The organism is Micromonospora parva (assembly GCF_000718515.1).
GTDB classification, from domain to species: Bacteria; Actinomycetota; Actinomycetes; order Mycobacteriales; family Micromonosporaceae; genus Micromonospora; species Micromonospora parva.
Map to the genome: position 1 here is coordinate 1 of NZ_JNZS01000019.1, position 111,533 is coordinate 111,533.

Annotated in this window: 103 protein-coding genes, 1 rRNA gene, 1 pseudogene and 1 riboswitch; of the genes and pseudogenes, 87 read left to right on the forward strand and 18 right to left on the reverse strand. The window is 72.8% G+C overall.

Annotated elements, in window-relative coordinates:
• Positions 1 to 89: 89 nt before the first annotated feature.
• Positions 90 to 596, reverse strand: a complete 507-nt coding sequence (locus IF22_RS0123735) for a PaaI family thioesterase (protein WP_030335578.1) — start codon at positions 594 to 596, stop codon at positions 90 to 92.
• 55 nt (positions 597 to 651) lie between these two features.
• On the opposite strand from IF22_RS0123735, the gene IF22_RS0123740 reads away from it, so the two are divergent.
• Together IF22_RS0123740 and IF22_RS0123745 are read left to right on the forward strand one after the other, a co-directional pair.
• Complete coding sequence (locus IF22_RS0123740) at positions 652 to 1,128, forward strand: winged helix-turn-helix transcriptional regulator (protein ID WP_030335580.1); 477 nt, start codon at positions 652 to 654, stop codon at positions 1,126 to 1,128.
• A gap of 424 nt (positions 1,129 to 1,552) precedes the next feature.
• Complete coding sequence (locus IF22_RS0123745) at positions 1,553 to 2,599, forward strand: S1 family peptidase (RefSeq protein WP_030335581.1); 1,047 nt, start codon at positions 1,553 to 1,555, stop codon at positions 2,597 to 2,599.
• 95 nt (positions 2,600 to 2,694) lie between these two features.
• Here the strand turns inward: IF22_RS0123745 and IF22_RS33970 are convergent, their stop codons facing one another.
• Both IF22_RS33970 and IF22_RS0123755 read right to left on the reverse strand, forming a co-directional pair.
• Positions 2,695 to 3,330 carry a DUF998 domain-containing protein gene (locus tag IF22_RS33970; protein ID WP_051708746.1) on the reverse strand — a complete coding sequence of 212 codons (636 nt, stop codon included), beginning with the start codon at positions 3,328 to 3,330 and terminating at the stop codon, positions 2,695 to 2,697.
• 218 nt (positions 3,331 to 3,548) lie between these two features.
• Entirely contained in the window at positions 3,549 to 4,283 is a 735-nt protein-coding gene (locus IF22_RS0123755) for a DUF998 domain-containing protein (protein ID WP_030335585.1), read from the reverse strand.
• A 154-nt stretch (positions 4,284 to 4,437) separates the two neighbouring features.
• Here IF22_RS0123755 and aspS point away from each other — a divergent pair, with 154 nt between their 5' ends.
• From aspS to IF22_RS0123775, 4 genes and pseudogenes are all read left to right on the forward strand, one after another.
• Complete coding sequence (aspS, locus tag IF22_RS0123760) at positions 4,438 to 6,243, forward strand: aspartate--tRNA ligase (protein ID WP_030335587.1); 1,806 nt, start codon at positions 4,438 to 4,440, stop codon at positions 6,241 to 6,243.
• Between the two features lie 102 nt (positions 6,244 to 6,345).
• Complete coding sequence (locus IF22_RS0123765) at positions 6,346 to 7,158, forward strand: SDR family oxidoreductase (protein WP_030335590.1); 813 nt, start codon at positions 6,346 to 6,348, stop codon at positions 7,156 to 7,158.
• Positions 7,159 to 7,221: 63 nt separating this feature from the next.
• Positions 7,222 to 7,830, forward strand: coding sequence for an ArsR/SmtB family transcription factor (locus IF22_RS0123770; protein WP_030335592.1), 609 nt, complete (start codon positions 7,222 to 7,224; stop codon positions 7,828 to 7,830).
• 115 nt (positions 7,831 to 7,945) lie between these two features.
• Positions 7,946 to 9,266, forward strand: a pseudogene (locus IF22_RS0123775) (MFS transporter); the annotation flags it as partial.
• Here IF22_RS0123775 and IF22_RS0123780 read toward each other — a convergent pair.
• Positions 9,267 to 10,007, reverse strand: coding sequence for a GNAT family N-acetyltransferase (locus IF22_RS0123780; RefSeq protein WP_030335595.1), 741 nt, complete (start codon positions 10,005 to 10,007; stop codon positions 9,267 to 9,269).
• 141 nt (positions 10,008 to 10,148) lie between these two features.
• Between IF22_RS0123780 and IF22_RS0123785 the strand changes: the two genes are divergently transcribed.
• The 22 genes from IF22_RS0123785 to IF22_RS0123890 all read left to right on the forward strand — a co-directional run bounded on the left by IF22_RS0123785 (position 10,149) and on the right by IF22_RS0123890 (position 36,820).
• Positions 10,149 to 10,370, forward strand: a complete 222-nt coding sequence (locus IF22_RS0123785) for a hypothetical protein (RefSeq protein ID WP_030335598.1) — start codon at positions 10,149 to 10,151, stop codon at positions 10,368 to 10,370.
• Between the two features lie 74 nt (positions 10,371 to 10,444).
• On the forward strand, positions 10,445 to 11,980 hold the full coding sequence (locus IF22_RS0123790) for a replication-associated recombination protein A (RefSeq protein ID WP_030335599.1): 1,536 nt from the start codon (positions 10,445 to 10,447) through the stop codon (positions 11,978 to 11,980).
• A 2,525-nt stretch (positions 11,981 to 14,505) separates the two neighbouring features.
• Positions 14,506 to 15,180 carry a hypothetical protein gene (locus IF22_RS0123795; RefSeq protein WP_030335601.1) on the forward strand — a complete coding sequence of 225 codons (675 nt, stop codon included), beginning with the start codon at positions 14,506 to 14,508 and terminating at the stop codon, positions 15,178 to 15,180.
• A 149-nt stretch (positions 15,181 to 15,329) separates the two neighbouring features.
• On the forward strand, positions 15,330 to 15,794 hold the full coding sequence (locus IF22_RS0123800) for a DUF948 domain-containing protein (protein WP_030335603.1): 465 nt from the start codon (positions 15,330 to 15,332) through the stop codon (positions 15,792 to 15,794).
• A gap of 27 nt (positions 15,795 to 15,821) precedes the next feature.
• Positions 15,822 to 16,127, forward strand: a complete 306-nt coding sequence (locus IF22_RS0123805; protein WP_030335605.1) for a hypothetical protein — start codon at positions 15,822 to 15,824, stop codon at positions 16,125 to 16,127.
• Positions 16,124 to 18,802 carry an alanine--tRNA ligase gene (gene alaS / locus IF22_RS0123810; RefSeq protein WP_030335607.1) on the forward strand — a complete coding sequence of 893 codons (2,679 nt, stop codon included), beginning with the start codon at positions 16,124 to 16,126 and terminating at the stop codon, positions 18,800 to 18,802. The genes IF22_RS0123805 and alaS overlap by 4 nt, the downstream gene beginning before the upstream one ends.
• 72 nt (positions 18,803 to 18,874) lie before the next feature.
• Complete coding sequence (ruvX, locus tag IF22_RS0123815; protein ID WP_030335609.1) at positions 18,875 to 19,333, forward strand: Holliday junction resolvase RuvX; 459 nt, start codon at positions 18,875 to 18,877, stop codon at positions 19,331 to 19,333.
• Positions 19,333 to 20,526 (forward strand): endolytic transglycosylase MltG, encoded by a 1,194-nt coding sequence (gene mltG / locus IF22_RS0123820; protein WP_030335611.1) that lies wholly within the window; start codon positions 19,333 to 19,335, stop codon positions 20,524 to 20,526. The genes ruvX and mltG overlap by 1 nt, the downstream gene beginning before the upstream one ends.
• Positions 20,526 to 21,353, forward strand: a complete 828-nt coding sequence (locus tag IF22_RS0123825) for a shikimate dehydrogenase (protein ID WP_030335613.1) — start codon at positions 20,526 to 20,528, stop codon at positions 21,351 to 21,353. The genes mltG and IF22_RS0123825 overlap by 1 nt, the downstream gene beginning before the upstream one ends.
• A gap of 117 nt (positions 21,354 to 21,470) precedes the next feature.
• Positions 21,471 to 23,177 carry a glycoside hydrolase gene (locus tag IF22_RS36220; RefSeq protein ID WP_030335615.1) on the forward strand — a complete coding sequence of 569 codons (1,707 nt, stop codon included), beginning with the start codon at positions 21,471 to 21,473 and terminating at the stop codon, positions 23,175 to 23,177.
• Positions 23,178 to 23,399: 222 nt separating this feature from the next.
• Complete coding sequence (locus IF22_RS0123835; RefSeq protein ID WP_030335617.1) at positions 23,400 to 25,337, forward strand: hypothetical protein; 1,938 nt, start codon at positions 23,400 to 23,402, stop codon at positions 25,335 to 25,337.
• Positions 25,338 to 25,468: 131 nt separating this feature from the next.
• Entirely contained in the window at positions 25,469 to 25,984 is a 516-nt protein-coding gene (locus IF22_RS0123840; RefSeq protein WP_245233720.1) for an acyltransferase, read from the forward strand.
• Positions 25,977 to 27,575 carry an LPS biosynthesis protein gene (locus tag IF22_RS0123845; RefSeq protein ID WP_030335620.1) on the forward strand — a complete coding sequence of 533 codons (1,599 nt, stop codon included), beginning with the start codon at positions 25,977 to 25,979 and terminating at the stop codon, positions 27,573 to 27,575. The genes IF22_RS0123840 and IF22_RS0123845 overlap by 8 nt, the downstream gene beginning before the upstream one ends.
• A gap of 68 nt (positions 27,576 to 27,643) precedes the next feature.
• Positions 27,644 to 28,936 carry an O-antigen ligase family protein gene (locus IF22_RS0123850; RefSeq protein WP_245233722.1) on the forward strand — a complete coding sequence of 431 codons (1,293 nt, stop codon included), beginning with the start codon at positions 27,644 to 27,646 and terminating at the stop codon, positions 28,934 to 28,936.
• Positions 28,933 to 30,570 (forward strand): lipopolysaccharide biosynthesis protein, encoded by a 1,638-nt coding sequence (locus IF22_RS0123855; protein ID WP_030335623.1) that lies wholly within the window; start codon positions 28,933 to 28,935, stop codon positions 30,568 to 30,570. The genes IF22_RS0123850 and IF22_RS0123855 overlap by 4 nt, the downstream gene beginning before the upstream one ends.
• A gap of 8 nt (positions 30,571 to 30,578) precedes the next feature.
• On the forward strand, positions 30,579 to 31,481 hold the full coding sequence (locus IF22_RS0123860) for a sulfotransferase domain-containing protein (RefSeq protein WP_030335624.1): 903 nt from the start codon (positions 30,579 to 30,581) through the stop codon (positions 31,479 to 31,481).
• Entirely contained in the window at positions 31,478 to 32,740 is a 1,263-nt protein-coding gene (locus IF22_RS0123865) for a hypothetical protein (protein WP_030335625.1), read from the forward strand. Before IF22_RS0123860 ends, IF22_RS0123865 begins: the two co-directional genes overlap by 4 nt.
• Positions 32,741 to 32,955: 215 nt before the next feature.
• The gene (locus IF22_RS0123870; RefSeq protein WP_030335627.1) at positions 32,956 to 33,435 is read left to right on the forward strand and encodes a glycosyltransferase family 28 protein; all 480 of its coding nucleotides are present in this window, start codon (positions 32,956 to 32,958) and stop codon (positions 33,433 to 33,435) included.
• Positions 33,432 to 34,100 carry a glycosyltransferase gene (locus tag IF22_RS0123875; RefSeq protein ID WP_051708748.1) on the forward strand — a complete coding sequence of 223 codons (669 nt, stop codon included), beginning with the start codon at positions 33,432 to 33,434 and terminating at the stop codon, positions 34,098 to 34,100. The genes IF22_RS0123870 and IF22_RS0123875 overlap by 4 nt, the downstream gene beginning before the upstream one ends.
• Positions 34,097 to 35,020, forward strand: coding sequence for a glycosyltransferase family 2 protein (locus tag IF22_RS0123880; RefSeq protein ID WP_030335631.1), 924 nt, complete (start codon positions 34,097 to 34,099; stop codon positions 35,018 to 35,020). Before IF22_RS0123875 ends, IF22_RS0123880 begins: the two co-directional genes overlap by 4 nt.
• A 118-nt stretch (positions 35,021 to 35,138) precedes the next feature.
• Positions 35,139 to 36,317, forward strand: coding sequence for a chorismate synthase (gene aroC, locus IF22_RS0123885; RefSeq protein ID WP_030335634.1), 1,179 nt, complete (start codon positions 35,139 to 35,141; stop codon positions 36,315 to 36,317).
• Positions 36,317 to 36,820: a shikimate kinase gene (locus IF22_RS0123890; protein ID WP_030335636.1), complete on the forward strand. Its 504-nt coding sequence runs from the start codon at positions 36,317 to 36,319 to the stop codon at positions 36,818 to 36,820. The genes aroC and IF22_RS0123890 overlap by 1 nt, the downstream gene beginning before the upstream one ends.
• A gap of 123 nt (positions 36,821 to 36,943) precedes the next feature.
• On the opposite strand, the gene IF22_RS0123895 is transcribed toward IF22_RS0123890, so the two are convergent.
• The gene (locus tag IF22_RS0123895) at positions 36,944 to 37,672 is read right to left on the reverse strand and encodes an alpha/beta fold hydrolase (RefSeq protein ID WP_030335638.1); all 729 of its coding nucleotides are present in this window, start codon (positions 37,670 to 37,672) and stop codon (positions 36,944 to 36,946) included.
• Positions 37,673 to 37,751: 79 nt separating this feature from the next.
• Here IF22_RS0123895 and IF22_RS0123900 point away from each other — a divergent pair, with 79 nt between their 5' ends.
• The 5 genes from IF22_RS0123900 (at position 37,752) to nusB (ending at position 41,411) form a co-directional block, all read left to right on the forward strand.
• Positions 37,752 to 38,750, forward strand: coding sequence for a helix-turn-helix transcriptional regulator (locus tag IF22_RS0123900; RefSeq protein WP_030335640.1), 999 nt, complete (start codon positions 37,752 to 37,754; stop codon positions 38,748 to 38,750).
• 10 nt (positions 38,751 to 38,760) lie between these two features.
• Positions 38,761 to 39,840, forward strand: coding sequence for a 3-dehydroquinate synthase (gene aroB / locus IF22_RS0123905; RefSeq protein WP_030335642.1), 1,080 nt, complete (start codon positions 38,761 to 38,763; stop codon positions 39,838 to 39,840).
• A 55-nt stretch (positions 39,841 to 39,895) separates the two neighbouring features.
• Entirely contained in the window at positions 39,896 to 40,321 is a 426-nt protein-coding gene (gene aroQ, locus IF22_RS0123910) for a type II 3-dehydroquinate dehydratase (protein ID WP_030335643.1), read from the forward strand.
• A gap of 98 nt (positions 40,322 to 40,419) precedes the next feature.
• Entirely contained in the window at positions 40,420 to 40,977 is a 558-nt protein-coding gene (gene efp / locus IF22_RS0123915) for an elongation factor P (RefSeq protein WP_007458344.1), read from the forward strand.
• Positions 40,978 to 41,000: 23 nt separating this feature from the next.
• On the forward strand, positions 41,001 to 41,411 hold the full coding sequence (nusB, locus tag IF22_RS0123920) for a transcription antitermination factor NusB (RefSeq protein WP_184188983.1): 411 nt from the start codon (positions 41,001 to 41,003) through the stop codon (positions 41,409 to 41,411).
• A 76-nt stretch (positions 41,412 to 41,487) separates the two neighbouring features.
• Here the strand turns inward: nusB and bldD are convergent, their stop codons facing one another.
• Positions 41,488 to 41,976, reverse strand: a complete 489-nt coding sequence (gene bldD, locus IF22_RS0123925) for a transcriptional regulator BldD (RefSeq protein ID WP_007458348.1) — start codon at positions 41,974 to 41,976, stop codon at positions 41,488 to 41,490.
• Between the two features lie 288 nt (positions 41,977 to 42,264).
• Here bldD and pyrR point away from each other — a divergent pair, with 288 nt between their 5' ends.
• The 15 genes from pyrR (at position 42,265) to IF22_RS0124000 (ending at position 60,164) form a co-directional block, all read left to right on the forward strand.
• On the forward strand, positions 42,265 to 42,849 hold the full coding sequence (gene pyrR, locus IF22_RS0123930; protein WP_030335648.1) for a bifunctional pyr operon transcriptional regulator/uracil phosphoribosyltransferase PyrR: 585 nt from the start codon (positions 42,265 to 42,267) through the stop codon (positions 42,847 to 42,849).
• Positions 42,846 to 43,772 carry an aspartate carbamoyltransferase catalytic subunit gene (locus IF22_RS0123935; protein ID WP_030335650.1) on the forward strand — a complete coding sequence of 309 codons (927 nt, stop codon included), beginning with the start codon at positions 42,846 to 42,848 and terminating at the stop codon, positions 43,770 to 43,772. The genes pyrR and IF22_RS0123935 overlap by 4 nt, the downstream gene beginning before the upstream one ends.
• Positions 43,769 to 45,046: a dihydroorotase gene (locus tag IF22_RS0123940; protein ID WP_030335651.1), complete on the forward strand. Its 1,278-nt coding sequence runs from the start codon at positions 43,769 to 43,771 to the stop codon at positions 45,044 to 45,046. The genes IF22_RS0123935 and IF22_RS0123940 overlap by 4 nt, the downstream gene beginning before the upstream one ends.
• On the forward strand, positions 45,043 to 46,206 hold the full coding sequence (gene carA / locus IF22_RS0123945) for a glutamine-hydrolyzing carbamoyl-phosphate synthase small subunit (protein WP_030335653.1): 1,164 nt from the start codon (positions 45,043 to 45,045) through the stop codon (positions 46,204 to 46,206). Before IF22_RS0123940 ends, carA begins: the two co-directional genes overlap by 4 nt.
• Positions 46,199 to 49,546, forward strand: a complete 3,348-nt coding sequence (gene carB / locus IF22_RS0123950) for a carbamoyl-phosphate synthase large subunit (RefSeq protein ID WP_030335655.1) — start codon at positions 46,199 to 46,201, stop codon at positions 49,544 to 49,546. The genes carA and carB overlap by 8 nt, the downstream gene beginning before the upstream one ends.
• On the forward strand, positions 49,543 to 50,601 hold the full coding sequence (locus tag IF22_RS0123955) for a quinone-dependent dihydroorotate dehydrogenase (protein WP_030335656.1): 1,059 nt from the start codon (positions 49,543 to 49,545) through the stop codon (positions 50,599 to 50,601). Before carB ends, IF22_RS0123955 begins: the two co-directional genes overlap by 4 nt.
• 281 nt (positions 50,602 to 50,882) lie before the next feature.
• Positions 50,883 to 52,157 carry an adenosylmethionine--8-amino-7-oxononanoate transaminase gene (locus IF22_RS0123960; RefSeq protein WP_030335658.1) on the forward strand — a complete coding sequence of 425 codons (1,275 nt, stop codon included), beginning with the start codon at positions 50,883 to 50,885 and terminating at the stop codon, positions 52,155 to 52,157.
• Between the two features lie 72 nt (positions 52,158 to 52,229).
• Positions 52,230 to 53,066, forward strand: coding sequence for an orotidine-5'-phosphate decarboxylase (gene pyrF, locus IF22_RS0123965; RefSeq protein ID WP_030335660.1), 837 nt, complete (start codon positions 52,230 to 52,232; stop codon positions 53,064 to 53,066).
• Between the two features lie 179 nt (positions 53,067 to 53,245).
• On the forward strand, positions 53,246 to 53,563 hold the full coding sequence (gene mihF / locus IF22_RS0123970; RefSeq protein ID WP_030335662.1) for an integration host factor, actinobacterial type: 318 nt from the start codon (positions 53,246 to 53,248) through the stop codon (positions 53,561 to 53,563).
• A gap of 25 nt (positions 53,564 to 53,588) precedes the next feature.
• Positions 53,589 to 54,122 carry a nucleoside/nucleotide kinase family protein gene (locus IF22_RS0123975; protein ID WP_030335664.1) on the forward strand — a complete coding sequence of 178 codons (534 nt, stop codon included), beginning with the start codon at positions 53,589 to 53,591 and terminating at the stop codon, positions 54,120 to 54,122.
• Between the two features lie 64 nt (positions 54,123 to 54,186).
• Positions 54,187 to 54,450, forward strand: a complete 264-nt coding sequence (rpoZ, locus tag IF22_RS0123980; RefSeq protein WP_030335666.1) for a DNA-directed RNA polymerase subunit omega — start codon at positions 54,187 to 54,189, stop codon at positions 54,448 to 54,450.
• 14 nt (positions 54,451 to 54,464) lie between these two features.
• A complete protein-coding gene (gene coaBC / locus IF22_RS0123985; protein ID WP_030335668.1) occupies positions 54,465 to 55,673 on the forward strand; it encodes a bifunctional phosphopantothenoylcysteine decarboxylase/phosphopantothenate--cysteine ligase CoaBC in 1,209 nt (402 codons plus the stop codon).
• Between the two features lie 87 nt (positions 55,674 to 55,760).
• Complete coding sequence (gene metK, locus IF22_RS0123990; protein WP_030335671.1) at positions 55,761 to 56,954, forward strand: methionine adenosyltransferase; 1,194 nt, start codon at positions 55,761 to 55,763, stop codon at positions 56,952 to 56,954.
• Positions 56,951 to 58,924 carry a primosomal protein N' gene (locus IF22_RS0123995; protein WP_081883985.1) on the forward strand — a complete coding sequence of 658 codons (1,974 nt, stop codon included), beginning with the start codon at positions 56,951 to 56,953 and terminating at the stop codon, positions 58,922 to 58,924. The genes metK and IF22_RS0123995 overlap by 4 nt, the downstream gene beginning before the upstream one ends.
• Positions 58,925 to 59,180: 256 nt before the next feature.
• Positions 59,181 to 60,164 (forward strand): AAA family ATPase, encoded by a 984-nt coding sequence (locus IF22_RS0124000; protein WP_030335676.1) that lies wholly within the window; start codon positions 59,181 to 59,183, stop codon positions 60,162 to 60,164.
• A gap of 79 nt (positions 60,165 to 60,243) precedes the next feature.
• Here the strand turns inward: IF22_RS0124000 and IF22_RS0124005 are convergent, their stop codons facing one another.
• Positions 60,244 to 61,524: a chymotrypsin family serine protease gene (locus IF22_RS0124005; protein ID WP_030335677.1), complete on the reverse strand. Its 1,281-nt coding sequence runs from the start codon at positions 61,522 to 61,524 to the stop codon at positions 60,244 to 60,246.
• Positions 61,525 to 61,762: 238 nt separating this feature from the next.
• Here IF22_RS0124005 and IF22_RS0124010 point away from each other — a divergent pair, with 238 nt between their 5' ends.
• The 4 genes from IF22_RS0124010 (at position 61,763) to IF22_RS0124025 (ending at position 67,262) form a co-directional block, all read left to right on the forward strand.
• Positions 61,763 to 64,228: an ATP-binding protein gene (locus IF22_RS0124010; RefSeq protein ID WP_030335680.1), complete on the forward strand. Its 2,466-nt coding sequence runs from the start codon at positions 61,763 to 61,765 to the stop codon at positions 64,226 to 64,228.
• 111 nt (positions 64,229 to 64,339) lie between these two features.
• Complete coding sequence (gene def, locus IF22_RS0124015) at positions 64,340 to 64,897, forward strand: peptide deformylase (protein WP_030335682.1); 558 nt, start codon at positions 64,340 to 64,342, stop codon at positions 64,895 to 64,897.
• A gap of 5 nt (positions 64,898 to 64,902) precedes the next feature.
• Positions 64,903 to 65,829, forward strand: a complete 927-nt coding sequence (gene fmt, locus IF22_RS0124020) for a methionyl-tRNA formyltransferase (protein WP_030335684.1) — start codon at positions 64,903 to 64,905, stop codon at positions 65,827 to 65,829.
• Complete coding sequence (locus IF22_RS0124025) at positions 65,784 to 67,262, forward strand: RsmB/NOP family class I SAM-dependent RNA methyltransferase (RefSeq protein WP_387222596.1); 1,479 nt, start codon at positions 65,784 to 65,786, stop codon at positions 67,260 to 67,262. Before fmt ends, IF22_RS0124025 begins: the two co-directional genes overlap by 46 nt.
• Positions 67,263 to 67,312: 50 nt before the next feature.
• On the opposite strand, the gene IF22_RS0124030 is transcribed toward IF22_RS0124025, so the two are convergent.
• On the reverse strand, positions 67,313 to 68,203 hold the full coding sequence (locus IF22_RS0124030) for a septum formation family protein (RefSeq protein WP_030335686.1): 891 nt from the start codon (positions 68,201 to 68,203) through the stop codon (positions 67,313 to 67,315).
• Between the two features lie 82 nt (positions 68,204 to 68,285).
• Positions 68,286 to 69,179 carry a septum formation family protein gene (locus tag IF22_RS0124035; protein ID WP_030335687.1) on the reverse strand — a complete coding sequence of 298 codons (894 nt, stop codon included), beginning with the start codon at positions 69,177 to 69,179 and terminating at the stop codon, positions 68,286 to 68,288.
• Positions 69,180 to 69,432: 253 nt separating this feature from the next.
• Here IF22_RS0124035 and rpe point away from each other — a divergent pair, with 253 nt between their 5' ends.
• The 7 genes from rpe (at position 69,433) to ribH (ending at position 75,643) form a co-directional block, all read left to right on the forward strand.
• Positions 69,433 to 70,113 carry a ribulose-phosphate 3-epimerase gene (rpe, locus tag IF22_RS0124040; protein WP_030335689.1) on the forward strand — a complete coding sequence of 227 codons (681 nt, stop codon included), beginning with the start codon at positions 69,433 to 69,435 and terminating at the stop codon, positions 70,111 to 70,113.
• Between the two features lies 1 nt (position 70,114).
• The gene (locus IF22_RS0124045) at positions 70,115 to 71,071 is read left to right on the forward strand and encodes a GGDEF domain-containing response regulator (RefSeq protein ID WP_030335691.1); all 957 of its coding nucleotides are present in this window, start codon (positions 70,115 to 70,117) and stop codon (positions 71,069 to 71,071) included.
• Positions 71,072 to 71,149: 78 nt separating this feature from the next.
• A riboswitch (FMN riboswitch) is annotated at positions 71,150 to 71,320 on the forward strand.
• Between the two features lie 167 nt (positions 71,321 to 71,487).
• Positions 71,488 to 72,549, forward strand: coding sequence for a bifunctional diaminohydroxyphosphoribosylaminopyrimidine deaminase/5-amino-6-(5-phosphoribosylamino)uracil reductase RibD (gene ribD / locus IF22_RS0124050; RefSeq protein ID WP_030335693.1), 1,062 nt, complete (start codon positions 71,488 to 71,490; stop codon positions 72,547 to 72,549).
• A 1-nt stretch (position 72,550) separates the two neighbouring features.
• Complete coding sequence (locus IF22_RS0124055) at positions 72,551 to 73,195, forward strand: riboflavin synthase (protein ID WP_030335695.1); 645 nt, start codon at positions 72,551 to 72,553, stop codon at positions 73,193 to 73,195.
• Positions 73,195 to 73,878 carry a nicotinamide riboside transporter PnuC gene (gene pnuC, locus IF22_RS0124060; protein ID WP_030335697.1) on the forward strand — a complete coding sequence of 228 codons (684 nt, stop codon included), beginning with the start codon at positions 73,195 to 73,197 and terminating at the stop codon, positions 73,876 to 73,878. Before IF22_RS0124055 ends, pnuC begins: the two co-directional genes overlap by 1 nt.
• On the forward strand, positions 73,875 to 75,140 hold the full coding sequence (locus IF22_RS0124065; protein ID WP_030335699.1) for a bifunctional 3,4-dihydroxy-2-butanone-4-phosphate synthase/GTP cyclohydrolase II: 1,266 nt from the start codon (positions 73,875 to 73,877) through the stop codon (positions 75,138 to 75,140). Before pnuC ends, IF22_RS0124065 begins: the two co-directional genes overlap by 4 nt.
• A 2-nt stretch (positions 75,141 to 75,142) precedes the next feature.
• Positions 75,143 to 75,643: a 6,7-dimethyl-8-ribityllumazine synthase gene (gene ribH / locus IF22_RS0124070; protein ID WP_030335701.1), complete on the forward strand. Its 501-nt coding sequence runs from the start codon at positions 75,143 to 75,145 to the stop codon at positions 75,641 to 75,643.
• 17 nt (positions 75,644 to 75,660) lie between these two features.
• Here the strand turns inward: ribH and IF22_RS0124075 are convergent, their stop codons facing one another.
• From IF22_RS0124075 to IF22_RS0124085, 3 genes are read right to left on the reverse strand one after another with little or no spacing between them, the layout of a single operon-like run.
• Positions 75,661 to 76,404 carry an amino acid ABC transporter ATP-binding protein gene (locus IF22_RS0124075; protein WP_030335704.1) on the reverse strand — a complete coding sequence of 248 codons (744 nt, stop codon included), beginning with the start codon at positions 76,402 to 76,404 and terminating at the stop codon, positions 75,661 to 75,663.
• Positions 76,405 to 76,407: 3 nt separating this feature from the next.
• On the reverse strand, positions 76,408 to 77,253 hold the full coding sequence (locus IF22_RS0124080) for an amino acid ABC transporter permease (protein ID WP_030335706.1): 846 nt from the start codon (positions 77,251 to 77,253) through the stop codon (positions 76,408 to 76,410).
• A complete protein-coding gene (locus IF22_RS0124085; protein WP_030335707.1) occupies positions 77,250 to 78,113 on the reverse strand; it encodes an ABC transporter substrate-binding protein in 864 nt (287 codons plus the stop codon). The genes IF22_RS0124080 and IF22_RS0124085 overlap by 4 nt, the downstream gene beginning before the upstream one ends.
• A 133-nt stretch (positions 78,114 to 78,246) precedes the next feature.
• On the opposite strand from IF22_RS0124085, the gene IF22_RS0124090 reads away from it, so the two are divergent.
• From IF22_RS0124090 to argH, 16 genes are all read left to right on the forward strand, one after another.
• Positions 78,247 to 78,510, forward strand: a complete 264-nt coding sequence (locus IF22_RS0124090; protein ID WP_030335709.1) for a phosphoribosyl-ATP diphosphatase — start codon at positions 78,247 to 78,249, stop codon at positions 78,508 to 78,510.
• Positions 78,511 to 78,558: 48 nt separating this feature from the next.
• A complete protein-coding gene (hisG, locus tag IF22_RS0124095) occupies positions 78,559 to 79,404 on the forward strand; it encodes an ATP phosphoribosyltransferase (RefSeq protein WP_030335711.1) in 846 nt (281 codons plus the stop codon).
• 437 nt (positions 79,405 to 79,841) lie between these two features.
• On the forward strand, positions 79,842 to 80,315 hold the full coding sequence (locus tag IF22_RS0124100; protein ID WP_030335713.1) for a PH domain-containing protein: 474 nt from the start codon (positions 79,842 to 79,844) through the stop codon (positions 80,313 to 80,315).
• Positions 80,316 to 80,872: 557 nt separating this feature from the next.
• Positions 80,873 to 81,520, forward strand: a complete 648-nt coding sequence (gene infC, locus IF22_RS0124105; protein ID WP_030335715.1) for a translation initiation factor IF-3 — start codon at positions 80,873 to 80,875, stop codon at positions 81,518 to 81,520.
• 20 nt (positions 81,521 to 81,540) lie between these two features.
• A complete protein-coding gene (gene rpmI / locus IF22_RS0124110) occupies positions 81,541 to 81,735 on the forward strand; it encodes a 50S ribosomal protein L35 (protein WP_007458415.1) in 195 nt (64 codons plus the stop codon).
• A gap of 32 nt (positions 81,736 to 81,767) precedes the next feature.
• Entirely contained in the window at positions 81,768 to 82,160 is a 393-nt protein-coding gene (gene rplT / locus IF22_RS0124115) for a 50S ribosomal protein L20 (protein ID WP_030335718.1), read from the forward strand.
• 83 nt (positions 82,161 to 82,243) lie between these two features.
• Positions 82,244 to 83,041 carry a TrmH family RNA methyltransferase gene (locus tag IF22_RS0124120; RefSeq protein WP_051708749.1) on the forward strand — a complete coding sequence of 266 codons (798 nt, stop codon included), beginning with the start codon at positions 82,244 to 82,246 and terminating at the stop codon, positions 83,039 to 83,041.
• A 218-nt stretch (positions 83,042 to 83,259) separates the two neighbouring features.
• On the forward strand, positions 83,260 to 84,327 hold the full coding sequence (gene pheS / locus IF22_RS0124125; RefSeq protein WP_030335722.1) for a phenylalanine--tRNA ligase subunit alpha: 1,068 nt from the start codon (positions 83,260 to 83,262) through the stop codon (positions 84,325 to 84,327).
• A 40-nt stretch (positions 84,328 to 84,367) separates the two neighbouring features.
• Positions 84,368 to 86,917, forward strand: a complete 2,550-nt coding sequence (pheT, locus tag IF22_RS0124130; protein ID WP_030335724.1) for a phenylalanine--tRNA ligase subunit beta — start codon at positions 84,368 to 84,370, stop codon at positions 86,915 to 86,917.
• 204 nt (positions 86,918 to 87,121) lie between these two features.
• Positions 87,122 to 88,123: an N-acetyl-gamma-glutamyl-phosphate reductase gene (gene argC / locus IF22_RS0124135; protein ID WP_030335725.1), complete on the forward strand. Its 1,002-nt coding sequence runs from the start codon at positions 87,122 to 87,124 to the stop codon at positions 88,121 to 88,123.
• Positions 88,120 to 89,292 carry a bifunctional glutamate N-acetyltransferase/amino-acid acetyltransferase ArgJ gene (argJ, locus tag IF22_RS0124140; RefSeq protein WP_030335727.1) on the forward strand — a complete coding sequence of 391 codons (1,173 nt, stop codon included), beginning with the start codon at positions 88,120 to 88,122 and terminating at the stop codon, positions 89,290 to 89,292. Before argC ends, argJ begins: the two co-directional genes overlap by 4 nt.
• Positions 89,289 to 90,194: an acetylglutamate kinase gene (argB, locus tag IF22_RS0124145; RefSeq protein WP_030335729.1), complete on the forward strand. Its 906-nt coding sequence runs from the start codon at positions 89,289 to 89,291 to the stop codon at positions 90,192 to 90,194. Before argJ ends, argB begins: the two co-directional genes overlap by 4 nt.
• Positions 90,191 to 91,420: an acetylornithine transaminase gene (locus IF22_RS0124150; protein ID WP_030335731.1), complete on the forward strand. Its 1,230-nt coding sequence runs from the start codon at positions 90,191 to 90,193 to the stop codon at positions 91,418 to 91,420. The genes argB and IF22_RS0124150 overlap by 4 nt, the downstream gene beginning before the upstream one ends.
• Entirely contained in the window at positions 91,417 to 92,355 is a 939-nt protein-coding gene (gene argF, locus IF22_RS0124155) for an ornithine carbamoyltransferase (protein WP_030335733.1), read from the forward strand. The genes IF22_RS0124150 and argF overlap by 4 nt, the downstream gene beginning before the upstream one ends.
• On the forward strand, positions 92,352 to 92,867 hold the full coding sequence (locus tag IF22_RS0124160) for an arginine repressor (protein WP_030335735.1): 516 nt from the start codon (positions 92,352 to 92,354) through the stop codon (positions 92,865 to 92,867). The genes argF and IF22_RS0124160 overlap by 4 nt, the downstream gene beginning before the upstream one ends.
• Positions 92,868 to 92,943: 76 nt before the next feature.
• Entirely contained in the window at positions 92,944 to 94,407 is a 1,464-nt protein-coding gene (gene argH, locus IF22_RS0124165) for an argininosuccinate lyase (RefSeq protein WP_030335737.1), read from the forward strand.
• A gap of 50 nt (positions 94,408 to 94,457) precedes the next feature.
• Here the strand turns inward: argH and IF22_RS0124170 are convergent, their stop codons facing one another.
• Positions 94,458 to 94,811: an MmcQ/YjbR family DNA-binding protein gene (locus IF22_RS0124170; RefSeq protein ID WP_030335740.1), complete on the reverse strand. Its 354-nt coding sequence runs from the start codon at positions 94,809 to 94,811 to the stop codon at positions 94,458 to 94,460.
• A gap of 77 nt (positions 94,812 to 94,888) precedes the next feature.
• Complete coding sequence (locus IF22_RS0124175; protein ID WP_036412188.1) at positions 94,889 to 95,329, reverse strand: hypothetical protein; 441 nt, start codon at positions 95,327 to 95,329, stop codon at positions 94,889 to 94,891.
• A gap of 135 nt (positions 95,330 to 95,464) precedes the next feature.
• On the opposite strand from IF22_RS0124175, the gene IF22_RS0124180 reads away from it, so the two are divergent.
• From IF22_RS0124180 to IF22_RS0124200, 5 genes are all read left to right on the forward strand, one after another.
• Positions 95,465 to 96,106: a DNA-3-methyladenine glycosylase gene (locus IF22_RS0124180; protein WP_051708752.1), complete on the forward strand. Its 642-nt coding sequence runs from the start codon at positions 95,465 to 95,467 to the stop codon at positions 96,104 to 96,106.
• 88 nt (positions 96,107 to 96,194) lie between these two features.
• The gene (locus IF22_RS0124185) at positions 96,195 to 97,280 is read left to right on the forward strand and encodes a WD40/YVTN/BNR-like repeat-containing protein (RefSeq protein WP_030335743.1); all 1,086 of its coding nucleotides are present in this window, start codon (positions 96,195 to 96,197) and stop codon (positions 97,278 to 97,280) included.
• A 2-nt stretch (positions 97,281 to 97,282) separates the two neighbouring features.
• A complete protein-coding gene (locus IF22_RS0124190) occupies positions 97,283 to 97,558 on the forward strand; it encodes a ubiquitin-like small modifier protein 1 (RefSeq protein WP_030335746.1) in 276 nt (91 codons plus the stop codon).
• A 164-nt stretch (positions 97,559 to 97,722) separates the two neighbouring features.
• A complete protein-coding gene (locus IF22_RS0124195; protein WP_030335748.1) occupies positions 97,723 to 98,865 on the forward strand; it encodes an LLM class flavin-dependent oxidoreductase in 1,143 nt (380 codons plus the stop codon).
• Positions 98,862 to 99,497: an FMN reductase gene (locus IF22_RS0124200; RefSeq protein ID WP_030335749.1), complete on the forward strand. Its 636-nt coding sequence runs from the start codon at positions 98,862 to 98,864 to the stop codon at positions 99,495 to 99,497. The genes IF22_RS0124195 and IF22_RS0124200 overlap by 4 nt, the downstream gene beginning before the upstream one ends.
• Here IF22_RS0124200 and IF22_RS0124205 read toward each other — a convergent pair.
• The 3 genes from IF22_RS0124205 to IF22_RS0124215 all read right to left on the reverse strand — a co-directional run bounded on the left by IF22_RS0124205 (position 99,490) and on the right by IF22_RS0124215 (position 104,083).
• On the reverse strand, positions 99,490 to 100,368 hold the full coding sequence (locus IF22_RS0124205; RefSeq protein ID WP_030335751.1) for a universal stress protein: 879 nt from the start codon (positions 100,366 to 100,368) through the stop codon (positions 99,490 to 99,492). The genes IF22_RS0124200 and IF22_RS0124205 overlap by 8 nt on opposite strands.
• A 154-nt stretch (positions 100,369 to 100,522) precedes the next feature.
• The gene (locus tag IF22_RS0124210) at positions 100,523 to 101,413 is read right to left on the reverse strand and encodes a universal stress protein (protein WP_030335753.1); all 891 of its coding nucleotides are present in this window, start codon (positions 101,411 to 101,413) and stop codon (positions 100,523 to 100,525) included.
• Between the two features lie 54 nt (positions 101,414 to 101,467).
• Complete coding sequence (locus IF22_RS0124215) at positions 101,468 to 104,083, reverse strand: cation-translocating P-type ATPase (RefSeq protein ID WP_245233721.1); 2,616 nt, start codon at positions 104,081 to 104,083, stop codon at positions 101,468 to 101,470.
• Positions 104,084 to 104,253: 170 nt separating this feature from the next.
• On the opposite strand from IF22_RS0124215, the gene IF22_RS0124220 reads away from it, so the two are divergent.
• The 5 genes from IF22_RS0124220 to IF22_RS0124240 all read left to right on the forward strand — a co-directional run bounded on the left by IF22_RS0124220 (position 104,254) and on the right by IF22_RS0124240 (position 108,988).
• Complete coding sequence (locus IF22_RS0124220; RefSeq protein WP_030335757.1) at positions 104,254 to 104,769, forward strand: ArsR/SmtB family transcription factor; 516 nt, start codon at positions 104,254 to 104,256, stop codon at positions 104,767 to 104,769.
• 69 nt (positions 104,770 to 104,838) lie between these two features.
• Positions 104,839 to 106,314, forward strand: coding sequence for a serine hydrolase domain-containing protein (locus IF22_RS0124225; protein WP_051708750.1), 1,476 nt, complete (start codon positions 104,839 to 104,841; stop codon positions 106,312 to 106,314).
• Between the two features lie 38 nt (positions 106,315 to 106,352).
• Positions 106,353 to 106,853: a GNAT family N-acetyltransferase gene (locus IF22_RS0124230; RefSeq protein ID WP_030335760.1), complete on the forward strand. Its 501-nt coding sequence runs from the start codon at positions 106,353 to 106,355 to the stop codon at positions 106,851 to 106,853.
• Positions 106,854 to 106,862: 9 nt separating this feature from the next.
• A complete protein-coding gene (locus IF22_RS0124235) occupies positions 106,863 to 107,504 on the forward strand; it encodes a hypothetical protein (protein ID WP_030335762.1) in 642 nt (213 codons plus the stop codon).
• 152 nt (positions 107,505 to 107,656) lie between these two features.
• A complete protein-coding gene (locus IF22_RS0124240; RefSeq protein WP_030335764.1) occupies positions 107,657 to 108,988 on the forward strand; it encodes a hemolysin family protein in 1,332 nt (443 codons plus the stop codon).
• Positions 108,989 to 109,010: 22 nt separating this feature from the next.
• Here IF22_RS0124240 and IF22_RS0124245 read toward each other — a convergent pair whose 3' ends face one another.
• Complete coding sequence (locus IF22_RS0124245; protein WP_030335766.1) at positions 109,011 to 109,400, reverse strand: PaaI family thioesterase; 390 nt, start codon at positions 109,398 to 109,400, stop codon at positions 109,011 to 109,013.
• A gap of 100 nt (positions 109,401 to 109,500) precedes the next feature.
• Here IF22_RS0124245 and tyrS point away from each other — a divergent pair, with 100 nt between their 5' ends.
• Both tyrS and IF22_RS0124255 read left to right on the forward strand, forming a co-directional pair.
• A complete protein-coding gene (gene tyrS / locus IF22_RS0124250) occupies positions 109,501 to 110,793 on the forward strand; it encodes a tyrosine--tRNA ligase (RefSeq protein ID WP_030335768.1) in 1,293 nt (430 codons plus the stop codon).
• A gap of 647 nt (positions 110,794 to 111,440) precedes the next feature.
• A 16S ribosomal RNA gene (locus tag IF22_RS0124255) occupies positions 111,441 to 111,533 on the forward strand; the annotation flags it as partial.

The following is a 111,533-nucleotide window of genomic DNA, read 5'->3' on the forward strand; positions in this document are numbered from 1 at the left end:
GGCTCGTGTTGATCAAGAGGTTTCGGTCACCGGAAGCCGGTTTTCTGACGCAAACCTCTTGATCAACGCGCGGTGGGGCGGGGCAGGGGTTAGGGGAGGGGGAGGATTAGGCAGGTGCTGGTGGCGTGGGCTGTCAGGCGGCCGGCGGCGTCGGTGATGCGGGCCTCGGCCAGGGCCGTGCGGCGGCCGCGTTGCAGCACCGTGCCCTCGCAGCGCAGGGCGCCGCTGGCGACGGTGACCGGGCGGAGGAACTTCACGTTGAGGTCCAGCGACGTGTAGCCGACGCCGGCCGGCAGGGTGGTGTGCACGGCGCACGCCGCGGCGGTGTCCAGCAGCGTGGAGAGCACGCCACCGTGGACGCTGCCGAGCGGGTTGTAGTGGAACTCCTGCGGGGTCAGTTCAACCGCGACCCGACCCTCGTCGGCTTCCATCCGGCTCATGTCGAGAAGGTGCATCACCGGCGGCGCGGCCAGTTCACCGGCGATCATCGCCCGGAGCATGTCCAGGCCGCTGCGTTGACCGACCTGGGCGGCGTTGACCGACGGGTCCGCCCAGGTGAAGGTACGGCTGCGCGCTGGTTCCTGCGTCTGCGTCATGGACGCAGCCTGGCAGCCGGTTGCTGAGTCTGTCAACGAGACTTAGCCTGGTCGGATGCGACCCGCGGCTCTGGACTGGTCAGTGGAGAACTGCACCATCGCCCGCGCGATGGAGATCCTCGGTGAGCGGTGGACGCTGGTGGTCCTGCGCGAGGTGTTCACCGGCGTACGCCGCTTCGACGACATGCGGGTGCGGACCGGCATTCCGCGCCAGGTGCTGACCAACCGGCTCGCCAGCCTGGTGGAGCAGGGCGTGCTCAGTCGCGAGCCGTACCGGGAGCCCGGCAGTCGCCTGCGCCACGAGTACCGCCTGACGGAGAAGGGTCTGGACCTGTGGCCGGTGCTGGTCGCCGTCCTCGGCTGGGGTGACCGGTACCTCGCCGACGCGGACGGCCCACCGCTGAGCGTCACCCACCGCGACTGCGGCGCCGAGGTACACGCCGAGTTGCGCTGCGCCGACGGGCACGACGTCGGTCGGCCACGCGACGTGGTGCCCCGCCCGGGTCCCGGTGCCCGTCGCCGTACCCCCTGACCGACGGCGCCCGTCGCGCCGCGTGCCCCCACGCGCCGCGCCCCCCACGCGCCGCGCCCCCACGCGGCCCGCTCATCACGCGGCGCGCTCACCGGGCCGCGCTCATCACCCGGCGCTCGCCGTCGTGCCCGTCGCGGCGGGCGGTGCGCGCCGCGCCCGGTGCGCGGCGCGCATCGATGATTGTTCACTTCCTGATGGGCCGGGCGTCGGTCGGGTGTGACGGTGCCTGTTCACCAGCGTGTCGAGGGTGTTGCGGCCGTGTGGCCGATCAAGGACGGTGAATTCGGGCGAATCCAAGCCTTGTTAATGATCTTAAGTATGTGAATACTTCAGTCTCAGCCGGCCGGTTTCCCCAGATCGGCCGGGTTGCCCTCGGGTCAGCCGCCCCCGGCGAGACCCGCTCCCCCGCCCAGGAGGTTGTTACATGCGACCCACGAGGTCCTCATTCCGTGTTGCGGCTACCGTCGCCGTTTCCGGAACCCTGGTCGTCGGCTCGCTGATCGGTGCGCCGGCTCAGGCCGCTCCCGCCGCGTCGCCCGATGCCGCCGCCGCGATCGCCGCGGAACTCGGCGACCGCTCCGCCGGCTCGTACATCGACGCCAGCGGCAAGTCCGTCGTCACGGTGACCGACGCGGCCGCCGCCAGCAAGGCCAGCAAGGCCGGCGCCGTCGTCCGCTACGTCACCCGCGGCGCGGCCGAGCTCAACCGGGCCACCGCCGACCTGGAGCGCTCCGCCAAGATCCCCGGCACCGCCTGGTGGAGCGACCCGGTCACCAACCAGGTCGTCGTCTCCGTCGACAGCACCGTCACCGGGGCCAAGCTGGAGCGGGTCAAGGCCGCCGCCGCGCGGGCCAACGGCGCGGTCCGGGTCGAGGCCGAGGCGGGCGTGCTGAGCACCCGCATCTCCGGTGGTCAGGCCATCTACGCCGGTGGCGGCGGGCGTTGCTCGCTCGGCTTCAACGTGCGCAGCGGCAGCACCTACTCGTTCCTGACGGCCGGGCACTGCACCAACATCTCGTCGAGCTGGTACTCGAACTCCGCCCAGACCGCGCTGCTGGGTACCCGTACCGGCACCAGCTTCCCGGGCAACGACTACGGCATCGTGCGGCACAACAACTCGGCCAACGCGGCCGGCAACGTGTCCCTCTACAACGGCAGCTTCCGGGACATCACCGGCGCCGGCAACGCGTCCGTCGGCCAGGCGGTGCAGCGCTCCGGCAGCACCACCGGCCTGCGCAGCGGCTCGGTGACCGCCACCAACGCCACTGTGAACTACGCCGAGGGTTCGGTCTCCGGCCTGATCCGCACCAACGTCTGCGCCGAGCCTGGCGACAGCGGCGGCTCGCTCTTCGCCAACACCACCGCGCTGGGCCTGACCTCCGGTGGTAGCGGCAACTGCCGCACCGGCGGCACGACCTTCTTCCAGCCGGTCACCGAGGCGCTCAGCCGCTACGGCGTCAGCGTCTTCTGATCCACGCACCGCTCGCGGGCCGCCGGAACACTCCGGCGGCCCGCGTCGCGTTCACGGCCACCGGACCCCGCCGACACCGGCGAACGCGTCGGCGGTCAGCCGGGACCGGACGGTCTCGGCCGCAGCCGGGAGAACAGCACGGCGGCCAGCGGTGCGCCCGCCTCGGCGGCCGCCGCCAGCCGCTCGGTCAACCCGATCCACGCCCCGTCGGTGAAGAACTCGACGCCGAACCAGCCGACCAGGCCGAGCAGGACCGCCGCCGCGGCGAGCGCCACCCGGCGTACGGGAGCCGGCCCGTCCTGCGGCCGATGGCGGTGCTCCCGGGCGAGGGGCGACGCGGCGCGACGGGGCACCGCCAGGGCCGGCCAGACGGCCAACGCGCCGAACGCCACCCCGGCGGCCACGACGTGCGTCGTCGAACTGCCCGTCGCGTTCTGCGGGAACACGGCCACCAGCACCGTCGCCAGCCCGCCCAACCCGAGCAGCCCGCGGCCCGCCCGTGCGGCGCTGACCAGGCCGAGCGCGGTCGTCAGGTGACAGAGGCCCAGGCCCGCCAGCCCGATCGTCATGATCCAGCGATGGTCCGCGCCGGTGGCGGCGAGCGCGCTGATGGTCTGCCGCACCGGGTCGAACCCGTCGGCCTGGGCGGCCTGCGCCACCGTCCAGCCGCCGATGAGGAACAGCGGTGCGCCGGCGGCCGACAGCAGAGCCCAACGGGGAACGGCGGACATCGGGCGATCGTAGCGGTACGACCGGCGCGGTTCCCGGGCCGCGCGGTCCGGGCAGACGGACGACGCCGAGGGCGCCGCCCGTCGACGGGCTGAAGCCCCCACCGACCACGCGGGGGCAGCGACGTCAGACCGGGCGGGGCGGCGGCGACGCCGGCTCACGTCCATCGGCGACGTCAGACCGGGGGCGGTGGCGACGCCAGCTCAGGTCCGGCGGCGACTCACGGCAGCCGGTCGGGTCGCCCGGGGGTCGGCCCGCTCGGGGGTCCGAGTGGATCCGGGGGTACGACGCCGATGGTCGGCAGGTCCGGGCCCACCCGTACGGTGCCGTCGGCCGACCAGGCGAGGTGCGCCCGCCGGGCGGAGAGGAGCGCCAGCAGCGGCCAGAGGGAGACCGCCACCGCCGTCACCCGCTCGGCCAATCCGGTACGGGACCCGCTGGTCACCTCGAACGCGCACCAGCCGAAGAGCGCGAGCAGCACGAGCGTGGCGCTCAACCCCACCGAACCGCGGAACGCCCAGGGTGGCTCCGGCCGGTCGGGGTGTTCGGTGTCGTGGCCGCGCGGCAGCCGCAGCGCCGAACCGGCCGGCCAGAGCACCAGGGCGAGGACGGCCACCGTCGCCGTGACGCCGTGGCTGACCGAGCCGCCGACCGGCGGCCGGGGGAAGGCGACGAGCGCGATGGTGGCCACCCCGCCGATCGCGAGCAGGAAGCGGCTGGGCAGCCCGGCCGCGTGCAGGACGGCGGCGACGGACAGGTAGCAGCAGCCGAGCAGCACCAGGGCCACCACCATGATCCAGGCGTCGGTGGCGTCCTGCCCCGCCAGCTCGCTGATGGTGTCCCGGACCGGGTCGTACCCGACGGGCTGTCGGGCCTGGGCCACCGTCCAACCGGCCACCAGCAACACGGGCGCCGCCGCCCCCGTGGCGACGGCCCAGTTCGGTACGGGCCGCATTTCGCCACGTTAACCGCCGCGGCTGCCGGGGGAGTCGGGTTCGCCGGTCCACCCCACCAGCGAATCGTGCCGGCCTGCCGGGTGCCCGGAGGCGGGGCGGCCACCCCTGACAGAATGCGGGTGAGGACTGTTCCACGATGAGGAGTTGCCAGCCGTGATCCGTACCCACAATGCCGGAAGCCTGCGCGCCGCGGACGCCGGCTCGACGGTGACGCTCGCCGGCTGGGTGGCCCGCCGCCGCGACCACGGCGGGGTCATCTTCGTCGACCTGCGCGACGGTTCCGGTGTTGTCCAGGTGGTGTTCCGCGAGGAGGACGCGCACGCGCTGCGCAACGAGTTCTGCGTGAAGGTCGTCGGCGAGGTGACCCGCCGTCCGGCCGGCAACGAGAACCCGGAGCTGCCCACCGGTGAGGTCGAGGTGACAGCCGCCGAGCTGGAGGTGCTCTCCGAGGCGGCGCCGCTGCCACTGCCGGTGGACGACCAGATCGAGGCCGGCGACGACATCCGACTCCGGTACCGCTACCTGGACCTGCGGCGCAGCGGCCCGGCGAACGCGCTGCGGCTGCGCTCGCGCGCCAGCCAGCTCGCTCGGGGTGTGCTGCACGAGCGGGACTTCCTGGAGATCGAGACCCCGACGCTGACCCGTTCGACGCCCGAGGGCGCCCGCGACTTCCTGGTGCCGGTGCGCCTGCAGCCCGGCAGCTGGTACGCGCTGCCGCAGTCGCCGCAGCTGTTCAAGCAGCTGCTGATGGTCGGCGGCATGGAGCGGTACTACCAGATCGCCCGCTGCTACCGCGACGAGGACTTCCGCGCCGACCGGCAGCCGGAGTTCACCCAGCTCGACATCGAGATGTCGTTCGTCACCGAGGACGACGTGATCGACCTCGGCGAGGCGATCGTCTCGGCGCTGTGGAAGGACCTGGCCGGGCACGAGATCAGCCGGCCGATCCCGCGGATCACCTGGCACGACGCGATGGCCCGGTACGGCTCGGACAAGCCGGACCTGCGCTACGGCGTCGAGCTGACCGAGTTGACCGAGTACCTGCGCGGCACCGAGTTCCGGGTGTTCGCCGGGGCGATCGACGCGGGCGGCTACGTCGGCGCGGTGGTCATGCCGGGCGGCGCGGCGCAGAGCCGCAAGGAGCTGGACGGCTGGCAGGACTGGGCGAAGGCGCGGGGCGCGCGCGGCCTGGCGTACGTGGTGCTGGACGCCGAGACCGGCGAGGCGCGCGGCCCGGTGGCGAAGAACCTCTCCGCCGAGCACCTGGGCGGGCTCGCCGACGCGGTCGGCGCCAAGCCGGGCGACGCGGTCTTCTTCGCGGCGAGCGCCACCACCCGGGAGGCGCAGGAGCTGCTCGGGGCGGCCCGGGTCGAGATCGCCAAGCGGTCCGGCCTGATCGACGAGAGCGCCTGGGCGTTCTGCTGGGTGGTCGACGCGCCGATGTTCGAGCGCACTGACGAGGGTGGCTGGACGGCCGTGCACCACCCGTTCACCTCGCCGAACGCGGAGTGGGTGGACCGGTTCGAGGAGGCTCCGGACCGGGCACTGGCGTACGCGTACGACATCGTCTGCAACGGCAACGAGATCGGCGGCGGGTCGATCCGTATCCACCGGGGTGACGTGCAGAAGCGGGTCTTCGACCTGCTCGGCATCACCGCCGAGGAGGCGCAGGACAAGTTCGGCTTCCTGCTGGAGGCGTTCAAGTACGGCGCCCCGCCGCACGGCGGTATCGCCTTCGGCTGGGACCGGGTCTGCATGTTGCTCGCCGGCGCGGACTCGATCCGTGAGGTCATCGCGTTCCCGAAGACCCGGGGCGGCTTCGACCCGCTGACCAGTGCTCCCACCCCGATCACCGCCCAGCAGCGCGCCGAGGCCGGCATCGACGCCAAGCCCAAGCCGCCCGCGACGGCCCACGCGGGAACGGCCGGCCCGGCAGCCCCGGTGGCCGACCCGGTCTGACCCCCTTCGCGCCGTCGATCATGGGGTTGACGGGCCCGCGCCACGGCGTGTCGCTCGTTAACCTCATGATCGACGTCGGCGGCGGCAGGGGAGTGGGCTGGGATGCGGGTGCTTGTTGTCGGGGGTAGTGGGTTACTCGGGCGGTCGGTTTGTCGGCGGGGCCTCGGGCTTGGTTGGTCAGTTGTTGGGACGTTCTACTCCGGTGAGATCGACGTGCCGGGTGTCGAGGCGCGTCGGCTGGACGTGACCGACCGGGCCGCCGTGCGTGCGCTGGTCGCCCAGGTGCGGCCGGACGCCGTGGTCGGGACCCCCTATCGGTACGAGGACTGGGCGGTCACCGCCGACGGGGCCGCGCACGTGGCGCTCGCCGCCGCCGAGGTGGGTGCCCGGCTGGTGCACCTGTCCAGCGATGCGCTGCACGCCGGACGACCCGTGCCGTACCTCGACGACGAGCCACCCACGCCGGTGCACGCGTACGGGGCTGCGAAGGCCGCCGCCGAGACCGCCGTGCGGGCGATCGACCCCGGCGCGGCGGTGGTGCGGACCTCGCTGATCGTGGGGGAGGGCAGCAAGCAGATCCAGCTCTGCCGGGACGCGCTCGCCGGCCGGGCCACCCTGTTCAGCGACGAGCTGCGCTGCCCGATCGACGTCACCGACCTGGCTGACGCCGTGCTGGAGCTGGTCGTCTCGTCGTACGCCGGTCTGCTCAACGTGGCCGGCGCGGACGCGGTCAGCCGGGTCGAGCTGGGTCTGCTGGTCGCCGAGCGGTACGGCCTGGATCCGGCCGGGTTGAAGAGCACCACCAGCGCGAGCAGCGGTCTGGTCCGTCCCCTTGACGTACGCCTGGACTCCACCCGTGCGGCCGGCCTGCTGCGCACCCGACTGCGCGGGGTACGCGACGTTCTCGCCCGCTGATTGCTGCACACTTCCTATGCACAACTATTGTGCATAGGAAGTGTGCAGAGGTAGTGTGCAGTCATGGAGAACGATGGAGACGCTCCGCGGGCGGCGCTACGTGAGGTCCGCATCGACAAGAGGCAGGTCCGGGTCCTGGCACACCCGCTGCGAATGCGGCTGGTTGGCGCCCTGCGAGTGAAGGGGCCCGCCACCGCCACCACCCTCGCCGAGCTGCTCGGCACCAACACCGGCGCGACCAGCTACCACCTGCGCCAACTCGCCGAGGTCGGGCTCGTCGTCGAGGTTCCCGACCGGGGCAGCGGGCGGCAACGCTGGTGGCAGGCGGCGCACGACGTCACCAACTGGGAGCCGAGCGACTTCGACGACGACCCCGACGCCCGGGCCGCGATCGAGTGGATCCAGGGCGACCAGGTGCGTCTGCTCGCCGAGACCGCCGAGCGCTGGTTCGCCACCCAGCACGAGTGGTCACCCGCCTGGCGGGACGGCTTCGGCATGGGCGACATCTTCATGACCATCCCGCCGGCCCGCCTGGAGGAACTCAAGGCGGAGGTGTGGCAGGTGCTCGAGCGCTACCACCGCGAGGCCGAGCCCGACGCCGCCGCCGACCCGGAGGCCCGCCCGGTGCAGGTCTTCCTGGCCGCCTACCCCCTGCGCGACGGTCTCCAGTGAGCGCGAGGAGTGAGCCGGGTCTGCGAGCCCCGCAGTCGCGAACGGAAGGTGGCTGGGTGAGCGCGAGGAGTGAGCCGGGTCTGCGAGCCCCGCAGTCGCTGACGGAGGTGGTGTCATGACCGCGTTGACCGTACGCCAGGTGCGGCGTCGTTACCTCACGCTCTACGGCCTGCGCTGGCTGCCCACCGGTCTGATGATCCCGGTCATGGTCCTGCTGATGCAGGAGCGCGGCCTGTCGCTGCCGCAGATCGGCCTGGTCTATACGGCGCAGGGCCTGCTGGTCCTGGCACTGGAACTGCCCACCGGCGGTTTCGCCGACGCCCTCGGTCGCCGTCCGGTGCTGATCGTCGCCGGGGCGCTCAGCCTGGTCTCGTTGTCGTTGTTCGCGGTGGCCGACTCGTTCTGGATGTTCTTCCTGGTCTACGCCGTGCAGGGGGTCTACCGGGCGCTGGACAGCGGCCCGCTGGAGTCCTGGTACGTCGACGCCACACTGGCCGCCGACCCGACCGCCGAGTACGAGCGGGGCCTCGGGCACGCGGGCGCCGTCTCCGGTGCGGCGATCGGCGGCGGCGCGCTGATCGGCGGTGGCCTCGTCGCGCTGGGCCCGATGGGGCCGATCAGTGCGCTCACCGTGCCCGTGCTGGCCGCGATCGTCGCGCAGGCGCTGGCGCTGGTCGCGTTGCTCGCCCTGCTGGTCGAGCGGCGGCCGGCCACCGGATTCGTCGCCGTGCGGGCCTCGGTGGCCCAGGCGCCCCGGATGATCGGCGAGGCGATCGGGCTGCTGCGCCGGTCCCGCGTTCTGCTGGCCCTGGTGTCCGTCGAGCTGTTCTGGGGCTTCGGCATGATCACCTTCGAGTCGCTGCTGCCGGTGCGACTCGCCGAGGTGGTCGGCGACCCGGAACGCGCCGCCGCCCTGCTCGGGCCGGCCAGCTCGGCCGCCTGGCTCGCCTCGGCTGCCGGTGCGGCGCTGACCCCGCTGCTGCTGCGCTGGTTCGGCGCGGCACCCAGTGCGGCCCTGCTGCGCATCCTCCAGGGTGTGACGGTGGTCGGGATGGGGCTGTTCGCCGGGCCGGTCGGCGTGCTGATCGCGTATCTGGCCTGCTACAGCGTGCACGGCGCGTCCAACCCGCTGCACAGTGGGCTGCTGCACCGGCAGGTCGACGGCCCGTACCGGACCAGCGTGCTCTCGCTGAACTCGATGATGGCGCAGCCGGCCGCCGCGCTCGGCGGGGTGGTGCTCACCGCGCTCGCCGCCAGCACCAGCATCAGCACCGCGATGGTGGTCGGCGCTGTGGTGTTGGCCGTCGCCGCCCCGCTCTACCTGCCCGCCTGGCTTGCCGGCCGTCGGGCCGCACCCGCCGTCGAGCCGACCGCGGTCCCGGTACCCGCCGCCGACCGTTAGCGACGATCCCTCGCCTGGCCGGCCGAAACGCCGGTCAGGCGAGGCGGACCGAGCTGAGCGGCAGGGTGTGGGTGAAGCCGAGCCGACGGTAGAGCCGGGCCGCGCCGACGTTGTGGGTGTAGACGCCGAGCCCCACGGTGTCGTGGCGCGCCAGCAGCGCCCGGGTCATCCCCGCGGTCAGGGACGCGCCCAGCCCTCGACCTCGTTGGTCGGGGGCGACGGTCAGGCCGGCGAGGAAGCCGATGTCACCCTGGCTGCGGTCCGCGCCGCACGCCACCAACCGGTCGCCGGCCCGGATGCCGTACCAGTCCACCACCCGTGGGTCTCCCGGGCGGGAGGTGCTGCTGGGGAACGACTGTTCGACCAGCGCCGCCAGCGCCGGCTGGTCGGCGTCGGTGAGGCGTACCACCGACTGCTCGTCCGGCTGCGTCGGCGGCGACGCGTCGGTCCAGTGGAAGTCCCAGTCGCTGTGCTCGGCCACCGCCAACCGGTCGGCCAGCAGAGCGCGATCGTGTCGCGGCAGGTGCAGCCGTTGTCCGGGCTGGAGCAACCCGTCGGCGGCGAGCGCGACACAGATCTCCAGCGCCGGTTCGGCCGGGCCGATCGCGCAGCCGACCGGTCCGTGCTCGGGCGGGACCAGCCACAGCACGGCGCCATCGCGCCGGTACGCGCGGGCCGGCACGGCCCCCCGGAGCGCGTGCCGGGCGAACGGGTGATGGCCGACGGCGGCCAGGATGGCGCTCCGGTCCTGGAGCCCCCGGTCGTCGATGATCATGCGGTTCAGCCTAGGAGGCCGGGGGTGGAACGTCCGCGCCGGGCCGGCGCGGGGTAGCCACCTCCACCGTGGAGATTGGCGAGTCGACCGATTGGGTACATCACGCGCCGACCTACTGGGAACCCCCACCGGAGGACCGACATGCTCGCCATTCTCGCGGCCATCGTCTTTGGCTTTGCCCTGCTGCTCGACCTGCTCGACACCAACTTCGGCGCACCCGACCTGTTCAACTGGAACACCCTGGTGCTCATCGGACTACTCCTGCTCTCGCTCTACCTGGCCGGCGTGGGCAGCGGCCCGCGCGGCGGTGGCGGCGGTGGCGGTGGCCGCTGGTACCGGGGTCGTCGCCCCGGGCGTGGCTGACCGGAACCGATCACTGGCAGCGGGCCCACGGCGCGATTCCGGCGTCGTGGGCCCGGCCCGGTACTGTCTTCGTGATGGAGTCCGACGCCCTCTTCTCCCTCGGTGAACCGACCGGGTCGCGCAGCGCGCCCGACGGTCCCGCCGGTGTCGACGGCTTCACCGCGGTGGCCGACGATTCGCCCCTGCCGGTCCGGATGCGCCCGGTCACCCTCGACGAGTTGGTCGGGCAGGAGCACCTGCTCGCTCCCGGTGCACCGCTGCGGCAACTGGTCTCCGGCGGGGCGCCGATGTCGGTGATCCTCTGGGGTCCGCCGGGCAGCGGCAAGACCACCATCGCGCACCTGGTGGCCGGGGCCACCGACCGCCGCTTCGTGGCCATGTCGGCGCTCTCCGCCGGGGTGAAGGACGTCCGGGCGGTGATCGAGACGGCCCGCCGCCAGCGCCGTTCCGGCGGCCCGCAGACAGTGCTCTTCATCGACGAGGTGCACCGGTTCAGCAAGACCCAACAGGATTCGCTGCTCGCCGCCGTCGAGGACCGCACTGTCACCCTCCTGGCGGCGACCACCGAGAACCCGTACTTCTCGGTCATCTCACCGTTGCTGTCGCGGTGCGTGCTGCTCACCCTGCAACCGTTGGACGACGAGGCGGTGCGGGGCCTGCTGCGCCGCGCGGTCGCCGACAAGCGCGGCCTGGACGGTGCGCTGACCCTCACCACCGAGGCCGAGGACCACCTGGTCCGGCTGGCCGCCGGTGACGTCCGCAAGGCCCTCACCGCCCTGGAGGCGGCGGCGGCCTCCGCCACGGCCCTCGGCGGCGGGCGGATCGACCTGGCCACCGCCGAGCAGGCGGTCGACGTGGCGGCGGTGCGCTACGACCGCGACGGCGACGCCCACTACGACGTGGTCAGCGCCTTCATCAAGAGCATGCGCGGCTCGGACGTGGACGCCGCGGTGCACTGGCTGGCCCGCATGCTGGTCGCCGGTGAGGACGCCCGCTTCATCGCCCGTCGCCTGGTCATCTTCGCCAGCGAGGACGTGGGCATGGCCGACCCGACCGCGTTGAGCGTCGCCACCGCCGCCGCGCACGCTGTCGAGTACGTGGGCCTGCCCGAAGCGCAGCTCAACCTGGCCCAGGCGGTGATCCACCTGGCCACCGCGCCGAAGTCGAACTCGGCCACCACCGCCATCGGCGCCGCGATCGCCGACGTCCGGGCCGGTCGCGGTGGCCCGGTGCCCCGGGGGCTGCGCGACGCGCACTACGCCGGTGCGCGTGGGTTGGGCCACGGGACCGGCTACCGCTACCCGCACGACGACCAGCGCGGCGTGGTCACCCAGCAGTACGTTCCGGACGACCTGGTGGGCACCGACTACTACCAGCCCAGCCCACACGGCGCGGAGCGGTCGGTGGCCGGCCGGCTGCCGCTGCTGCGCCGGATCGTGCGTGGTCTGCCGGCCCCGGCCGCGCGGCCGACGCCGGCATCCGAGCCGTCCGTAACGGCGCAGAACGCGCCAGCGCTATCCCCGGGGGTCGCCCGTCCGACGACGGACACGGGTGCCCCCGGCATGATGCAGGACAGCGGCACCGACGCCGCAGGAGAGGGTCAACAGTGAGATCGCGTGGTGGGGACCGCCCGGACGAGGGCCCGGACGAGCGGCGCGATCCGCGTGCCAAGACCCGCCGGTGGGGTCGTGGCCGGGCGGCCGAGCCGGAGCCGGAGGAGCCGGTCGCCGGCGAGGAGTTCGGCTGGATCGACGACCTGCGCTCGGCCAAGCAGCAACGCACCGAGCTGGGCCCGGACGGCGCACCGGCGGAGCCGAACCGCCCCCGGGGCGGCATGCCGCCCGCAGACCCGGCCGGGCCGCCGGCCCAGGCCGCCCCGCGTACGCCGGCAGAGCCGCCCGGTGCGCGCGGCGGTGGGCCGGAGGCCTCGGCGCCGCCGACCCCGCGTCAGGGTGAGCCGGGCGTCGCCGCCCGTCGACCGGTCGACGGCCCCTGGCCGGGGGAGACGCCGCCAGCGGGCCGCCGCCCGGATGACCGGCCATCCGCCCCGGTCCCCGGCGCACCCGGGCAGCCACCGCGCCGAGGCGTGCAGCCGGTGCCGGGCGCCCGCGCCGCCGTACCGCCGTCTCCACCCACCGCCCGCCCGGGCGGGGGTGACCCGACCGGCCCGCAGGGGCCTCGCCCGGCACCCGACGTGCCCGGCGGCCCGGCTCGTTCTCGCGGTGCGGCGGCCCCTCCGGGCCCACCCGTGGGCCCACCGGTCTCCGGCGCGCCGGCCGGTCGTCGTCCGGACGCCGCTGTGGCGCCGGGCCGTCGTCCGGACACCGCCGGGCCCGGCGGACATCCCGACGCGATGCCGCCGCTGCGCCGTCCGGACGCCGGCCCGCCGGTCCGCCGACCCGGCCCGGAGCAGCCGGTCGAACCTGGCCGTGCCCGGCCGACCGCCGACGGCATGCCCGCCGGTCGACGTGCCGCCGGCCCGACACCCGACCCGGCGCGGGCCGCCGGAGCACCCACCGCTGGCGGGCCGACCCGCTTCGACGGCGCGCCGGTTGGCGCGGTGCCGCCGACCGTGGACGGCCCGCGGCCCGACCCCGCCGTTGATCTTGGGCCGCGCGCCGCCCGGCGTCGTCCGGGCCCGGGCGACCCCGGCGCCCCCGAGCCCGTCGAACGGCCCGCCGCCGAACGTCCCCGTCCGGCAGCCGGCGGGCGTCGCCGCGCCGCGGAACCCGACGAGCCAGCGGTGCCCCGCTCGGGCAACGCGCCACCGGTGCCCCGTGCGGGCGAGGCGCCACCGGTGCCCCGCTCCGGAAACGCGCCGCCCGTGCCCCGTGCGGGCGAGGCGCCGCCCGGGCCCCGCTCGGGCAGCGCGTCGTCGATGCCCGAGGCGCCCGGCGCACACAGCGGCGCCCATCCCACCGTGAGCCCCGCCGACGGCACCGGTCGGCGTCGGGTCGTCTCCGACGAACCGGAACGCCGAACGCCACCCGGTGGCGAACCCCGCGTGGACCGGCCGGAGCGGCCGGCGGACTGGCTGCGCCAGGCCGGCCGGCTGCCGCACACCGACCCGGGCCTGCCGGTGGTCAACCGCCGCGAGGGCAGCCCGCCGGCCGGAAGTCGCCGTCCGGCGTCGCCCACCGGGCCGGGAGAGCACGCCGACCAGGCGTCCGGTCGCCTCGCCGTGCCGGACCCGGCCGCCGACCGCACCGCCGCTCGCCGGCCCGCCGGCCCGCCGGTCGACCCGGGCGCCGACGCACCGACCGGTCGTCGCGCCGTCCGGCCCGATCCGCTGGGGTCCACCGGAGAGCAGGCGTCGCCCTATCCGCCGGCCCCCGGCGAGCGGACCGCCCGTGGTCGGGGCGCCGCGGCCGTACCCACTCCCGACCCCACCGTCCGGCGTGGCCGGGCCGCGGCGGGGCCCGGTCCGGACGCACCGCCCACGGCGGACCCGACCGGCCGCCGACGTCGTCCGGCAGCCGAGCCCGGCCCCGACGGTACGGCCGGTCCCGGTCGACCCGGGCCGGCCAACGACACCGGCGAGGACCCCTACGGCGGTGGACGACCCGCCCCCGGCGTCGGTCCCGCGGCGAGGGGCGCCGCCCGCTCCACCCCACCCGGCCGGGCGAGGCCCATCCCCGGCGACGCGCCGGCACCCGGCACCGGGCGTCGGGGCGTTGACGGCCCAGCGCGCCCCGGCCCGGGTGTCGAGGCGGCCCCCCGGGACGCGACCCGTCCGGACGGTCCGGCTCGCGCGGCGGTGCCGCCGGGCGTGGACGGTCCGCCACGCTCACGTCCCGACGGTCCGGCTCGCGCCGCCGTCCGTCCCCCCGGCGTGCAGCCGCCCACCGACGAGCGGACCACCGGTGAGCCGGGGCCGGCGGGTCCGGCCCGTGGCGGTGCGTCGGTGGGCCGGCCCGCGCCGGCCGACCGTGCCGCCGGGCGGGCCCTGCCCCCGCATCGGGAGCCCGGCCGTGCCGAGCCGAGCGGTGTCGCGCCGGTGCCACCGCCCGGACGTGCCGGTGAGCCCGTCGGCGTGGCGCGCGCCACCGTGGTGGTGCCCTCCGCGTCCGGTCCGGTCGACCGGCCGGCGCCGGAGCCCACCGACGGACCGGCGCTGCGCGCGGCTGGCCAGGACGTGCCGGACGACGATGCCGCGCGGGGTGCCCGTTCCGAGGAACGCCGGCAGACCCGGGAACGACGCCGCCTCCGCGCGGCGGTGTTGGTGCTGGTCAGTGTCGTGCTGCTCGGCGCGGTGCCGCTCTTCTTCGGCCTCCGGACGCTGAGCCGTGACCCGGTCTTTGACAACCTGGACCAGCTCAACGTGCCCGGTTGGGCGGCCGCGAAGACCGTCGACGACGTCAGCGGCAGCCGGTGGTGCCTGATCGACTGCCGGTTGCGGGAGCGGACCGTGACCTCGGAGAAGGCGCCCGAGGAGACCGCGCGGGTCTACGAGGACGCGCTGCGTGCGGACGGGTGGCGGCCGTGGAAGGTGAGCCGCTGCCCGGAGCAGCAGACGAAGGGCAGCTACACCTGCTGGCGTCGCGACGAGCTGACCCTCGACCTGTGGGTCCGCGAGCCGACCTGCGTGCCACCGCCGGTGGACGGCGAGCCGGCAGTCGTGCCGTCCGGAGACCCGTCGGCCGCTGCGACCGAGTGCACCGGCTCGTTGGTGTCGGTGAAGGTGCGCAATGCGATCGACGACGAGCGGACCAGACCGCAGCCGACCACCGACCCGTCACTGACCGGTGAGGATCCGTTCCCCACTGTCAGTGCGGATCCGCTGGGCGAGCTGACACCCTCACCGTCCTGAGCCGGTCTCCATCACGGACGGTAGGGTCTGGGGCTGGCGGGCACGCCCGCCGTCGGTCAACGCCGACGGCTCGGCGGTCGGCCCGGGTGTCATGGTGGTGCGTTCCGAGGACGTCGGGTCCTGCGGAACTCTGCATGAGGAGGACAGGCATGGGCGACATTGGAGCGATCGCGGCGCTGATCGCGGCATCCGCGTTCGCGGTGCTGGTGCTCATCCTGACGCTGCCCATCCTGCGGCTGCGGCACACGGTTGACGCCACCACTCGCATGATCAACGACCTCAACGATCGGACCGCGCCGCTGCTCGGCGACGTGAACACCACTGTGAAGAACGTCAACACCGCGCTGGAGCAGGTGCAGACCTCGCTCGACGGGGTGAACCTGCAGTTGGCGAAGGTCGACACCATGACCAGTCACGCGCAGAACGTCACCGCCAACGTCGCCAACCTGGCCACCGTCGTCTCCGCCGCGGCCGCCAACCCGTTGGTCAAGGTGGCCGCGTTCGGCTACGGCGTGCGGAAGGCCGCCGCCGGCCGCCGGCACGCCGAGACCGAGCGCCAGGTGCGCGACACCATCAAGCAGCAGCGACGGGCCGCGCGACGCGGCAACAGCTGACCGGCCGGACCAGGGGGGTAGCGGGACATGAAGCGCTTGTTCTGGCTCGGCGTCGGGGTGGCCGTCGGCGTGATCGTGGTGCGTCGGGCGACCCGGACCGCGCAGGCGTACACGCCGGCCGGCATCGCCAGCTCGCTGACGGAATCCGCTGGCGGCCTCGTTGAGTCGCTGCGTAGTTTCGTGGAGGACGTCCGGGTCGGGATGGCCGAACGCGAGCAGGAGATCCACCAGGCGTTCGCCCAGGGCGAGGCGTTCGACGATCAGTTCGCCGACCTGCGGGAAGACCCGCGGATCGGCGATCGAGAAATCTTTCCGGAGGAACACCAGCGATGAAGACGGCGGAGATCAAGCGGCGGTACCTCGCGCACTTCGAGGCGAATGGCCACACCGTGGTGCCGTCCGCTCCGCTGCCCGCCATCAGCGACCCGAACCTGCTGTTCGTCAACGCCGGCATGGTGCAGTTCGTCCCGTACTTCCTGGGTCAGCAGACTCCCGCGTACCAGCGGGCGGTCAGCGTGCAGAAGTGCATCCGCACCCCGGACATCGACGAGGTCGGCAAGACCAGCCGGCACGGCACGTTCTTCCAGATGAACGGCAACTTCTCCTTCGGTGACTACTTCAAGGCCGGGGCGATCCCCCTGGCGTGGGAGTTGTCCACGAAGCCGATCGCCGAGGGTGGTTACGGGCTCGATCCGGATCGGATCTGGCCGACGATCTACCTCGACGACGACGAGGCGTACGAGATCTGGCGGTCGGTGGGCGTGCCCGCCGAGCGGATCGTCCGCCGGGGCAAGGCGGACAACTTCTGGTCGATGGGCATCCCCGGGCCGTGCGGCCCGTCGTCGGAGCTGTTCTACGACCGGGGCCCGGAGTACGGCCGTGAGGGCGGGCCGGCGGTCGACGAGGACCGCTACATGGAGTACTGGAATCTCGTCTTCATGCAGTTCGAGCGGGGCCCTGGTACCACCAAGGAGGACTACCCGATCCTGGGTGACCTGCCGGCGAAGAACATCGACACCGGCATGGGCCTGGAGCGGATGGCCTCGATCCTGCAGGGCGTCGACAACCTGTACGAGATCGACGAGGTCCGGCCGATCCTGACCCGGGCGGCGGAGCTGACCGGTAAGCGGTACGGCGCGCACTCCGGGCACGTGGCCAGCGAGTCGCACCCGGACGACGTCCGGCTGCGGGTGATCGCCGATCACGTTCGGACGGCGTTGATGCTGATCGGCGACGGGGTGACCCCGTCGAACGAGGGTCGCGGGTACGTGCTGCGCCGGATCATGCGTCGGGCGATCCGGTCGATCCGGCTGCTCGGCTGGCAGGACCGGGCGCTGCCCGAGCTGCTGCCGGTGGCCCGCGACTGCATGTCCCCGTCGTACCCGGAGCTGGCGACCGACTTCGACCGGATCGCGGATTACGCGTACGCGGAGGAGGAGGCGTTCCTGTCCACCCTGCGCGCCGGCACCACGATCCTGGACACCGCGATCGCGGAGACCCGCACGGCGGGCGGCTCCGCGCTGTCCGGTGCGAAGGCGTTCCAGCTGCACGACACGTACGGCTTCCCGATCGATCTGACCCTGGAGATCGCTGCCGAGCAGGGCCTCACTGTCGACGACGAGGGTTTCCGGCGGCTGATGGCCGACCAGCGGACCCGGGCGAAGGCGGACGCGCAGGCCCGCAAGACGGGGCACGTGGACCTGTCGGCGTACCGTTCGGTGCTCGACGCGGGTGGGCCGGTGACGTTCACCGGGTACAGCGAGGTGTCCCGCGAGTCGACGGTGCGGGCGCTGCTCGGCGCCGACGGCCCGCGCCAGGCGGCGACCGAGGGTGACACCATTGAGTTGGTGCTGGACACCACCCCGTTCTACGCCGAGGGCGGTGGCCAGCAGCCCGACCAGGGCATGATCACGGTCGGTGGCGGGCAGGTCGAGGTGCTCGACGTGCAGCAGCCGGTGCCCGGCCTGATCGTGCACCGGGCCCGGGTGATCCGGGGTGAGGTGCGCGCCGGTGAGGCCGGCTTCGCCGAGATCGACACGACCCGGCGGCGGGCGATCTCCCGGTCGCACACCGCCACCCACCTGGTGCACCAGACGATGCGGAACTTCCTCGGTGAGTCGGCCACCCAGGCCGGGTCGCTGAACGCCCCCGGTCGGCTCCGGTTCGACTTCAACACCCCGACGGGGGTGTCGCCGAGCGTCCTGCGTGACGTGGAGCAGCAGGTCAACGAGGTGCTGCTGGCCGACCTGGAGGTGCACGCCTTCATCACCTCGTTGGACGAGGCGCGGCGGATCGGCGCGATGGCGCTGTTCGGCGAGAAGTACGGCGAGGAGGTGCGGGTCGTCGAGGTGGGTGACTACGCCCGGGAGCTGTGCGGCGGCACGCACGTGGCCCGCTCGGCCCAGCTCGGCCTCGTGAAGATCCTCTCCGAGTCGTCGATCGGTTCCGGTGTCCGCCGGGTCGAGGCGCTGGTCGGCATGGACGCGTTCGGTTTCCTAGCCAAGGAGCACCTGCTGGTCTCCCGGTTGGCCGAGCTGTACCGGGTGCCCAACGACCAGGTCGCCGACCGGGTGGAGCAGACCGTCACCCAGCTGCGCGACGCCGAGAAGGAGCTGGAGAAGCTGCGCGCCCAGCTGGTGCTGGGTGGCGCGGCGGCGCTCGCGGCCCAGGCCAAGGACGTGCGCGGGGTCGCGTACGTGGGCACCGAGGCGCCGGAGGGCGCGGCCGGCAACGACGTGCGCACCCTGGCCCAGGAGATCCGCGGCAAGATCGACCCGGCGCGGCCGGCGGTGGTCGCGGTGGCGGCCCGGTCGAACGGCAAGGCGTCCCTGGTGGTGGCGGTCAACGCGGCGGCGCGCGGTCGGGGCCTCGCGGCGTCGGATCTGGTGAAGGCGGCGTTCTCGGGGCGCGGCGGTGGCAGTCCGGACCTGGCGCAGGGCGGCGGTCTGCCCGCGGCCGAGGCGCCGAACCTGCTGCTCACCGTCGAGAAGGCGATCACCGAGGCGTGATCAATCATTACTGTGGGTCAGGGCGGGCCATCTGGTCCGCCCTGGTTCGTACCTGGCCGGTGGTGACCGTCGGTGGCTGAGCTGACGCGTGGGGTGCGGATCGGCGTGGATGTCGGTCAGGTGCGGGTGGGTGTCTCCCGCTCGGACCCGGACGGGATCCTGGCGACGCCGCTGGTCACCCTGGCCCGTGACCTCACGGCGGGGCCGGACGCGGTGCCGAGCGACCTCGCCGAGCTGGCCGCGTTGGTGGCCGAGCACGAGGCGGTGGGGGTTGTCGTCGGCCTTCCGGTCAACCTCGCCGGCAAGCACGGCCCTGCGGCCGCCCACGTGAAGGCGTACGCTGACCGACTGGTCGATGTGATAGCGCCTGTCCCGGTAACGCTCACTGACGAGAGGATGTCGACCGTGGTCGCTTCTCGTAGGCTTGCCGAGCGTGGCGTCCGAGGTAAACGTCAACGTGCGGTTGTCGATCAGGCGGCCGCGGTGGAGATCCTGCAGAGCTGGCTGGACGCGCAGCGGAGGCGGACGTAATGATCGACGATCTGGACCTTGGGTTCGACGAGCCGGAGCGGGGGGAGAAGGGTCGGCACCGGCGCGGCTTCCGCAAGCGCAAGAGCGGGTCCGGCGGCGGCCGGGGCAAGACATTCCTGGCACTGCTGATGGCCCTGGTCCTGCTGGGCGCGATCGGCGGCGGCGCGTTCTACGGCTTCGACCGGATCCAGAACTACTTCGTCACCCCCGACTACGACGGCGGCGGGGCCGGTGAGATCACCGTCGAGATCAAGAACGGCGCGCTGCTCGCCGACATGGCCGACGCCCTGGTGGCGGCCGATGTGGTGAAGAGCCAGAAGGCCTTCATCGAGGCGGCCGAGGCCGAGTCGCGCAGCAAGAACATCCAGCCGGGCACGTACAAGCTGCGCAAGCAGATGAGCGGTGAGAACGCCGTCGCCGCGATGCTCGACCTGAAGAACAAGATCGTCAACGGGTTGACGATCCCCGAGGGCCGCACGAGCTTCAACATCTACAAGCTGCTCTCCGAGAAGACCAAGATCCCGGTCAAGGACTTCCAGGCCGCCGCGAAGGACCCGGAGGCGCTCGGCGTCCCGGACTGGTGGTTCAAGCGCGACGACGGCAAGAAGATCGTCAAGTCCGTCGAGGGCTTCCTCTTCCCGGACACCTACGAGATTCCGCCGAAGTCCACCGCGGAGAGCATCCTCAAGCTGATGGTGAATCGCTTCCTCTCCGTCACCGGGGAGATGAAGTTCGCCGACCAGGTGCAGGAGAAGCGCAAGGTCAGCCCGTACGAGGCACTGATCGTGGCCTCACTGGCCCAGGCCGAGGCGGGCAACAAGGACGACCTGGGCAAGGTAGCCCGGGTGGCCTACAACCGGGCGTACGGCGAGTTCAACTGCAACTGCCTGGAGATGGACGTCACCGTCAACTACTACCTCGAGTCGATCGGCAAGCCGACCAAGTCGTCCAAGCAGATGACCGCGGCCGAGCTGGACGACCCGAAGAACCCGTACAACCGCAAGCTGCGGGGCATGATCCCCACCCCGATCAACAACCCCGGCAAGGAGGCCCTGGAAGGGGCGATGAACACGCCGCCGGGCAAGTGGCTCTACTTCGTGGCCATCGACAAGGAGGGCCACTCCGAGTTCGCCGAGACGTACGAGCAGCACCAGCGCAACGAGGCCAAGGCCCGGGAGGCCGGGATCATCTGATGGCGCTCAGGCGGCGGGCGGCGGTGCTCGGCAAACCGATCGCGCACTCCCTCTCCCCGGTGATCCACAACGCCGGCTACGCGGCGGCGGGACTGACCGGGTGGTCGTACACCCGGATCGAGTGCGCGGCGGCGGAGCTGCCGAATCTGGTCGTCGGCCTGGGCCCGGAGTGGGCCGGGTTGTCGGTGACCATGCCGGGCAAGGAGGCGGCGCTCGCGGTGGCCGACGCCGCCTCGCCGGTCGCCGCCGCCGTCGGCGCGGCCAACACGTTGGTACGCCGTCCGGACGGCTCCTGGTACGCGGACAACACCGACGTCGCCGGCATGGTGCACGTCCTCACCGACGCCGGGGTGAGTGCCGGTGCCGCCGTGACGGTGCTCGGTGCCGGTGGGACGGCCCGCGCCGCGCTCGCCGCCGCCGCGCAGCTGGCCTGCTCGGCGGTGACGGTGGTGGCCCGCCGACCGGAGGCGGTCGACGAGCTACGGCCGGTGGCCGACGCCGTGGGTGTCACGCTGACGCCCGCCCCATGGGCCGATGCGCCCCGGCACCTCTCGACCGCCGACGTGGTCGTCTCCACAGTGCCGAAGGGCGTCGCCGACCCGCTGGCCGGCGCGGTGGCCTGGCGGCCGGGCACTGTGCTCTTCGACGCGCTCTACGACCCGTGGCCGACGCCGCTGGCGACCGCCGCCGACGCGGCCGGCTGCCGGATCGTCTCGGGCCTGGATCTGTTGCTGGCCCAGGCGGTCGGGCAGTTCGAGCAGTTCACCGGCGTGGTCGCGCCGAGGGCGGCGATGGCCGCCGCGCTGGCGGCGGCTCGCGCCGGCTGAAGCGTCCACACCTTAGCTGACGGTTAAGACGCGCTTACGGAAAACTGTCCTACCTGCGACCTGTGCTGGTCATCGATACGCTGCTCACCGTTATGGACGCAGACACAGGGAGTTTCCTTGACCAGGCACGGACTGCACCGCATCACCCGGTTCCGTTCCGGACCCCGGCGTAAGGCGATTGCCATCGGCGTGGTCGGCGGTTCGGTGGTGGCCGGCATCGTGGCGACCATGATGCCGCTGCTGGCCAGCGACGACCTGTCGATCCGGGCGGCGGCGGACACCACCGCGACCGCGGTGACGCAGGACGGTGACAACGCGGCCAAGACGACCCTCGCGACCTGCGCGACGCGCTGCGACGGCAACCCGCGCGGTGGTCGCGAGGCGGTCATCGAGTTCGCGGTGACCACCGTGCCGGCCGCCGCGGTCAACGTCCGGGCGACGCTGCGGATGCACGCCTGGCAGCAGTTCGCCGCCACGGTGACGGCGCACGCGTCGCCGTTGAGTGCCCGCGAGTCGCGGCCTCCGCTGACGCCGGCCGGCGCCGCGCTGGACAGCGTGACCAGCGTGTCCAAGGGCGTCAACGAGTGGGACGTCTCCAAGCTGGTCACCGGCAACGGCACCTGGACGGTCTCGCTGGCGCAGAGCGGCCTGGAGAGCCGGATCTACTGGGCGTCGGTCGAGAACCGCAACCCGGACCTGCGACCCAGCCTGGTGATCAGCTACGACCTCGGGTCCCGGCCGTCGCCGGTGACGACCACCCGGCCGGCGCCGCCGCCGGCGCCGAGCGTGTCACCGACCACCGCCGCGCCGAAGCCGTCGCCGACCGTCGCCCCGACCCGGACGGCGACCCCGAGCCCCACCGGCACCCTGCCGGCCGGCAAGTGTGGGTCCGTCTCGGACAAGCTCGTCCCGTCCTGTGGCGCCTGGTGGGGCATGTACTCGCCGGCCGGAGCGGCCGGCGGCTGGGACCACGGCAAGGCCGTCGCGGACGTGGAGGCGCAGGTCGGGCGCAAGTTCGACATCGTGCACCGCTACCACGACTTCTCCAACTCGGGCAGCAACGGCGCCTTCCCCGACGTGTACGAACAGCAGCAGATGCGCGAAGGCCGTCTGATGTTCTTCGCCTGGGAGTCCCGCGACTTCTCCGCCGGCACGACCCTCAAGTGGTCCGATGTCTACGGAGGCAAGCAGGACGCGACGATCGACGCGGTCGCCGGCCGGATCCGGGCCGCCGGCGTACCGGTGTTCATCGGCTTCGACCACGAGCCGGAGGACGAGCCGAACAAGGGCAGCGACGCCGACTTCGTACGGGCCTGGCGCTACGTCCACGAGCGGTTCGCCAGCGCCGGCGCGACCAACGCGGTCTGGGTCTGGACGATGATGGGCTGGTCGGGGCACTACTCCCGGTACGCCGGCCTGTACCCCGGTGACCGGTACGTCGACTGGGTCGCCTACGACCCGTACAACTTCCACGTCTGCAACGGCAGCACGGTGTGGAAGAGCCCGAGCACGACGATCGGTGGCTTCTACCGTTGGCTGGACGACAACGGCATCGGCGCCGGCAAGCCCCGGATGCTCGCCGAGTTCGGCACCAACTTCAACTCCGCCGACCCGGGCGCCAAGCAGCGCTGGTTCCAGGAGTTCCCGGCGGCGTTGAAGGCGCACCCGAAGATCAAGGCGGCCATCTACTTCAACTCGGCCGGTATGACCAGCCGCACGTCGACCTGTGACATGACGATGAACCACGACGCCGCGGCGGTGGCGGGCTTCACGCAGGCCGGCAAGGACTCCTACCTGCGGCAACCCACCGGAGGTAGCCGCTGACGACCCGAATGAACTGACCGGACGGCGTTCGCCGGGGGGTCGCGCAACCGATCCTCCGGCGTTCTGTCGGCTTGCGGATTCATGCACCGCCCAATCGGCGGATTTTGTTAACCAGGCTGGACGAGGCACGCTACCTCGGGTTCTCATCCAATCTGGAGGCGCAGCGTGCCCATACTTCCGCACTTGTGGCGTTCCGCAGGACGACGTCGTACTCGGGCGGGGATGGTCGCGTTGGCGATCATCGCCGCAGCTCTGGGCGTGCCCACCACCGCGTCGGCCGCTGTGGTGCCGGCCCCGACGACGGCGACGCTGGTGTCGGCGAACCCCGCCGACGCGACCCCGCACGCCCGGGACGGTGAAACCCGCGCCTTCGCGCAGGTGGGCAACACGGTCTTTGTCGGCGGCAGCTTCACCCAGCTCCGGCAGACCGCCAGTTCCGCGTGGATAACGCAGCGTTACCTCTTCGCGTACGACCGGACCACCGGCACCATGTCGACCACCTTCCTTCCGGTGCTCGACGGCGCGGTCAACACCCTCATCGCCGGCCCCGGCGGCACGCTGATCGTCGGCGGCGCCTTCAAGAACGTCAACGGCGTCTCCCGCAAGAACCTGGTGGCGCTCAACCCGTCGACCGGCGCGATCATCGACAGCTGGGTCGGGCGTTCCGACGGTGGCACGGTCCGCGACCTGGCGCTGTCCGGCAACTGGCTGTACGTGGCCGGTGCGTTCAACTGGCTCAACGGCACCGCGCACGTGGGTCTCGGCCGGCTCAACGCGACCACCGGCGCGATCGACCCGAGCTTCAGCATCGACGCCACGGTGGGGCGGCACAGCACCACGTCGTACGTCTGGGCCATCGACGTCGCGCCGGACGGCGACACCCTGGTCGTCGGCGGCAACTTCACGCTCGTCAACGGCCTGCCGCGCAACCAGATGGCGTTGGTGGACGTCTCCGGGACGCCCACGGTGCTGGACTGGAGCACCGAGAAGTTCGTCGCGCCGTGCGCCTCGCCGGCGACCTTCGTGCACTACGTGCAGGACGTGAAATTCGGCGGCGACGGCAGTTGGTTCGTGGTCGGCACCAACGGCGGCGCGGGCTGGCCGTCCGCCTACTGCGACGCCCTGGTCCGCTTCGAGACTGCCGCGCGGGGCAGTGGCCAGCTCGCCACCTGGGTCGACTTCACCGGCAACGACACCATCACCTCGGTGGAGGTGGCGGACAACATCATCTACCTGGGCGGGCACTTCCGCTGGCTGAACAACCCGAACGCCAGCGACAACGCCGGCAACGGGGCGATCGACCGGCTCGGCATCGCCGCCGTCACTCCGGCGACCGGCATGCCGGTGAACTGGAACCCGCGCCGCAGCGGCAGCGCGTCGATGCCCGCCGGCACCACCGCGTGGGGTTCGTCGGTACCGGTGCTGTGGCGTGGTTCGGACGGCCTCTACTTCGGGCACAACTCCGACGGCATGGGCGACGAGTACCACGGCCGGCTGGGCATGTTCCCGCTGGCCGGCGGGCGCACGATCGCCCCGAAGAACCCCCCGTCGGCCACCAGCGGCAACCTCTACCTGAGCACCGCCCCGGGCACTGTGGCGAAGGTGCCGTTCGACGGCACCGCGCTGGGCACCGCGACCACTGTCAGCCAGCCCGCGTACACGGCGGCCGGTGCGACGTGGCGGGTCGACGACCGGATCTACTGGTCGCACACGGTGGCCGGCACGCCCACCGGTAGCCGGATCGACGTCTCGCTCTTCAACGGCGGCGCGATCGGCTCGCCGTGGGAGGCGTCCGGCTACAACGACTGGTACAACCCGGCGTTGCTGACCGGTGCCTTCTTCCTCGACGGCAGGCTCTACTACACCCGTACCGGGGCGAACAGTCTCTTCTACCGCTACTTCGAGATCGACGGTAACTACCTCGGCGCCACCGAGTTCACACTGCCGAGCACCGGGCAGAACTGGTCCGGTGTGCGGGGGATGGCCTGGGTGAACGGCCGGATCGTCTACGGGGCCACCGATGGCAACCTGCGCAGTGTGGCGTTCGATCCGACGGCCGCGCCGGCCGCTGTGGTCAGTGGTGCCACCGGGTTCGTGGTCAGCACCGCGACGCCCGAGTTGTCCTGGTCTACCCCATCGACGTTCTTCTCCGTAGAGTAAGGGTCAACCGTTCGTAACGGAGGATCGGTAGATTGTTCACGTAGGGCCGGTGGCGGCTACCGCCGCCACCGGCCCCGCGACGTGGGGGAGGGTCGTTGCTCGGCGCCGCTGGCATCCGAACGAGACGCGCGGTGCGTCTGGTCTTCGCGGTCAAACGCGGCTGGTACCGGCTCCGCTACCGGCGGTTGACACTCGGCCGGGACGTGGAGATCCGTGGCCGGATCCGGCTGCGTCGCGGCGTGCGGGTGACCATCGGTGACCGCACCCGCTTGAACAAGCTCGTCCGCTTCGCCGGCCCCGGCGAGGTGCGCGTCGGCGCGGACTGTCTGCTCAACGCCACCTGGATCGGCACCTGGACGTCCGTGACGGTGGGGGACCGGTGCCTCCTGTCGGACTGCGAGCTGCTCGACAACGACTTCCACAACCTGCCTCCCGAACAGCGGCACGCACCGCCGGGCCCGCTCACCCGGGCCCCGATCGTCCTTGAGGACAACGTCTGGGTCGGCGCGCACGCCCTGGTCCTGAAGGGCGTGCGGGTCGGCCGCGACAGCGTCGTCGGCGCGGCGACGGTGGTCCGCACGGACGTACCACCCGGCGTCGTGGTCGTCGGCAATCCTCAACAGACGGTGAAGAAGTTCCATGACTGACGCAGCGCCCGCCCCCTGGCCCACGGACGGCCCGTCCTCCGGTACCTCCCGGGCCGTGACACTGACCGACCTGCTGCGGGTGCCGATGCACCGGTTGCGGTTGGTGGCGGCGGTCGCCCTGGTCGGTCTGCTCGCCGCGCTCAGCTACGTGCTGCTGGTGCCGCCGGCGCTGTCCGCGAGCGCGGTGGTCGCGGTTCGACCGGTGGTCACCGACGCCTTCACCCCCAGCGGCGCGGGCGCCGACCGCGCGGTCAACATGAACGTGGAGAGCGGCATCGCCACCGGCACCGAGGTGGTGCAGCGGCTCGCCGAGTCGGCCGGCGGTGACCCGCGCGACATCCGCGACGCGCTCGAGGTCGAGGTGCCCACCGGCGGGCAGATCCTGCGCTTCACCTACCAGGCGCGCGACGCGCACCGGGCGGTGCAGAGCGCCAACATGGCCGCCGAGGCCTACCTGAGCGTGCGCCGGACCATGTACGAGCAGCAGCGCGCCGAGATGCTGCGCTCCTACGACGCCAGCATCACCAAGGTCGTCAGCCAGCAGACCGCGTTGCAGAAGCGGGCGAACACCGCCAAGGACACCGCCGCCGGTGACGCGCTGGTGGCCGAGCTGGCCGGGATCAACAACCAGCTCACCCAGCTCAACGCCGCCCGTACCGAGATCGCGGCCGTCGACGTCAACCCCGGCTGGGTCACCCAGACCGCCGAGAAGGCGCTGGTCACCTCCGCCGGGCACCGGCCGCTCTACCTGGTCGCCGGCCTGCTCGGTGGCGCCCTGGTCGGCATCGTGCTGGCCTACCTCTGGGAGTCGACCGACCGGCGGGTCCGCTCGGTCGCCGACGGCCGGGAGGCCTCCGGCCTGCCGTTGCTCGGCACCGTGCGCCGACCGGCGTTCCGGGGCAGCCCCCGGGCGGTCGACGCCGACGTCCGGTACGTGGCGATGGCGGTCGCCGAGCGCGTCCGGCAGCCCGCCCGGGTGGCGCTGCTCAGCGCCCGGGAGGACGCCACAGCGCTCACCGCCGGGCTCGCGGTGGCGCTCGCCGTCGACGGCCGGGAGGTCTTCGTCGCCGACGACAGCGGCCGGATCGAGCGGCTGCGGGCCAGCGTGCTCGCCGACCGGGGGCGGCTGCCCATCGACCCGTCCCGGCCGCTGGTGCCCAAGCCCCGACCGGCCGGCAGCACACCGGCCGCCGGTGCCACCACTGACAGCGCGCCCGCCCGTCGACCCTCCCCGCACCCGCCCGGCGCCCGCCCGTCCACCGACCCGGACGCCACGCTGACCTTGCCGCGGGTGTCGTCCGCCCGCCCGGAGAACAATCGCGTCGTCGCCCCGGACGAGGTTGCCGTGGGAGTGGGCAGTGTCCGGTTCGGCACCTGGCGACAGGGCGCCGATCACGGTCTGGTCCTGTTCAACGCCCCCCCGGCGGAGTCCGACGAGCGTGGCGTGGCCGTCGCCCGGCAGGGCAGCGCGGTGGTGGTCGTCGAGCGGGACCGCACCCGGCAGAGCGACCTGCGACGCCTCGTGGAGCGGCTGCGCGCCGCCGGCGTCACCCCGCTGGGCTTCGTGCTCACCCGAAACGGCCGGGCCTGAGCGTGTCGGTGACCCGCGCCCCGGCGACCGAACCACCGTCCGGAGGCGCTCCGGAGCAGGCCGCGCCGCTGCCGCCGTCCGCGCCACCGCAGCTGCCGCTCTGGCCGTTGTCGATGATGTTCGGCCTGGTGCCACTGTGGTGGCTGCTCGGCGCGTTCTACCTCGGCTGGCCGCTGCTGGGCGCGCTGCTGTTCGCGTTGCTGCTCACCCGGGGGCGGGTGCCGCTGCCGCCGGCGGCCGGCATCTGGCTGCTCTTCCTCGCGATCGTGGTGGTCAGCGCCACCCAACTGTCGTCGCCCGCCTCGCTGCTCACCTTCGCCCTGCGCCTGGCCTTCTACCTGACCGCGCTGGTGGTCGGCGTCTACGTCTACGCCGCCGCCCGGGAACGCTCCAGCCTGGTGGCGGTGCTCACCCCGCTCTGCACGTTCTGGTTCGGGCTGGTCGCGCTGGGCTGGCTCGGGGTGCTGGTGCCCCGGCTGGCCATGACGACCCCGATGGAGGTGCTGCTGCCCGGCGGGGTGGCCGGCACCCCGTTCATCCAGGACATGGTGCACCTCACCACGGCTGAGTACAGCGCCCGCTCGCTGAACCCGATCTACCGGCCGGCGGCGCCGTTCGCGTACACCAACAACTACGGCAGCGCGTACGCCATGACCCTGCCGTGCGTGGTGGCCTTCGCCATGCTGCGCCCGCGCGGGTTGCTGCGCTGGGCGCTGCTGGCGTCGCTGCCGCTGTCGCTGGCACCGGCGTTCCTCACCCTCAACCGGGCGATGTTCCTCAGCCTCGGCGCCGGGCTGGCGGTGCTCGGGGTGCGGGCCAGCCTGCGCGGCAACGTCCGGGTGGCCGCGTCGATCGTCGGGGTGGTGGTGATCGGCGCGCTGGCCACACTGTTCATTCCCATCACCGAGCTGATCAGCAGACGGGTCGACTCCAGTGACACCAACACCGACCGGCTCTCGCTCTACACCGAGGTGATCCGCCGGGTGCAGGAGTCACCGTGGTTGGGCTACGGCGCTCCGGTGAACGTCGACACCGTGTCGGCGGCCGCGCCGATCGGCACCCAGGGGCAGTTGTGGATGGTGCTGTTCAGCCATGGCGTACCCGCGCTTCTCTGCTTCCTGGCGTGGTTTGTGGCCGCCGCGGTGATCTGCGCGCGGGCGAAATCGGCGGCCGGGCAGTGGTTGGCGGTGGTGCCGGTGGTCTGCCTCGTGCAGATCCCGTTCTACGGCATGGCGAACCAGAACCTGGCGGTCGCGTTCTTCGCTGTCGCCTTCGCGATGGCGTTGACCGAACGCGAACGGCTGACCCGGCTGGTCGGGGCGTCGCCGGCGGCCCCGCGCACCGTGACGGTGCCCGCATGACCGCCGCCACCCGACCACCGGCCGGTGCCGACGAGGGCCGGCCGCCGTCCGGCCCCGCCCAGGACCAGGCCACACCGTCGCCCGCCGGGGATGTCGGCGCGGCCGAGACCCGCCGCAGCGCGCGCAGCGGGGTGGCCGGCCTGCTGGGCGCGGCCACCAGCGGGTTGTTCGGGTTCGTGCTGGCCGTCGTGATCACCCGGGGGTACGGCACGGCCGGCGCGGGCGCGTTCTTCGCCGCGATCGGTGTCGTCACCGTGGCCACCGCGATCTGCACCCTCGGCGCGGAGACCGGTCTGATGTGGGCGCTGCCCCGGCGCACCGCCGGTGTGCGCGGTGACGCGGCCCGGATCCTCCCGGTGGCGCTGATCCCGCCCCTGCTGGCCGGGCTCCTGGTGGCCGGTGTGGGCGTGCTGGCCGCCGACGCGCTCGCGCCCCGGCTGCTGGAGGGCTCCGGCGCGAGCGGCGACACACTGCTCACCGTCACGTTCGCCGCGGTGCCGGTGGTGGTGGCGATGACTTTGCTGCTGGCGGCGCTGCGCTGCGTACGGCCCATCCGGGCGTACGTCGGGGTGCAGTTCCTGCTGCTGCCGGTCGCCCGCCCGGTGCTGGTCGGCGCCGCCGCGCTGGCCGGTGGTGGTCTGCTCGCCGGCATGACCGGCTGGTTGGTGCCGGCGGCGTTGGCGCTGCTGGTCTGCCTCACCCTCGTCGCCGGCCCGCTCGGGCTGGGCCGGGGGGCGACGCTGCGTCCACGCCGCGCCGACTGGTCGACGTTCTGGCGCTTCGCGCTGCCCCGGGCCGCCTCGGCGGCCATCGACGCCGGCAGCATGTGGGTGGGGGTGCTGCTCACCTCGGCGCTGGCCGGGCCGGCGGACGCCGGCGTGTTCGGGGCCGTCGGCCGGTACGTGCTGGCCGGTCAGTTGGCCATGCAGGGGCTGCGGGTGGCGGTGTCCCCGCAGTTGTCCCGACTGCTCGGGCGGGGCGAGCGGGCCGCCGCGGCGGCCGTGCACCGGCAGCTGACCACCTGGGGCCTGGTGTTGTCCTGGCCGGTGTACCTGCTGCTGGCGGTCTTCGCGTTGGCCTTCCTCCAGCTGTTCGGGCCGGAGTTCACCGCCGGTGTGCCGGCGATGACGGTGCTCGCGCTGGCGATGCTGGTCAACACCGGAGTGGGCAACGTGCAGAGCCTGCTGCTGATGGGCGGGCGCAGCGGCCTGCACCTGGTCGCCGCCGTGGCCGGGTTGACGGTGACCGTGTCGCTGGGTCTCTGGCTGATCCCCTTGTACGGCGCGACGGGCGCGGCGGTGGCCTGGGCGGCCGGGATCGCCACCGAGAACCTCACCGCCGCCGGGTTCGCCGGGTCGGTGGTTCGGGAGCCACTGTTCGACGCCGCGATGGTGCGTGCCGCGGTGGCCACCGTCGCCGGTGTGGGTCTGGCCGCCGGCGTCGGCGCACTGGTGGGCGGTCGCGGTCTGCCCGGCCTCGCGGTGGCGCTGGCGGTGCTGCTGGCCGGCTGCGTCGGCATGTTGACGTTGCCCCGGGTACGCGCCGGTATCCGGGGGACCATGAGGCAGATCCGTGGAGGGAACGACGCGGCCGCGGCCGCCGGACCCGCCCCGGCATCGACGAGAGGCAGGTGAGGTCCGTCGTGGTGTCCATGCGTGACCGGGTCAAGCAGTTGGTTCCGACCCAGGTGACCACCCGGGTGAAGGAGTCGCTCGTCGACTACGGCGTTCGCACCAGCGATCGCCGGCCGCTGCCGGACTTCCTGATCATCGGGACCAAACGGGGCGGCACCACCTCGCTGTGGAACTACCTCATCCAGCATCCGCTGGTGCCCCGGCTGTTCCCCGCGTGGAACACCAAGTCGGCGCACTACTTCGAGGAGCACTGGGGTCGCGGCGAAGCCTGGTACCGCTCGCATTTCCCGACCGAGCGGCAACGCGACGCCCTGGCCAAGCGGCACGGTGGGCCGGTCCGGGTCGGTGAGGCCGCCCCGCTGTACATGTTCCACCCGCTCGCCGCGCAGCGGGTCGCCGCGCTGATGCCGACGGTGAAGCTCATCGTGCTGCTGAGGGACCCGGTGGAGCGGGCGTACTCGCACTGGAAGGAACGCCGCACCCACGGCATCGAACCACTGGACTTCGCCGCCGCCCTCGCCGCCGAGCCGGAGCGCACGGCGGGGGAGCGGGAACGGCTGATCGCCGAACCGGAGTCGTTCAGCGAGCCGTACGACTGGTACACGTACCGGGCCCGGGGGCGCTACCTGGAGCACCTGGAGCCGTGGCTGGAGCGCTTCGACCGGCAGCAGATCCTCTTCCTGCCCAGCGAGGACCTGTACCGCGACTCTCGCGCGACCTACCGGCGCACCCTGGACTTCCTCGGTCTGCCGGCGTACGACCTGCCCAACTTCAAGGTCTACAACGATCGACGTTCGGCGCCGTTGGAGCCGACGGTCCGCGCTGAGCTGACCGACTACTACCGGCCGTACAACGACGCGTTGCGCCAGCGGCTCGGGCTGGACCTCGACTGGGCGGACCGGGCGGCGTGACGACCCAGGCGGGCCCGGCCACCGACCCGCGCTCCCGGGTGGACGGCCTGGGTTGGGTGAGCCGCGCGGTCTTCCCGGACGACCGGGTCGGCCTGACCGTGGCGGGCGCCCCGCCGGCCGGTCACCGGGCGGTGGCCCGGTACGCGGTGGTGCCGTCGGTCGACCGGGCCCGGTTCCTGGTGCCGTTGGGCGCGCCCCGGGCCGGGGCGGCGTCCCTGCTGGCGTACAACGCCCTGCGGCCACCGAAGGTGCGCGCGCTGCGGGCGGTGCTCGGCGGGTTGGCCCGGTTGGGTCGGGTGGGGCTCGCGCCCTTCCCGACGTTGACCGTCACGGTGCCGGCCGGGGTGCCCGCCGCGGACCTGCTGCTGAGCGAGCGGCTCTCCGCCGACCTGGGTGACACGCCACTGCTGGCCGCTTTCGGGGTCCGCCCACCCGACCCGAACGGCAAGCCCACCCTGCAGCTCTTCGACGCCGACGGGCGTCCGCGTGGCTACGCGAAGATCGGCTGGAATGACGCGACCCGCGCGCTGGTCAGCGCGGAGGCGGCGGCGCTGCGGGCGTTGCCCGCGGTGGCCGACGTCGCCGACCACCCGACGCCGCCGAGGCTGCTCGCCGAGGTGTCCTGGGCGGGCCAGGTGGTCGCGGTGATCGAGCCGTTGCCTCCCGCGGTTCGCGGTGTGCCGGTGGACGACCCACCACGGATCGCCGCGCTGCTCGCCGTCGCCCGGCGCGGCGGCCCGGCAGGCACCCCTCGTCCGCTGCTCGACTCGGCCTTCCTGCACCGGCTGGGCGACCAGGCCGGCCGGGCCGCGGCGGCCGAGCCGGGCGGTGCGCGGGCGGTCGCCGCGGTCTGCGCGCTCGCCCGCCGGCACGGCGACACCAGTGTCGAGTTCGGTCACTGGCACGGCGACTGGGTGCCGTGGAACCTGGGCTGGCACGCCGGCCGGTTGGTCGCCTGGGACTGGGAGCACAGCGGGCCGGACGTGCCGGTCGGCTTCGATCTGGCGCACGACGCGTTCCAGCGCGCGCTCGTGCTGCGGGGGGAGCCGGCGGAGGTCGCCGCGTCGGCCGTCGACGGGTATCTGAGCCGGCACGGTGAGCGGCTCGGTCTCGACGCGGCGCAGCGCCGGCTCGTCGCCGACGCGTACCTGGTGGAGATGTGGTTGCGGACCTGGCGGCTGGCCGACGCGGGCGCGGGCTGGAACGCCGCACTGCATCCCGCACTGTTGGACGTCATCGAGAAAAGACATAGCGGCTGATCGGGAGGAATCGCGGCGGCGCAGGCACGCCGCAGAGTAACGACAAAATCGCAGGTGGTCATGACGATCGATGGACCTCGGACGTTCGGTGCGCCCGCACCACCTGCTGCGGAGATCGTCATCTCGGCCGGTCGCTCTATTCAACGACCGGGGATCGTGTGATCTGCTTCTGCCTGGCGTGAACTGAAATTCCAAGCGAACTTGTGGGGAGTCGCGTGGACACGAACAACGACGACAGTGGGGCACCGGTGCTGCTGCTGGTCGGCTCCAGCGGCGGGCACCTGGCCCAACTACTGGCCTTGCGGCCCTGGTACGAACGGTGGCGGCGCTGCTGGGTCACCTTCGACACCCCGGAGGCGGTGTCGCTGCTGGCCGGCGAGGACCTGGTGCCGGCACACCACCCGACCACCCGCAACGTGCCGAACCTGCTGCGCAACGCGCTGCTGGCCTGGCGGGTGCTGCGGGCGCGGCGGGTCGCCGCCGTGGTCACCACCGGCGCCGGGGTGGCGGTGCCGTTCGTGGTGCTGGCCCGGTTGCGGCGCATCCCGACCGTCTACATCGAGGTGTACGACCGGATCGACACCCCGACGCTCACCGCCCGGCTCTGCCGGCCGTTCCTGTCCGCGATGCTCGTGCAGTGGGACGAGCAGCGCCGGCAGTACCCCGAGGCGACAGTCGTCGGGACGCTGCTGTGACGGGGGAGACGGGCACCGCCTGGCGTCCGCAACCGAGCACCGAGGCGGCCCGCCTGCCGCGCCAGCGCGACAGCTCGGCGGTCGCCCAGCTGCGACTGCTGGTGGCGGTGGGCACCGACAAGCACCAGTTCGACCGGCTCGTGGACTGGCTGGCGCAGTGGCACACGCAGGCCGCCGTCCCGATCGGGCTGACCGTCCAGCACGGGCACACCCGCGCGCCCCAGGTGCCCGGCGCGGTGGCGTTCCTCGGTCACGACGCGTTGCAACAGGCGATGAGCGACGCGCACCTGGTGGTCTGCCACGGTGGCCCGGCGACCATCCTGGAGGCCCGCCGGCACGGCCACCTGCCCATCGTGGTGCCCCGCGACCCGGCTCGCGGTGAGCACGTCGACAACCATCAGCTTCTCTTCGCCCGCCGGCTCGGCGCCGCCGGGCTGGTGGCGCTCTGCGAGACCCGGGAGGCGCTGCACGACGCGCTGACCGCAGGGGTGGCCGACCCATCCCGGTACGCGGTGGCCGCCGACCCGCAGGCACACGAGGCACAACGGGCGGCGGTGGCCCGGGTCGGGCAGATCATCGACGACCTGGTGGCCCGTTCGACCCCGCGCCCACCCCGGTGGCGGGCCTGGTCCCGGCCGCGTCCGGGTACGGAGGAGATTCGATGACCCAGCAGCCGAGCGTCAGCGTCGTGGTGCCCACCCGGGACCGCCCCGAGCTGCTGCGGGCGGCGGTGCGCGCGATCCTGGCGCAGGACTACCCGGGCCCGATCGAGGTCGTGGTGGTGTTCGACCAGTCCGCGCCCGACGAGTCGTTGACAGCGCTGGGCAGCGACCCGACCCGCGTGGTACGCGTGATCAGCAACACCCGTACCGCCGGGTTGGCCGGGGCGCGCAACAGCGGCACCCTCGCGGCCGAGGGTGAGCTGGTCGCGTTCTGCGACGACGACGACGAGTGGCTGCCCGGCAAGCTGGCCGCCCAGGTCGACGCGTTGGCCGGTGATCCGGCCGCCGAGTTCGTCTGCTGCGGCATCCGGGTCACCTATGACGGGCACACCGTCGACCGGGTGCTCGACAAGGACCGGATCACCCTGGACGACCTGTTGCGCGACCGGATGACGGAGCTGCACCCGTCGACCTTCCTGATCCGCGCCACCGCGCTGCGCGACGGGTTCGGGCTGGTCGACGAGGAGATTCCGGGCAGCTACGCGGAGGACTACGAGTTCCTGCTGCGGGCCGCGCGCAGCGCGCCGCTGATCAACCTGCGGACGCCGTCGGTGCTGGTCCGCTGGCACAAGCGCTCGTACTTCGCGCAGCGCTGGGACACCATCTCGGAGGCGTTGCAGTGGTTGCTGCGGCGTTATCCGGAGTTCGCCGGTCAACCGGCCGGCGAAGCCCGGGTGGCAGGGCAGATCGCGTTCGCCCAGGCCGCCGCCGGCGACCGCCGGGGCGCGCTGCGCTGGGCCCGGCGCACCCTGCGCAGCAACCCCCGGGAGCCGCGCGCCTACCTGGCCCTCGCCGTCGCCGGTCGGGTGGTCCGGGCCGACGCGGTGCTACGCACCCTGCACAAGCGCGGTCGGGGGATCTGAGCCGCCGTCGACGGGTGCGGGGCACAGGACGCCCGGCTCAGCGGGCGGCGGCGTCCGCTGGGCGGGACGGTCCGGGGAGCGTGCCGCGCCGGTGGCGGGCCGTGACAGACTGACCGCTGTGTTGCGTTGGCTGACTGCAGGTGAATCGCACGGTCCCGCCCTCGTCGCGATGCTGGAGGGGGTGCCGGCCGGCATCGAGGTGACCACCACCGAGATCGCCGACGAGCTGGCCCGTCGCCGGCTGGGTTACGGCCGGGGTGCCCGGATGTCGTTCGAGCGGGACGAGGTCGAGCTGCTCGGCGGCCTGCGGCACGGCGTCACCCTGGGCAGCCCGGTGGCGATCCGGGTCGGCAACTCCGAGTGGCCGAAGTGGCAGACCGTGATGGCCGCCGACCCGGTCGACCCGGACGAGCTGGCCCGCCAGGCGCGCAACGCCCCGCTGACCCGCCCCCGGCCGGGCCACGCGGACCTGGCCGGCATGCAGAAGTACGGCCACACCGACGCCCGGCCGATCCTGGAGCGCGCCAGCGCCCGGGAGACGGCCGCCCGGGTGGCGGTCGGCACTGTCGCGAAGGCGCTGATCCGGCAGGCGCTCGGCATCGAGATCGTCTCGCACGTCGTCGAGTTGGGCCCGGTGGCCGCGAAGCCGGGGCTGCGCCCCACTCCGTCGGACACCGCCCGGATCGACGCCGACCCGCTGCGCTGCCTCGACCCGGAGGCCAGCGCCCTGATGGTCGCCGAGGTCGACGCCGCGAAGAAGGCCGCCGACACCCTCGGTGGCGTGGTCGAGGTGCTGGCGTACGGGGTGCCGCCGGGGTTGGGCAGCCACGTGCAGTGGGACCGCAAGCTCGACGCCCGGCTGGCCACCGCGCTGATGTCCATTCAGGCGATCAAGGGTGTGGAGATCGGTGACGGCTGGCAGCAGGCCCGATCCCGTGGCTCGGAGGCGCACGACGAGATCATCCCGTCGGCGACCGGCGTGCGCCGGGTCACCGACCGGGCCGGCGGGCTGGAGGGCGGCATCACCACCGGTGAGCCGCTGCGGGTCCGCGCCGCGATGAAGCCGATCTCCTCGCTGAACCGGGCGCTGGCCACCGTGGACGTCGCCACCGGCGAGCCGGCCACCGCCATCAACCAGCGCTCCGACGTGTGCGCGGTGCCCGCCGCGGCGGTGGTCGCCGAGGCGATGGTGGCGCTGGTGCTCGCCGAGGCGGCCACCGAGAAGTTCGGCGGTGACTCGGTCACCGAGATCCGCCGCAACGTGGCCGGTTACCTCGACGCGCTGGTCATCCGCTGATGGCACCGGTGGTCGTGCTGGTCGGCGCGCCCGGTTGCGGCAAGACCACCGTCGGGCGGGCGCTCGCCGCGACGCTCGGCGTGGAGTTCCGGGACACCGACATCGACATCGAGCAGATGGCCGGTAAGCCGATCCCGGAGATCTTCATCGACGAGGGTGAGGCGCACTTCCGTACCCTGGAACGGGCCGCCGTGGCCGCGGCGCTGGCCGCCGGCACCGGAGTGCTCGCCCTCGGCGGCGGCGCGGTGCTGGCCGAGGAGACCCGGGCCGCGCTGATCGGGCACCGGGTGGTGCACCTCTCGGTCGAGCTGCCCGACGCGGTGAAGCGGGTCGGGCTCGGCGCCGGACGCCCGCTGTTGGCGATCAACCCGCGGGCCACCCTCAAGCACCTGCTGGACCAGCGCCGGCCGCTCTACGCCGAGGTGGCCACGGAAACGGTGATCACCGACGGCCGAACCCCGGCCGAGGTCGTCGCCGAGCTCACCGCCCTGCTCCCGCGCTAACCCCCCCCGTCGTCGTCGCCCCCCTCTTGCGCCGATCTTGCACTTTCTGCCCCGGCATAAGGGGCAGTGGCGCCCATGTCGCCAACCGGAAGTGCAAGATCGGCGCAGGGGGCGGGGTCTGGGTCAGCTGCGGGCGATCTGGTCGAGGATGTCGGTGAGGGCCTTCGGCTCGCTGAGCATCGGCCAGTGCCCGGTGGGCAACCCGTGCAGCTGGCCGTCGGTCAGCTCGGTGAAGAACGGGTGCTCCTGTCGGATCATCTGCCGCACCACGTCGAGCGGGATGGTGCTGGCGACCAGCGCGGTCGGCACCGAGCGCCCGCCGGTGCGTCGGACCGGGTCGGTGGCGGTCCGCAGCGGCTGCGGGGTGGCCCGGGTGCGCAGCAGCGCGAGCGTCGGCTCGTCGAGGCCGGCCAGGTTGGTCGGGTCGGCTTCCGGGTCCCAGGCGGGCGGCGGCAGCAGGTGCCCGGTGCCGATCGCCTCGCGCAGCCGCTGCTGCTCCTCCGGCGGCAGCGTGTCGAACTGCGCCGTGCCGTCCGGCAACGGCCCACTCTCCACATAGACGACCCGGGCGATCCGGTCCGGGACGCGGTCCGCGGCCTGGGCTGCCGGCATCCCGCCGCCGGAGTGCCCGACCAGCAGGACGTCGCGCAGGTCCTCGACCTCGATCAGCCGGACGATGTCGGTGGTGTGCGTGTCCAGGCTGACCTGGGGCCCGGCGAGGTGGTCGCGTTCGGCCAGCCCGGTCAGTGTCATCGGGTGGACCTCGTGCCCCTGCGACCGCAGCGCGGCGGTCACGTCCCGCCACGCCCAGGCGCCCAGCCAGAACCCCGGGACCAGCACGAATGTCGCCATCTGTCGCTCCTTTGCTCGGTTACCGCTAGACCGTACGATCGAATCCGGACAGGATCCGCCCGGTTTGGAGGAGTGGCCCGTGTCACATCCCGCAGGTCGGGTGCTGGCCCTGCTGGAACTGCTGCAGGGCCGGCACCGGTCGACCGCCGCCGACCTCGCCGGCCAGCTCGGCGTGGACGAGCGGACCGTGCGCCGGTATGCGACAACGCTTGTCGAGCTGGGCATCCCCGTCACCGCCGACCGGGGTCGCCACGGCGGCTATCGGCTGCACCCCGGCTACAAGCTGCCGCCGCTGATGCTCACCGACGACGAGGCGGTGGCCGTGCTGCTCGGTCTCGTCGTCGCCGAACGGGTCGGGCTCGCCACCGAGCAGCCCGCCACCGCCAGCGCGCTGGCGAAGATCCGCCGGGTGCTGCCGGCGGCGCTCGCCGACCGGCTCGCTGCCGTCCAGGAGCATCTGGGCTTCACCCTGCGTCGCCCGGAAGCGGAACGCGGACCGGCGTCGGGCACCCTGCTCGCGCTGGCCTCGGCCGCCCGGCACCGGCAGCGGGTGGCGCTGGACTACCGCTCCTGGCGGGGCGAACGATCGCACCGCGAGCTCGACCCGTACGGGTTGGTCTTCCACGCCGGCCGCTGGTACGTCACCGGCCACGATCACCGGCGCGGGGAGGTCCGGACCTTCCGGCTGGACCGGATCGGCGCGGTGACGCCCGGCCTGGCGACGTTCACCGTGCCGGACGGTTTCGAGGCGGTGGCCTTTGTGACCCGGTCGCTGGCCGGGGTGCCGTACCCGCACGAGGTCGAGGTGGTGCTGGAGACCGACCTGGTGGCCGCCCGCCGCCGGATCCCGCCCAGCGTGGCCGAGTTGACCGTCACCACCGACGGGGTGCTGCTGCGGGCCCGGGCGGAGAGCCTGCCCGGGATGGCCGCGCTGCTCGCCGGGCTGGGCTGTCCGTTCACCGTGCGGCGTCCGGACGCGCTGCGCGTCGCGGTGGCCGAGCACGCCCGCCGGTTGGCCGACTGGGCGGCCCGGCCAGCAGGTGGACAGGCGCCGTCGCCGCGCCGCCCACTGGACTAGGCTGCCGGCGATGGACGAGGTGACCCGGATTCCGGTCGGCGGCGAGCGGCCGTACGACGTCTTGGTGGGACGTGACCTGCTGGGCGCGCTGCCTGGCCTGCTGCCCGGCGCGACGCGGGTGGCGGTGCTGCACGCGCCTCCGCTCAAGGCCCTCGCGGACGCGCTCGGCGAGCGGCTGCGCGCCGCCGGCGTCGAGCCGCTGCCGATCGAGGTCCCCGACGCCGAGTCGGGCAAACACATCGACGTGGCCTCCGCCTGCTGGGACCGGCTGGGAGCGGCGGGCTTCACCCGTACCGACGCGGTGGTCGGGGTGGGCGGCGGCGCGGTCACCGACCTGGCCGGCTTCGTCGCGGCCTGCTGGTTGCGGGGGGTGCGCTGGGTGCCGGTGGCGACCTCGCTGCTGGGCATGGTCGACGCCGCGGTGGGCGGGAAGACGGGCATCAACACGGCCGCCGGCAAGAACCTGGTCGGCGCGTTCCACCCGCCGGTCGGGGTGCTGGCCGACCTGGCCACGCTGGACAGCCTGCCCGCTGTCGACCTGGCGGCCGGGTTGGCCGAGGTCGTCAAGTGCGGGTTCATCGCCGACCCGACGATCCTGGATCTCGTCGAGGCCGACCCGGTGGCCGCCACCGACCCGCGTGCGGCGGTGAGCCGGGAGCTGATCGAACGGGCGATCCGGGTCAAGGCCGACGTGGTCGCCGGCGACCTGCGCGAGTCGGGCCTGCGGGAGGTGCTCAACTACGGCCACACCCTGGCCCACGCCATCGAGCAGCACGAGGGCTACCGCTGGCGGCACGGTCACGCCGTCGCCGTCGGTCTGGTGTACGCGGCCACGCTGGCCCGCCTCGCCGGGCGGCTGGACGCGCCGACCGCCGACCGGCACCGGGTCACGTTGACCGCGCTGGGCCTGCCGGTGAGCTACCCGGTCGACGCCTGGCCGCAGCTACTGGCCGCGATGCGGGTGGACAAGAAGACCCGGGGCAGTCGGCTGCGCTTCGTGGTGCTCGACGGGCTGGCCCGCCCGGCGATGCTGGAGGGTCCGGACGACGCGTTGCTGGCGGCGGCGTACCAGGAGGTGGCCAGCCCGTGAGCGCGAGGAGTGAGCCGGGTTTGCGAGCCCCGCAGTCGCGAACGACGGAGGCACCGTGAGGGTCTACGTGCTGAACGGGCCGAACCTGGGCCGGCTGGGCACCCGTGAGCCCGACGTGTACGGCGCGACCACCTACGCCGACCTCGTGGCGCTCTGCGAGACCACCGGTCGGGAGCTGGGGCTGACGGTGACGGTCCGGCAGACCGACGCCGAGCACGAACTGCTCGGCTGGCTGCACACCGCCGCCGACGAGGGCGCCGCGGTGGTGCTCAACCCGGCCGCCTGGTCGCACTACTCGTACGCCGTGCGGGACGCCTGCGCGATGCTGCGCGGGCCGTTGGTGGAGGTGCACATCTCCAACATCCACACCCGTGAGGAGTTCCGGCACCACTCGGTGGTGTCGGCGGTGGCGACCGGTGTGATCTGCGGTTTGGGCATTGACGGCTATCGCCTCGCCCTGCACCATCTGGCCAGCCGCTGAGGGCCCACCGACTGAGCGCTCCGAACGCGGGGCGGTCCGATTCGACGCAGCTTGTAGACTTGCCAGGTCTGTCCGCCAATTGATGATCAAGGCAGGAAATGGCCTCCACCAACGACCTCAAAAACGGCCTGGTACTCAACCTGGATGGCGAGCTGTGGGCCGTCGTCGAGTTCCAGCACGTCAAGCCCGGTAAGGGTGGTGCCTTCGTGCGCACCACGCTGAAGAACGTGCTGTCCGGGAAGGTGGTCGACAAGACCTTCAACGCGGGCACCAAGGTCGAGACCGCGACCGTTGACAAGCGCACGATGCAGTACCTGTACGCCGACGGCGAGGACTTCGTCTTCATGGATCTGGAGACCTTCGACCAGATCACCGTGCCCGGTGGCACCGTCGGTGAGGCAGCCAACTACCTGCTTCCCGAGGCGGAGGCGACCGTCGCCCAGCACGAGGGTGTGCCGCTCTACATCGAGCTGCCCACCAGCGTCGTGCTGGAGGTCACCTACACCGAGCCGGGCCTGCAGGGCGACCGCTCGACCGGCGGCACCAAGCCGGCGACCGTGGAGACCGGCGCCACCGTGCCGGTTCCGCTGTTCATCACCACCGGCGAGAAGATCAAGGTCGACACCCGCGACGGCCGTTACCTCGGCCGCGCCTGATGGCTGAGGGTGCCAAGCAGCAGATGCCGGCGCGCCGCAAGGCGCGCAAGCGGGCGCTGGATGTCCTCTACGAGGCCGACCTTCGGGACAAGCCTCCGGTGGAGGTGCTCGCCGGCTACGTGCAGCGGATCGAGCAGCCCCGGCCGGAGCATCTGGGCTACGCGGTGGGCCTGGTCGAGGGCGTCGCCGAGCACCTCAACCGGATCGACGAGCTGATCGCCAGCTACGCCGAGGGTTGGACGCTGGAGCGGATGCCGGTCGTCGACCGCAATCTGGCCCGGATCGCCGTCTACGAGTTGCTCTACGTCGACGAGATCGACGACGCGGTGGCGATCAGCGAGGCCGTGGAACTGGCCCGGCAGATGTCGACCGACGATTCGCCGCGCTTCCTCAACGGGGTGCTCGGCCGGATCGCCGAGTACGCCACCCGCTGAGCGTCGCGCCGACGAACGCCGCTGCACCGAAGGGGCCCGTGCCATCCGGCACGGGCCCCTTCGGTGCAGCGGTGGATCAGGAGGCGAAGAACGCCCGGGGGTCGGCCACCAGCACGCCGTGCTCGGTGAGCCGCTCGATCAGACCCGACGGTGAGGCGTCGTAGACGATCGCGAGGGCCCGCAGGTCGTCGGCGCGGATGGAGAGCACCCGACCGTTGTAGTCGCCGCGCTGCTGCTGGATGGCGCGGGCGTAGCGGGCCACGTAGGCCAGGTCCTCGGAGGCCTCGTCGTAGAGCCGCTCCAGGTCCAGGACAATCTTGCTGGTGGGCTCGTGACGGACGCCACTGCCGTCAGGCAGCAGCTCCGAGACGGGTACGCGGTAGAACTCGGCCAGCTCGGCCAGACGGGACACCGTCACGGCCCGGTCGCCACGCTCGTACGAGCCGACCACCACGGCCTTCCACCGCCCGTTCGACTTCTCCTCCACACCCTGCAGGGAGAGACCCTGCTGCTGGCGGATGGAGCGCAGGCGGGCGCCCAGAGACTTGGCGTATTCAGAGGGCATTCGGACACTCCCAGTGCTGCTCGGGGTTCTCCCGTCGATCGCTACGGAGCGTGACGGTACGGGGAATGCGACACGTGGTCAAGTGGTCGTGACCCTACCGTTGGGGAGCGTCCGGGAAGTTATCCCCTTTTCCCGCGCCTGACCCGGTGGTCAGCAGCCGCCGTCCATCGGCCCGGTGACCACTGGTAACGTGGCGGGAGCCCCGGTCCAGGTCTGCTCAGCGGTCCGGCCGGAGGTGCCCGACATCCTTTAACGACCCGTCCCGTGAGGCGGGGAAGGAGGTCCGCCGTGGCATACCCACCGGCTGCCCGCTCGTCGCCACCGCGACAACCCTCGGTGAAGGTGATCCTCGCCAGCGCCGACGTGCAACGCGTGGTCGACCGCATCGCCCACCAGATCCTGGAGAAGACCCAGGGCGCCGCGAACACGGTGCTGCTGGGGATCCCCACCCGGGGCACCCCGCTCGCCCGACGGCTCGCCGACCGGATCAGCACCTTCGAGGACGTCGTCGTCCCGGTGGGTGTGCTCGACATCACCCTGTACCGCGACGACCTCCGTCGGCACGCCACCCGCGCGGTGGGCCCGACCGAGCTGCCCTCCGGCGGGATCGACGGCAAACGGGTCATCCTGGTCGACGACGTGCTCTTCTCCGGTCGCACCGTCCGGGCCGCGCTGGACGCGCTCAACGACGTGGGCCGCCCGGCGTCGGTGCAACTGGCCGTCCTGGTCGACCGGGGTCACCGGGAGCTGCCGATCCGCGCCGACTACGTCGGCAAGAACATCCCGACCTCGCTCGCGGAGAGCGTGAAGGTGACGCTCGCCGAAACCGACGGCGTCGACGAGGTCAAGCTGTACGGGGGAGCAAACTCATGATCAAGCACCTGCTCTCCGGCGGTGACCTGGACGCCGACACCGCCACCGAGATCCTGGACACCGCCGCCGAGATGGCCACCGTCGCCGGCCGGGAGATCAAGAAGCTTCCCGCGCTGCGCGGGCGGACCGTGGTGAACCTCTTCTACGAGGACTCCACGCGGACCCGGATCTCCTTCGAGGCGGCGGCGAAGCGACTCAGCGCCGACGTGATCAACTTTTCCGCGAAGGGGTCCAGCGTCACCAAGGGCGAGAGCCTGAAGGACACCGCGTTGACCCTGCAGGCCATGGGCGCGGACGCCGTCGTCGTCCGACACCCCGCCTCCGGCGCGCCGCACCGGCTGGCCAACTGGGTGGACGGGTCGGTGGTCAACGCCGGCGACGGCACCCACGAGCACCCCACCCAGGCGCTGCTGGACGCGTACACCATGCGGGCCCGGCTGGGTCGGCTCGCCGGCCTGTCGGTGGCGGTGGTCGGGGACGTGCTGCACTCCCGGGTCGCCCGCTCCAACGTGCTGCTGCTGTCCACCCTCGGCGCCAAGGTCACCCTGGTCGGCCCGCCGACCCTCATCCCGGTCGACATCGCGGGCGCACTCGCCCCCGGCACCGACGTCTCCTACGACCTCGACTCCGTCCTACCCAACGTGGACGTGGTGATGATGCTGCGGGTGCAGCGGGAGCGGATGAACGACTCCTACTTCCCCTCCGCCCGCGAGTACGCCCGCCGCTACGGGCTGGACGGGCCGCGGATGCGCCGGCTGCCCGAGCACGCGATCGTCATGCACCCCGGCCCGATGAACCGGGGGATGGAGATCACCCCCGAGGTCGCCGACTCACCCCGCTCCACCATCGTCGAACAGGTCACCAACGGGGTCTCCGTGCGGATGGCTGTCCTTTACCTGCTGCTCGGAGGGAACAACCGGTGACCGCGTACCTGATCACCAGCGTGAGCGTCGTCGGCGCCGCGCCGACCGACCTGCTGATCCGCGACGGCGTGGTCGCCGACGTCGGTCCCGGCCTGACCGCGCCGGACGCCACAGTCATCGACGGCACCGGCCTGGTCGCCCTGCCCGGCCTGGTCGACCTGCACACCCACCTGCGCGAGCCCGGCCGGGAGGACGCCGAGACCGTCGAGTCCGGTTCCCGGGCGGCGGCGTTGGGCGGCTACACGGCCGTGTGCGCGATGGCCAACACCTCCCCGGTGGCGGACACCGCCGGTGTGGTCGAGCAGGTCTGGCGGCTCGGCCGGGAAGCCAACCTGGTCGACGTGCAGCCGATCGGCGCGGTCACCGTCGGGCTGGCCGGCGAACGGCTGGCCGAGCTGGGCGCGATGGCCGACTCGGCGGCCCGGGTGCGGATCTTCTCCGACGACGGGCACTGCGTCGCCGACCCGAAGTTGATGCGCCGCGCCCTGGAATACGTCAAGGCGTTCGACGGGATCATCGCCCAGCACGCCGAGGAGCCCCGGCTCACCGAGGGCGCCCAGATGCACGAGGGCGAGGTCTCCACCCGGCTCGGCCTGATCGGCTGGCCGGCGGTCGCCGAGGAGGCGATCATCGCCCGGGACGTGCTGCTCGCCGAGCACGTGGGCAGCCGACTGCACGTCTGCCACGTCTCCACCGCCGGCAGCGTCGAGGTGCTGCGCCAGGCGAAGGCACGCGGGGTACGGGTGACCGCTGAGGTGACCCCTCACCACCTGCTGCTCACCGACGTCAAGGCCGAGACCTACGACCCGGTCTTCAAGGTCAACCCGCCGTTGCGGACGGCCGCTGACGTCACCGCGCTGCGCGCCGCCCTCGCCGACGGGGTGATCGACGTGATCGCCACCGATCACGCCCCGCACGCGGTGGAGGACAAGGAGTGCGAGTGGGCGTACGCCCGGCCGGGCATGCTCGGTCTGGAGACGGCCCTCTCCATCGCGCTGGACGTGCTCGGTCCCCAGTGGGACCTGATCGCCGAGCGGATGTCGCGCACCCCCGCCCGGATCGCCGGCCTCACCGGGCACGGCGTCGACCCCGCGCCGGGAGTGCCGGCCAACCTGACAGTGATCGACCCGGCCGCCCGCCGCACCATCGAGCCGGCGGAGTTGGCCAGTCGCAGTCGCAACACCCCGTACGCCCGCATGACGCTGCCAGGTCGCATCGTGGCGACCTTCCTGCGCGGCGAGCCGACGGTCCTGGACGGAAAGGCAACCAAGTGACGCGCAGACGTTCCGCGATCCTCGTACTGGAGGACGGGCGCACGTTCCCCGGTGAGGCGTACGGGAGTGTCGGGGAGACCTTCGGCGAGGCGGTCTTCACCACCGGCATGACCGGTTACCAGGAGACGCTGACCGACCCGTCGTACCACCGGCAGGTGGTGGTGCAGACCGCCCCGCACATCGGCAACACCGGCGTCAACGGCGAGGACGACGAGTCCGGCCGGATCTGGGTGGCCGGCTACGTGGTGCGCGACCCGGCCCGGATCGGCTCGAACTGGCGCGCCACCGGCTCGCTGGAGGACCGCCTCGCCACCGAGGGTGTGGTCGGCATCAGCGGGGTGGACACCCGGGCCCTGACCCGGCACCTGCGCGAGCGCGGGGCCATGCGGGTCGGCATCTCCAGCGTCGAGACCGACCCGCAGCGCCTGCTGACCCGGGTCCGCCAGGCCCCGCAGATGGTCGGCGCGGACCTCTCCGCCGAGGTGAGCACCACCGAGCCGTACGTCGTCGAGGCGGTCGGCGAGCACCGGTTCACGGTGGCCGCACTGGACCTGGGCATCAAGCGCAACGTGCCGCGGCGGCTGGCCACCCGCGGGGTGACCACCCACGTGCTGCCGGCGTCGTCGACCATCGACGAGATGCTCGCCACCGGCGCCGACGCGATCTTCCTGTCGCCGGGCCCGGGCGACCCGGCCACCGCCGACGCGCCGGTGGCGCTGGCCCGGGAGGCGCTGCGGCGGGAGGTGCCGCTGTTCGGCATCTGCTTCGGCAGCCAGATCCTCGGTCGGGCGCTCGGCTTCGGCACCTACAAGCTGGGCTACGGCCACCGGGGGATCAACCAGCCGGTGCTCGACCGGGTCACCGGCAAGGTCGAGGTGACCAGCCACAACCACGGCTTCGCCGTCCAGGTGCCCGGTGCCGGCGTCGGCGCCGTCGTCCCCGACCAGGTGATCGACACCGAGTTCGGCGGCGTTCAGGTGTCCCACGTCTGCCTCAATGACAACGTGGTCGAGGGGCTGCGGGCCATCGACGTGCCCGCGTTCACCGTCCAGTACCACCCGGAGGCGGCGGCCGGCCCGCACGACGCGGACTACCTCTTCGACCGTTTCGCCGAGCTCATCGAGGGCCGGAACCACAGCAAGGGGCGCAGCAATGCCTAAGCGGACCGATCTCAAGCACATCCTGGTGATCGGCTCCGGGCCGATCGTCATCGGGCAGGCCTGCGAGTTCGACTACTCCGGCACCCAGGCCTGCCGGGTCCTGCGCAGCGAGGGGATCCGGGTCAGCCTGGTCAACTCCAACCCGGCGACGATCATGACGGACCCGGAGTTCGCCGACGCGACGTACGTCGAGCCGATCACCCCGGAGTTCGTGGAACTGGTCATCGCCAAGGAGCGCCCGGACGCGATCCTCGCGACCCTCGGCGGGCAGACCGCGCTGAACACCGCCGTCGCCCTGCACGAGAACGGTGTCCTGGAGAAGTACGGCGTGGAGTTGATCGGCGCGAACATCGACGCCATCAACCGGGGCGAGGACCGCCAGCTCTTCAAGGAGATCGTCGCCAAGGCCGGCGTACGCCTGGGTGTCGAGGACCCGGCGGGCCTGGTGCCCCGCTCCCGGGTCTGCCACTCGATGGAGGAGGTCGAGGCGACCGTCGCCGAGCTGGGCCTGCCGGTGGTGATCCGCCCGTCGTTCACCATGGGTGGCCTGGGCTCCGGCATGGCGCACACCCCGGAGGACCTGGCCCGCATCGCCGGTGACGGCCTGGCCGCCAGCCCGGTGCACGAGGTGCTCATCGAGGAGAGCGTGCTCGGCTGGAAGGAGTACGAGCTCGAGCTGATGCGCGACCGGCACGACAACGTGGTGGTGGTCTGCTCGATCGAGAACATCGACCCGATGGGTGTGCACACCGGCGACAGCGTCACGGTGGCGCCGGCCATGACGCTCACCGACCGGGAGTACCAGCGCCTGCGTGACCTGGGCATCGCCGTGCTGCGCGAGGTCGGGGTGGACACCGGCGGCTGCAACATCCAGTTCGCGGTCAACCCGGTCGACGGCCGGATCGTCGTGATCGAGATGAACCCCCGGGTGTCGCGGTCCTCGGCGCTGGCCTCCAAGGCGACCGGCTTCCCGATCGCGAAGATCGCCGCCAAGCTGGCCATCGGCTACACCCTCGACGAGATCCCCAACGACATCACGTTGAAGACTCCGGCGGCGTTCGAGCCGTCCCTCGACTACGTGGTGGTGAAGATCCCCCGGTTCGCGTTCGAGAAGTTCCCCGGCGCGGACCCGGAGCTGACCACCACGATGAAGTCGGTGGGCGAGGCGATGAGCCTCGGGCGTAACTTCACCGAGGCGCTGAACAAGGCGATGCGCTCGATGGAGACGAAGTCGGCCGGTTTCTGGACCGTGCCGGACCCGGCGGGCGTCACCCTCGCCGACACCCTCGCCGCGCTGCGGATCCCGCACGACGGCCGGCTGTACACAGTCGAGCGGGCGCTGCGCCTGGGCGCGTCGATCGCCGAGGTCGCCGAGGCGTCCGGCGGGATCGACCCGTGGTTCCTGGACCAGATCGCCGCGCTGATCGAGTTGCGCGCCGAGATCGTCGACGCGCCGGTGCTCGACGCCGACCTGTTGCGCCGCGCCAAGCGGGCCGGTCTGTCCGACCGGCAGCTCGCCGCGCTCCGCCCGGAGCTGGCCGCCGAGGACGGCGTCCGGACCCTGCGGCACCGCCTCGACGTGCGCCCGGTCTACAAGACCGTGGACACCTGCGCGGCCGAGTTCGAGGCGACCACGCCGTACCACTACTCGACGTACGACCTGGAGACCGAGGTCGTGCCGTCGGACCGGCCGAAGGTGCTGATCCTGGGCTCCGGCCCGAACCGGATCGGGCAGGGCATCGAGTTCGACTACTCCTGCGTGCACGCCGTTCAGGCGTTGCGGACGGCCGGTTACGAGACCGTGATGGTCAACTGCAACCCGGAGACGGTCTCCACCGACTACGACACCGCCGACCGGCTCTACTTCGAGCCGCTGACCTTCGAGGACGTGCTGGAGGTCTGGCACGCGGAGGACTCGTCCGGCCGGGCGGCCGGCGGGCCGGGGGTGGTCGGGGTGGTCGTGCAGCTCGGCGGGCAGACCCCGCTGGGGCTGGCACAGCGGCTCAAGAACGCCGGTGTGCCGATCGTCGGCACCTCCCCGGAGTCGATCCACCTGGCCGAGGAGCGGGGCGCGTTCGGCGCGGTGCTGGCCCGCGCCGGGCTGCGCGCGCCGTCGCACGGCATGGCCACCTCGTACGACGAGGCGAAGGCCATCGCCGACGAGATCGGCTACCCGGTGCTGGTCCGGCCGTCGTACGTGCTGGGCGGGCGGGGCATGGAGATCGTCTACGACGATCCGACGCTGCGCGACTACATCGGTCGGGCCACCGACATCTCCCCGGACCACCCGGTGCTGGTGGACCGGTTCCTCGACGACGCCATCGAGATCGACGTGGACGCGCTCTGCGACGCCGACGGCGAGGTCTACATCGGCGGCGTGATGGAGCACATCGAGGAGGCCGGCATCCACTCCGGCGACTCGTCCTGCGCGCTCCCGCCGATCACCCTCGCCGGCTCGCACCTCGCGGAGGTACGCCGCTACACCGAGGCGATCGCCCGGGGCGTCGGCGTGCGGGGCCTGCTCAACGTGCAGTACGCCCTCAAGGACGACGTGCTCTACGTCCTGGAGGCCAACCCGCGCGCGTCGCGGACCGTTCCGTTCGTCTCCAAGGCCACGGCGGTGCCGCTGGCCAAGGCGGCGGCGCGGATCGCGCTCGGGGCGAGCATCGCCGAGCTGCGCGCCGAGGGCCTGCTGCCGGCCACCGGGGACGGGGGCACGATGCCCGCTGACGCCCCGGTGGCGGTGAAGGAGGCGGTGCTGCCGTTCAAGCGCTTCCGGACCCGCGCGGGCAAGGGGATCGACTCGCTGCTCGGCCCCGAGATGAAGTCGACCGGCGAGGTGATGGGCATCGACACCAACTTCGGGCACGCCTTCGCCAAGAGTCAGTCGGCCGCGTACGGGTCGTTGCCGACCGCCGGGAAGATCTTCGTCTCGGTGGCCAACCGCGACAAGCGCGGCATGATCTTCCCGATCAAGCGGCTGGCGGATCTGGGCTTCGAGATCGTCGCCACCGCCGGCACGGCCGAGGTGCTGCGCCGCCACGGCATCGCCTGTGAGCAGATCCGCAAGCACTACCAGGCCGGTGCGGGCGACGACGCGGTGTCGCTGATCGGCGGCGGCCACGTGGCGCTGGTGATCAACACCCCGCAGGGTTCCGGTGCCAGCGCCCGCTCGGACGGCTACGAGATCCGCAGCGCGGCCGTCACCGCGGACATCCCCTGCATCACCACCGTTCCCGGCGCGGCGGCGGCGGTGATGGGCATCGAGGCGCGTATCCGCGGCGACATGCAGGTCCGGCCTCTGCAGGACCTGCACGCCATCCTGCGGGCGGCCCAGTGACAGTGTTCGAGCGGGCGGTACGGCCGTGGTTGTTCCGGCTCGGCGGCGGGGACGCCGAGACGGCGCACGAGTGGACGCTGCGGCGGCTGGCGGCAGTGTCGCGGCGGCCGGCCGCGCTGGCCGCGCTGCGGTCCCGGTACGCGGTCGCCGCGCCGCGCACGGTGTTCGGGGTGCGCTTCCCCAACCCGGTCGGCCTGGCCGCCGGCATGGACAAGGACGGCGCGGCGTTGCCGGCCTGGCCGGCGCTCGGCTTCGGGTTCGTGGAGGTCGGCACGGTCACCGCGCACGCCCAGCCGGGCAACCCCCGGCCCCGGCTGTTCCGGCTGCCGGCCAGCGAGGCGGTGGTCAACCGGATGGGCTTCAACAACGCCGGGGCGGCCGCGCTGGCTGCCCGGCTGGCGGCGTTACCGCGCCCGCTCGGAGTGCCGTTGGGCATCTCGCTGGGCAAGTCCAAGGTGACACCGCTCGACGAGGCGGTCGAGGACTACCTCGCCTCGTACCGGGCGCTGAGCGGGCACGGTGACTACTTCGCCGTGAACGTGTCCTCACCGAACACCCCGGGTCTGCGGTCGTTGCAGGACCGCGCCCACCTGGACGCGCTGCTCGGCGCACTGGTGGGGGAGAAGCCGGTGCTGGTGAAGATCGCGCCGGACCTGACCGAGGCGGCGATCGCCGAGTTGCTGGAGGTCTGCCTCGCCCGGGGCGCCGCCGGGGTGATCGCCACCAACACCACCCTGTCGCGCGACGGGCTCGCCGGCGTCGACGTCGAGCGCGGCGCGCAGGCCGGTGGTCTCTCCGGTCGGCCGCTCACCGGGCGGGCCCGCGACGTGGTCGCGTTCGTGCACCGTGAGACCGGCGGCCGGCTGCCGATCATCGGCGTCGGTGGTGTGCTGGACCCGGACGACGCGGCCCGGATGTTCGATGCCGGCGCCGCCCTGGTGCAGCTCTACACCGGCTTCATCTACCGGGGTCCGGCCCTGGTGCGGGCCGCCGTCCGCGCGACCGCCGGGTCCGCGCCCCCGTCGACGGCACCGGACCCCGTCGCCGGCCGGTGACCGTAGCCAGCCTGGTGCTGACCCGGCGCAGCCGGGGTGCAGAGCCCGCTCCGCGCCAGGGGCCCCTCGCCGGTTGTTGCCCCTTTGCTCTGCACCCGTGGACGCACCACCAGGAGCGCGGCCCCCGACCAGCGGGTGTCGCCTCCGCGGGTGCAGAGCAAAGGCAGGCGGCGAGGTGCGGGCGCGGCGGGCCGGACGGCGGCGGCGGGGCGGTTCGGCCCGGCCCGGCCCGGCCGCAGGACGTCCGTCGTCCGGACGGTTCGAGGCACGGAGGAGTACGCGTGACACCTGAGGAGATTCTGGCCGCCGATCGGGCCCATGTCTGGCACCCGTATGCCGCGCTGCCGCCCGCGAACCCGCCGTACGTGGTGCGGAGCGCCGAAGGCGTACGGCTGCGGTTGGCCGACGGGCGGGAGCTGGTGGACGGGATGTCGTCCTGGTGGGCGGCGATCCACGGGTACCGGCACCCGGTGCTGGACGCGGCGGTGACCGACCAGCTCGGCCGGATGAGCCACGTGATGTTCGGCGGGCTCACCCACGAGCCGGCGGTGCGGCTCGCCCAGACGCTCGTCGAACTGACCCCGGACGGCCTGGAGCACGTGTTCCTGGCCGACTCCGGCTCGGTCAGCGTCGAGGTGGCGGTGAAGATGTGCCTGCAGTACCAGCGGGCTGTCGGCCGGCCCCAGCGCCGCCGGCTGGCCACCTGGCGGGGTGGTTACCACGGTGACACGTTCCACCCGATGAGCGTCTGCGACCCGGAGGGCGGGATGCACCACCTGTGGGGCGACGTGCTGCCCCGGCAGGTGTTCGCCCCGGTGCCGCCGGGCGGCTTCACCGATCCGCCCGACGACGCGTACGTGGCGGCGCTGGTGGAGACCGTCGAACGGCACGCCGACGAGTTGGCCGCCGTGATCGTCGAGCCGGTCGTGCAGGGCGCCGGGGGAATGCGTTTCCACCATCCGGGTTACCTGCGGGTGCTGCGTGAGGTGACCCGCGCGCACGGAATTCTGCTGATCTTCGACGAGATCGCCACCGGCTTCGGCCGGACCGGTGAGATGTTCGCCGCCGGGCACGCCGGTGTGACGCCGGACGTGCTGTGCGTGGGCAAGGCGTTGACGGGCGGGTACCTGACCCTCGCGGCGACGCTGTGCACCCCGGAGGTCGCCCGGGGCATCTCGGCTACCGGCGTGCTGGCGCACGGGCCCACGTTCATGGGCAACCCCCTGGCCTGCGCGGTGGCGAACGCCTCCATCGGGCTGCTGCGGGCCGGAGACTGGGCCGGCCAGGTCGCCAGGATCGGCGCCGGCCTGCGCGCCGGCCTGGAGCCGCTGCGGGGCACGCCGGGCGTGGCCGACGTGCGGGTGCTCGGCGCGATCGGCGTGGTCCAGCTCGATCACGAGGTCGACCTCGGCGCGGCCACCGCCGCCGCCGTCGCCCAGGGGGTGTGGCTGCGTCCGTTCCGCGACCTGATCTACACGATGCCGCCGTACGTCACCGACGACGTCGACCTGGCCCGGATCGCGACCGGGGTCGCGGCGGCGGTGGCGGTCGGCTGAGTCGGCCCGGTCACCGGGTCGACGGTTACCCGGGCGGGGCAGCCGTCCGGACGAGAAGAGGGGAACACTCCCATGGAGAGCTTCGGTACCCGGCTGCACCGGGCGATCACCGAGCGGGGCCCACTCTGTGTGGGCATCGACCCGCATCCCGGTCTGCTGGCCCAGTGGGGCCTTCCGGACGACGTGCACGGGCTCGACCGGTTCAGCCGAACCGTCGTCGAAGCGCTCGGTGACCGGGTTGCGGTGGTCAAGCCTCAGTCGGCCTTTTTCGAGCGATTCGGATCCCGAGGTGTGGCGATTCTTGAGTCAACTATCCGACAGTTACGAGATGCCGGCTCGCTCGTTCTGCTCGACGTCAAGCGGGGCGACATCGGCTCGACGGTGAGCGCGTACGCCGCCGCGTACCTTGACCCATCCAGTTCCGTCTATGTCGACGCGGTCACCGCGAGCCCCTACCTCGGGGTCGGCTCGCTGGCGCCGATGTTCGAGTTGGCCGCCGAGCACGGCGGCGGTGTGTTCGTGCTGGCCCTCACGTCCAACCCCGAGGGCGCGGCCGTGCAGCGGGCCGTCACCGCCGACGGCCGGACCGTGGCGCAGACCGTGATTGACGAGATTTCCCAGCTCAACAGGGGTGCGTCCCCGCTCGGGAGCTTCGGACTGGTGGTTGGCGCGACCATCGGTGACACCGGTCACGACCTGTCCGGAGTGGGGGGCCCGCTGCTCGCTCCGGGGCTCGGCGCGCAGGGTGCCGGCGCGGCCGATCTGCGTACCGTCTTCGGTTCCAGCCTCGCCTCGGTGCTCCCGTCGTACTCCCGGGAAGTGCTCTCGGCGGGCCCCGACGTGGACGCGTTGCGGGCCGCCGCGGACCGCGTTCTGGTCGACTGCCGGGCCGTTCTGCCTGCCCGGTGACTGACTGACGGGTCGGTCACTCTACGGTGATCATGCGGCCCCCCACGTTGCCGAAAGCTCCGTTGGCCGCTAGTTTTCCCCGCGCTGGGAACCATGGACCCCTTGGTTCACAGCGACACCACGTTTCACAGATGCGGCGGTGCGCCCCGCCCGCCGCGATAGGGACCTGAGGAGAACTGGTGCCGCTCCCGTCACTGACCCCCGAACAACGCGCTGCCGCGCTCGAGAAGGCCGCGGAGATCCGCAAGGCCCGTGCTCAGCTGAAGGAGCAGCTCAAGCAGGGCAAGACCACTCTCGGTGCCGTCCTCGAGCGGGCCGAGAGCGACGACGTCGTCGGCAAGCTCAAGGTGTCGGCCGTCCTGCAGGCCATGCCGGGCATCGGCAAAATCCGGGCTACCCAGATCATGGAGAAGCTCAAGATCGCCGACAGCCGTCGCCTGCGTGGCCTCGGCGAGCAGCAGCGCAAGGCACTGCTTGGAGAGTTCGCCGCCAACTGAACCTGGCAGCGTGTAGAAACAAGCAGTGAGCACGGATGACGAGGCGCGCCCGGCGGCTCGGCTCACTGTCCTGGCTGGACCTTCGGGATCCGGCAGGGAGAGTGTCGTCGAGCTCGTCCGGGCGCGTTCTCCGTCCGTGTGGATCCCGGTCGCGGCAACCACCAGGCCGCGCCGGGAGTCGGAGATCGACGGGGTGGACCGCGTCTTCCTCGCCCCCGCCGAGTTCGATCGCCGGATCGTCGACGGTGAGCTGCTGGAATGGTCCCGGATCGGTTCCTACCGCCGGGGCACCCCGTACCCGCCGCTGCGCGCCCGGCTCGACGCCGGGCAGCCGGTGCTGCTCCCGCTCGACCTGCGCGGCACCCCACTGGTCCGCGCGCGCCTGCCCGACGCTCGGCTGGTGCTGCTGAGCCCACCCGGGTACGCCCCGGACGCCACGGTGGTCGCCACCGTCGAGCACACGCTGACCCACGACCACACCGAACGGGTGGTTGAAGAGCTGGTAGGCTTACTCGGTTCTTCTTATCCGGATCCGGCCTGGTCGCGCGTGCGTGGCTGACGGCCGGCCACCGTTGAGACTCAGCACCGCGTCCGCGCGGCTCGAAAGACGCAGAGGTTAATTCGTGGGATCCATCGCCAACCCCGAAGGCATCACCAACCCGCCGATCGACGAGCTCCTCGAGAAGACGACGTCGAAGTACGCGCTGGTCATCTTCGCCGCCAAGCGCGCGCGCCAGGTCAACGCCTACTACAGCCAGCTCGGTGAGGGTCTGCTGGAGTACGTCGGTCCGCTCGTCGAGACCACCCCGCAGGAGAAGCCCCTCTCGATCGCCATGCGCGAGATCAACTCGGGCCTGCTCACCGCCGAGCCGACCGACCAGCCGTAAGCCCCCGCTGGCCGATGTCCGCCTCGATCGTCCTCGGGGTCGGTGGCGGCATCGCCGCCTACAAGGCGTGCGAGCTGCTGCGACTCTTCACCGAATCCGGTCACCGGGTTCGGGTTGTGCCCACCGCGTCGGCGCTCCGGTTCGTGGGAGCGCCGACCTGGGCCGCGCTCTCCGGTCAACCCGTCGCCGACGACGTCTGGACCGACGTCCACGAGGTGCCGCACGTCCGGCTCGGTAAGCAGGCCGACCTGGTGGTGGTCGCGCCGACCACCACCGACCTGCTCGCCAAGGCCGCCCACGGCCTCGCCGACGACCTGCTCACCAACACCCTGCTGACCGCCCGCTGCCCGGTCCTGCTGGCCCCGGCCATGCATACCGAGATGTGGGAACATCCCGCCACCGTGGCCAACGTCGCCACGCTGCGCTCCCGGGGGGTGCGGGTCATCGAACCCGCCGTCGGCCGGCTCACCGGCGCCGACACCGGCAAGGGTCGGCTGCCGGACCCGGCGGAGATCTTCGCGGTCGCCGTTCGGCTCCTGGCCCGTGGTGACGCGGCTCCCGCCGACCTGGCCGGTCGCCGGGTGGTCGTCACCGCCGGTGGCACCCGCGAGCCCCTGGACCCGGTCCGCTTCCTGGGTAACCGCTCGTCGGGCAAGCAGGGGTACGCGTTCGCCCGCGCGGCGGTCGCCCGGGGTGCCCGGGTCACAGTGGTCGCGGCGAACGTCGACCTCGCCGACCCGGCCGGCGTCGACCTGATCCGGGTGGGCACCACCGCCGAGCTGCGAGAGGCGACGGTCAAGGCCGCCGTCGACGCCGACGCGGTGGTCATGGCGGCGGCTCCGGCCGATTTCCGGCCCGCGACGTACGCGCCTGGCAAAATCAAGAAGTCGGACGACGGTGTCGCGCCCACCATCGAGCTCGTCACGAATCCGGACATCGCGGCGGAGCTCGGCCAGCGCAAACGACCGGAGCAGGTGCTGGTGGTGTTCGCCGCCGAGACCGGCGACGCCGAGGCCAACGGCCGGGCGAAACTCGCCCGGAAGCGGGCCGACCTGATCGTGATCAATGAGGTCGGTCCGGACCTGGTCTTCGGCGCCGACACCAACACGGTGACGGTCATCGGCGCCGACGGCTCGGTCAGCCGGCTGCCCGAGCAGGCCAAGGAGGCAGTGGCCGACGCCGTGTGGGATCTCGTCGTGGCGCGGCTGCCCGGCCGCTCCTGACGGGTGGAACAGGACGCGACCGATCCCGACACCGGCCGCAGTGGTGATTAGACTGCCGCGGAACGACCTCACACGCTTAGGAGTGCCGTGACACGCCGTCTCTTCACGTCCGAATCGGTCACGGAAGGCCACCCGGACAAGATCGCTGACCAGATCAGCGATGGCATCCTCGACGCGCTGCTGACCGAGGACCCCCACAGCCGCGTGGCGGTGGAGACCATGATCACCACCGGTCAGGTACACATCGCCGGTGAGGTGACCACCAAGGCGTACGCCGACATCCCGACGATCGTCCGCCGGACCATCCTCGACATCGGCTACGACTCGTCGAAGAAGGGCTTCGACGGCGCCTCCTGCGGCGTCAGCGTCTCCATCGGCGCACAGTCCGAGGACATCGCGCAGGGCGTGGACAACGCCTTCGAACTGCGGACCGGGGCGTCGGAGAGCGCGCTGGACGCGCAGGGCGCCGGCGACCAGGGCATGATGTTCGGCTTCGCCTGCTCGGAGACGCCCGAGCTGATGCCGCTGCCGATCGCGCTCGCCCACCGGCTGGCCCGTCGCCTCTCGGCGGTGCGCAAGGACGGCACGATCCCGTACCTGCGGCCGGACGGCAAGACCCAGGTCACCATCGAGTACGAGGGGCTGCGCCCGGTCCGGCTGAACACCGTTGTGGTGTCCAGCCAGCACGCCGCCGACATCTCGTTGGACTCGCTGCTCACCCCCGACGTTCGTGACCACGTGATCGCCCCGGAGCTGGAGAGCCTCGGTCTGGACACCGACGGCTACCGGCTGCTGGTCAACCCGACCGGCCGGTTCGAAATCGGCGGCCCGATGGGTGACGCCGGGCTGACCGGTCGCAAGATCATCGTCGACACCTACGGCGGATACGCCCGCCACGGCGGCGGCGCGTTCTCCGGCAAGGACCCGTCCAAGGTGGACCGCTCGGCCGCGTACGCGATGCGCTGGGTGGCCAAGAACGTGGTCGCCGCCGGTCTGGCCGAGCGGTGCGAGGCGCAGGTCGCCTACGCCATCGGCAAGGCGCACCCGGTGAGCCTCTTCATCGAGACGTTCGGCACCGAGACCGTGCCCGTCGCCTCGATCGAGAAGGCCGTCGGCGAGGTGTTCGACCTGCGTCCGGCGGCGATCATCCGGGACCTCAACCTGCTCCGCCCGATCTACCAGCAGACCGCCGCGTACGGCCACTTCGGCCGGGAGTTGCCGGACCTGACCTGGGAGAGCACCGACCGGGCCGCCGACCTCAAGTCGGCCGCGGGAGCCTGACCACCACCAAGCGCAGCGACCGGCGACCCGCGGATGGGTCGCCGGTCGCGCGCGTCTGCGTGGATGTCGGCCTGGCGCACCTGGACCGGCCGTTCGACTACCTGGTGCCGGCGGAGCTGGACGAGGTGGCGGTGCCCGGGACCCGGGTGAAGGTGCGCTTCGCCGGGCAACTCGTTGACGGGTGGCTGCTGTCGCGCGCCGACGACTCCGGGCACACCGGCCGCCTCGCGTACCTGGAGAAGGTGGTCTCGCCGGAGCCGGTGCTGGCCCCCGAGATCGCCCGGCTGGCCCGGGCGGTCGCCGACCGCTACGCGGGCAGCCTCGCCGACGTGCTCCGGCTCGCCGTGCCACCCCGGCACGCGCGGGTGGAGAAGGAGCCCCGCGACGAGCAGCCCACCCCGGCCGCCCCCACCGGGGCGGTCGACCCGCGCGGTTGGCGTGACTACCCGACCGGCCCGGCGATGCTGCGCGCGCTCACCGACGGCCGAGCGCCCCGCGCGGTCTGGTCGGCGTTGCCCGGCGAGGACTGGGCGGCCCGCTACGCCGACGCGGTGGCCGCCACCGTCGCCGGTGGGCGCGGCGCGGTGGTCGTGGTGCCCGACGCACGGGACCTCGACCGGCTCGACGCCGCGCTCACCACAGTGCTCGGCCCGGGGCGGCACGTCAGCCTCTCCGCGGCCCTCGGCCCGGCCCGGCGGTACCGGGCGTTCCTCGCCGCTCGCCGGGGCCAGGTGCCGGTGGTGATCGGCACCCGGGCGGCGATGTTCGCCCCGGTGGCCCGACTCGGCCTCGTCGCCATCTGGGACGACGGTGACGACCTGCACTCCGAGCCCCGGGCGCCCTACCCGCACGCCCGCGACGTGCTGCTCACCCGCGTCCACCTCGCCGAGGCCGGCGCGCTGGTCGGCGGGTACGCCCGCACGGCCGAGGGGCAGCTGCTGGTGGAGACCGGTTGGGCGCGGGAGGTGGTCGCCGACCGGAGCACCGTGCGGGCGCGGGTCCCGGCCATCGCGCCGACCGGGGACGACCCCCAACTGGCCCGTGACCCCGGGGCGGCCACCGCCCGACTGCCCAGCCTGGCCTGGACGGCCGCCCGCGACGCGCTCCGCCAGGACCTGCCGGTGCTGGTGCAGGTGCCCCGACGTGGCTACCTGCCGTCGATCTCCTGCGCCGAGTGCCGCACTCCGGCCCGCTGCGTGCACTGCTCCGGCCCGCTCGCGCTGCCCTCCGCCGGCGGCACCCCGGCCTGCCGGTGGTGCGCCCGGGTGGCGGCCGCGTACGCCTGCCCGCAGTGCGGTGGGCGGCGGCTGCGGGCCGCGGTCACCGGCGCCCGGCGCACCGCCGAGGAGCTGGGCCGGGCGTTCCCCGGCGTCCCGGTGCGCACCTCGGGGCGCGAGGAGGTGCTGACCGACGTACCCGGTGGTGCCGCCCTGGTGGTGGCCACGCCGGGCGCCGAGCCGGTCGCCGAGGGAGGCTACGGCGCGGTGCTGCTGCTCGACTCGTGGGCCCTGCTGACCCGGGCCGACCTGCGCGCCGGTGAGGAGGCGCTGCGCCGCTGGCTGGCGGCGGCGGCGCTGGCCCGCCCGGCGCCGGCCGGTCGGGTGGTGGTGGTCGCCGACGGCGCGCTCGCCCCCGTGCAGGCGCTGCTGCGCTGGGACGCCGGCTGGTTCGCCGGCCGGGAGCTGGCCGAGCGCCGCGAGCTGGGCTTTCCACCGGCCGTCCGGATGGCGAGTGTCACCGGCCCGGCCGAGGCGGTGGCGGACCTGCTGGCCGCGGCCCGGCTGCCGGACGACGCCGAGGTGCTCGGGCCGGTGCCGGCCGAGGAGGGTCGGGAGCGGATGCTGGTCCGGGTGCCCCGGGCCCGGGCTGGCGCGCTCGCGGAGGCGTTGCACTCGGCCGCTGGTGCGCGGGCCGCCCGCAAGGCCGCCGATCCGGTTCGTCTCCAGGTCGATCCGCTGAGCCTGTTCTGAGGCGTTTCGGCCGGTGCCGGCGGTGGGGGAGCTGGCCCACCGGGGGTGCCCTCGCACACCGCGTCCGGCAAACCGGTGGCGGCCGAGTGGTAGCATCGCCCGTCATGCCGAGGCGTACGACGGGCTCCAGGTCGCGAGGGGGCGTCAGCCGCGCCGAGCTGGAGTCGCCGCGGGATGGCGCGACGATGGCGGAAACGCGTCCGTCGGGCGCGAGGTCGATGATGTCAATGAGCCGGTGATCAGGGGTGGACCAGTCGTGACCGTTGGACAATCGATCGTCTTCAACGGCGACCTCGGCAGCGGCAAGAGCACCGTGTCGGTCGAGATCGCCAAGCGGCTCGGCATGCGCCGGGTCAGCGTGGGGGACCTCTACCGGGAGATGGCGCAGCAGCGGCAGATGACCGCGCTGCAGCTCAACCTGCACGCCGAGCTGGACCAGGCCGTCGACGGCTACGTCGACCAGCTCCAGCGGGACATCGCCGCCTCCGGTGAGCGCCTCATCATGGACTCCCGGTTGGCCTGGCACTTCTTCACCGACGCGCTCAAGGTGCACATGATCACCGAGCCGGGTGAGGCGGCCCGCCGGGTGCTCGCCCGACCGTCCGGGCCGGCGGAGAGCTACGCCTCCCTGGAGGAGGCCAAGGCCAAGCTCCGTGAGCGCAGCGCGAGCGAGCGGAGCCGGTTCATCATCCGGTACGGGGTGGACAAGGCCCGGCTGCGCAACTATGACCTGATCTGCGACACCACCCGGGCGTCCGCCGCCGAGGTGATCGAGCACATCGTGGCCGCGTACGAGGGCACCCTCGGCGCCGAGGTGCTGCGGGACGCGCCGCCGCTGCTGCTGCTGGACCCGGCCCGGGTCTACCCGACCGAGGACATCGCCACCCTGCGGGGCCTGTGGGACACCGACTTCGTCGGTGGGGTGGCCGAGGCGGGCGACGAGGCCCTCGAACCGCTGAAGATCGGGTTCACCGGTGAGTACTTCTTCGTCGTCGACGGTCACCGCCGCCTCAGCGCCGCTCTGCAGAACGGGTTCTCCCTGGTCCCGGCCCAGTTGGTCGCCGAGGTCGACGAGCCGGTGGTGGGTGGGATGACCGCGATCGACTACTTCGCCGCCCAGGTGCGCCCCGGTCTGATCTACGACTGGGAGGCGGCTCACAAGATCCAACTGCCGTTGCCCGAGCCGGCGCTGCTCCGTGGCGACGCGGTGCTCGCGGGGGACCCGGGCGCCAGCGTCTGAACCCGGCGCGAGACCGGGCCGACGCGCGGGTACGCGCGCCGGCCCGGCCACCGAGTCGTACGGCGGTCGCCGCGACGTCTCAGCCGAGGACGACGCCCGAGGCGCCGACTCCCGCCATGCCGGAGAAGATGTCCTCGTAGTAGAACCGCCAGGCGCAGACCCGGCCGGTCTTCACGTAGCCGGTACAGGCCGTCGACGTGAAGGTGTCGTCGATGGCGGTGTTGGTGCCGGTCGCCCAGACCTGGAGCGTGTTCGCCGCGTTCACGATCTCCACCGGGCCACCGCTGTCGCCCTGACCGACGGCGTTGGTGCCGGTGGTGTTCTCCGCCTGGACCTGACCGCAGACCTGGCCGAAGTTGCGCACGTTGATGCAGAGGTTGCGCGCCTTCACCTGGATCGAGCAGCGGGTGCCGGAGTACGCGCCGGAGGTGCACACCCAGTTGCCGACCTGGCTGGCCGACGCGCCGATCACCTGGTTGCTGAACTCACTGACCACGTCGCCGTTCGCGGCGGTGCTGTTGTTGAAGACCCGGCCGCCGGAGCTGCCTGACAGCAGCAGGGTGTCGGTGCCGGCGTTGCGGGTGCCGACGATGCCCATCGACTGCCCGGTCGGGTCGGTCGCGGCGTTGTTGATGTTGCCGCAGTGCGCGGCGGAGAGGATCCGCGCGGACCCGCCCTGGAAGACCCCGAAGCCGGTGGAGCAGCCACCGCCGGTGGTGGCGTTGCGCCAGGCGGCGCCGCCCCACCACGGCGCAGTGTCGTCCCACCGCGTCGCGGGCGCGGCGGCGACCCTGGTCTGCACGGTCACCGGCACGCCGGCCATGGCCGGCGCGCCGAGCAGCCCGTCCTGCGTGCCGACGAGCAGGCCGGCCCCGTCGGCGCGCGGCCCGACCGTGGTGATCTCGTTTCCGGCCTTGGCCCGCAGCCGATCGGCTGCGGCAAGCAGTTCCCGCTGCGAGTACGCGGCGGGCAGCACCTGGGTGGCGACGGTGGCCCGGGCGGTGGCCACCAGGCTCGCCGGCGGCTCGCCCTTCCAGTAGACCTGGAGGTGGCGGGTGGTGGGGTCGGCGACGATGCCGGCGAAGCCGGAGTTCGGGCTGCGTTCGGCCACCTTCGTGATCCGCTCGGCGGCGGTGTTCATGCGCTGCTGCAGCCGGAGCAGCTCCGACCAGGAGGCGAAGCCACCGGGCACCGGTGTGCTGTCGACGAAGGATCCGGCGGTGGTGGCCTTGCCGCCCGGTGCGGCGGCGGCCGGGGTGGTGGTCAGGCCCGCGGCGAGCAGCGTGAGACCGATCGCGGCGACGGCGACGCGACGCAGCAGCGCCACCGGGCGTCGGGTGGTCGGGTGTGGACGGATCATCGGGTACCTCTTCCCCCAGGGGTCGTGGAGCGGGCCGTGCCCGCACCAGGACGGTGGCACCGGCGCCCGCGTCGCGGGGCGGATCCTGGACGGGACTGGACACCGCTGGACGGCGCCGGCCGGTGACGGTCCGCAGTGGAACTGTCATAGATTGGCAACTGTCTATCGATCGGCGAGTGGGCGGAATTACCCTGCCCGTGCGTGTCCGGGGGGCCGGACGACCGGGGGTGGGGGCCGCATGTCTGACCAGTGGGTACCTTCCGGTGCTCATCACACGTCACATGGGTCGCCGCTGGCGTTCGAGCTGGCCCAGACCGCCGCCGAGGCGCAGACCCTGCCGGAGTTGGCCGGGGTGCTGCGCCAGCTGCGTCGGCGCGAGGCGCGGCAGCAGGGCGAGACGCTGCTGACGTACCGGCAGTTGGCAGCGAAGACCGGCTGGTCACGCGGGATCATCGGGGAGTACTTCGCCGGCAACATCCTGCCGCCGCCGGAGCGGTTCGACGTCCTCATCCGACTGCTCGGGGCGACCGGCGCCGAGCAGGGCGTGCTGGCCACCGCGCGGGACCGGGTCGAGGAGTGCCGCCGACGCCCGAACCGGGAGCACGCCGCCACCGGCCGGTCGGTCGTCCGGGCCAGGGCCGGCGGCCCGCGTACCGCAACGACGTCCCCCCGGTTCCCGGTGCCCCGTCAACTGCCCCCGGCACTGCCCGGGTTCGTCGGACGCGCGACCCAACTCGCGCGGCTCGATGCCGAGTGCGCCGGGACCGTGGCGGGCGGCGACGACGCCGTGGCCCCGGTCACCGTCCTGACGTTGTCCGGCACCGCCGGGGTCGGCAAGACGACCCTCGCCGTCAACTGGGCGCACCGGGTCGCCGATCGCTTCCCGGACGGTCAGCTCTACGTCGACCTGCGCGGGTTCGACTCGACCGGGACGGTGGTGACGGCCGTCGAGGTGGTTCGGGGCTTCCTGGAGGCGCTCGAGGTGCCGCCCGAGCGCATCCCCACCCACCTGCCCGCGCAGGTGGGCCTCTACCGCAGCCTGCTCGCGGGCCGCCGGATGCTGGTGCTGCTGGACAACGCCCGCGACGCCGACCAGGTCCGGCCCCTGCTGGTCGGCAGCCCGAGCTGCCTGGTCCTGGTCACCAGTCGCAACCGGCTCGCCGGCCTGATCGCCGCCGACGGTGCCCGGCCGATCGGCGTCGACCTGCTCAGCACCGCCGAGGCCTGGCAACTGTTGGCGCGGCGGCTCGGCGCGGACCGGTTGGCGGCCGAGCCACAGGCGGTGGACGAGATCATCGAACGGTGCGCCCGGCTGCCGCTGGCGCTGGCGGTGCTCGCCGCGAGGGGCGCGGAGAAGCCGGAGTTCCCACTGGCCGTGCTCGCCGCCGAGCTGCGGGCGGCGCCGCGACCACTCGACTCGTTCGACGGTGGGGACGCCGGCACCGACGTGCAGGCCGTCTTCTCCTGGTCGTACCGGAGCCTCACCCCGCCGGCGGCGCGGCTGTTCCGGCTCATCGGCTGCCACCCCGGACCGGACATCGGGTTCGCGGCGGCGGCCAGCCTGGCCGGACTGCCCCGGGCCCAGGTGCCCCGACTGCTGGCGGAGCTGGCCCACGCCCACCTCGTCACCGAGCACGCCCCCGGCCGGTTCGGCGCGCACGACCTGCTCCGGGCGTACGCGGCCGAGCAGGTCGAACGGCTCGAACCGGCGCCGGCCCGGCGGGCCGCGATCCGGCGTGGGCTGGACCACTACCTGCACACCGCGCACGCGGCGGCCCTGCTGCTGCAACCGGGCCGCGATCCGGTCACCCTCGCCGCCGCGGCACCGGGCGTGGTGCCCGAGGAGATCAGCGACCTCGCTTCGGCGCTCGCCTGGTTCACCGCCGAGTACCCGGTGCTGCTGGCGGCGGTCGCCCACGCGAGGCGGACCGGGTTCGACGGCCACGCCTGGCAGCTGGCCTGGACACTCGTGGACTTCCTGCAACGTCGGGGGCGGTGGCCGGACCTGGCCGTGGCCCAGCGCAACGCCCTGGCCGGGGCGCAGCGCAGCGGCGACCGACCCGGGCAGGCGAACGCCCACCGCGACCTCGCCCGGGTGCTGTCCCGGCTGGGTCGGGTCAACGAGGCGGCGAGGAACTACCGCCAGGCCCTGACGATCTTCGCCGAGCTGGGTGACCACACCGGGCAGGCGCGCACCCACCGGGCCTTCGGCGCGATGCTCGACGGGCTCGGCCGGCACGCCGAGTCGCTGGAGCAGAGCGAGCGCGCCCTGGCGCTGTACCGCAGCGCCGGCCACGTCGCCGGGGAGGCCAGCGCCCGCAACGCGGTGGGGTGGGCGTACGCCCAGCTCGGTCGGTACCCGCCGGCGCTCAGCCACTGCCGGGAGGCGTTGGCGCTGCTGCGGACGACAGGCGACCGGCACGGTGAGGCGAACACCTGGGACAGCCTCGGCTTCATCCACGCCCGGCTCGGTGAACACCGGGCCGCGATCCGCTGCTTCCAGCGGGCGCTCGGGCTGTACCGGCGGGTCAGCGACCGCTACGACGAGGCGGACACCCTGTCCCGGCTCGGCGAGAGCCGCCAGGCGGTGGGGGACGCGGCCGGTGCCGCGCGCACCTGGCGGCGGGCCCTGGGCATCCTCGACGACCTCGGCCACCCGGACGCCGAGCGGGTGCGTGACCTGCTCGACCGGGCCGCCCGGTGACGCTGGGCACACCGGCGGTGGTTGATCGAGGTGCGCCGCCCGGCGTCCGGCCGGGCACTCCGTAGACTGGTACGGCACCGCTCGTCCACCCCGAAGAAGGAGCCGTCCCGCGTGACCGTCCAGCCCATCCGTCTGTTTGGGGATCCGGTGCTGCGCACGCCGGCCGATCCGGTGGTCGACTTCGACGCCGAGCTCCGTCGGCTCGTCGCCGACCTCACCGACACGATGCGTGAGCAGAACGGCGCCGGCCTGGCCGCGCCGCAGCTCGGTGTGAGCCTGCGGGTGTTCACCTTCGACGTCGACGACGTCCTCGGGCACCTGATCAACCCGGTGCTGGAGTTCCCCGACGAGGAGGAACAGGACGGCCCCGAGGGCTGCCTGTCGATCCCCGGGCTGTACTTCGACACCAAGCGCCGGCAGAACGTGGTCGCCAAGGGCTTCAGCTCGTTCGGCGACCCGGTGCAGATCGTCGGCACCGGTCTGATGGCGCGCTGCGTGCAGCACGAGACCGACCACCTCGACGGGGTGCTCTTCCTGGACCGACTGGACCCGGAGGGGCGCAAGGAAGCCATGAAGGCGATCCGCCAGGCCGAATGGTACGACGCGGCGGCCCCGCCCACGGTCAAGCTCAGCCCGCACATCAGCGACCCCTTCGGTCTGGGGCGCTGACCCGGATGCGCGTCATCTTCGCCGGTACGCCGGCCGTCGCCGTGCCCGCCCTGGCCGCCGTCGCCGCCTCCCGGCACGAGCTGGTGGCCGTGGTCACCCGGCCCGACGCGCCCGCCGGGCGTGGCCGCGGTCTGTCCCGTTCCCCGGTCGGCGCGTGGGCCGACGAGCATGGCGTGGAGGTGCTCACCCCGGCCCGCCCCCGCGACCCGGAGTTCCTCGACCGGCTGCGCGAGCTGGAGCCGGACTGCGTGCCGGTGGTCGCCTACGGCGCACTGGTGCCGCCGGCGGCCCTGGAGATCCCCCGGCACGGCTGGATCAACCTGCACTTCTCCCTGCTGCCCGCGTGGCGTGGCGCCGCGCCGGTGCAGCACGCCGTGCTGCACGGCGACGAGCTGACCGGGGCCAGCGTCTTCCAGTTGGAGGAGGGCCTGGACACCGGGCCGGTCTACGGCACGCTGACCGACGAGATCCGCCCCGCCGACACCTCCGGTGACCTGTTGGAGCGACTCGCCGACTCCGGCGCCGGGCTGCTGGTGGCGGTGCTCGACGCGATCGCCGACGGCACCGCCCGCGCCGAGCCGCAGCCCGCCGACGGGGTGTCGCTGGCACCGAAGCTGACAGTGGATGACGCGCGGGTGCGCTGGGGCGACCCGGCCTTCGCCGTGGACCGGCGGATCCGGGCCTGCACGCCCGCGCCGGGCGGCTGGACCACGTTCCGCGACGAGCGGGTGAAGCTCGGCCCGGTGTCCCCGGTGCCTGACGGCCCCGAGCTGAAGCCGGGGCAGTTGCTGGTGGAGAAGTCCCGGGTGCTGGTCGGCACGGCGACAGTGCCGGTGCGTCTCGGTGAGGTCCGCGCCGCGGGCAAGCGGGCCATGGGCGCGACCGACTGGGCGCGCGGCGTCCGGGTCGGCGCTGGAGAGGAATTCGCGTGACGGCACCGGAGGGAACCCGCCCGACGCGCTCCGGCCCGTCAACCGGCCGGGGCGGGGATCGCCGCCCGACCCGGCCACCACTGGACCGACCGCGTCGCGCCGCGTACGAGGCGGTGGCGGCGGTGCACCGGGACGACGCGTTCGCCAACCTGGTGCTGCCGACCATCCTGCGCGAGGAGGGGCTGTTCGGTCGGGACGCGGCCTTCGCCACCGAGCTGACCTACGGCACCCTGCGCAACCTGGGCACGCTGGACGCGATCCTGACCGACGCGGCCGGCCGGGACGTGGCCCGGATCGACCCGCCGGTCCGTGACGCGCTGCGGCTCGGGGCGTACCAACTCCTGCACACCCGGGTGCCGGCGCACGCCGCGGTCTCGTCCACGGTGGACCTGGTCCGCTCGGTCGCACCGGGGGCCACCGGCTTCGCCAACGCGGTGCTGCGTGAGGTGTCGAGCCGGGACGCGGACGCCTGGGTGGCGAAGCTCGCCCCACCGATGGAGACCGACCCGGTCGGGCACCTCGCGTTGGCGTACAGCCATCCGCAGTGGATCGTGCGGGCCTTCTCCGAGGCGCTCGGCGGCGACCTGGGGGAGACGGCCCGCCTCCTGATCGAGGACAATGAGCGCCCGCCGGTGCACCTGTGCGCGCGGCCGGGGCTGATCGACCCGATCGAGCTGGCCGACCAGGTCGGCGGTGCGCCCGGCGCCTTCTCGCCGTACGCCGTCTATCTGCCCGGTGGCGCGCCGGGCGACATCCCGGCGGTGGTCGACGGCCGTGCCCACGTCCAGGACGAGGGCTCCCAGTTGGTCGCCGCCGCGCTCGCCGACGCGCCGTTGGACGGCCCGGACGGCCGGTGGCTGGACCTGTGCGCCGGCCCGGGTGGCAAGGCCGGCCTGCTCGGCGCGCTGGCCGCGCAGCGGGGTGCCCGGGTGACAGCTGTCGAGGTGGCCGAGCACCGGGCCCGGCTGGTCTCGCTGGCGACCCGGGATCTTCCGGTGGCCGTGCTGACCATGGACGGCCGGGAGGTCGGCAGCGACCCGAAGGTGCCGGAGCAGCACTTCGACCGGGTGCTGGTGGACGCGCCGTGCACGGGGCTGGGCTCGCTGCGTCGTCGGCCGGAGTCGCGCTGGCGTCGCCAACCGTCCGACCTGCCGCCGCTGACCCGGCTGCAACGGGAGTTGCTCGGCGCGGCGCTGCGGGCGGTCCGCCCGGGCGGCCTGGTCGCCTACGTCACCTGCTCGCCGCACACCGTCGAGACGCACGTGACGGTGACCGAGGCGGCCCGCCGCAGCGGGGTTCCGGTGGATTTCGTGGACGCCCGGCCGCTGTTGCCGGCCGGCATGCCCGGTCTCGGCGACGGGCCGACCGTGCAGCTGTGGCCACACCGCCACGGCACCGACGCGATGTTCCTCGCCGTCCTACGCCGGGGCTGATCCGACCCACGCGTCCGGCCGGTCACCCGACCGGCCGGACGCCGTGTGGCCTAGGTGACCGGGAGGCCCTTGGTGCCGGCGTTCTTCATCGACCGGGTCAGGTTCCGGTCGGAGATCCAGAGGAAGCACTGCACGCCCCGGTTGCCGTTGCGCCACTCCTCCTCGTACGGCTGGTAGTAGATCGTCCCGGCGCGGAAGTCCAGCTGGGAGTTGTCCGGAACCTTGGCGTACTTGGCGATCATCGTCTGGCAGGCCCGGTGGGTCCGCTTGACGTCGCTGGTGAACCTGGCGTAGCTGACGTCCGGGGCCTGCCAGACGCCGACGAACTCGGCGTGGTGCTTGGCGGTGCAGGAGACCGGCACCATCTCGTCGATGTCGTCCTTGACCATCTTCGGGTTGAAGCAGCGGTACGCCAGCGGGGCCGCGCCGGACAACGCGCCCCGGAGGCTGCCGGTGCGCAGATCGACGGCGGTGTCGTCGATGCTGGCGATCTCGGTGACGTCGCAGCGGTACCAGCGGGCCCCGCCCGACCAGGCCTGCGGCGACGGCAGCACGACGGTCAGGCCGAGCCGCCCGGAACGCCAGTCGGCGCCCACCGCCTTGTTGACCGCGGTGTCGCACCCGGCCTGCGCGGACCGCATGCCGGCCGAGCCGGGCTGCGGGGGCGCGCCGCCGTCGGCGCCCGGGCCGGTGAGGGTGCCGACGTGCATGGTCTCCACCCGGTGCGCCTCGGTGCACGGCGTCGGGTTGTAGCCGGTCAGGAAGCCGACCTGCTGGGAGCTCTGGTGGCACACGTCGGCGGCGGGGACGAACTGTTGCGCCGCGACGGGCGCCGGCCAGTCGTCGGTGAGGTCACTGTCGACTCCGGCGGGTGCGCCGCACCCGGCCAGCGCCAGGGCCAGCGCCCCGCCCCCGGCCAACGTCGCCAACCACCGTCGCATCCCGACCTCCCGCCGCCGGTGGCCCCCGACCGGACCCAACCGGTCGGTAGCGCCACGGCGCAGCAGCATACGGCACCGATGCTCAGATCGCGGGCAGTCCCTCGGGGCCGACCCCGCGCATCGAGCGGGTGAGTTTGCGGTCGTCGCTCCACAGGAAACAGCGCACTCCACGGTCGCCCTCCTCCCACTCCCGCTGCGAGGGCGGGTAGTAGATGGACCCGGCCCGGTACGGCAACTCGCTGTTGTTGGGCACCGCCGCGTACTCGGCGATCAACGCCATGCAGCGCTGGTGCGCCTGCTCGGCGGATTTGGTGAACTCCGCCCAACTCATGTCCCGCTCCTGGTAGACGCCGACGAACTCGGCGCGGTGCGGCTCGGTGCAGAGCACCGGCGCCATGTAGTTGAGGTTGTCGCCGATCAGCTTCGGGTCGAAGCAGCGGTGCGTCAGGGGCGCGTCGCCGATCAACGCCCCGCGCAGGCTGCCGGTGCGGTTCACCGGGCGGGTGTTGTCGATGCTGCCGGTCTCGCTGAGGTCGCAGCGGAACCAGCGGGCGCCGCCGGCCCAGGCGGGCGCGGACGGCAGCGCGAGGGACAGCGCGAGTCGGGCGGTGTGCCAGTCACCGCCGAGCACCTCGCGGGCCCGCTGGTCGCATTCGGCGCGGGCCGTGCGCAGCGCCGACGACCCGGGTTCCGGTCGGGTCTCGGTCAGCGCGTCGGGGCCGACGAAGGTGCCGACGTGGATGGTCTCGGCCAGATGGTTGCGCGCGCAGTCCACCGTCTCGTACGTGCTGGCCTGCACGACGGTGGCGATCCGCGGCAGGCAGGTGTCGGTGGCGGGGGTGAACGGCTTGGGCACCCGCAGCGTCGGCCAGTCGTCGGTGAGATCACCGTCCGCGCCCCGGGCCGGCGTGCAGCCGGTCAGCAGCAGCATCGTCGTGACGCCGGCCAGCACCAGCGCTGGAAGCCACCGTCGCATCGTCTGCCTCCCGGGAGCTGGCGGCCGGTCACCGCGCCCCGCGGCGAGACCCCGGCGGGCGTGCAGCCTACGGCACCGTCCCGCTTGGAGTGTCGTCGCGTTTCCGTCGTTCGGCCAGCCGCCGATGTCTGTTCGTCCGGATTCAGGAATCCGGAGCGTCCAATTCTGCACCACTGGTCACTGCTGGGTCACAGCGCGTCGGAGTTGGTGCCGCGATGCCGGTGGTGGGTGGCCACGTTCGTACACTGGCCCGGTGACCGTACCGCCGCCGATCGTCGCGCCGAGCATCCTGGCCGCCGATTTCGCCCGCCTCGCCGAAGAGGTCCGTGCCGTCGAGGACGCCGCGGACTGGTTGCACGTCGACGTGATGGACAACCACTTCGTGCCGAACCTGACCATTGGGCTGCCCGTGGTGCAGAGCCTGCGGGCTGTCACGGCGATGCCGTTCGACGTGCACCTGATGATCGAGGACCCGCGCCGGTGGGCGCCCGGGTACGCCGACGCCGGGGCGTACAACGTCACCTTCCACGCGGAGGCGTCCGACGACCCGGTGGCGCTGGCCAAGGACCTGCGCTCGGCCGGTGCGAAGGCGGGCCTGGCCATCGACCGGGACACCCCGATCGAGCCCTATCTGGACCTGCTGCCCAGCTTCGACACCCTGCTGATCATGACGATCAAGGCGGGCTTCGGTGGGCAGCGGTTCATTCCGCAGCTGCTGGAGAAGGTGCGCACGGCCCGGCGGCACGTGTCGGCCGGGCACCTGGAGCTGCGCATCGAGGTGGACGGCGGGATCGCCGCCGACACCATCGAGCAGGCGGCCGCGGCGGGCGCCGACGCGTTCGTGGCCGGCACCGCCGTGTACGGGGCCGCCGATCCGGCGGAGGCGGTACGGCACCTGCGGGCACTGGCGGAACGCGCGGCTCCCGGGGCCTGAGGTGGAGCCCGAGGCCGACCGCAAGGACGTCATCCTCGTCGTGGACGACGACGAGGACATCGCTCGTTTCGTCGACTTCAACCTGCGGCTGCACGGCTTCGAGGTGATCCACGCCGGTGACGGCCAGGAGGCCCTGGAGGTCATCGAGCGCCAGCGGCCGGATCTGGCGGTGGTCGACCTCATGATGCCCCGGATCGACGGGCTGGAGCTGACCCGGCGGCTGCGCGCCGACCCGATGACCTCCGCCCTGCCGGTGATCATGCTGACGGCCAAGGGGATGACCGTCGACAAGGTGCACGGGCTCAGCGCCGGCGCGGACGACTACCTGGTCAAGCCGTTCGACACCGCCGAGCTGGTGGCCCGGGTGTCGTCCACGTTGCGCCGCAACAAGGAGTTCCGGGAGGTCTCCCCGCTGACCGGGCTGCCCGGCAACAGCCGGATCCGTCGGGAGATCAGCGACCGGGTCCGACAGGGCGTGGACTACGCGGTCGGCTACGTCGACATCGACCGGTTCAAGAGCGTCAACGACCGGTACGGCTTCGTCCGTGGCGACGACTTCATCTCCGCGCTGGCCCGCAGCCTGCACCGGGCGGTGGTGGGCGTCGGGCTGCCACCGGCCTTCCTCGGTCACGTCGGCGGTGACGACTTCGTCATCGTCTGCGCCCCGGACCAGGTGCGCCCGTTGACGTCCCAGGCGGTGGTCGACTTCGAGAACGCCGCCGACACGCTCTACGACCCGACCGACCGGGAACGCGGCTTCGTCGAGTTGAAGGACCGGCGGGGCACCATCCGGCGGGCCGCCCTGGTCACCCTCTCCATCGGGGTCTCCCTCTCCGACGCCGGCAAGCGGTTCTCCGACCCTCTCGAGGCGATCGCGATGGCCTCGGAGATGAAAACGGTCGCCAAGAGTCAACCGGGCTCGTACGTGGCGGTGGACCGGCGTCGCGGCGTCACCTGAGCGTGATACCGCTGTGAAGTAGCTCGCCTAGGTGGCGGCGGAGCCGGATCGGCGTGTAAGACTTCCCGTGTACCCACCACGCGCTGGCGGGACTCGGTGAAATTCCGAACCGGCGGTGATCCACGGTCCAACCGTGGTCAGCCCGCGACCCGGACGGCTCTGCCGCCCGGTGGACCTGGTGAAAATCCGGGGCCGACGGTTGGGGGCGGTTCGTCCGCGCCCAGACAGTCCGGATGGGAGACAGCGCGCGGGACGGACGGGTCCGAGCCGACCGCTGGCCTCAGCGTGCCGTGCCGACCCCCCGGGGGCGGCTGTGCCGTTCCCGGATTCCGCCACCGCCTGCCCGTGGCCCCATGGCCACCGCCTCCCTGACCGCCCGCGCGCGGACCGGCGAGTGAGAGGGCAGGGGCAGGGCGATGGCCAGCGTCTCCGTTGACGAGGCGATGCGGCGTGCGATCGAGTTGGCGGCGCGCGGGCTCGGCACCACCAGCCCCAACCCGGTGGTCGGGTGCGTGCTGCTCGACTCCGACGGCGAGGTCGTGGGCGAGGGCTTCCACGCGTACGCCGGTGGCCCGCACGCCGAGATCGTCGCCCTGGCGCAGGCCGGCCGGCGGGCCAAGGGCGGCACCGCTGTCGTCACCCTGGAACCCTGCGATCACACCGGCCGCACCGGCCCCTGCAGTTCCGCGCTCGTCCAGGCCGGGGTGGGTCGGGTGGTCATCGCCGTGCCCGACCCCAACCCGGTCGCGTCCGGGGGCGCCGCCACCTTGCGCGCCGCCGGGGTGCGGGTCGATCTGGGGGTACGCGGCGAGGAGGCCGAGGCCGGCAACATCGCGTGGCTGACCTCGATGCGCCGGGGCTGGCCGTACGTGATCTGGAAGTACGCCGCCACGCTCGACGGGCGGTCCGCCGCGGCGGACGGCACCAGCATGTGGATCACGTCGGAGGCGGCCCGGATCGACGTGCACGCGCTGCGCGGCACCGTCGACGCGGTCATCGCCGGGGTGGGCACCGTGCTCGCCGACGACCCCCGGTTGACCGCCCGCAACCTGCGCGACGGCAGCCTGGCCATCCGGCAGCCGCTGCGGGTGGTGGTGGACAGCTCGGGGCGTACCCCGGCTGACGCCCGGGTCCGCGACGGCGCGGCACGGACGTGGATCGCGACCGCCGAGGAGGTCGGCGCCGACGCGGACGGCCGGGTCGACCTGCCGGCGCTGCTCGCGGCGCTGCACCAGCGCGGGGTCCGCGCGGTGCTGCTGGAGGGCGGCCCCCGGCTGGCCGGCGCGTTCCTGGCCGCCGGCCTGGTCGACAAGATCGTCGGGTACGTCGCGCCGCGGTTGCTCGGCGCCGGCCCGACCGCTCTGGTCGACGCGGGAGTGACCACCATCGCCGAGGCCATCGATCTGGAGTTCGTCGACGTTACGCAGGTCGGTCCGGATCTCCGGATCACCGCTTTGCCCCGCAAAAGGGAGGGCTGAGATGTTCACCGGCATTATCGAGGAAATGGGCGAGATCGTCCGGGTGGCGCCCACGGCTGGCGATTCGGCGCTGCTCGGCGTCCGCGGCCCACTGGTCACCTCCGACGCCCGGCACGGCGACTCGATCGCCGTCAACGGCGTCTGCCTGACCGTCGTGGAGGTGGCCGACGGGGTCTTCACCGCCGACGTGATGGGGGAGACGCTGCGCCGCTCCGCGCTGGGCGCGCTGCGCCCCGGCGACCCGGTCAACCTGGAGCGGGCCGCCGCGCTCGGCAGCCGGCTCGGCGGGCACCTGGTGCAGGGCCACGTCGACGGCGTCGGTGAACTGATCTCCCGGGAGCCGGCCGAGCAGTGGGAGACGGTCCGCTTCCGGCTGCCCGCCAGCCTGTCCCGGTACGTGGTGGAGAAGGGCTCGATCACCATCGACGGTGTCTCGTTGACGGTGGCCGCCGTCGGCGCGGACGAGTTCACCGTCGGGCTGATCCCGACCACGCTGAAGCTGACCACGCTCGGCGCGAAGGGCGTCGGCGACCCGGTCAACCTGGAGGTCGACGTGCTGGCCAAGTACGTCGAACGGCTGCTCGGCGACCGGCTCACCCAGGCCGACGTGCGCGGCGTGGCCGCGAACCTGGGCGGGGTGGCCTGATGGGCCCGCTCAGCTGGCTACTGGACGCCCAGGTGCACATCGCCGGTTCGCCGGTGCTGGTCCGGGAGATCGTCGGCAACGCGTTCGGGCTGATCTCGGCGCTGCTCGGGCTGCGCCGGCTGGTCTGGGCGTGGCCGGTCGGCATGATCGGTAACGCGCTGCTGCTCACCGTCTTCCTCGGCGGGGTGTTCACCACCCCGCAGGCGCACGACCTGTACGGGCAGGCCGGCCGACAGGTGTTCTTCTTCGCGGTCAGCGTCTACGGCTGGTGGCGCTGGCAGCGCAACCGTCGGGGCGACGCCGGACAGGCGGCGGTCGTCCCGCGCTGGGCCACCGGACGGGAGCGGCTGATGCTGCTGCTGGCCGCCGTGGTCGGCACCGCCGCGGCGTACCCGCTGCTCAAGGCCCTGGGCTCGTGGGGTCCGCTGCCGGACGCCTGGATCCTCACCGGCAGCCTGCTGGCCACCTACGGCATGGCCCGCGGGTGGGTGGAGTTCTGGCTGCTCTGGATCGCGGTGGACGCGGTCGGCGTGCCGCTGCTGCTGCGCGGCGGGTTCTACCCGTCGGCCGTCATGTACCTGATCTACGGCGCCCTCTGCGTCTGGGGCTTCGCCGCCTGGTGGCGCACCTCGCGTGCCACGGCCACCGTCCGTCAGCCCATCTACCGGGAGGCCGTCGCATGACCAGTTTTGGGGATATCGAGCAGGCGGTCGCAGACATCGCGGCCGGCCGGCCGGTCGTGGTGGTCGACGACGCGGACCGGGAGAACGAGGGCGACCTGATCTTCGCGGCCGAGCTGGCCACGCCGGAGCTGATGGCGTTCATGGTGCGCTACACCTCCGGATACGTCTGCGTGGCGCTGACCGAGAGCGAAGCCGACCGGCTCGACCTGCCGCCGATGCACCACACCAACCAGGACCGGCGCGGCACCGCGTACACGGTGACGGTGGACGCCCGCGAGGGGGTCAGCACCGGCATCTCGGCGGCCGACCGCGCGCACACCAGCCGGCTGCTCGCCGCCGCGACGACCGACCCGACCGACCTGGCCCGCCCCGGGCACGTGGTGCCGCTGCGCGCCCGCGAGGGCGGGGTGCTGCGCCGGCCGGGGCACACCGAGGCGGGCATCGACCTGACCCGGTTGGCCGGGCTGCGGCCGGCCGGCGTGCTCTGCGAGCTGGTCAACGACGACGGCACCATGATGCGCCTGCCGGACCTGGAGAAGTTCTCCGCCGAGCACGGCCTCACGTTGGTCACCATCGCCGACCTGATCGCCTACCGGCGGCGTACCGAGAAGCAGGTCGAACTGGTCGCCGACGCCCGGATGCCGACCCGGCACGGGGTGTTCCGGGCACTCGGCTACCGCGCCGAGCACGACCCGGCCGAACACGTCGCGATGGTGCTGGGTGACCTCGGTGACGGCCAGGACGTGCTGGTCCGGGTGCACTCCGAGTGCCTGACCGGGGACGTGTTCGGCTCGCTGCGCTGCGACTGCGGGCCGCAGCTGGACGCCGCGCTGGCCCGGGTCGGGAAGGAAGGCCGGGGCGTGGTGCTCTACGTCCGTGGGCACGAGGGGCGCGGCATCGGGCTGCTGCACAAGCTGCAGGCGTACCAGTTGCAGGACCTGGGCCGCGACACCGTCGACGCCAACCTCGACCTGGGCCTGCCGGCCGACGCCCGCGACTACGGCACCGGCGCGCAGATCCTCTACGACCTGGGCGTGCGGTCGATGCGGTTGCTGACCAACAACCCGGCCAAGCGGGCCGGGCTGGAGGGGTACGGGTTGACGATCACCGGCCGGGAGAGCCTGCCGGTCGGCGCGCACCCGGAGAACATGCGCTACCTGCGCACCAAGCGGGACCGGATGGGTCACCTGCTGGACGAGTTGGACGAGGAGTCCGAGGCGCCGCTGGGGCGTCCGGTCGCCAACGACGAGATCGGAGCATGACGATGGCGGGTTTCGGTGAGCCGGGGGTCGAGGCGGTCGACGCCGCAGGACTGACGGTCGGGGTCGTCGCCGCCCGCTGGCACGGTGAGCTGACCGACCACATGCTGGAGCGGGCGGTGGCCGCCGCCGAGGCGTGCGGCGCTCGTTCCGTGGTCGCCCGGGTCGCCGGCTCGGTCGAGCTGCCGGTGGTGGCGCAGGCCCTGGCCCGCCGCTGCGACGTGGTGGTCGCCCTCGGCGTGGTGGTCCGTGGCGCCACCGCCCACTTCGACTACGTCTGCCGCTCGGTCACCGACGGGTTGACCCGGGTGGCGTTGGACGAGGGCAAGCCGGTGGCGCACGGGGTGTTGACGGTGGAGACCATCGAGCAGGCCCGCGACCGGGCCGGCCTGCCCGGTTCGGCGGAGGACAAGGGCTGGGCCGCCACGGTCGCGGCCCTCGACGCGGCACTGGCCGTGCGGACCGTGGCGGCGGGCAACGCCCAGCGGGTCGGCTTCGGCGGCTGAGGCACCCCCTTGCAGGCTCAGAGCCGACCGGCCTCGATGATCCGGCGCAGGAACTGCCGGGTCCGGGGCTGCGTCGGCTCGCCGAGCACCTGTTCGGGCGGGCCGCTCTCGACGACCCGCCCGGCGTCGAGGAAGCACACCTCGTCGGCGACCTCCCGGGCGAAGCCCATCTCGTGGGTGGCCAGCACCATGGTCATCCCGTCGGCCTTCAGGTCGCGGACCATCGACAGCACCTCGCCGACGAGCTCCGGGTCCAGTGCTGAGGTGATCTCGTCCAGCAGCATCAGCCGGGGTGAGTTCGCCAGCGCCCGGACGATCGCCACCCTTTGCTGCTGCCCGCCGGAGAGCCGGTCCGGGTAGGCGTCCGCCTTCGCGCCGAGCCCCACCCGGTCGAGCAACTCCCGGGCCTGCGCCTCCGCCTCCGCGCGGCCCCGACGGTGTACGCGCCGCGGCGCGAGGGTGATGTTGTCCAACACGCTCAGGTGCGGAAAGAGGTTGTACGCCTGGAACACCATGCCGATGCGCCGACGGACCTGGTCCGGGTCCACCCGGGGATCGGAGATGTCCTCGCCGTCCAACTCGATGGTGCCGTCGTCGAGTTCCTCCAGCAGGTTGACGCAGCGCAGCAGTGTCGACTTGCCGGAACCGGACGCGCCGATCACCGCCACCACCTGGTGCTCGGTGACGGTCAGGTCGAGCTGGTCGAGCACGGTGTGCCCGCCGAACTCCTTGCGCAGGCCCCGACAGCGCAGCAGTGCCATGGCTCAGCCTCCCGACTGCCGGCGGGCCGCGCGCAGCGTCACCCAGTCGGTGACCGCGATCAGCGGGATCGCGAGCAGCACGAAGAGCACCCCCGCCACGATGTACGGCGTGTAGTTGAAGGTCTGTGCGGTGGCGATCTGCGCGGCGCGGACCGCGTCGATCGGCCCGGCGAGCGACACCAGCCCCACGTCCTTCTGCAACGCCACCACGTCGTTGAGCAGGGGCGGCGCCACCCGGCGGACGGCCTGCGGCAGGACCACGTGGCGCATCGTCTGCCGGTGGGTCAGGCCCAACGAGCGGGCCGCCGCGAGCTGGCTGTGGTGCACCGACTCGATGCCGGCCCGGAACACCTCGGCGAGGTAGCCGCCGTAGGTGAGGACCAGCGCGATCCCGCCCAGCACCAGCACCGGCGGCATGCCCTGCAACCGCAGCCCCGGCACGCCGAGGGTGAGCAGGTAGAGCACGATGATCAGCGGCAGGCCCCGGAAGGTGTAGGTGTAGCCGGCGGCCAGCGCGCGGACCGGGAAGAAGACCGGCCCGCGCAGCGTCCGCAGCACGGCGATCACCAGCCCGAGCAGCAGCGCGCCGAACGCACAGCACACCAGCAGCCGGACGTTGAGCCAGAGCCCGCTCAGCACCGTCGGCAGCGCGTCGCGGGCGATCGCCGGATCCAGGAACGCGCGCCGGACCCGGTCCCAGCCCGGCGCCCCGGTCACCGCGATCACCAGCAGCGTGCCGAGCGCCGCCGTCGAGCAGGCCGCGACGAGCACGCTGTAGACGGTCTGCCGACGCCGGTACGCCGTGCGCCGCAGCTGCGCCTCGGACGGCACACGATCCAGAAGAGTCACCGCAGCTCGGCCGCCCCCGCCGCCTGAGCGAGCCACTTCTGCTCCAACTGCTTCAGGGTGCCCGCCGTGCTGAGCTGACCGACCGCGTCGCTCACGCACGGGGTCAGTGGGGAGTTCTTGTCGAGCAGCAACCCGAACGCCTCGGGCGTACCGACCTGCGGCACCTGCCCGACGATCGTCGCGTCGGTGATCTCCGCGCCGGTGATGTAGAAGGCGGTCGGCAGGTCCACCACCAGACCGTCCAGCTGCCCGTTCTGCAGTGCCTTCTTGGCGTCGTCGTTGCTGTTGTAGACCTGCGGCTTCGCGGTCGGCTTGATCACGTCGGTGATCGCCTGGTAGCTGGTGGTGCCGACCTGCGCGCCGAGCCGGGCGTCGCGCAGCTCGGCCAGCGACGTCCTGCCGGCGATCTTCGAGGACTTCAACGCGATGACGGTCTGTCGCACCAGGTAGTACGGCGCGGAGAAGTCGACCGCCTGCTTGCGCTCCTCGGTGATGGAGAACTGGTTGATGTCGAAGTCGAAGTCCTTCGGGCCGGGCGCGATCGCGGTGTCGAACTTGATCCGGGTCCAGGTGACGTCGGCGCGGGCGTAGCCGAGCTGCTCGGCCACCGCGTACGCGACGGCGGATTCGAAGCCCTCACCGTTGTCGGGCTTGTCGTCGGAGAACCACGGCTCGTACGCGGGCTGGTCGGTGGCGATGGTCAGCTTGCCCGGCGTACGCGTGGGCAGGCTGTCCTTGGCGCAGGACGCTGTGGCGGTGACAGTGGGGGTGGGTTTCTCGTCCTGTGGCGCGCATCCGGCGGTGGCTACCACGACGGCGCCGGCGAGGGGGAGCGCGAGAAGACGTGATCTGCTGGCCATGGCCGACAGCGTAGGGCTCCATGAGCATCGATCGACAATTGTCCCACCATGTTGGTAGGGAATTGTCCGCTTGCGGGACTCGGGCGGACCCGGACGCGGGGCCCTGCCGGGGAGGCTGGAAGAATCGCTTCCCGTGAAGACGTTCGAGGAGTTGTTCGCCGAGCTGCAGGCCAAGGCCGCCGCCGGCACCCCGGGCTCGGGCACCGTCGCCGCGCTGGACAAGGGCGTGCACTTCATCGGCAAGAAGGTCGTCGAGGAGGCGGCCGAGTCGTGGATGGCCGCCGAGCACGAGGGGCCGGAGCGCACCGCCGAGGAGATCTCCCAGCTGCTCTACCAGGTCCAGGTGCTGATGCTCGCCAGTGGTCTCGAGCTCAAGGACGTCTACCGACATCTGTGAGTGCCCCCACCCCGTTGATCGCCATCCGGATCGAAGGAGCACTCCGTCATGCTGCGTGTCGCCATTCCCAACAAGGGCACCCTGGCCGAACCGGCCGCCCAGATGCTGCGCGAGGCGGGCTACCGCCAGCGCACCGACCCCAAGGACCTTGTCTGCCGGGACGAGGCCAACGACGTCGAATTCTTCTACCTGCGCCCGAAGGACATCGCCACCTACGTCGGCTCCGGTGACCTCGACCTCGGGATCACCGGCCGGGACCTGCTGATCGACTCGGCCGCGCCAGCCGAGGAGGTCGTCGACCTGGCCTTCGGCCGGGCGACCTTCCGGTTCGCCGCCCGCCCCGACGACATCGCCTCCGTCCAGGAGCTGGGCGGTCACCGGATCGCCACCGCGTACCCGGGGCTGGTCGAGCGGCACCTCGGCGAGGTGGGGGTCAAGGCCGACGTGATCCGTCTCGACGGCGCGGTGGAGAACGCCGTACGCCTCGGCGTCGCCGACGTGATCGCGGACGTGGTGGAGACCGGCGCGACCCTGCGCCAGGCGGGCCTGGTGGTCTTCGGCGAGCCGCTGCTGCGCTCGTCGGCGGTGCTGGTCCGGCGGGCCGGCGCGCCCGCGCACGCGCAGGCCGAGCAGTTGCTGCGCCGCCTGCACGGGGTGCTGGTGGCCCGCCGCTACGTGATGCTCGCCTACGACGTGCCGGCCGGTCTGCTGGACCGGGCCAGCGGGCTCACCCCGGGCATCGAGTCGCCCACCGTGTCGCCGCTGCACCGGGAGGGCTGGGTGGCGGTGCAGGCGATGGTGCTCCGCGACGACGTGCACCGCATCATGGACGAGCTGTACGAGTTGGGTGCCCGCGCCATCCTCGTCACCAACATCCACGCCTGTCGCCTCTGACCGTCCCTCTCCCGAACCGCGGCCGTCTGCGTTCCGTCTCCGTTCCCGTCCGCGGCGCGGCCCGTCTGCGTTCCGTCTCCGTTCCCGCCCGCGGCGCGGCCCGTCTGCGTTGCGGTCCCGTGTCCGTCTCCGTCTCTGGCGAGGTGGCGGTCGCCGCCCGTCGCCGTCCGTGTCCCGTCCCTTTCCCGGCCCAGTCCGCGTCCATGGGGCGGCCCCAGCGGCTGATCCACTCGGGTTTCAGGAAACGGGGGTGTCCCTGGCGTGCGGACACCCCCGTTTTCATGAACCCGAGTGGATCTTGCGGGTGCGCGGGTGCGCGGGTGCGCGGCTAGAACGCCGGCAGGCGGCCGGCGATCGTCGGGCGGGCGGCGGCTTGGCGGGTGCTGGCTCGGCGGGTGGTGCGTCTGCGGGACGAGTGCGGGTGGCAGACTGGTGGGGTGAGTGATACCGAGCTGGTCCGCCTGAAGCCCCGCCGCATCCGCGCGGTCTGCTGGTCGGCGGCGGTCGCCCTGGTGGTGGTGTTCGGTCTGGTCGCGACGTCGCTGAGTGGCCCGACCGGTGATGGTTACGGCAGCTTCCAGCGCGGCGACCAGATCGCCATGATCGGCCTGGGCGTCTTCGGGGCGCTGGGTTGCCTGCTGTTCACCCGTCCCCGGGTGGAGGCGGACGCGCGGGGGATCCGGGTGCGCAACATCGTCGGCTCCTACCAGCTGCCCTGGGAGGTTGTCCGGGGCGTGCGCTTCGACCGGGGCGCGCCGTGGGCCAGCCTGGAGCTGCACGACGACGACCTGCTGCCGATGGTCGCCCTGCAGGCCGCCGACAAGGAGTCGGCAGTCGACGGGGTCCGCGCGCTGCGCCGCCTGCACGAGGCCCACCAGGCCCGTCTCGCCGAACGCGCCGTCGGCCGCTGACCCCAGCGACACCGCCCACGCCGGTCCGCGGCCGAACCGCCGACCGTCGACCTCGCGTCGCCGCCCAGCGGCCAGGCATGCGGCGCACCCCTCGCCAAGATCTGGACAACTTCCCTGAAACTGCTGCATCACGGCGCCGGGAGGCGGCAGTTTCAGGGAAAGTGCGCGGATCTTGAAGCGTCGCCAGGCGCGTGAGGGCCGCGCAGGGGTGGCACGGCGTCCCGGACGCTGCCCCGGGTGTCCCGGTTTGGGGGTGACCGGGGCGCCGGTGTAGTGTTGTCGAGTCGACCAGGCTGTCTCCGCGTGCGAGCAGACAGCCTTGAAAGCGGAGCGCCTGCTCCCACCTGAGTCACCGCTACGGTGGCCGGGTCCGGTCACCGGTTCCGGGCATGTCCCGGCGCTGGATGCGCGATCCTTGTGATCGTGCCGACCGGTCGAGCGGGCCCTGGCATACGCCGGGGCCTTCTGCTTTTCGAGTCGGTTCCCTCCCGGGAGCCGCAGGGGTCGGCGACACGGCAGAAACGACTCGAGGAGGCCCCATCAGCGTCGAACCACGCGTGAACGAGCAGATCCGGGCACGTGAGGTCCGACTGGTCGGCCCAGAGGGTGAGCAGGTGGGCATCGTCCCGCTGGAGCGCGCTCTTCAGCTGGCCGCGGACGTCGATCTGGACCTGGTCGAGGTTGCGCCGATGGCGCGCCCGCCGGTGTGCAAGCTCATGGACTTCGGCAAGTTCAAGTATGAGAGCGCACTCAAGGCGCGCGAAGCGCGGCGTAACCAGCAGCAGACCGTCATCAAGGAAATGAAGCTTCGGCCGAAGATCGACCCGCACGACTACGAGACCAAGAAGGGTCACGTGGTGCGGTTCCTCAAGGCGGGCGACAAGGTCAAGGTGACGATCATGTTCCGCGGTCGCGAGCAGAGCCGCCCGGAGCTGGGTTACCGGCTCCTGCGCCGGCTCGAGTCCGAGATCACGGACCTGGGATACGTCGAGGCCGCTCCCAAGCAGGACGGCCGAAACATGATCATGGTTCTCGCTCCGCACCGGGCCGTCAAGGCTTCCGCGGTCGCCGCCACGGCGTCCCGCGGTGGTCCTCGGGACCGGGCTGGGGACGAGTCCGCCGCTCCGGCAGCCGATGAGACCGCGGCGGTCGGCGAGACCGCAGCAGCCGGCGACACCGGCACCGCCGCCACCAGCGGCGAGTAACAGGGGAGAAGACGTTCCACATGCCGAAGATGAAGAGCCACACGGGTATGGGTAAGCGGGTCAAGGTGACCGGCAAGGGCAAGATCGTTGCCCAGCAGGCCGGCCTGCGCCACAACCTGGAGAAGAAGCCCTCCACCCAGACCCGCCGGCTGACCGGCACGGTCGTGCTGGCCAAGGCCGACGTCAAGCGCATCAAGAAGCTGCTCGGCCGCTGACGCGCGCCACCTTTACGTAAGAAGGAGTTGAGATGGCACGCGTCAAGCGGGCTGTAAACGCCCAGAAGAAGCGTCGTACCCTGCTGGAGACCGCGAGTGGTTACCGCGGTCAGCGCTCCCGCCTGTACCGCAAGGCCAAGGAGCAGGTGCTGCACTCGATGCAGTACGCCTACCGGGACCGTCGCGACCGCAAGGGCGACTTCCGGCAGCTGTGGATTCAGCGGATCAACGCGGGCGCCCGGGCCAACGGGATGACCTACAACCGTCTGATCCAGGGCCTGCGTCTGGCCGGCATCGAGGTCGACCGCAAGATCCTGGCCGACCTGGCTGTCAACGACGCCGCCGCCTTCGCGGCGATCGTCGAGCTGGCCCGGGCCGCGGTCGCGGCCGAGGGCACCGGCGGCGCGGCGGCTCAGGCCGCCTGATCCCCACGCACCAGAGCGAGGCGTCTCCCGTGTCGGCACCGCCGTCCGGGGGGCGCCTCAATCGTGCCGGAGGAGCGCACATCATGGCCTTCACCCCGCGTACCCCCAGGGTTGTCGCCGCCCGCCGCCTGCAACGCCGCCGGGACCGCGACGCCACCGGCCGTTTCCTGGCCGAGGGCCCGCAGGCGGTCCGCGAGGCCCTCGCGCGGCCGGGGGTGGTCACCGAACTGTTCGGTACGACCACCGCGCTCGACCGGTACCCGGAGTTGGCCGCCACGGCGGCCCGCGCCGACGTGCCGGTCTCGGAGGTGACCGACGACGCCCTCGCCGCGCTGGCCGAGACCGTCGCCCCGCAGGGCCTGGTGGCCGTCTGCCGGCACCTGGACGTGTCGTTGGAGCAGGCCCTCGCCGGTGCGCCCCGGCTGGTGGCGGTGCTCGCCGAGATCCGCGACCCGGGCAACGCCGGCACGGTGCTGCGCACCGCCGACGCGGCCGGCGCGGGTGCGGTGGTCTTCGCCGGAGACGCCGTCGACCCCTACAACGGCAAGTGTGTGCGGGCCTCGGCCGGCAGCCTCTTCCACGTCGACGTGGTGCGCGCCCCCGACCCGGTCGCGGTGGTCGAGGCGCTGCGCGCCGCCGGGCTGTCGATCTTCGCCACCACGGGGTACGGCGACAGCGATCTGGACGACCTGACCGACTACGGGCGGCTCGTCGGGCCCACGGCCTGGCTGTTCGGATCCGAGGCGCACGGCCTGCCCGAGGAGTTGACCGCCGCCGCCGACGCGCGGGTGCGGGTGCCGCTGTACGGGCGCGCGGAGAGCCTGAACCTGGCTGCGGCTGCCGCGGTCTGCCTGTACGCTTCAGCGAGAGCACAGCGCTGACGGTGTCCACACCCGGCGCGACTGACAGCAGGGGAGATGCTCCGTCCATGAACGCGACACGGCGTTCGTTTAGCCAGCCCGCCGGTGTCGGCGGGCGGCGGGCCTGACCTGCTCCCTGCGCAACTCCTACCGGCGGGCTGCGGCACAGCCGCGCGTCCGTAGACTCGCCTAGCCGCCCGTGGAGGGCTGGCGCCGCCGTGAGGGAGTGCCCGTACGCCATGAGCTACCGCAACGATCCGTACGACCCGAAGCAGGTCGCCCTGCTCGACCCCGCTGCCCTGGCCGAGGCCGTCGCGGACGCCACGAAGGCGTTCGAGGCCGCCGCCGACCCGGACGCGCTGACCGCGCTGCGTTCGGTGCACCTGGGTGACCGGTCACCGGTCTCCCTCGCCCGCCGGGAGATCGGCGCGCTGCCACCGGCCGCGAAGTCCGACGCCGGTAAGCGGGTCAACGAGGCCCGCCGGGCCATCGAGTCCGCGTACGCCGAGCGCGCCGAGGTGGTGGAGCGCGAGCAGGCCGAGCGGGTGCTGGTCGAGGAGCGGGTGGACGTCACGCTGCCCTACGACAGGCGTCCGCGCGGTGCGCGACACCCACTGAGCACCCTGATGGAGTCCATCAGCGACCTGTTCGTCGGGATGGGCTACGAGGTGGCCGAGGGGCCCGAGGTCGACCTGGAGTGGGTCAACTTCGACGCGTTGAACATCCCCGCCGACCACCCGGCGCGCGGGTTGATGGACACCTTCCACATCGCACCGGAGGGCTCCGGCCTGGTGCTGCGCACGCACACGTCGACGGTGCAGACCCGCACCATGCTCAGCCGCAAGCCGCCGATCTACGTGATCGTGCCGGGCCGCGTCTACCGCACCGACGAGATCGACGCCACCCACAGCCCGGTGTTCCACCAGGCCGAGGGCCTGGTCGTCGACAAGGGCATCACGATGGCGCACCTGCGCGGCACGCTCGACCACTTCGCCCGCGCGATGTTCGGCCCGGAGGCGAAGACCCGGTGGCGGCCGCACTACTTCCCGTTCACCGAGCCGTCGGCGGAGTTCGACGTGTGGTTCCCGGAGCACCGGGACGGCCCGCAGTGGGTCGAGTGGGGCGGCTGCGGCATGGTCAACCCGCGGGTGCTGCGCGCCTGCGGCGTCGACCCGGAGGTCTACTCCGGATTCGCCTTCGGTATGGGCATCGACCGGACCCTGATGGTCCGGCACGGGGTCAGCGACATCCGCCATCTCTTCGAGGGCGACGTGCGGTTCAGCCGCGCGCTCGGGACCGGGGCGTAGGCGATGCGGGTACGAGACACGGGAACGGTGGTCTGAAGTCATGCGAGTTTCTGTCAGTTGGCTGCGGGAGTACGTCGATCTCCCCGCCGACCTGCCCACCGGTGACCTGGAGCAGGCCCTGGTCGACCTCGGCATCGAGGTCGAGTCCGTGGTGGACCTGGCCGCGTCGGTCACCGGCCAGTTGGTCGTCGGTGAGGTCCGCGAAATCGAGGAGCTGACCGGTTTCAAGAAGCCGATCCGGTTCTGCCGGGTCGACGTGGGTGCCGCCAACGGCACCGGTGAGCCGCAGGAGATCGTCTGCGGGGCGCGCAACTTCGCCGTCGGTGACCGGGTGGTGGTGATCCTGCCCGGCGGCGTGCTGCCCGGCGGCTTCGCCATCGGCGCCCGCAAGACGTACGGGCACAACTCGGCGGGCATGATCTGCTCGGCCAAGGAGCTGGGCCTGGGCGACGACCACTCCGGCATCATCGTGCTGGGGCCGGACGTGACGGCCAAGCCGGGTGACGACGCGCGCCCGGTGGTCGGCCTGGACGACGTCGTGCTCGATCTGGAGATCACCCCCGACCGGGGGTACGCGCTGAGCCTGCGCGGCCTGGCCCGGGAGCTGTCGCACGCGTTCGAGGTGCCGTTGCGCGACCCGGCCCTGACGCCGGCACCGGGCGGCACCGAGACGCCCGCGTACCCGGTGGAGGTCCGCGACACGGTCGGCTGCGACCGGTTCACCGCCCGCCTGGTCCGCGGGGTCGACCCGACCGCGCCCACCCCGTCGTGGATGGCTCAGCGGCTCGTCACCGCCGGCATCCGCAGCATCTCGCTGCCGGTGGACATCACCAACTACGTGATGCTGGAGCTGGGCCAGCCGATGCACGCGTTCGACGCCGACCGGATCGTCGGGCCGCTGGTGGTCCGCCGCGCCGAGGCGGGGGAGAAGCTGACCACCCTCGACGGCGTCAACCGGGTGCTCACCGCCGACGACATGGTGATCTGCGACGACACTGGGCCGATCTCCCTGGCGGCGGTGATGGGCGGCGAGACCAGCGAGGTCGTCACCGGCGGCACCACGAACGTGCTCTTCGAGGCGGCGCACTGGGACCCGGCGATGGTCGGGCGGACCGCCCGCCGGCACAAGCTGTTCAGCGAGGCCGCGAAGCGCTGGGAGCGGGGCGTCGACCCGGCCGTGGCGCTGGTCGCGCTGGAGCGTGCCGTGCGGCTGCTCACCGAGCACGGCGGGGGCACCCCGAGCGCGGAGATCCTGGACATCGACCACGTCCGTCCGCGTACCCCGATCAGCCTGCCGGCGGACCTGCCGACCCGGCGGGTCGGCGTCGAGTACCCGCCGGCGCGGGTGGTCGCCCTGCTGGAGCGGGTCGGCTGCACCGTCGCGCAGGGCGCGGACCGGTTGTCCGAGGACCCGGGCGCGGTCGGTGTGGCCAGCGGCGTGGGGACGGTGCTGAGCGTCACCCCGCCGACCTGGCGGCCCGACCTGACCGACCCGGCCGACCTGGTCGAGGAGGTGGTCCGCCTCGACGGGTACGACAAGGTGCCGTCGGTGCTGCCGACCGCGCCCCCCGGTCGTGGTCTGACCCCCCGGCAGCGTCGCCGCCGGGCGGTCGCCGACTCGCTGGCCGAGCGGGGGTACGTGGAGGTGCTCGCGCACCCGTTCGTGTCGCCGGAGCTGGCCGACCAGCTCGGCCTGCCGGCCGACGACCCGCGTCGGCCCGCGGTGCGGCTGGCCAACCCACTGTCCGAGGAGGAGCCGCTGCTGCGCACCACGCTGCTCGGCCCGCTGCTCGGCACCCTCAAGCGCAACCTCGGCCGGGGTCACCGCGACCTCGCCCTCTACGAGATCGGCGCGGTCTTCCACCCGCGCGTCGGCGCCGGCAGCCCGCCCGCGATGGGCGTGGACCGGCGGCCCACCGACGAGGAGTTCGCGGCCGCCGACGCTGTGGTGCCGGCGCAACCGGTGCACGTCGCGGTGGTGCTCGCCGGGGACATCGACCCCGCCGGCTGGTGGGGGCCGGGTCGGCAGGCCGGCTGGGCGGACGCGATCGAGGCGGCCCGGGACGTGCTGGCCGCCGCCGGGATCCCCGACGAGCGGGTCGAGGTGCGTGCCACCGAGCACGCCCCGTGGCACCCGGGCCGCTGCGCCGAGCTGCGGGTCGACGACGCGGTCGTCGGGCACGCCGGTGAGCTGCACCCGGCGGTGGTCGCGGCGCTGGAACTGCCCCGTCGCACCAGCGCTATGGAGCTGAACCTCGACACGCTGCCGCCGACCCCGGTGACGCCCGCGCCGACGGTCTCCGGTTTCCCGCCGGCGCTGATCGACGTGGCCCTGGTGGTGGACGACTCGGTGCCGGCGGAGCAGGTGCGCCGGGCGTTGGAGACGGGCGCCGGTGAGCTGCTGGAGGACGTGCGGCTGTTCGACGTGTACTCCGGCGCGCAGCTCGGCGAGGGCCGCCGGTCGTTGGCGTACAAGCTGACCTTCCGGGCACCGGACCGGACCCTCACCGTCGAGGAGGCCGTCGCGGCCCGGGACGCGGCGGTCGCCGTCGCGGCCGAACGCCTCGGGGCCACCCTGCGCGGCGCCTAACCCCCACCCCACCCCCGCTCCCATCCTCGCGATCTTGCAGTTTGTGTTGCCGATTCGTACCTTTGGTCGGCTATGCGGGCGCAGTAAGTGCAAGATCGCGAGGGTGGGGCGGGGTTTCTACATCATCATGCAGGGGGCTGTATTAACTTGCAGGAATCGGGTCGCCCTTGTTAATCTTCGCTGCATAGTCATGCGGAGGTGGGTATGGGGATTCGAGTCGCGGTCGCCGGAGCGAGCGGGTACGCCGGGGGTGAGCTGCTGCGCCTGATCGCCGGGCACCCGGAGTTCGACCTGGTCGCCGCCACCGCCCACAGCCAGGCCGGGCACCGCGTCGACGTGGTGCACCCGCAGCTCACCGGGCTCGACCTGGTGCTCGGCACGACCGATCCGACCACCCTGGCCGACGCGGACCTGGTCTTCCTGGCCCTGCCGCACGGTGAGTCGGCGGCCCTCGCGGCGCAACTGCCGGCCGAGGTGCGGATCGTCGACCTGGGCGCCGACCACCGGCTGGCCGACCCGTACGCCTGGGCGCAGTACTACGGCGGCACGCACGCCGGGCAGTGGACCTACGGGCTGCCCGAGCTGCCCGGTCAGCGGGAGCTGATCGCCGGCTCCACCCGGGTGGCGAACACCGGCTGCTACGCCGCCGCGATCACCCTGGCGCTCGCGCCGTTGATCGCCGACGGCGCGGCCAGCCCCGCCGACGTGGTGGTCGTGGCCGCCTCCGGCACCTCGGGCGCGGGGCGGGCCGCGAAGCCGCACCTGCTGGCCAGCGAGGTGATGGGCGACCTGTCGCCGTACCGGGTCGGCACCCACCAGCACGTCCCGGAGATCAAGCAGGCCACCGGTGCGACGGGTCTGTCGTTCACCCCGGTGCTGGCGCCGATGCCGCGCGGCATCCTCGCCACTGTCACCGCGACGCCGGCGCGCGGCGTCGACCCGCAGGAGGTGCTGGCGCGGGCGTACGCGGACGCGCCGTTCGTGCACGTGCTCCCGGAGGGCCGCTGGCCGCATACCGCCGCCACGCTGGGCTCCAACTCGTGTCACCTGCAGGCCACCGTCGACGTCGACTCGGGTCGTCTGATCGTGCTGAGCGCACTGGACAACCTGGGTAAGGGCGCTGCCGGCCAGGCCGTACAGAACGCCAATCTCATGCTCGGCCTGCCGGAGACGACGGGCCTGTCGATGTGGGGAGTCACCCCTTGAGCGTCACCACCCCTCGGGGGTTCCGGGCAGCCGGTGTGGCCGCCGGCCTCAAGGCCAGCGGCGGCGCGGACGTCGCACTGGTCGTCAACGACGGCCCGGACGCCGGCGTGGCCGGTGTCTTCACGACGAACCGCGTCAAGGCTGCGCCGGTGCTCTGGACGCAGCAGGTCGTGCAGGGCGGCGTGGTCCGCGCGGTGGTGCTCAACTCCGGTGGTGCCAACGCCTGCACCGGCCCGGCCGGCTTCCAGGACACGCACGCCACCGCCGAGCACACCGCCGCCGCGCTGACCTCGGTCAGCCCACGGTTGATCCTCGGCGCCGGTGAGGTCGCGGTCTGCTCGACCGGCCTGATCGGTGAGCGGCTGCCGATGCCGAAGCTGCTGCCGGGGGTCAGTTCGGCGATCCGTGGGCTGTCCCGCGATGGTGGCGTGGCCGCCGCCGAGGCGATCATGACCACGGACACCCGGTCGAAGACCACTGTGGCCCGGGGGAGCGGGTGGACTGTCGGTGGCATGGCCAAGGGCGCGGGGATGCTCGCGCCGGGGATGGCCACCATGCTCTGCGTGTTGACCACCGACGCGGTGGCAGGGCCGGCGGTGCTGGACGAGGCGCTGCGCGCGGCGACCCGGGTCACCTTCGACCGGGTCGATTCCGACGGCTGCATGTCCACCAACGACACGGTGCTGCTGCTGGCCAGTGGTGCGAGCGGCATCGAGCCGACGCCGGCCGAGCTGGCCGCCGCGGTCACCGCGGCCTGTCACGACCTGGCCCAGCAGTTGGTGGCCGACGCCGAGGGCGCGACGAAGCAGGTCGCCATCGACGTGGTCGGCGCGGCGGACGAGGACGAGGCGGTCGAGGTGGGCCGTTCGGTGGCCCGCAACAACCTGGTCAAGACGGCGCTGTTCGGCAACGACCCCAACTGGGGTCGGATCCTCGCCGCCGTCGGCACCACGGCCGCCGCGTTCGATCCGGACGAGGTGGACGTGGCGGTCAATGGGGTGTGGGTGTGCCGGGGCGGTGCCGGCGCCGAGGACCGTTCGAAGGTCGACCTGACCGGCCGGGACGTGACGATCCGGATCGACCTGCACGCGGGTACGTCGGCCGCCACCATCTGGACCAACGATCTGTCGCACGCGTACGTGCACGAGAACTCGGCGTACTCGACATGAGCCTCAGTAGCGATCTGGCTCGTGCGCAGGCCAAGGCGGAAACGCTGATCGAGGCGCTGCCGTGGTTGGCGCGTTTCTCCAGCTCGACGGTCGTGGTCAAGTACGGCGGCAACGCGATGACCGATCCACTGTTGCAGCAGGCGTTCGCGGCCGACATGGTTTTCCTGCGGTACGCGGGCCTGAAGCCCGTGGTGGTGCACGGCGGTGGTCCGCAGATCTCCGCCATGCTGGGTCGTCTCGGCATCGCCAGTGAGTTCCGTGGTGGTCTGCGGGTGACCACCGCCGAGGCGATGGACGTGGTCCGGATGGTGCTGGTCGGTCAGGTGGGCCGGGAGCTGGTGGGTTTGATCAACTCGCACGGTCCGTTCGCTGTCGGCCTGTCGGGGGAGGACGCCCGGTTGTTCACCGCGGTGCGCCGCCCGGCGTACGTGGACGGGCAGGCTGTGGACGTCGGCCAGGTCGGCGACGTCGAGTCGGTGGACGTGTCGGCGGTGACGGATCTGATCGACGCCGGCCGGATCCCGGTGATCTCGACGGTCGCGCCGGACGTCGACGGGGTGTTGCACAACCTCAACGCGGACACTGCCGCCGCCGCTCTGGCGGTCGCGTTGCGGGCCCGCAAACTGGTGGTGCTCACCGATGTGGCCGGTCTGTACGCCGACTGGCCGGACACCACCAGCCTGGTCTCCGAGATCGCCGCGGACGACCTGGCCAAGCTGCTGCCCAGCCTCGAGTCGGGGATGGTGCCGAAGATGGAGGCCTGCCTGCGGGCGGTGCGTGGGGGAGTGCCCGCCGCGCACGTCGTCGACGGTCGGGTGGCGCATTCCACGTTGCTTGAGGTGTTCACCTCGGAAGGGTTCGGAACGATGGTGGTGCCGGGAGACGGGACGGACGCGACATGAGCACGTTGGCGCAGCGGTGGAAGCAGTCCATGATGGACAACTACGGCACGCCGCCGTTGGCGTTGGTCTCCGGCGCCGGAGCGGTGGTGGTCGACGACGCGGGCCGGGAGTACCTGGACCTGGTGGGTGGCATCGCTGTCAACGCTCTCGGTCACGCCCATCCGGCGGTGGTGGCGGCGGTGTCGAAGCAGGTCGCGACCCTCGGGCACGTCTCCAACCTCTATGTGGCCGAGCCGCCGGTCGCCCTCGCCGAGCTGCTGTTGGCGCTCGCCGGCCGACCGGGGCGGGTCTTCTTCGCCAACTCGGGCGCGGAGGCGAACGAGGCGGCGTTCAAGCTGTCCCGGCGCACCGGCCGCACCCAGGTGGTGGCCACCAGGGGTGGCTTCCACGGCCGTACCATGGGTGCTCTCGCGTTGACCGGCCAACCGGCGAAGGCCGACCCGTTCCGGCCGTTGCCCGGCGAGGTGACCCACGTCGACTACGGCGATGTCGCCGCCCTCGACGCGGCCGTCTCCGACGCCACCGCGATGGTGATCCTGGAACCCGTTCAGGGTGAGAACGGCGTGCTCGTCCCGCCGGCCGGTTATCTCGCGGCGGCCCGGCGGATCACCGCCCGGCACGGCGCGCTGCTGGTCCTCGACGAGGTGCAGACCGGCATCGGGCGCACCGGGCACTGGTTCGCGCACCAGGCCGAGGGCGTGGAGCCGGACGTGGTCACCCTGGCCAAGGGGTTGGGTGGCGGGCTGCCCATCGGGGCGACGCTGGCGTTCGGCCCCGCCGCGGACCTGCTCACTCCCGGCTCGCACGGCACCACGTTCGGCGGCAACCCGGTCAGCTGCGCGGCGGCGCTCGCCGTGGTGGCGACCATCGCCAACGAGGGTCTGCTCGACAACGTCAAGCGGGTCGGTGAGCGGTTGCGTCGCGGCATCGAGGCGCTGGGCCACCCGCTGGTCGCCGGGGTACGCGGCGCCGGTCTGCTGCTCGGCGTGGTGCTCACCGCGCCGGTGGCGCCGGTGCTGGCCGAGGCCCTGCGCGAGGCCGGCTTCCTGGTCAACCCGGTGCAGCCGGGTGTGGTCCGGTTGGCGCCGCCGCTGATCCTCACCGCCGCCCAGGCGGACACCTTCCTCGCGGCGTTGCCGGCCGCACTGGACGCGACCGCCCCGGCAGCGGCCGGCGCGGACACCGCACCAGCCACAGTGACCACCACGACGGGGACGACTCGATGACCCGGCACTTCCTGCGCGACGACGACCTTTCGCCCGCCGAACAGTCAGCGGTCCTCGACCTGGCGGCCCGGATGAAGGCGGACCGGTTCGGTCACCGGCCACTGGTCGGCCCCCGCTCGGTGGCGGTGCTGTTCGACAAGCAGAGCCTGCGGACCCGGATCTCGTTCGACGCCGGGATCGCCGAGCTGGGCGGGCACCCGCTCGTGGTGGACACGCAGGTCACCCACTTCGGTCGGGGTGAGTCCCTCGCCGACGCGGGGCGCGTGCTGTCCCGCTACGTCGCGGCGATCGTGCTACGGACCCACGGTGACGAGCGGATCGCCGAGGTGGCGGCGGGGGCCAGTGTGCCCGTGGTCAACGCGCTCACCGACGGTTTCCACCCGTGCCAGTTGCTGGCCGACCTGCTCACCGTCCGGGAGCGGTGCGGTGGCACGGCCGGTCGCACCCTGGCGTACGTGGGGGACGGCGCGAACAACATGGCGCAGTCGTACCTGCTGGCCGGGGCGACGGCCGGGATGCACGTGCGGATCGCCGGCCCGTCCGGGTTCGCGCCGGACGCGGCGGTGGTGCAACGGGCCGCGCGGATCGCGGCCCAGACCGGCGGGTCGGTGCGGGTGCTGACCGACCCGGTCCAGGCGGTACGCGACGCCGACGTGCTGGCCACCGACACCTGGACGTCGATGGGGCAGGAGTCCGACGGGTTGGACCGGGTCACGCCGTTCCTGCCGTACCAGGTGAACAAGGAGTTGCTCGGCCAGGCCGCGCCGGACGCTATCGTGCTGCACTGCCTGCCGGCGCACCGCGGCGAGGAGATCACCGACGAGGTGCTCGACGGCCCGCAGAGCGCGGTCTTCGACCAGGCGGAGAACCGGCTGCACGCCCAGAAGGCGCTGCTGACGTTCCTGCTGGACGCCGCGACCGGGGAGTCCCGATGACCGCACCGTTGACCCGCGCGGCCCGGCACGCCCGGATCGTGGAGCTGATCCGCGACCGGACGATCCGGTCGCAGACCGAGCTGGCCGACCTGCTCGCCGCCGACGGCGTGGGCGTCACCCAGGCCACTCTCTCGCGGGACCTGGAGGAGTTGGGCGCGGTCAAGGTGCGCGGCGGCGACGGTCCGGCCGTCTACCTGATCCCCGAGGACGGTCAGCGACCGTTGCGCGACGCCGAGGCCGCTCCGGCCCGGCTGGTACGACTGCTGCGCGAACTGCTCAACGGGGTCGACTCCAGCGGCAACATCGCCGTTCTGCGGACCCCGCCGGGCGCGGCCCAGTACCTGGCCAGCGCGTTGGACCGGGCGGGTCTGCCCGAGATCGTCGGCACCATCGCCGGCGACGACACCATCCTCGTCGTGGCCCGTGAGGCCGTCGGCGGGGCGGCGCTGGGGGAGAAGCTCGCCGGCTGGGCCCGCCGCGACGACACCATCGACGGGACCACCGCCTCATGACGCGGCGGAGCGTGAAGAGTGACCGAGCGCGGCGAGTGAGCCCCGCAGTCGCGAGCGAAAGGCAACCAGAGCAATGATGGGCGACGTGGACGACAAGAGCCTGACCGAGAACAGTGCCGCCACCAACCGGACGAGCCTCTGGGGTGGCCGGTTCGCGGGCGGCCCCGCCGAGGCGCTCGCCCGACTGTCGGTGAGCGTGCAGTTCGACTGGCGGCTGGCCCCGTACGACATCGCCGGTTCCCGGGCGCACGCCCGGGTCCTCGCCGGTGCCGGCCTGCTCGACCCGGAGGAGCTGGGCCGGATGCTGGCCGCGCTGGACGACCTGGAGGCCGCCTGCGCCTCCGGGGCGTTCCGGCCCACCATCGACGACGAGGACGTGCACACCGCGCTGGAGCGTGGCCTGCTGGAGCGCCTCGGCAGCCTCGGTGGCAAGCTGCGCGCCGGCCGGTCCCGCAACGACCAGGTCGCCACCGACCTGCGGCTCTACCTGCGGGATCACGCCCGGGGCGTGGCCAGCCGGCTGGTCGAGCTGGCGGAGGCGCTGGTGGAACAGGCCGAGCGGCACGTCGACACCGCCGCGCCGGGCATGACCCACCTCCAGCACGCTCAGCCGGTCACCTTCGGGCACTGGCTGCTGGCGCACGTGCAGCCGCTGCTGCGCGACCTGGAGCGGCTGCGTGACTGGGACCACCGGGCGGCGATCAGCCCGCTCGGCGCGGGCGCGCTGGCCGGTTCCGGGCTGCCGTTGGACCCGGTGGCGGTGGCCAAGGAGCTGGGTTTCCGGACGTCGTTCGCCAACTCGATGGACGCGGTCGCCGACCGGGACTTCGTCGCCGAGTTCCTCTTCACCACCGCGTTGATCGGGGTGCACCTGTCCCGCCTCGGCGAGGAGGTGGTGCTCTGGACCTCGCACGAGTTCGGCTGGGTGGAGCTGGACGACTCGTTCGCCACCGGCTCGTCGATCATGCCGCAGAAGAAGAACGCGGACATCGCCGAGCTGGCCCGGGGCAAGTCCGGGCGGCTGGTCGGCGGCCTGATGACAGTGCTGACCATGCTCAAGGGCCTGCCGATGACCTACGACCGGGACATGCAGGAGGACAAGGAGCCGGCCTTCGACGCGGTCGACACCCTGGAGCTGCTGCTTCCGGCCCTGGCGGGAATGATCTCCACGATGACGGTCCGGGTGGACCGCCTCGTCGCCGCCGCCCCGGTCGGTTTCTCCCTCGCCACCGAGGTCGCCGACTGGCTGGTCCGACGCAACGTGCCGTTCCGGGACGCGCACGAGATCACCGGCCAGCTGGTGGCGCTCTGCGCGGCTCGCGAGTGCGAGCTGAACGATGTCTCCGACGAGGACCTGGCCACGATCAGCGGGCACCTCGACCCGTCGGTGCGCGACGTGCTCTCGGTCCGTTCGGCTCTCGCGGCCCGGACCACCCCCGGGTCCACCGGTCCCGGCCCGGTCGCCGACCAGCTCGCCGCCGCGGCGGACCGGTTGGCCGGTTGGCGGGAGTGGGCCGCCGAGCGGGTCGTTCCGCGCTGAGCTGTGCCGTGGCGTCGGCGTCGGCGTCGGCCGCCGGCGCCACGGCTGGTTCAGGCCGTCGGGCGCTCCCGCTTGGGGAGCTTCGCCACCACCATGTCGTACGACGAGTCGACCGCCTCGGTCAGCTCCTCGTCGCCGATCCCGCCGTCCAGGCGCAGCGTGTTCCACCCGGACCGGCCGATGTAGGCCATCACGCTGGCGTCGCCGGGGTGTCGGTGCAGCCACTCGTCGGCGACCTCCCGGGTCGGCCCGCACTTGACGCCGACCGTCGGTTTGCCCCCGGCGCTGCCGAGGAACGCGAAGATCCGGCTGCCCACCTTCACCACCTCGTCGCCCTCCCACGGCTGGTCCAGCCATGCTCCCGGCTTCGCCAGGCAGTACGCCAGCATCTCCGCGCGCTCCATGGGTGCCTCCTCGTCGTGCGCACAGTGTGCCCGCCCGACCGCCGTCGCGGGCGCGACGTGCCGATCCGGGTGTGTGCTCAGGACGCGCCGGATCCGGCGGTCTGCTCGGACGAGCGGGCGGCGACCCGCTCGTAGCGCTGTCGGGCCGCCTGTGCGCTGCCCAACCCCAACCCGTACGCGATCGCCTGCCAGGTCAGCCCCCGGTCGCGGGCCAGTGTCAACAGGCCGGCTTCCAGGGCGTCCAGCTCGGCGCGGACGTGGGGCAGCAGGGTCAGCGCGGCGGTCAGGTCGGCGGCGTCGACCGGCTCCTCCGTCGGTTCGCGTTCGGCCCCGCCGGCGGCCAGCGCGGTGACCAGGGCGACCGCCTCCCACGGGTCCAGCACGTACGGGTGGGCCCAGCGGCCCCGCTGGGCGTCGGTGCCGGCGTGCCGCTCGGCGATCCGGTGCAACGCCTCGTGCGTGCGGTGGGCGCGGGCGCGGGCCGGGTGGGGCGCGGTGAATGGATCGTCCGTCGTCATACCCCGAGCACACATCATCAACGTCCGGTTGTCAACAAAACGTTCAAATCTCGTCGTGGGTCCGCTCGCGGCCGACCCCCGGGCGCGCATCGCCCGCTCGGCTGCCGGGTCGGCGGGATGGGTACCGTCGGGGGCATGCCCCTGCTGCCCGGTGACCGCACCAGCGACCCCGACCTGGCGGCCCTGGCTGACCTGCTCGCCGGGCCCCTGCTGCCGGCGGCGCGCGGGCTGCTGGGCTGCCGCCTGCACGCCGGCGGGGTCACCGTCCGGATCACCGAGGTCGAGGCGTACGCGGGAACCGGCGGCGATCCCGCTTCGCACGCCCATCGGGGCCGCACTCCACGCAACGCCGTGATGTTCGGCCCCGCCGGGTACGCCTACGTCTACTTCACCTACGGCATGCACTGGTGCGTCAACGTGGTCACCGGGGTCGAGGGGACGGCCACCGCCGTGCTGCTGCGCGCCGGTGAGGTGGTCGACGGGCTGGCCACCGCACGGGAGCGCCGGCCGGCCATCCGGCGGGACGTGGACCTGGCCCGGGGGCCCGCCCGGCTCTGCTCCGCGCTCGGCATCGACCGCGAGGCGTACGGCGCGTACCTGCTCGGCGACGGCCCGGTCCGGCTGCGGCCGCCGGCCCGGCCGGTGCCGCAGGAGGCGGTGGCGGCGGGTCCCCGGGTGGGCGTGACCGGCGCGCACGACCTGCCCTGGCGGTTCTGGCTGGACGGCGATCCCACTGTGAGCGCGTACCGCCGGCACGTGCCCCGCGTCCGGCGCTGAACGCGCCCGGCGGCGTGTGAGCGGCGGAGTGTGTCAGTGGGTGTGGCCATAATCACCGCACCTGCTCACCGACGGTACGGAGGACGCCATGGCAACGCTGCTCGCGATCGGCACGGCGAAGGGGTTGTTTCTCGCCACCAGCACTGACGACCGGCGCAGTTGGGAGATCACCGGTCCACACTTTCCGATGACCGGTGTCTACGCGGTGGCTATCGACACCCGCCGTCCCACCCCACGGTTGCTCGCCGGCATGACCAGCTCACACTTCGGCCCGAGTGTCGCCACCAGCGACGACCTCGGTGCTTCCTGGGACGAGCCCGACCAGGCGCCGGTCGCGTTCCCGGCCGACACCGGCGTCTCCCTCGGGCGGGTCTGGCAGTTGACGCCGGCCGGCCCCGACGAGCCGGACGTGGTCTGGGCCGGCACCGAGCCCTCGGCGTTGTTCAAGTCGACCGACGGCGGCCGCAGCTTCGAGCTGGTCCGTTCCCTCTGGGACCACCCGCACCGTCCGCAGTGGGAGGCCGGCTTCGGCGGTCAGGCCGTGCACACCGTGCTGCCCCACCCGCGTGACAGGGCTCGGCTGCTGGTCGCCATGTCCACCGGTGGGGTCTACCGCTCGGAGGACGCCGGGGCGAGCTGGACGCCGGGTAACACCGGCATCCGCGCCTACTTCATGCCCGACGAGTGGCCGGAGTTCGGCCAGTGCGTGCACAAGGTCGCCCGGGACGCCGGCAACCCCGAGCGGCTGTACGCGCAGAACCACCACGGCGTCTACCGCTCCGACGACGACGGCCGCACCTGGTCCTCGATCGCCGACGGGCTGCCCAGCGACTTCGGCTTCCCGATGGTGGCCCACCCGGGGCGTGCCGGCACGGTGTGGACCTTCCCGCTGGTGGCCGACGGGGAGCGGTTCCCGACCGATCACCGCTGTCGGGTGTTCCGCTCCGCCGACGCCGGCGGCAAGTGGGAGCCACTGTCGGTCGGGCTGCCCGAGGGGCCGTTCTATCCGGCGGTGCTGCGCGACGCGATGTGCGCCGATGACGCCAGCCCCGGCGGGGTCTACTTCGGCACCCGCTCCGGTTCGGTCTTCGCCAGCCGCGACGAGGGTGACTCCTGGTCGACGGTCGCGGCGCACCTGCCCGACGTGCTCTGCGTTTGCGCCGCGGAGGTCTGAGCATGGTCACCGTGCTGCTGCCCGGCCCGCTACGCGGCGAGGCCGGAGGTGCGAGTCGGCTGAGCGTCACCGCCGCCGGGACGCTGCGGGCGGTCCTCGACGAAATGGCCGTCGCGCACCCCCGGCTGGCTCGGCGCATCCGCGACGAGCGTGGCGAGCTGCGCCGCTACGTCAACGTCTTCGTCGACGGGGAGGACTGCCGTCACTCCGGCGGTCTGGCCACCCCGGTCAGCGACGGCGCGGAGGTGCAGGTGTTGCCCTCGGTCGCGGGCGGCTGACCGCGCCGGCACCGCCGGGCGGTGTCGACCTGGATGTCGGGTTGCGGCGAGTGACCGGCGCCACTGCGGGGCGTCCCGCCGACGGAATAGTTGCGTCGTCAAATAAGTTGTGGCCTGCGTCCGGGTACCACGACGGCACCTGGTTGACACGCGAGGAGCTGGTCATGCAGTTCGGAATCTTCACCGTCGGTGACGTCACTGTCGATCCGACCACCGGTCGGGAGCCGACCGAGCATGAGCGGATCAAGGCGATGGTCGCGATCGCGTTGAAGGCCGAGGAGGTCGGCCTGGACGTCTTCGCCACCGGCGAGCACCACAACCCGCCGTTCGTGCCGTCGTCACCGACCACCATGCTCGGCTACATCGCGGCGCGTACCGAACGCCTGCTGCTGTCCACCGCCACCACGCTGATCACCACCAACGACCCGGTGAAGATCGCCGAGGACTACGCGATGCTCCAGCACCTGTCCGGTGGCCGGGTGGACCTCATGATGGGCCGCGGCAACACCGGCCCGGTCTACCCGTGGTTCGGCAAGGACATCCGCGCCGGCATCCCGCTGGCCATCGAGAACTACGACCTGCTGCACCGGCTGTGGCGCGAGGACGTGGTCGACTGGAAGGGCAAGTACCGCACCCCGTTGCAGTCGTTCACCTCGACGCCGCGCCCGCTCGACGGCGTGCCCCCGTTCGTCTGGCACGGCTCGATCCGCAGCCCGGAGATCGCCGAGCAGGCCGCCTACTACGGTGACGGCTTCTTCGCCAACCACATCTTCTGGCCCAAGGAGCACACCCAGCGGATGATCGGGCTCTACCGCCAGCGGTTCGCGCACTACGGCCACGGCTCCGCCGACCAGGCGATCGTCGGCCTCGGCGGGCAGGTGTTCATGCGCCGCAACTCGCAGGACGCGGTCCGGGAGTTCCGGCCCTACTTCGACAACGCCCCGGTCTACGGGCACGGGCCGTCGCTGGAGGAGTTCACCCGGGAGACGCCGCTGACCGTGGGCAGCCCGCAGCAGGTCATCGACCGCACCCTCGGCTTCCGCGAGTACGTCGGTGACTACCAGCGGCAGCTGTTTCTGATGGACCACGCGGGTCTGCCGCTGAAGACCGTGCTGGAGCAGCTCGACCTGCTCGGCGAGGAGGTCGTGCCGGTGCTGCGCAAGGAGTTCGACGCGCTGCGTCCGGCGCACGTGCCGGCCGCGCCGACGCACGCCTCGCTGGTCGCCGCCGCCGGCGGCGCCAAGGACAGCACCGTGCACGCCGTCGACGACGTGACCGGCAAGGCACCGGAGGGGGCGACCCGATGACCCGCCGCAGCCTGGCCGTCATCTCGGCGGGGCTGAGTCAGCCCTCGTCGACCCGGCTGCTCGCCGACCAGCTCGCCGCGGCCACCCGCGACGAGCTGGTCCGGCGCGGCTCCGAGGTGCAGCTGCACGTCGTCGACCTGCGCGAGTACGCCCACGACGTGGTGAACAACATGCTCACCGGGTTCGCACCCGCGGCGCTGCGCGAGGTCATCGACACGGTGACCGGGGCGGACGGGATCATCGCCGTCACCCCGATCTTCAGTGCCTCGTACAACGGGCTGTTCAAGTCCTTCTTCGACGTGCTGGATGCCGAGTCGCTGATCGACCGCCCGGTGCTGATCGGCGCCACCGGCGGCACCGCCCGACACTCCCTCGCTCTGGAGCACGCCGTCCGCCCGATGTTCGCCTACCTCCGGTCGGTGGTGGTCCCGACGGCGGTCTTCGCCGCCCCGGAGGACTGGTCCGACGGCACCGCCGACGGCGCGCTGCGCGCACGGATCCGGCGTGCCGCCGGGGAGTTGGCCGACCAGATCGAGCGCCGACCACCGGCCACCGGGCCGGCCGACCCGTTCGCCCTGACGACCGATTTCCTGCAGATGCTCGGCCGGGGCGACGGCCCGACGGTCAGCTGACCGGGTGGGCGACCAGCACCGGGCAGTGCGCGTGCTGGATCGCCGCCTGACTCACCGACCCGAGCAGCAGACCGGTGAACCCGGCCCGGCCCCGGGTGCCCACGACCAGCAGCGCCGCCGCGCCGCTGGCCTCGATGAGCCCCTGGGCCGCGCCGGCCGCCCAGACCGGATGCTCCCGCACCACCAGGTCGGGATGCCGGGCGCGCACCACGGCGGAGGCGTCGGCCAGCAGCCGCACCGCCTCGGCCTGGTGCGCGGCCTGCGACTCCTCGATCTCCTCCGGCACCGTCCGGCCGCCGTCCGCCGCAACGACGTGCACCAGCACCAGCGGCACGTCCCGCAGCGCCGCCTCGTCGGCGCCGACGCTCACGGCGAGGCCTGACGACTCGGACCCGTCGACGCCGACCAGCACCGGACCGTCCACCGGGATCGGCTGCTCGTCCGGGCGGACCACCAGCACCGGGCAGTGCGCGTGCGCCGCCACCTGCGCGCCGACCGAGCCGAGGAGCAGCCCGGCGAACCCGCCCCGGCCGCGGCTGCCCACCACCACCAGCTCCGCCCGGCGGGACTCCTCGATCAGGGTGGCGCCCGGGCCCCCGGTGACCTGACGCGCCTCGACAGCGAGGCGGGGCCACCGCTCGCCCAGCTCGGCCGCGGTGCGCTCCAGCATCTTCTGCGCCTCCTCGGAGGGCGCCGGCACGCCGATCTCGTACGGGTTGAGCGGCACGCCGTAGCCGAACGGATGCAGGTAACCGTGCACCACCAGCAGCGGCCGGGATCGGAGCTGCGCGGCCCGGGCCGCGTGCTCGGCGGCGACGAGGCTGGACGGCGATCCGTCCACACCCACCACGACAGGTCGGTTCATCGGCACTCCCTGGGTCGGTCAGGTCATTGTCGGCGTTGCCCGGCCGCCGCGCCGTGGAACGCGCCGGCCCGGGCCGACCGACCGCCGCCGCCTGAGCCCGCGTCGGAGCACCCGGAGCCGGCGTCGGAGCACCGGTGCGCGCCGCCCGGGCCGTGCGGTGTCAGCTCTGCCGACCCTCGCGGCGACGCCGGACGACCACCACCGGGCTGTGCGCGTGATGCAGCACCGCGTGGCTCACCGAGCCGAGCAGCATGCCGGCCAGCGCGCCCCGACCGCGCGCCCCGACCACGGTGAGCTGCGCGGCGGCCGACTCCTCGACGAGGACCTTCGCCGGCCCGCCGTACGTGACGCGGCGCCGCACCGGCACGTCCGGGTACCGCTCGCACCAGCCGGCGAGGGCCTCGGCGAGCACCCGCTCCTCCTCGGCGGCGAGCGCTTCCACGTCGTACGCCACCGGCAGGAGGTCGCTCGGCGGGACCGGCATGATCCAGGCGTGCACGGCGAGCAGCTCGGTACCCCGCAACGAGGCCTCGTCGAAGGCGAAACCCAGCGCCTGGTCGGACCGGGGCGAGCCGTCCACCCCGACCAGGACCGGCCCGTCGGCGCGGGCCTCACCCTTGACGACGAGCACCGGGCAGTCGGCGTGGGCGGAGACCTGCACCGCGACCGAACCCATCAGCAGTCCGCCGAAGCCGCCCAGGCCCCGGCTTCCGAGCACCAGCAGCGCCGCGTCCCGGGCCTCGGCCAGAAGCACCGGCGTGGCCGCGCCGTCGACCACCGCGCCGGTGACGGCGACGTCCGGCGTGACCTTGCCGGCCTCGGTCACCGCCTCGGCGACCACCTGCTCGGCCTGTTGGCGAAGCCCGGCGTGCGGGGGAGCGCCCGGCGCCGGCGCGAGCGACACGTCGTAGAGCGGCCAGATGAACGCGTGCACCACCCGCAGCGGGCGGCCTCGCGTCCCGGCTTCCCGGGCGGCGACCCGCACCGCCTCCAGCGCGGATGTCGAACCGTCCACGGCCACCACCACGGGGGCACCGGATCTGCTGGTCATCACGTCCTCCTTCGTTTCGTCCGTCTTCATCCTCGCCGCGTGCCGGCCCGACGATCAGGGGCGGACGGTAAGGGGGCGGGGGCCGTTGGTCCCGTCATCGCCCCGGTCGGCGTCGGTGGCCGACGATCGGGTCAGCCGCAGCACCAGCCCCGGCAGTACGCTGACCGCCGCGCAGGCCAGCAGCACGCTCGGTGCCAGCGCTTCGGTGCCGAGCAGGTCCCGCAGCGGAGCGAGCAGCACCCCACCGACCTGCAGCAGCGCCGACACCGCGACCGCGACGAGCAGGCCGGGGTTCCCGCTTCGGGTGCCCGCCGGCCGGGGTGCCCGGACGGCCAGCGCCACACCGAGTTGGGCGAGCCCGAGCACCACGAAGACCACCGACTGCCAGGGCAGCTCCCGCTGGGCGGCGAACACCCCGGCGCCGAGCACGACGGCGGCGATCAGCGCGCCGGTGAGCAGGACGTCGCGACCGAGCCCGGCGCCGAGCACCGATTCCTGCGGTGAGCGTGGTGCTCGGCGTAGCGTCCCGGGTTCGGCCGGCTCCGCGCCGAGTGCCACCCCGGGGACCCCGTGGGTCAGCAGGTTGATCCAGAGGATCTGGGCGGGCAGCAGCGGTACGGGCAGACCGAACAGCGGACCGATCAGCATCACCAGGATCTCCGCCACCCCACCGGAGAGGGCGTACCGCAGGAACCTGCGGATGTTGTCGTAGATGCGCCGGCCCTCGCCGATCGCGTTGGCCACTGTGCTCAGTTCGTCGTCGACGAGCACCAGGTCGGCCGCCTGCCGGGCGACCTCGGTGCCGCCTCCCATGGCCACCCCGATGTCGGCGCGGCGCAGCGCTGGCGCGTCGTTGACCCCGTCGCCGGTCATCGCCACCACCTCGCCGCGGGCCTGCAGACCGGCGATGATGTCGAGCTTCTGCTCCGGCTGGGTCCGGGCGAAGATCCGGGTGTCCGGGTGCGCCGCCTGGTCGTCGTCGCCGTTGGCGAGGGGGTCGCCGGCGCGCCAGAGGCCGAGACGACCACCGATCGCGGTGGCCGTGGCCGGGTGGTCTCCGGTGATCAGCAGCAGCCGTACCCCGGCGGTGTCGAAGCTGTCCGCGACCCGCGCGGCGCCCTCGCGCAGCGGGTCGCCCACGGCGACCAGTCCCACCGGCCGCAACCCGGTGGGGGAGGCGGGGTCGGGCACGGTCTCCACCAGGGCGGCGGCCACGGCGAGCACCCGCAACCCTTCGGTGGCCAACCGGTGGGCGGTGCTGGTCAGTTCGGCGATCTCCTCGTCGGTGGCGTCGAGCAGCGGTGCGCCGAGGACACTCTCCGGGGCGCCCTTGCAGACCACCAGGTAGCGCTGGTCGCAGGAGCGGTGCACGGTGACCATCCGGCGTTGCGCCTGGTCGAAGGGGTGCTCGGCGACCCGGGGCCACGCCGTGCGGGTGGCCTGCGGGTCGAGGCCACAGCGGGCGGCGAAGGCGACGAGCGCCGCTTCGAGCGGGTCACCCACCGCGCCCCACTCGGGTCGCTCGTCGTCCGGCGGCGACAGCGCGGCGTCGTTGCAGAGCAGCCCGGCCCGCGCCAGGTGGCGCAGCCCGTCCGGTACGGCCACCGCCTGCCCGTCCCGGTGCACGGTGCCGGTCGGGGCGTACCCGCTGCCGGTGACCCCGTACCGGGCGCCGTCGCCGGTGACCGCCTGCTGCACCGCCATCCGCCCCTCGGTGAGGGTGCCGGTCTTGTCGGAGGCGATCACCGTGACCGAGCCGAGAGTCTCGACCGCGTGCAGTTGACGGGGGATGGCGTGTGCGGCAGCCATCCGACGTGCGCCCAGGGCCAGGGCCAGCGTCACCACCGCCGGGAGCGACTCGGGCACCGCGGCGACCACCAGGCTCACCGCTGTGATCGCCATGTCGACAACGGGCCGGCCGCCGACCACCCCGATGGCGAAGACCAACCCGGACACTGCCACCGCGACCAGGCCGAGCACCCGACCCAGGGCGGAGAGTCGGCGTTGCAGCGGAGTGCCGGTCGGCCGGGTGCCCGCGACCAGGGCGCTGATCCGACCGAGGGCGCTCGCTGCTCCCGTGCGCAGCACGGTGCCGGTCGCCCGGCCGATGGTGACGACCGTCCCGGCCAGCGCCTCCTCACCGGCGACACGTCCGACCGTCACCGACTCGCCGGTCAGTGCGGACTCGTCCAGGTGCAGCCGGCTCGCCTCGATCAGGGACAGGTCGGCCGGGACGACGTCGCCCGCCTCGACCCGGACCAGATCACCGCGCACGATGTCGGCGGCGGGCACCACCATTTCGCGGCCGTCGCGGACCACCCGTGCGGTGGGCGCGGCGAGTTGGTCCAGCGCGGCGATGGCGCGGTCGGCGCGTACCTCCTGCACCACGCCGATCACGGTGTTCACCAGGACGACCAGGAAGATCACCGCGGTGTCCGGGTAGTCGCCGAGCGCCGCGGTGACGGCCGCCGCGGCGAGCAGCAACGCCACCAACGGGTCGGTGAGCTGGTGCAGGACCCGTGCGGTCACCGGCTGGCGCGGTGGCGCAGCGACGGTGTTGGGGCCGGTGGCGCGCAGACGGGCGGCTGCCTCGGCCGCGTCGAGCCCCACCGACACGTCCCGGTCAACGGGGTCCACCAGGATCCCGTCCCGTCCGCCGATCGTCGTCACCAGTGACCTCCCCGTCGCTCGCGGCGGGCCACCGGCCGCCGTCGGGTCCCACCATGGCGCTGCCCGACCACCCCCGGGCAGAGGCGTTTGCACCTGTGGCGCCCGGGACCAAAGACCCGTCCGCGACACCCTCCCTTGTGTGGAAGTACGTACGTACGTAGTATCGACGTATGAGCACCGTGGAAGAGCGACTCTCCGCGCTGGAGGCACAGGTCGCCGCCCTGACCGAGCACCTGACGTCGGCCCCCGCGCCGTCCGACGCGCCGCCCACGCCGGAGGGCACGTTCTGGGCCCTCGACGGCCTCAAGCAGCGCCTGCCGGCCGACGGCACCGGCGCCGTGCTCTACACCGGCACGGTTCGCGTCGCGGACCAGCAGTACGACTGGCAGTACGGGCGCACCGTCGACGACCTGCTCGCCGCCGACTGGACGGAACTGGCCGGCGCACTCTCCGCGTTGGCGCACACGGTGCGGCTGCGGCTGCTACGGGAGGTCCTCGGTGGACGGCAGGGCACCGGCGAGCTGGCCGAGATCGAGGACCTGGGCACCACCGGTCAGCTGCACCACCACCTGCGCCAGCTCACCGCAGCCGGTTGGCTGCGCAGCGTCGGCCGGGGCCGCTACGCCGTGCCCGCCGAACGCGTGGTGCCACTGCTGGCCATCCTCGCCGCCGCCGCCGGCCGCTGACGCCGGCCCGGTCGCCGCACCGATCGTCGCGCCACCGACCCGCACAGCCCGCTCGACCGAAGGACCCCCATGCGGAGAACAGTCGTCATCGCCCTCGTCGTCGCGCTCGCCGCCAGCCTCGTCGGGGCGGCGCTGATGCCCCGCGTTCCCCGCCTCGGCGCGCAGGTCACCGGTGACGACGACCTCGCCCGCCTCGCCCGGATGGCAGTGCCCGACCCGAAGGGGCACCGCGGGCTCGCCGTCGCCCTGGTCGAGAACGGCCGGATCCGCACCGCCGGCCTGGGCGACCGGGACGCCGACGGCCAACCCGTCGAGGCCGGCACCGCGTTCGAGATCGGCTCGGTCACCAAGGTCCTCACCGGCATGCTCCTGGCCGACCAGGCCGCCGCCGGCGTCGTCCACCCCGACGACCGGCTCGGCGCCACCTGGCCCACGCTCACCGGCCCCGCCCGCGACGTGACGCTCGCCGAGCTGGCCAGCCACCGCGCCGGCCTGCCCCGGCTCGCCCCCGGCTCCGTGCTGGGCTGGGCGCGCATCCTCTGGTCCAACGTCTCCGGCGGCAACCCCTACGCCGGGCAGGACATCGACACCATCCGGAACGCCGCCGACCGGGTCAGCCCCGACGCCGACGAGCGCGGCGAGGTCCACTACTCCAACCTCGGGCCGTCCCTGCTCGGCCACGCCCTCGCCGCCAGTGCGGGCGTCGCGTACCCCGATCTGCTGCGGGCGCGGCTGCTCCAGCCGCTCGGCATGAACGCCACGGTGATCGCCACCCACGCCGACGACCTGCCGGCCGGCCGCGCCCACGGCGGCCGGGCCGCTGGCCGGCCGCTCGACCCCTGGTCGGGGGTGGGGTACGCGCCGGCCGGCGTCGGCCCCTGGTCCACCGCCGAGGACCTCGGCCGGCTGGCCGCCGCGACCCTCGCCGGCGCCGCGCCCGGTGCCGACGCCACCACCGCCCGCTTCCGCGAGGACGAGAACAACCGCGTCGGGTACGGCTGGTTCACCACCCGCCACGGCGACCACGAGGTCATCTGGCACAACGGCGCGACGAGCGGGTTCCGGTCCTACCTCGGGCTCGAACGGGCCACCGGCCGGGCCGTGGTGGTGCTCGGCAACACCGACAAGGGAGTCGAGCCGATCGGCCGGCGACTGCTCGGCGTACCGGAGGAGGAGGCGGGGGACGCGGCACCGGTGGCTCCCGTCTGGATCGGCGCGGGCCTCGCGGTGGCGTTCACCTTCCTCGGCGGCCTGTCCCTGCTCCGCACCGCCCGCCGCCGCGAACTGGACCGGGTCACAGTGGTGGCGGCGGTGGTGTGGGCGTTCGCCTATCTCGGGTTGGCGCACCGGATGGGCGACTGGTCGGTGGTGCCGGCGTGGCTGTGGCCGCTCGGGGCCGGTCTGTCCGTGGCGGCAGCGACAGTGGCCGTGACCCGCTGGTCCGCCCTGCCGGTGGTCGACGCGCGAGTGCCGTGGCGTCGCCTGCTGTCGGTGGCCAGCTCCCTGCTCGCCGCCGTGCTGGCGCTCGCCGCCGTGAGCGACTGAGCGAGCCGCGCCGGCCCGCCGTTGCGTACCCTCGGCCGATGACGTCTGATCTGCGGCTGCGCCCGGTCGGTGAGGACGACCTCGTCGAGTTCTTCCGGCACCAGCAGGACCCGGAGGCCAACCGGATGGCCGCGTTCGGCCCGAAGGACCCGTCCGACCGCCGGGAGTTCGCCGCGCACTGGGCCCGGGTGCTCACCAACCCGGCGAACCTGGTCCGCACCGTCGAGGTCGACGGCGACGTGGTCGGCTACGTGAGCGCCTTCCCGGTCGACCAGCAGACCGAGGTCAGCTACTGGATCGACCCGGCACGCTGGGGTCGGGGGCACGCCACGGCGGCCCTGGCCGCCCTGCTGCGCGAGCTGCCCCGGCCGGTGCACGCCCGCGCCGCCAAGGACAACGCCGCCTCGCTCGCGGTGCTGCGCAAGTGCGGGTTCGTGGTGGTCGGTGAAGACTCGGGGTACGCCAACGGCCGCGGCGAAGACGTCGAGGAGTGGCTGCTGGAGCTGCCCGCCGACGCTCCTGACCTGGGCGGGCACTAGTCTCGCGGCGTGAACTGGTTGGATCTCGTCGGCTGGGCCGGCTCCGCGGTGCTGGTCTGGTCGCTGCTGCAGTCGCGCGTCCTGCGACTGCGCGCGATCAACCTCGTCGGCTGCGTCGTGCTGATCGGCTACAACGCCGCGATCGAGGTCTGGCCCATGGTCGGGCTCAACGTGGTGCTCGCGGCGATCAACATCTGGTACCTGCGCGGGATGCTCGCCACCCGGCACGACGACACGACGTACCAGGTGGTGGAGGTCGGCGTCGACGACCAGTTCCTCGCGCACACGCTGCGGGTGCACGCCGCCGACATCGCCCGGTTCAACCCCGGCTTCCACTGGGATCCGGACGCGCCCGGGCGCTCGGCGTTCCTCGTGGTCACTGCCGACGAGGTGGTCGGGGTGGTGCTGTCGCACGCCGAGGCGCCCGGCGTCGCCCAGATCGACCTGGACTACGTCACCCCGAAGTTCCGTGACTTCACCCCGGGCGAGTTCGTCTACCGGCGCAGCCACCTGTTCACCGAACGCGGCTTCCACCGGGTGGTCAGCCCGCCCCGGATGGTCGCCCCCTACTACCACCGGCTCGGCTTCCGACCGGAGGGCGACTCCTACGTCCTCGATCTCCCGGCGTCCTCGACGCCCCCTGCCCGGTAGCGTCACCGCGTCCGATTCGACGTGGCGTCACCCGGGCAGGATTCGGCCGGCACCGGACGGGGCAAAGACAACGCCTACGCCGGGCGGGCTCGCCGACCGGCGGGTACCGCGCGTACCGGCCGGTGCCACCACCACGAGGGAGCGAACCGGGCGTGCAGAGCTACGGGAGCCAACTGGCCCTGGTCGGAGTCCTGGTCGTGATCAACGCGCTCTTCGCGGGCAGCGAGATGGCGTTGGTGTCGCTGCGGGACAGCCAGATCCAACGGTTGGAGCGCACCAGCCGGGGCGGGCGGGTGCTGGCCCGCCTCGCCAAGGACCCGAACCGCTTCCTGGCCACCATCCAGATCGGCATCACCCTCGCCGGCTTCCTGGCCTCCGCCGCCGCGGCGGTCTCCCTGGCCAAACCCCTGGTGCCGCTGCTCGGCGTGTTCGGCGGCGCCGCCGAGACGGTGGCGATCGTGATCGTCACCCTCGCGCTGACCTTCGTCACCCTGGTCTTCGGCGAGCTGGCGCCCAAGCGGATCGCCATGCAGGCCGCCGAACGGTGGGCGCTGCTGGTGGCCCGCCCCCTCGACCTGCTCGCCAGCCTCACCCGCCCGGCCGTCTGGGCGCTCGGCGCCACCAGCGACGTGGTGGTCCGCCTGGTCGGGCTCAACCCGAAGCACGAGCCGGAGGAGATCGGCCCGGACGAGCTGCGCGACATCGTCGCCGGCAACCACGGCTTCACCAAGGAGCAGCGCACCATCATCGCGGGCGCTGTGGAGATCGCCGACCGACGGCTGCGGGCTGTGCTCGTACCCCGGTTGCAGGTCTTCACGCTCGACAGCGGGACCACCGCGGAGGCCGCGCGGCTCGTGCTGGCCGCCACCGGGCACTCCCGGGCCCCGGTTGTGCGTCACGGCGGCCTGGACGACACGGCCGGAGTGATCCACCTGCGTGACCTGGTGGGTGTGCCCGACGACCGGCCGGTCGACGAGATCGCCCGACCGCCGATGCTGCTGCCGGACTCGCTTCCGGTGGTGGACGCGCTGCGTCAGTTCAAGGCCGAGCGTCAGCACATCGCGCTCGTCGTGGACGAGCGCGGCGCCGTCGACGGGATCGTGACGCTGGAGGACATCCTGGAGGAGATCGTCGGCGAGATCTACGACGAGACCGACCGGGACGGCTACTCGGTACGCCGCGACGCCGACGGCGCGCTGCTGCTGCCCGGCACCTTCCCGGTGCACGACCTTCCCGACATCGGCGTGGAGCTGCCGTCGCGACCGGCCGGTGACTACACCACAGTCGCGGGGCTGGTGCTGGCCCGGCTCGGGCACATCCCCACCGTCGCCGGGGAGGACGTCACGCTGGACGGTTGGGTGCTGATGGTGGCCGGCATCGACCACCGGGCGATCACCGAGGTACGGCTCAGCCGCGTACCCGAGGACACCGACGCGGACGTCGACGAGGCCGCGGAACCGGTGTTGGACGAGGCCCGCAGCTGACCCGTCCGGTGCGGCCGGACGTTCAGGCGGGCGAGAGGTTCTGCAACCGGACCTGACCACGGGCGACCAGCCGCTCGTCGGCGTCGGTGATCTCCACCTGCCAGAGCTGCTGGCTGCGACCCCGGTGCACCGGGGTGCCGACGGCGGTCAGCTCGCCGTCCCGCACGGCCCGCAGGAAGTCGGTCTGGTTCGACACCCCGACCACGGTGCCCCGGTCGGCCAGCCAGAGGGCACCACCCACGCTGGCCGCGGACTCCACGACGGCGCAGTACACCCCGCCGTGCTGGATGCCGAACGGCTGGTGCAACTCCGGGCGGACCTGCCAGCTGATGACCACCCGGTCGGCGCTCGCCTCCTCGAACGTGAGGCCGAGCAGGGCGACCAGGCCACCCGTCAGATCCGGAATCTCCATGGCAAAGCCCTCCTCGATCAACGCGGCGCAAGCCTAGCCGGGGCGGGTTGGGCCAAACCCGGTACGGGTCCGTGCCGGCGATGGGGGAGAATCGGTGACCGTGACCGACAGCAGCCTCCCGCCCCCCGGGCGGGCCTCCCTGACCGATGACCTGCTCTGGCGTGGCCTGATCCAGGACTCGACCGGCCTCGACGAGCTGCGCGAGCTGCTCGACGGTGGGAGTGCCGCCACCTATTACGTGGGCTTCGACCCCACCGCGCCGAGCCTGCACGTCGGCAACCTCATGCAGGTCCTCATGGCCCGCCGGCTGCAACTCGCCGGTCATCGCCCGTTGCTGTTGGTCGGCGGGGCCACCGGGCAGATCGGCGACCCGAAAGAGAGCGCCGAGCGGGCGCTCAACCCGACCGAGGTGATCGCCGGTTGGGTCGAGCGGATCCGCGAGCAGCTCGCGCCCTTCGTGTCGTACACCGGGGACAACGCTGCGCAGCTTGTCAACAACCTGGACTGGACCGGCGAGATGTCGATCGTCGAGTTCCTCCGCGACGTCGGCAAGCACTTCCCGGTGAACAAGATGCTCGCGCGGGAGGTGGTGCGGGCCCGACTGGAGACCGGCATCAGCTTCACCGAGTTCAGCTACCAGCTGTTGCAGGCCAACGACTTCTACGAGCTGCACCGCCGGCACGGCTGTCAGCTCCAGTTCGGCGGCTCCGACCAGTGGGGCAACATCACCGCCGGCGTCGACTACGTGCGCCGGCGGGGGGTGGGGCCGGTGCAGGCGTTCACCACGCCGCTGGTCACCAAGGCCGACGGTACGAAGTTCGGCAAGAGCGAGGGCGGTGCGGTCTGGCTCGACCCGACGATGACCAGCCCGTACGCGTTCTACCAGTTCTGGCTCAACGTGGAGGACCAGGAGGTCGACCGCTACCTGCGGTACTTCAGCTTCCGCTCCCGTGATGAGCTGGAGGAGCTGGCGAAGGCGACCGCCGAACGGCCGGCGGCCCGGTTGGCGCAGCGGGCGCTCGCCGAGGAGCTGACCACCCTGGTGCACGGCGCCGACGAGGCCCGACAGGCGATCGCCGCCAGCCAGGCGCTCTTCGGCCGCGGCTCACTGGACGACCTGGCGCCGGAGACCCTGCGCGCGGCCCTGACCGAGGCGGGCCTCGTACGCCTCACCGGCGAATTGCCGGATGTGGCGGGTCTGCTGCGGGACTCCGGCCTGGTGACCGGCCTCAAGGAAGCCCGACGGGTGATCGCCGAGGGCGGCGCCTACGTCAACAACAACCGGGTGACCGCTGTGGACGCTGTGGTGTCGCCGGCCGATCTGCTGCATGGCCGATACCTGGTGCTGCGCCGGGGGAAGCGCTCGTTCGCGGGCGTTGAGCTGGGTGAATAGTCGTCTGTCGACGATGTGACGGGGGACGCGTCCGGCGGATTTGACGATCATCCCGCCGGACGCGTAACTTTCTCTCTGCCAGCGCGGAACGGACGAAACAGGCGAAAGCCTGAAACGGCCGGAGCGCGGGCCAACGGCCTGGGGGTCGGGCGGGCTCGCCCACCGGAACCCCCGACCGGGAGGTGCCACCAGAAACGCCGCGAGGCGGATTTGGCGCGGCGAAACCGACCGGGTATGGTTACGAGCCGGCGGGGCACCGGGCGGGTCGCGGGAAATCGCGACTGGCCGGCCTGTCGAATCCATGACGAGAACGGCGCAAGCCGGTAGCGACATGGTGCCCGCAATATTGTTGAAGCATGGCGAACCGCGAAATATCGGTTTGACAGGGTGGAAACGAGCGGGTAACGTAGTAAAAGTGCCTGGTGCTGAAAGCGCCGGGTGCGAGAGCGGGAAATGCCCCGGTTGGGGTTCCACTGAGTGTGGGGCTTGCGGCTGGTGTGTGGTTGTTCTTTGAGAACTCAACAGGGTGCTTGTAAAGCCAGTGCCAATTATGATTTATACCCCGGACTGGTCAGGCCTTGGTTTGGCTGGTTGGGATTCCTTTGGCAACATTTGTTTGTTGTCGGGATAGCTGTTCAACTAATTTTTTGTTGGAGAGTTTGATCCTGGCTCAGGACGAACGCTGGCGGCGTGCTTAACACATGCAAGTCGAGCGGAAAGGCCCTTCGGGGTACTCGAGC

Bases quoted from the DNA above. Each gene is read 5' to 3' on its own strand.
- IF22_RS33970 (WP_051708746.1), bottom strand. From the start codon at position 3,330: ATGTCCGCCGTTCCCCGTTGGGCTCTGCTGTCGGCCGCCGGCGCACCG.
- bldD (WP_007458348.1), bottom strand. From the start codon at position 41,976: ATGCCCTCTGAATACGCCAAGTCTCTGGGCGCCCGCCTGCGCTCCATC.
- IF22_RS0124030 (WP_030335686.1), bottom strand. From the start codon at position 68,203: ATGCGACGGTGGTTGGCGACGTTGGCCGGGGGCGGGGCGCTGGCCCTG.
- IF22_RS0124220 (WP_030335757.1), top strand. From the start codon at position 104,254: ATGAGCACCGTGGAAGAGCGACTCTCCGCGCTGGAGGCACAGGTCGCC.
- pheS (WP_030335722.1), top strand. From the start codon at position 83,260: ATGAGCTACCGCAACGATCCGTACGACCCGAAGCAGGTCGCCCTGCTC.
- aroB (WP_030335642.1), top strand. From the start codon at position 38,761: ATGGACGAGGTGACCCGGATTCCGGTCGGCGGCGAGCGGCCGTACGAC.
- pyrF (WP_030335660.1), top strand. From the start codon at position 52,230: ATGGAGAGCTTCGGTACCCGGCTGCACCGGGCGATCACCGAGCGGGGC.
- IF22_RS0123745 (WP_030335581.1), top strand. From the start codon at position 1,553: ATGCGACCCACGAGGTCCTCATTCCGTGTTGCGGCTACCGTCGCCGTT.
- IF22_RS0123855 (WP_030335623.1), top strand. From the start codon at position 28,933: ATGACCGCCGCCACCCGACCACCGGCCGGTGCCGACGAGGGCCGGCCG.
- IF22_RS0123825 (WP_030335613.1), top strand. From the start codon at position 20,526: ATGGCGCTCAGGCGGCGGGCGGCGGTGCTCGGCAAACCGATCGCGCAC.
- IF22_RS0123740 (WP_030335580.1), top strand. From the start codon at position 652: ATGCGACCCGCGGCTCTGGACTGGTCAGTGGAGAACTGCACCATCGCC.
- IF22_RS0124180 (WP_051708752.1), top strand. From the start codon at position 95,465: ATGCCCCTGCTGCCCGGTGACCGCACCAGCGACCCCGACCTGGCGGCC.
- IF22_RS0123895 (WP_030335638.1), bottom strand. From the start codon at position 37,672: ATGGCGACATTCGTGCTGGTCCCGGGGTTCTGGCTGGGCGCCTGGGCG.
- argF (WP_030335733.1), top strand. From the start codon at position 91,417: ATGACCCGGCACTTCCTGCGCGACGACGACCTTTCGCCCGCCGAACAG.
- IF22_RS0124200 (WP_030335749.1), top strand. From the start codon at position 98,862: ATGACCCGCCGCAGCCTGGCCGTCATCTCGGCGGGGCTGAGTCAGCCC.
- IF22_RS0124170 (WP_030335740.1), bottom strand. From the start codon at position 94,811: ATGGAGCGCGCGGAGATGCTGGCGTACTGCCTGGCGAAGCCGGGAGCA.
- IF22_RS0123780 (WP_030335595.1), bottom strand. From the start codon at position 10,007: ATGATCATCGACGACCGGGGGCTCCAGGACCGGAGCGCCATCCTGGCC.
- IF22_RS0123770 (WP_030335592.1), top strand. From the start codon at position 7,222: ATGGAGAACGATGGAGACGCTCCGCGGGCGGCGCTACGTGAGGTCCGC.
- coaBC (WP_030335668.1), top strand. From the start codon at position 54,465: ATGTCCGCCTCGATCGTCCTCGGGGTCGGTGGCGGCATCGCCGCCTAC.
- IF22_RS0123845 (WP_030335620.1), top strand. From the start codon at position 25,977: ATGACTGACGCAGCGCCCGCCCCCTGGCCCACGGACGGCCCGTCCTCC.
- ribD (WP_030335693.1), top strand. From the start codon at position 71,488: ATGGCCAGCGTCTCCGTTGACGAGGCGATGCGGCGTGCGATCGAGTTG.
- IF22_RS0124245 (WP_030335766.1), bottom strand. From the start codon at position 109,400: ATGGAGATTCCGGATCTGACGGGTGGCCTGGTCGCCCTGCTCGGCCTC.
- IF22_RS0123755 (WP_030335585.1), bottom strand. From the start codon at position 4,283: ATGCGGCCCGTACCGAACTGGGCCGTCGCCACGGGGGCGGCGGCGCCC.
- IF22_RS0123835 (WP_030335617.1), top strand. From the start codon at position 23,400: ATGGTCGCGTTGGCGATCATCGCCGCAGCTCTGGGCGTGCCCACCACC.
- IF22_RS0123880 (WP_030335631.1), top strand. From the start codon at position 34,097: ATGACCCAGCAGCCGAGCGTCAGCGTCGTGGTGCCCACCCGGGACCGC.
- IF22_RS0123800 (WP_030335603.1), top strand. From the start codon at position 15,330: ATGGGCGACATTGGAGCGATCGCGGCGCTGATCGCGGCATCCGCGTTC.
- hisG (WP_030335711.1), top strand. From the start codon at position 78,559: ATGCTGCGTGTCGCCATTCCCAACAAGGGCACCCTGGCCGAACCGGCC.
- IF22_RS0124065 (WP_030335699.1), top strand. From the start codon at position 73,875: ATGACCAGTTTTGGGGATATCGAGCAGGCGGTCGCAGACATCGCGGCC.
- IF22_RS0124120 (WP_051708749.1), top strand. From the start codon at position 82,244: ATGGCCTTCACCCCGCGTACCCCCAGGGTTGTCGCCGCCCGCCGCCTG.
- IF22_RS0124195 (WP_030335748.1), top strand. From the start codon at position 97,723: ATGCAGTTCGGAATCTTCACCGTCGGTGACGTCACTGTCGATCCGACC.
- IF22_RS0123805 (WP_030335605.1), top strand. From the start codon at position 15,822: ATGAAGCGCTTGTTCTGGCTCGGCGTCGGGGTGGCCGTCGGCGTGATC.
- efp (WP_007458344.1), top strand. From the start codon at position 40,420: ATGGCCTCCACCAACGACCTCAAAAACGGCCTGGTACTCAACCTGGAT.
- IF22_RS0124005 (WP_030335677.1), bottom strand. From the start codon at position 61,524: ATGATCCGTCCACACCCGACCACCCGACGCCCGGTGGCGCTGCTGCGT.
- IF22_RS0124160 (WP_030335735.1), top strand. From the start codon at position 92,352: ATGACCGCACCGTTGACCCGCGCGGCCCGGCACGCCCGGATCGTGGAG.
- pheT (WP_030335724.1), top strand. From the start codon at position 84,368: ATGCGAGTTTCTGTCAGTTGGCTGCGGGAGTACGTCGATCTCCCCGCC.
- rplT (WP_030335718.1), top strand. From the start codon at position 81,768: ATGGCACGCGTCAAGCGGGCTGTAAACGCCCAGAAGAAGCGTCGTACC.
- IF22_RS0124035 (WP_030335687.1), bottom strand. From the start codon at position 69,179: ATGCGACGGTGGCTTCCAGCGCTGGTGCTGGCCGGCGTCACGACGATG.
- IF22_RS0124175 (WP_036412188.1), bottom strand. From the start codon at position 95,329: ATGACGACGGACGATCCATTCACCGCGCCCCACCCGGCCCGCGCCCGC.
- carB (WP_030335655.1), top strand. From the start codon at position 46,199: ATGCCTAAGCGGACCGATCTCAAGCACATCCTGGTGATCGGCTCCGGG.
- nusB (WP_184188983.1), top strand. From the start codon at position 41,001: ATGCCGGCGCGCCGCAAGGCGCGCAAGCGGGCGCTGGATGTCCTCTAC.
- alaS (WP_030335607.1), top strand. From the start codon at position 16,124: ATGAAGACGGCGGAGATCAAGCGGCGGTACCTCGCGCACTTCGAGGCG.
- IF22_RS0123785 (WP_030335598.1), top strand. From the start codon at position 10,149: ATGCTCGCCATTCTCGCGGCCATCGTCTTTGGCTTTGCCCTGCTGCTC.
- IF22_RS0124075 (WP_030335704.1), bottom strand. From the start codon at position 76,404: ATGGCACTGCTGCGCTGTCGGGGCCTGCGCAAGGAGTTCGGCGGGCAC.
- IF22_RS0124185 (WP_030335743.1), top strand. From the start codon at position 96,195: ATGGCAACGCTGCTCGCGATCGGCACGGCGAAGGGGTTGTTTCTCGCC.
- IF22_RS0124230 (WP_030335760.1), top strand. From the start codon at position 106,353: ATGACGTCTGATCTGCGGCTGCGCCCGGTCGGTGAGGACGACCTCGTC.
- IF22_RS0124010 (WP_030335680.1), top strand. From the start codon at position 61,763: ATGTCTGACCAGTGGGTACCTTCCGGTGCTCATCACACGTCACATGGG.
- argB (WP_030335729.1), top strand. From the start codon at position 89,289: ATGAGCCTCAGTAGCGATCTGGCTCGTGCGCAGGCCAAGGCGGAAACG.
- IF22_RS0124085 (WP_030335707.1), bottom strand. From the start codon at position 78,113: ATGGCCAGCAGATCACGTCTTCTCGCGCTCCCCCTCGCCGGCGCCGTC.
- fmt (WP_030335684.1), top strand. From the start codon at position 64,903: ATGCGCGTCATCTTCGCCGGTACGCCGGCCGTCGCCGTGCCCGCCCTG.
- IF22_RS0124190 (WP_030335746.1), top strand. From the start codon at position 97,283: ATGGTCACCGTGCTGCTGCCCGGCCCGCTACGCGGCGAGGCCGGAGGT.
- pnuC (WP_030335697.1), top strand. From the start codon at position 73,195: ATGGGCCCGCTCAGCTGGCTACTGGACGCCCAGGTGCACATCGCCGGT.
- IF22_RS0124055 (WP_030335695.1), top strand. From the start codon at position 72,551: ATGTTCACCGGCATTATCGAGGAAATGGGCGAGATCGTCCGGGTGGCG.
- IF22_RS0123765 (WP_030335590.1), top strand. From the start codon at position 6,346: ATGCGGGTGCTTGTTGTCGGGGGTAGTGGGTTACTCGGGCGGTCGGTT.
- IF22_RS0124150 (WP_030335731.1), top strand. From the start codon at position 90,191: ATGAGCACGTTGGCGCAGCGGTGGAAGCAGTCCATGATGGACAACTAC.
- IF22_RS0123790 (WP_030335599.1), top strand. From the start codon at position 10,445: ATGGAGTCCGACGCCCTCTTCTCCCTCGGTGAACCGACCGGGTCGCGC.
- IF22_RS0124210 (WP_030335753.1), bottom strand. From the start codon at position 101,413: ATGACCAGCAGATCCGGTGCCCCCGTGGTGGTGGCCGTGGACGGTTCG.
- mltG (WP_030335611.1), top strand. From the start codon at position 19,333: ATGATCGACGATCTGGACCTTGGGTTCGACGAGCCGGAGCGGGGGGAG.
- IF22_RS0123735 (WP_030335578.1), bottom strand. From the start codon at position 596: ATGACGCAGACGCAGGAACCAGCGCGCAGCCGTACCTTCACCTGGGCG.
- argC (WP_030335725.1), top strand. From the start codon at position 87,122: ATGGGGATTCGAGTCGCGGTCGCCGGAGCGAGCGGGTACGCCGGGGGT.
- IF22_RS0123935 (WP_030335650.1), top strand. From the start codon at position 42,846: ATGATCAAGCACCTGCTCTCCGGCGGTGACCTGGACGCCGACACCGCC.
- IF22_RS0124225 (WP_051708750.1), top strand. From the start codon at position 104,839: ATGCGGAGAACAGTCGTCATCGCCCTCGTCGTCGCGCTCGCCGCCAGC.
- IF22_RS0123890 (WP_030335636.1), top strand. From the start codon at position 36,317: ATGGCACCGGTGGTCGTGCTGGTCGGCGCGCCCGGTTGCGGCAAGACC.
- argH (WP_030335737.1), top strand. From the start codon at position 92,944: ATGGGCGACGTGGACGACAAGAGCCTGACCGAGAACAGTGCCGCCACC.
- ribH (WP_030335701.1), top strand. From the start codon at position 75,143: ATGGCGGGTTTCGGTGAGCCGGGGGTCGAGGCGGTCGACGCCGCAGGA.
- rpmI (WP_007458415.1), top strand. From the start codon at position 81,541: ATGCCGAAGATGAAGAGCCACACGGGTATGGGTAAGCGGGTCAAGGTG.